Annotated in this window: 112 protein-coding genes, 3 tRNA genes, 1 other RNA gene and 1 other annotated feature (1 of these 117 only partly in view); of the genes, 59 read left to right on the forward strand and 57 right to left on the reverse strand. The window is 59.3% G+C overall.

The genetic code is table 11. The features are described from left to right. The first annotated feature begins 164 nt into the window (after positions 1–164). The 23 genes from thrS (at position 165) to WA302_RS07315 (ending at position 23,419) form a co-directional block, all read left to right on the forward strand. Positions 165–2,093, forward strand: coding sequence for a threonine--tRNA ligase (thrS, locus tag WA302_RS07205; protein ID WP_025159696.1), 1,929 nt, complete (start codon positions 165–167; stop codon positions 2,091–2,093). A gap of 3 nt (positions 2,094–2,096) precedes the next feature. Further along, positions 2,097–2,648 (forward strand): translation initiation factor IF-3, encoded by a 552-nt coding sequence (gene infC / locus WA302_RS07210; protein ID WP_048233542.1) that lies wholly within the window; start codon positions 2,097–2,099, stop codon positions 2,646–2,648. A gap of 98 nt (positions 2,649–2,746) precedes the next feature. Next, positions 2,747–2,944, forward strand: a complete 198-nt coding sequence (rpmI, locus tag WA302_RS07215) for a 50S ribosomal protein L35 (RefSeq protein ID WP_004931418.1) — start codon at positions 2,747–2,749, stop codon at positions 2,942–2,944. Between the two features lie 43 nt (positions 2,945–2,987). Next, positions 2,988–3,344 carry a 50S ribosomal protein L20 gene (rplT, locus tag WA302_RS07220; RefSeq protein WP_004931417.1) on the forward strand — a complete coding sequence of 119 codons (357 nt, stop codon included), beginning with the start codon at positions 2,988–2,990 and terminating at the stop codon, positions 3,342–3,344. 113 nt (positions 3,345–3,457) lie between these two features. Next, positions 3,458–3,580: a sequence feature (Phe leader region), on the forward strand. Continuing rightward, entirely contained in the window at positions 3,462–3,506 is a 45-nt protein-coding gene (pheM, locus tag WA302_RS07225; protein WP_121626058.1) for a pheST operon leader peptide PheM, read from the forward strand. (Overlaps the previous feature by 45 nt.) A 187-nt stretch (positions 3,581–3,767) precedes the next feature. After that, positions 3,768–4,751, forward strand: a complete 984-nt coding sequence (gene pheS, locus WA302_RS07230) for a phenylalanine--tRNA ligase subunit alpha (RefSeq protein WP_173888730.1) — start codon at positions 3,768–3,770, stop codon at positions 4,749–4,751. 14 nt (positions 4,752–4,765) lie between these two features. Continuing rightward, entirely contained in the window at positions 4,766–7,153 is a 2,388-nt protein-coding gene (gene pheT / locus WA302_RS07235; RefSeq protein ID WP_148123376.1) for a phenylalanine--tRNA ligase subunit beta, read from the forward strand. 4 nt (positions 7,154–7,157) lie between these two features. Beyond that, positions 7,158–7,454 carry an integration host factor subunit alpha gene (gene ihfA / locus WA302_RS07240; protein WP_004931414.1) on the forward strand — a complete coding sequence of 99 codons (297 nt, stop codon included), beginning with the start codon at positions 7,158–7,160 and terminating at the stop codon, positions 7,452–7,454. A gap of 551 nt (positions 7,455–8,005) precedes the next feature. Then, the gene (locus WA302_RS07245; protein ID WP_261456318.1) at positions 8,006–8,422 is read left to right on the forward strand and encodes a DUF2502 domain-containing protein; all 417 of its coding nucleotides are present in this window, start codon (positions 8,006–8,008) and stop codon (positions 8,420–8,422) included. A 179-nt stretch (positions 8,423–8,601) separates the two neighbouring features. Then, complete coding sequence (gene btuC, locus WA302_RS07250) at positions 8,602–9,609, forward strand: vitamin B12 ABC transporter permease BtuC (protein WP_025302620.1); 1,008 nt, start codon at positions 8,602–8,604, stop codon at positions 9,607–9,609. A 45-nt stretch (positions 9,610–9,654) separates the two neighbouring features. Continuing rightward, positions 9,655–10,206, forward strand: coding sequence for a glutathione peroxidase (locus tag WA302_RS07255; protein ID WP_025302621.1), 552 nt, complete (start codon positions 9,655–9,657; stop codon positions 10,204–10,206). Positions 10,207–10,211: 5 nt separating this feature from the next. Beyond that, positions 10,212–10,967, forward strand: coding sequence for a vitamin B12 ABC transporter ATP-binding protein BtuD (gene btuD / locus WA302_RS07260; protein ID WP_261456319.1), 756 nt, complete (start codon positions 10,212–10,214; stop codon positions 10,965–10,967). 397 nt (positions 10,968–11,364) lie between these two features. Continuing rightward, positions 11,365–12,519 (forward strand): UDP-4-amino-4-deoxy-L-arabinose aminotransferase, encoded by a 1,155-nt coding sequence (arnB, locus tag WA302_RS07265; RefSeq protein ID WP_025302623.1) that lies wholly within the window; start codon positions 11,365–11,367, stop codon positions 12,517–12,519. Next, entirely contained in the window at positions 12,506–13,486 is a 981-nt protein-coding gene (arnC, locus tag WA302_RS07270; protein WP_025302624.1) for an undecaprenyl-phosphate 4-deoxy-4-formamido-L-arabinose transferase, read from the forward strand. The genes arnB and arnC overlap by 14 nt, the downstream gene beginning before the upstream one ends. After that, on the forward strand, positions 13,486–15,468 hold the full coding sequence (arnA, locus tag WA302_RS07275) for a bifunctional UDP-4-amino-4-deoxy-L-arabinose formyltransferase/UDP-glucuronic acid oxidase ArnA (protein WP_049210229.1): 1,983 nt from the start codon (positions 13,486–13,488) through the stop codon (positions 15,466–15,468). The genes arnC and arnA overlap by 1 nt, the downstream gene beginning before the upstream one ends. Then, positions 15,465–16,370 carry a 4-deoxy-4-formamido-L-arabinose-phosphoundecaprenol deformylase gene (gene arnD, locus WA302_RS07280; protein ID WP_043143382.1) on the forward strand — a complete coding sequence of 302 codons (906 nt, stop codon included), beginning with the start codon at positions 15,465–15,467 and terminating at the stop codon, positions 16,368–16,370. Before arnA ends, arnD begins: the two co-directional genes overlap by 4 nt. Further along, on the forward strand, positions 16,367–18,031 hold the full coding sequence (gene arnT, locus WA302_RS07285; RefSeq protein WP_025302627.1) for a lipid IV(A) 4-amino-4-deoxy-L-arabinosyltransferase: 1,665 nt from the start codon (positions 16,367–16,369) through the stop codon (positions 18,029–18,031). Before arnD ends, arnT begins: the two co-directional genes overlap by 4 nt. After that, complete coding sequence (gene arnE / locus WA302_RS07290) at positions 18,028–18,372, forward strand: 4-amino-4-deoxy-L-arabinose-phosphoundecaprenol flippase subunit ArnE (protein WP_025302628.1); 345 nt, start codon at positions 18,028–18,030, stop codon at positions 18,370–18,372. Before arnT ends, arnE begins: the two co-directional genes overlap by 4 nt. Beyond that, positions 18,369–18,761 (forward strand): 4-amino-4-deoxy-L-arabinose-phosphoundecaprenol flippase subunit ArnF, encoded by a 393-nt coding sequence (gene arnF / locus WA302_RS07295; protein WP_049205166.1) that lies wholly within the window; start codon positions 18,369–18,371, stop codon positions 18,759–18,761. Before arnE ends, arnF begins: the two co-directional genes overlap by 4 nt. Before the next feature lie 176 nt (positions 18,762–18,937). Then, entirely contained in the window at positions 18,938–19,402 is a 465-nt protein-coding gene (locus WA302_RS07300; RefSeq protein WP_016927954.1) for an NlpC/P60 family protein, read from the forward strand. Between the two features lie 59 nt (positions 19,403–19,461). Continuing rightward, positions 19,462–20,475 (forward strand): lipoate--protein ligase A, encoded by a 1,014-nt coding sequence (locus tag WA302_RS07305; protein WP_025302630.1) that lies wholly within the window; start codon positions 19,462–19,464, stop codon positions 20,473–20,475. Between the two features lie 512 nt (positions 20,476–20,987). Further along, positions 20,988–21,719, forward strand: coding sequence for an EAL domain-containing protein (locus WA302_RS07310; RefSeq protein WP_043143424.1), 732 nt, complete (start codon positions 20,988–20,990; stop codon positions 21,717–21,719). Positions 21,720–21,976: 257 nt separating this feature from the next. Next, positions 21,977–23,419, forward strand: a complete 1,443-nt coding sequence (locus WA302_RS07315; protein WP_025302632.1) for a protein adenylyltransferase SelO — start codon at positions 21,977–21,979, stop codon at positions 23,417–23,419. A gap of 33 nt (positions 23,420–23,452) precedes the next feature. On the opposite strand, the gene WA302_RS07320 is transcribed toward WA302_RS07315, so the two are convergent. From WA302_RS07320 to ppsR, 9 genes are all read right to left on the reverse strand, one after another. Then, the gene (locus WA302_RS07320; RefSeq protein ID WP_049209408.1) at positions 23,453–24,238 is read right to left on the reverse strand and encodes a heme ABC transporter ATP-binding protein; all 786 of its coding nucleotides are present in this window, start codon (positions 24,236–24,238) and stop codon (positions 23,453–23,455) included. Continuing rightward, positions 24,231–25,235 carry a FecCD family ABC transporter permease gene (locus WA302_RS07325; RefSeq protein ID WP_025302634.1) on the reverse strand — a complete coding sequence of 335 codons (1,005 nt, stop codon included), beginning with the start codon at positions 25,233–25,235 and terminating at the stop codon, positions 24,231–24,233. The genes WA302_RS07320 and WA302_RS07325 overlap by 8 nt, the downstream gene beginning before the upstream one ends. Beyond that, positions 25,235–26,065, reverse strand: a complete 831-nt coding sequence (locus WA302_RS07330; RefSeq protein WP_319869506.1) for a heme/hemin ABC transporter substrate-binding protein — start codon at positions 26,063–26,065, stop codon at positions 25,235–25,237. Before WA302_RS07330 ends, WA302_RS07325 begins: the two co-directional genes overlap by 1 nt. Further along, on the reverse strand, positions 26,062–27,099 hold the full coding sequence (locus tag WA302_RS07335; protein WP_025302636.1) for a hemin-degrading factor: 1,038 nt from the start codon (positions 27,097–27,099) through the stop codon (positions 26,062–26,064). The genes WA302_RS07330 and WA302_RS07335 overlap by 4 nt, the downstream gene beginning before the upstream one ends. Before the next feature lie 66 nt (positions 27,100–27,165). Beyond that, on the reverse strand, positions 27,166–29,208 hold the full coding sequence (locus WA302_RS07340) for a TonB-dependent hemoglobin/transferrin/lactoferrin family receptor (RefSeq protein ID WP_261456321.1): 2,043 nt from the start codon (positions 29,206–29,208) through the stop codon (positions 27,166–27,168). Positions 29,209–29,302: 94 nt separating this feature from the next. Continuing rightward, positions 29,303–29,485, reverse strand: a complete 183-nt coding sequence (gene hemP, locus WA302_RS07345; protein WP_043141213.1) for a hemin uptake protein HemP — start codon at positions 29,483–29,485, stop codon at positions 29,303–29,305. A gap of 171 nt (positions 29,486–29,656) precedes the next feature. Further along, on the reverse strand, positions 29,657–30,142 hold the full coding sequence (locus tag WA302_RS07350) for a glutathione peroxidase (protein ID WP_025302639.1): 486 nt from the start codon (positions 30,140–30,142) through the stop codon (positions 29,657–29,659). A 106-nt stretch (positions 30,143–30,248) separates the two neighbouring features. Next, positions 30,249–31,295 carry a 3-deoxy-7-phosphoheptulonate synthase gene (locus WA302_RS07355; RefSeq protein ID WP_004931381.1) on the reverse strand — a complete coding sequence of 349 codons (1,047 nt, stop codon included), beginning with the start codon at positions 31,293–31,295 and terminating at the stop codon, positions 30,249–30,251. A gap of 197 nt (positions 31,296–31,492) precedes the next feature. Beyond that, positions 31,493–32,353, reverse strand: coding sequence for a posphoenolpyruvate synthetase regulatory kinase/phosphorylase PpsR (ppsR, locus tag WA302_RS07360; RefSeq protein ID WP_161781785.1), 861 nt, complete (start codon positions 32,351–32,353; stop codon positions 31,493–31,495). A gap of 469 nt (positions 32,354–32,822) precedes the next feature. On the opposite strand from ppsR, the gene ppsA reads away from it, so the two are divergent. Further along, positions 32,823–35,201, forward strand: a complete 2,379-nt coding sequence (gene ppsA / locus WA302_RS07365) for a phosphoenolpyruvate synthase (protein ID WP_261456322.1) — start codon at positions 32,823–32,825, stop codon at positions 35,199–35,201. Between the two features lie 109 nt (positions 35,202–35,310). On the opposite strand, the gene rprA is transcribed toward ppsA, so the two are convergent. Both rprA and ydiK read right to left on the reverse strand, forming a co-directional pair. After that, positions 35,311–35,420: antisense sRNA RprA (rprA, locus tag WA302_RS07370), an RNA gene on the reverse strand. 258 nt (positions 35,421–35,678) lie between these two features. After that, positions 35,679–36,779 (reverse strand): AI-2E family transporter YdiK, encoded by a 1,101-nt coding sequence (ydiK, locus tag WA302_RS07375; RefSeq protein ID WP_025302642.1) that lies wholly within the window; start codon positions 36,777–36,779, stop codon positions 35,679–35,681. 245 nt (positions 36,780–37,024) lie between these two features. Here ydiK and ydiJ point away from each other — a divergent pair, with 245 nt between their 5' ends. Next, a complete protein-coding gene (ydiJ, locus tag WA302_RS07380) occupies positions 37,025–40,081 on the forward strand; it encodes a D-2-hydroxyglutarate dehydrogenase YdiJ (protein ID WP_261456323.1) in 3,057 nt (1,018 codons plus the stop codon). Next, entirely contained in the window at positions 40,078–40,494 is a 417-nt protein-coding gene (menI, locus tag WA302_RS07385; protein WP_016927938.1) for a 1,4-dihydroxy-2-naphthoyl-CoA hydrolase, read from the forward strand. Before ydiJ ends, menI begins: the two co-directional genes overlap by 4 nt. 45 nt (positions 40,495–40,539) lie before the next feature. Here the strand turns inward: menI and WA302_RS07390 are convergent, their stop codons facing one another. Then, complete coding sequence (locus tag WA302_RS07390) at positions 40,540–40,944, reverse strand: hypothetical protein (RefSeq protein WP_004931369.1); 405 nt, start codon at positions 40,942–40,944, stop codon at positions 40,540–40,542. 526 nt (positions 40,945–41,470) lie between these two features. Between WA302_RS07390 and sufA the strand changes: the two genes are divergently transcribed. The 7 genes from sufA (at position 41,471) to WA302_RS07425 (ending at position 48,390) form a co-directional block, all read left to right on the forward strand. Then, positions 41,471–41,842 carry a Fe-S cluster assembly scaffold SufA gene (gene sufA / locus WA302_RS07395; RefSeq protein ID WP_004931368.1) on the forward strand — a complete coding sequence of 124 codons (372 nt, stop codon included), beginning with the start codon at positions 41,471–41,473 and terminating at the stop codon, positions 41,840–41,842. A 14-nt stretch (positions 41,843–41,856) separates the two neighbouring features. Beyond that, complete coding sequence (sufB, locus tag WA302_RS07400) at positions 41,857–43,353, forward strand: Fe-S cluster assembly protein SufB (RefSeq protein ID WP_261456324.1); 1,497 nt, start codon at positions 41,857–41,859, stop codon at positions 43,351–43,353. A 43-nt stretch (positions 43,354–43,396) separates the two neighbouring features. After that, positions 43,397–44,143 (forward strand): Fe-S cluster assembly ATPase SufC, encoded by a 747-nt coding sequence (gene sufC, locus WA302_RS07405; protein WP_016927936.1) that lies wholly within the window; start codon positions 43,397–43,399, stop codon positions 44,141–44,143. Next, positions 44,118–45,404 carry a Fe-S cluster assembly protein SufD gene (sufD, locus tag WA302_RS07410; RefSeq protein WP_197812697.1) on the forward strand — a complete coding sequence of 429 codons (1,287 nt, stop codon included), beginning with the start codon at positions 44,118–44,120 and terminating at the stop codon, positions 45,402–45,404. The genes sufC and sufD overlap by 26 nt, the downstream gene beginning before the upstream one ends. Next, a complete protein-coding gene (gene sufS, locus WA302_RS07415; RefSeq protein WP_197770177.1) occupies positions 45,401–46,627 on the forward strand; it encodes a cysteine desulfurase SufS in 1,227 nt (408 codons plus the stop codon). Before sufD ends, sufS begins: the two co-directional genes overlap by 4 nt. 36 nt (positions 46,628–46,663) lie before the next feature. Then, positions 46,664–47,080 carry a cysteine desulfuration protein SufE gene (gene sufE, locus WA302_RS07420; RefSeq protein ID WP_025302647.1) on the forward strand — a complete coding sequence of 139 codons (417 nt, stop codon included), beginning with the start codon at positions 46,664–46,666 and terminating at the stop codon, positions 47,078–47,080. Between the two features lie 296 nt (positions 47,081–47,376). Continuing rightward, entirely contained in the window at positions 47,377–48,390 is a 1,014-nt protein-coding gene (locus tag WA302_RS07425) for a L,D-transpeptidase family protein (protein ID WP_261456325.1), read from the forward strand. A 140-nt stretch (positions 48,391–48,530) separates the two neighbouring features. Here WA302_RS07425 and WA302_RS07430 read toward each other — a convergent pair whose 3' ends face one another. The 7 genes from WA302_RS07430 to WA302_RS07460 form a co-directional block, all read right to left on the reverse strand. Beyond that, positions 48,531–48,767 (reverse strand): major outer membrane lipoprotein, encoded by a 237-nt coding sequence (locus WA302_RS07430; protein ID WP_004931354.1) that lies wholly within the window; start codon positions 48,765–48,767, stop codon positions 48,531–48,533. 308 nt (positions 48,768–49,075) lie between these two features. Next, the gene (gene pykF / locus WA302_RS07435) at positions 49,076–50,488 is read right to left on the reverse strand and encodes a pyruvate kinase PykF (protein ID WP_025302649.1); all 1,413 of its coding nucleotides are present in this window, start codon (positions 50,486–50,488) and stop codon (positions 49,076–49,078) included. A gap of 393 nt (positions 50,489–50,881) precedes the next feature. Further along, entirely contained in the window at positions 50,882–51,187 is a 306-nt protein-coding gene (locus tag WA302_RS07440; RefSeq protein WP_025302650.1) for a cupin, read from the reverse strand. A gap of 121 nt (positions 51,188–51,308) precedes the next feature. Next, positions 51,309–51,385, reverse strand: a tRNA-Val gene (locus tag WA302_RS07445). 20 nt (positions 51,386–51,405) lie between these two features. After that, positions 51,406–51,482 (reverse strand) — tRNA-Val (locus tag WA302_RS07450). A 20-nt stretch (positions 51,483–51,502) separates the two neighbouring features. Beyond that, a tRNA-Val gene (locus WA302_RS07455) sits at positions 51,503–51,579 on the reverse strand. Positions 51,580–51,760: 181 nt separating this feature from the next. Continuing rightward, positions 51,761–53,137, reverse strand: a complete 1,377-nt coding sequence (locus tag WA302_RS07460; protein ID WP_043141143.1) for an MATE family efflux transporter — start codon at positions 53,135–53,137, stop codon at positions 51,761–51,763. Positions 53,138–53,376: 239 nt separating this feature from the next. Here WA302_RS07460 and WA302_RS07465 point away from each other — a divergent pair, with 239 nt between their 5' ends. Both WA302_RS07465 and WA302_RS07470 read left to right on the forward strand, forming a co-directional pair. After that, positions 53,377–54,027, forward strand: coding sequence for a riboflavin synthase subunit alpha (locus tag WA302_RS07465; protein ID WP_164099501.1), 651 nt, complete (start codon positions 53,377–53,379; stop codon positions 54,025–54,027). Between the two features lie 54 nt (positions 54,028–54,081). Further along, positions 54,082–54,375: an I78 family peptidase inhibitor gene (locus WA302_RS07470; protein WP_049207088.1), complete on the forward strand. Its 294-nt coding sequence runs from the start codon at positions 54,082–54,084 to the stop codon at positions 54,373–54,375. Between the two features lie 73 nt (positions 54,376–54,448). Here the strand turns inward: WA302_RS07470 and cfa are convergent, their stop codons facing one another. Beyond that, the gene (gene cfa / locus WA302_RS07475; RefSeq protein WP_025302653.1) at positions 54,449–55,600 is read right to left on the reverse strand and encodes a cyclopropane fatty acyl phospholipid synthase; all 1,152 of its coding nucleotides are present in this window, start codon (positions 55,598–55,600) and stop codon (positions 54,449–54,451) included. A gap of 343 nt (positions 55,601–55,943) precedes the next feature. Next, the gene (gene punC / locus WA302_RS07480; protein WP_049204292.1) at positions 55,944–57,155 is read right to left on the reverse strand and encodes a purine nucleoside transporter PunC; all 1,212 of its coding nucleotides are present in this window, start codon (positions 57,153–57,155) and stop codon (positions 55,944–55,946) included. 123 nt (positions 57,156–57,278) lie between these two features. Between punC and punR the strand changes: the two genes are divergently transcribed. Further along, positions 57,279–58,223 (forward strand): DNA-binding transcriptional activator PunR, encoded by a 945-nt coding sequence (punR, locus tag WA302_RS07485; protein WP_025302655.1) that lies wholly within the window; start codon positions 57,279–57,281, stop codon positions 58,221–58,223. Here punR and purR read toward each other — a convergent pair. Next, a complete protein-coding gene (purR, locus tag WA302_RS07490; protein WP_025302656.1) occupies positions 58,220–59,245 on the reverse strand; it encodes an HTH-type transcriptional repressor PurR in 1,026 nt (341 codons plus the stop codon). The two genes, punR and purR, sit on opposite strands and share 4 nt — an antisense overlap. 324 nt (positions 59,246–59,569) lie before the next feature. On the opposite strand from purR, the gene cydH reads away from it, so the two are divergent. Next, entirely contained in the window at positions 59,570–59,659 is a 90-nt protein-coding gene (cydH, locus tag WA302_RS07495; RefSeq protein WP_019455989.1) for a cytochrome bd-I oxidase subunit CydH, read from the forward strand. A gap of 61 nt (positions 59,660–59,720) precedes the next feature. On the opposite strand, the gene sodB is transcribed toward cydH, so the two are convergent. Then, positions 59,721–60,299, reverse strand: a complete 579-nt coding sequence (sodB, locus tag WA302_RS07500) for a superoxide dismutase [Fe] (RefSeq protein ID WP_004931333.1) — start codon at positions 60,297–60,299, stop codon at positions 59,721–59,723. A 198-nt stretch (positions 60,300–60,497) separates the two neighbouring features. After that, positions 60,498–61,316, reverse strand: coding sequence for a C40 family peptidase (locus WA302_RS07505; RefSeq protein WP_025302657.1), 819 nt, complete (start codon positions 61,314–61,316; stop codon positions 60,498–60,500). A gap of 416 nt (positions 61,317–61,732) precedes the next feature. On the opposite strand from WA302_RS07505, the gene WA302_RS07510 reads away from it, so the two are divergent. Next, positions 61,733–62,080 carry a Grx4 family monothiol glutaredoxin gene (locus WA302_RS07510; protein WP_004931329.1) on the forward strand — a complete coding sequence of 116 codons (348 nt, stop codon included), beginning with the start codon at positions 61,733–61,735 and terminating at the stop codon, positions 62,078–62,080. A gap of 68 nt (positions 62,081–62,148) precedes the next feature. Here WA302_RS07510 and rnt read toward each other — a convergent pair whose 3' ends face one another. The 6 genes from rnt to WA302_RS07540 form a co-directional block, all read right to left on the reverse strand. Beyond that, positions 62,149–62,832 (reverse strand): ribonuclease T, encoded by a 684-nt coding sequence (gene rnt, locus WA302_RS07515; protein WP_016927925.1) that lies wholly within the window; start codon positions 62,830–62,832, stop codon positions 62,149–62,151. A gap of 79 nt (positions 62,833–62,911) precedes the next feature. After that, positions 62,912–63,319 (reverse strand): lactoylglutathione lyase, encoded by a 408-nt coding sequence (gene gloA / locus WA302_RS07520; RefSeq protein WP_004931325.1) that lies wholly within the window; start codon positions 63,317–63,319, stop codon positions 62,912–62,914. Between the two features lie 335 nt (positions 63,320–63,654). Beyond that, a complete protein-coding gene (locus WA302_RS07525; protein WP_025302658.1) occupies positions 63,655–64,758 on the reverse strand; it encodes an alkene reductase in 1,104 nt (367 codons plus the stop codon). Between the two features lie 87 nt (positions 64,759–64,845). Continuing rightward, a complete protein-coding gene (locus WA302_RS07530; RefSeq protein ID WP_025302659.1) occupies positions 64,846–65,466 on the reverse strand; it encodes a TetR/AcrR family transcriptional regulator in 621 nt (206 codons plus the stop codon). Between the two features lie 102 nt (positions 65,467–65,568). Next, entirely contained in the window at positions 65,569–67,206 is a 1,638-nt protein-coding gene (gene eptA / locus WA302_RS07535) for a phosphoethanolamine transferase EptA (protein WP_025302660.1), read from the reverse strand. A 139-nt stretch (positions 67,207–67,345) separates the two neighbouring features. Then, positions 67,346–67,987: an NAD(P)-dependent oxidoreductase gene (locus WA302_RS07540; protein WP_025302661.1), complete on the reverse strand. Its 642-nt coding sequence runs from the start codon at positions 67,985–67,987 to the stop codon at positions 67,346–67,348. A gap of 139 nt (positions 67,988–68,126) precedes the next feature. On the opposite strand from WA302_RS07540, the gene WA302_RS07545 reads away from it, so the two are divergent. The 3 genes from WA302_RS07545 to WA302_RS07555 all read left to right on the forward strand — a co-directional run bounded on the left by WA302_RS07545 (position 68,127) and on the right by WA302_RS07555 (position 70,315). Next, a complete protein-coding gene (locus tag WA302_RS07545) occupies positions 68,127–69,056 on the forward strand; it encodes a LysR substrate-binding domain-containing protein (RefSeq protein WP_025302662.1) in 930 nt (309 codons plus the stop codon). A gap of 23 nt (positions 69,057–69,079) precedes the next feature. Then, positions 69,080–69,319, forward strand: coding sequence for a DUF1289 domain-containing protein (locus tag WA302_RS07550; protein ID WP_015377731.1), 240 nt, complete (start codon positions 69,080–69,082; stop codon positions 69,317–69,319). A 99-nt stretch (positions 69,320–69,418) separates the two neighbouring features. Further along, positions 69,419–70,315, forward strand: coding sequence for an aldo/keto reductase (locus tag WA302_RS07555; protein WP_261456326.1), 897 nt, complete (start codon positions 69,419–69,421; stop codon positions 70,313–70,315). A gap of 61 nt (positions 70,316–70,376) precedes the next feature. Here the strand turns inward: WA302_RS07555 and WA302_RS07560 are convergent, their stop codons facing one another. Next, positions 70,377–72,221, reverse strand: a complete 1,845-nt coding sequence (locus WA302_RS07560) for a polyurethane esterase (RefSeq protein ID WP_197823992.1) — start codon at positions 72,219–72,221, stop codon at positions 70,377–70,379. A 241-nt stretch (positions 72,222–72,462) separates the two neighbouring features. Between WA302_RS07560 and sodC the strand changes: the two genes are divergently transcribed. Continuing rightward, positions 72,463–72,984 carry a superoxide dismutase family protein gene (sodC, locus tag WA302_RS07565; protein ID WP_025302665.1) on the forward strand — a complete coding sequence of 174 codons (522 nt, stop codon included), beginning with the start codon at positions 72,463–72,465 and terminating at the stop codon, positions 72,982–72,984. Here sodC and WA302_RS07570 read toward each other — a convergent pair whose 3' ends face one another. The 3 genes from WA302_RS07570 to WA302_RS07580 are packed head-to-tail and all read right to left on the reverse strand — an operon-like array spanning position 72,985 to position 76,122. Next, on the reverse strand, positions 72,985–75,015 hold the full coding sequence (locus WA302_RS07570; protein ID WP_197764848.1) for an FUSC family protein: 2,031 nt from the start codon (positions 75,013–75,015) through the stop codon (positions 72,985–72,987). Positions 75,016–75,018: 3 nt separating this feature from the next. Further along, the gene (locus tag WA302_RS07575) at positions 75,019–75,882 is read right to left on the reverse strand and encodes an efflux RND transporter periplasmic adaptor subunit (RefSeq protein ID WP_004931305.1); all 864 of its coding nucleotides are present in this window, start codon (positions 75,880–75,882) and stop codon (positions 75,019–75,021) included. A gap of 3 nt (positions 75,883–75,885) precedes the next feature. Further along, the gene (locus WA302_RS07580; protein ID WP_004931303.1) at positions 75,886–76,122 is read right to left on the reverse strand and encodes a DUF1656 domain-containing protein; all 237 of its coding nucleotides are present in this window, start codon (positions 76,120–76,122) and stop codon (positions 75,886–75,888) included. Between the two features lie 180 nt (positions 76,123–76,302). Here WA302_RS07580 and slyA point away from each other — a divergent pair, with 180 nt between their 5' ends. Then, positions 76,303–76,734 carry a transcriptional regulator SlyA gene (gene slyA, locus WA302_RS07585; RefSeq protein WP_004931301.1) on the forward strand — a complete coding sequence of 144 codons (432 nt, stop codon included), beginning with the start codon at positions 76,303–76,305 and terminating at the stop codon, positions 76,732–76,734. Positions 76,735–76,826: 92 nt separating this feature from the next. On the opposite strand, the gene WA302_RS07590 is transcribed toward slyA, so the two are convergent. Next, positions 76,827–77,291, reverse strand: coding sequence for a glycine zipper 2TM domain-containing protein (locus WA302_RS07590; RefSeq protein WP_025159710.1), 465 nt, complete (start codon positions 77,289–77,291; stop codon positions 76,827–76,829). Between the two features lie 351 nt (positions 77,292–77,642). On the opposite strand from WA302_RS07590, the gene anmK reads away from it, so the two are divergent. The 5 genes from anmK (at position 77,643) to pdxY (ending at position 82,212) form a co-directional block, all read left to right on the forward strand. Beyond that, entirely contained in the window at positions 77,643–78,764 is a 1,122-nt protein-coding gene (gene anmK, locus WA302_RS07595) for an anhydro-N-acetylmuramic acid kinase (RefSeq protein WP_049204297.1), read from the forward strand. Positions 78,765–78,809: 45 nt separating this feature from the next. Continuing rightward, a complete protein-coding gene (locus WA302_RS07600) occupies positions 78,810–79,112 on the forward strand; it encodes an MliC family protein (protein ID WP_043141183.1) in 303 nt (100 codons plus the stop codon). A gap of 88 nt (positions 79,113–79,200) precedes the next feature. After that, on the forward strand, positions 79,201–79,854 hold the full coding sequence (pdxH, locus tag WA302_RS07605) for a pyridoxamine 5'-phosphate oxidase (RefSeq protein ID WP_025302668.1): 654 nt from the start codon (positions 79,201–79,203) through the stop codon (positions 79,852–79,854). 138 nt (positions 79,855–79,992) lie between these two features. Continuing rightward, positions 79,993–81,267, forward strand: a complete 1,275-nt coding sequence (gene tyrS, locus WA302_RS07610) for a tyrosine--tRNA ligase (protein ID WP_043141190.1) — start codon at positions 79,993–79,995, stop codon at positions 81,265–81,267. Between the two features lie 84 nt (positions 81,268–81,351). Beyond that, a complete protein-coding gene (gene pdxY / locus WA302_RS07615; protein WP_043141216.1) occupies positions 81,352–82,212 on the forward strand; it encodes a pyridoxal kinase PdxY in 861 nt (286 codons plus the stop codon). Positions 82,213–82,251: 39 nt separating this feature from the next. On the opposite strand, the gene gstA is transcribed toward pdxY, so the two are convergent. The 4 genes from gstA to WA302_RS07635 form a co-directional block, all read right to left on the reverse strand. After that, positions 82,252–82,857, reverse strand: a complete 606-nt coding sequence (gene gstA, locus WA302_RS07620; RefSeq protein WP_025302671.1) for a glutathione transferase GstA — start codon at positions 82,855–82,857, stop codon at positions 82,252–82,254. Positions 82,858–82,949: 92 nt separating this feature from the next. Continuing rightward, a complete protein-coding gene (dapA, locus tag WA302_RS07625) occupies positions 82,950–83,834 on the reverse strand; it encodes a 4-hydroxy-tetrahydrodipicolinate synthase (protein WP_049209383.1) in 885 nt (294 codons plus the stop codon). A 360-nt stretch (positions 83,835–84,194) separates the two neighbouring features. Further along, a complete protein-coding gene (locus WA302_RS07630; protein ID WP_004938373.1) occupies positions 84,195–84,458 on the reverse strand; it encodes a DUF3811 domain-containing protein in 264 nt (87 codons plus the stop codon). A 95-nt stretch (positions 84,459–84,553) separates the two neighbouring features. After that, positions 84,554–85,249 (reverse strand): HD domain-containing protein, encoded by a 696-nt coding sequence (locus WA302_RS07635; RefSeq protein ID WP_049204298.1) that lies wholly within the window; start codon positions 85,247–85,249, stop codon positions 84,554–84,556. Positions 85,250–85,451: 202 nt separating this feature from the next. On the opposite strand from WA302_RS07635, the gene WA302_RS07640 reads away from it, so the two are divergent. Beyond that, positions 85,452–85,844, forward strand: coding sequence for a nuclear transport factor 2 family protein (locus WA302_RS07640; RefSeq protein ID WP_004938379.1), 393 nt, complete (start codon positions 85,452–85,454; stop codon positions 85,842–85,844). On the opposite strand, the gene WA302_RS07645 is transcribed toward WA302_RS07640, so the two are convergent. Continuing rightward, positions 85,841–86,110: a hypothetical protein gene (locus tag WA302_RS07645; RefSeq protein ID WP_004938382.1), complete on the reverse strand. Its 270-nt coding sequence runs from the start codon at positions 86,108–86,110 to the stop codon at positions 85,841–85,843. The two genes, WA302_RS07640 and WA302_RS07645, sit on opposite strands and share 4 nt — an antisense overlap. A gap of 276 nt (positions 86,111–86,386) precedes the next feature. Here WA302_RS07645 and WA302_RS07650 point away from each other — a divergent pair, with 276 nt between their 5' ends. Next, entirely contained in the window at positions 86,387–86,767 is a 381-nt protein-coding gene (locus WA302_RS07650; RefSeq protein WP_025302674.1) for a nuclear transport factor 2 family protein, read from the forward strand. 7 nt (positions 86,768–86,774) lie between these two features. On the opposite strand, the gene WA302_RS07655 is transcribed toward WA302_RS07650, so the two are convergent. Continuing rightward, complete coding sequence (locus WA302_RS07655) at positions 86,775–87,155, reverse strand: RidA family protein (protein WP_025302675.1); 381 nt, start codon at positions 87,153–87,155, stop codon at positions 86,775–86,777. A 182-nt stretch (positions 87,156–87,337) separates the two neighbouring features. Between WA302_RS07655 and WA302_RS07660 the strand changes: the two genes are divergently transcribed. Further along, entirely contained in the window at positions 87,338–88,192 is an 855-nt protein-coding gene (locus WA302_RS07660) for an aminoglycoside phosphotransferase family protein (RefSeq protein ID WP_025302676.1), read from the forward strand. Here the strand turns inward: WA302_RS07660 and WA302_RS07665 are convergent. Further along, complete coding sequence (locus tag WA302_RS07665) at positions 88,157–88,660, reverse strand: cupin domain-containing protein (protein ID WP_033652588.1); 504 nt, start codon at positions 88,658–88,660, stop codon at positions 88,157–88,159. The genes WA302_RS07660 and WA302_RS07665 overlap by 36 nt on opposite strands. A gap of 100 nt (positions 88,661–88,760) precedes the next feature. After that, entirely contained in the window at positions 88,761–89,948 is a 1,188-nt protein-coding gene (locus tag WA302_RS07670; protein ID WP_025302678.1) for a benzoate/H(+) symporter BenE family transporter, read from the reverse strand. Positions 89,949–90,063: 115 nt separating this feature from the next. Here WA302_RS07670 and WA302_RS07675 point away from each other — a divergent pair, with 115 nt between their 5' ends. Next, a complete protein-coding gene (locus WA302_RS07675; protein WP_025302679.1) occupies positions 90,064–90,627 on the forward strand; it encodes a helix-turn-helix domain-containing protein in 564 nt (187 codons plus the stop codon). A gap of 194 nt (positions 90,628–90,821) precedes the next feature. After that, entirely contained in the window at positions 90,822–92,915 is a 2,094-nt protein-coding gene (locus WA302_RS07680; protein WP_025302680.1) for a prolyl oligopeptidase family serine peptidase, read from the forward strand. A 76-nt stretch (positions 92,916–92,991) separates the two neighbouring features. Here WA302_RS07680 and dtpA read toward each other — a convergent pair whose 3' ends face one another. The 5 genes from dtpA to rsxD form a co-directional block, all read right to left on the reverse strand. Further along, positions 92,992–94,506 carry a dipeptide/tripeptide permease DtpA gene (dtpA, locus tag WA302_RS07685; RefSeq protein ID WP_025302681.1) on the reverse strand — a complete coding sequence of 505 codons (1,515 nt, stop codon included), beginning with the start codon at positions 94,504–94,506 and terminating at the stop codon, positions 92,992–92,994. 604 nt (positions 94,507–95,110) lie between these two features. Next, complete coding sequence (gene nth / locus WA302_RS07690; protein WP_019455952.1) at positions 95,111–95,752, reverse strand: endonuclease III; 642 nt, start codon at positions 95,750–95,752, stop codon at positions 95,111–95,113. After that, complete coding sequence (locus WA302_RS07695; RefSeq protein ID WP_060447236.1) at positions 95,752–96,450, reverse strand: electron transport complex subunit E; 699 nt, start codon at positions 96,448–96,450, stop codon at positions 95,752–95,754. The genes nth and WA302_RS07695 overlap by 1 nt, the downstream gene beginning before the upstream one ends. Next, positions 96,447–97,076, reverse strand: coding sequence for an electron transport complex subunit RsxG (gene rsxG / locus WA302_RS07700; RefSeq protein WP_025302683.1), 630 nt, complete (start codon positions 97,074–97,076; stop codon positions 96,447–96,449). The genes WA302_RS07695 and rsxG overlap by 4 nt, the downstream gene beginning before the upstream one ends. Positions 97,077–97,085: 9 nt before the next feature. Further along, positions 97,086–98,171, reverse strand: a complete 1,086-nt coding sequence (gene rsxD, locus WA302_RS07705) for an electron transport complex subunit RsxD (RefSeq protein WP_025302684.1) — start codon at positions 98,169–98,171, stop codon at positions 97,086–97,088. A gap of 366 nt (positions 98,172–98,537) precedes the next feature. Here rsxD and WA302_RS07710 point away from each other — a divergent pair, with 366 nt between their 5' ends. Further along, entirely contained in the window at positions 98,538–99,431 is an 894-nt protein-coding gene (locus WA302_RS07710) for a helix-turn-helix domain-containing protein (protein WP_025302685.1), read from the forward strand. 33 nt (positions 99,432–99,464) lie between these two features. On the opposite strand, the gene rsxC is transcribed toward WA302_RS07710, so the two are convergent. From rsxC to WA302_RS07730, 4 genes are all read right to left on the reverse strand, one after another. Then, positions 99,465–101,759, reverse strand: coding sequence for an electron transport complex subunit RsxC (gene rsxC / locus WA302_RS07715; RefSeq protein ID WP_049295492.1), 2,295 nt, complete (start codon positions 101,757–101,759; stop codon positions 99,465–99,467). Further along, entirely contained in the window at positions 101,752–102,324 is a 573-nt protein-coding gene (gene rsxB, locus WA302_RS07720) for an electron transport complex subunit RsxB (protein ID WP_004938428.1), read from the reverse strand. The genes rsxC and rsxB overlap by 8 nt, the downstream gene beginning before the upstream one ends. Next, positions 102,324–102,905: an electron transport complex subunit RsxA gene (rsxA, locus tag WA302_RS07725; protein WP_004938443.1), complete on the reverse strand. Its 582-nt coding sequence runs from the start codon at positions 102,903–102,905 to the stop codon at positions 102,324–102,326. Before rsxA ends, rsxB begins: the two co-directional genes overlap by 1 nt. 135 nt (positions 102,906–103,040) lie before the next feature. Next, positions 103,041–103,481 (reverse strand): DUF2569 domain-containing protein, encoded by a 441-nt coding sequence (locus tag WA302_RS07730; protein ID WP_016927891.1) that lies wholly within the window; start codon positions 103,479–103,481, stop codon positions 103,041–103,043. 222 nt (positions 103,482–103,703) lie between these two features. On the opposite strand from WA302_RS07730, the gene WA302_RS07735 reads away from it, so the two are divergent. Together WA302_RS07735 and WA302_RS07740 are read left to right on the forward strand one after the other, a co-directional pair. Further along, positions 103,704–104,744 carry an oxidoreductase gene (locus tag WA302_RS07735; protein ID WP_025302687.1) on the forward strand — a complete coding sequence of 347 codons (1,041 nt, stop codon included), beginning with the start codon at positions 103,704–103,706 and terminating at the stop codon, positions 104,742–104,744. 72 nt (positions 104,745–104,816) lie between these two features. After that, positions 104,817–105,821: a bile acid:sodium symporter family protein gene (locus WA302_RS07740; RefSeq protein WP_089180848.1), complete on the forward strand. Its 1,005-nt coding sequence runs from the start codon at positions 104,817–104,819 to the stop codon at positions 105,819–105,821. 11 nt (positions 105,822–105,832) lie between these two features. On the opposite strand, the gene WA302_RS07745 is transcribed toward WA302_RS07740, so the two are convergent. The 3 genes from WA302_RS07745 to WA302_RS07755 form a co-directional block, all read right to left on the reverse strand. Then, positions 105,833–106,378, reverse strand: coding sequence for an AAA family ATPase (locus WA302_RS07745; RefSeq protein WP_049203499.1), 546 nt, complete (start codon positions 106,376–106,378; stop codon positions 105,833–105,835). 110 nt (positions 106,379–106,488) lie between these two features. Further along, positions 106,489–107,487, reverse strand: coding sequence for an adenosine deaminase (gene add, locus WA302_RS07750; protein ID WP_336063369.1), 999 nt, complete (start codon positions 107,485–107,487; stop codon positions 106,489–106,491). A 135-nt stretch (positions 107,488–107,622) separates the two neighbouring features. Next, positions 107,623–108,378, reverse strand: coding sequence for a DeoR/GlpR family DNA-binding transcription regulator (locus WA302_RS07755; RefSeq protein ID WP_025302690.1), 756 nt, complete (start codon positions 108,376–108,378; stop codon positions 107,623–107,625). A 97-nt stretch (positions 108,379–108,475) separates the two neighbouring features. Here WA302_RS07755 and WA302_RS07760 point away from each other — a divergent pair, with 97 nt between their 5' ends. Both WA302_RS07760 and WA302_RS07765 read left to right on the forward strand, forming a co-directional pair. Then, complete coding sequence (locus tag WA302_RS07760; protein ID WP_025302691.1) at positions 108,476–109,072, forward strand: NUDIX domain-containing protein; 597 nt, start codon at positions 108,476–108,478, stop codon at positions 109,070–109,072. Next, the gene (locus WA302_RS07765; RefSeq protein ID WP_336063370.1) at positions 109,069–109,437 is read left to right on the forward strand and encodes an NUDIX hydrolase; all 369 of its coding nucleotides are present in this window, start codon (positions 109,069–109,071) and stop codon (positions 109,435–109,437) included. The genes WA302_RS07760 and WA302_RS07765 overlap by 4 nt, the downstream gene beginning before the upstream one ends. Positions 109,438–109,469: 32 nt before the next feature. Here WA302_RS07765 and WA302_RS07770 read toward each other — a convergent pair whose 3' ends face one another. Both WA302_RS07770 and malX read right to left on the reverse strand, forming a co-directional pair. Further along, positions 109,470–110,651, reverse strand: a complete 1,182-nt coding sequence (locus tag WA302_RS07770) for a MalY/PatB family protein (protein ID WP_043143295.1) — start codon at positions 110,649–110,651, stop codon at positions 109,470–109,472. Further along, the gene (gene malX / locus WA302_RS07775; RefSeq protein WP_025302694.1) at positions 110,644–112,263 is read right to left on the reverse strand and encodes a maltose/glucose-specific PTS transporter subunit IIBC; all 1,620 of its coding nucleotides are present in this window, start codon (positions 112,261–112,263) and stop codon (positions 110,644–110,646) included. The genes WA302_RS07770 and malX overlap by 8 nt, the downstream gene beginning before the upstream one ends. A 223-nt stretch (positions 112,264–112,486) precedes the next feature. Here malX and WA302_RS07780 point away from each other — a divergent pair, with 223 nt between their 5' ends. Continuing rightward, positions 112,487–112,638, forward strand: partial view of a Mal regulon transcriptional regulator MalI gene (locus WA302_RS07780; protein WP_025302695.1) — the 5' end (the start) only. The gene runs 880 nt beyond the window's last position; the window shows 152 of its 1,032 coding nt (coding positions 1–152); its start codon is at positions 112,487–112,489; the stop codon falls past the right edge of the window.

Genomic DNA, 112,638 nt, shown 5'->3' on the forward strand with positions numbered 1-112,638 from the left:
CGAATGCGGCTGAGAAGGTATGCGTTCCATTCTGTATACCCAGTGAGGTTTCAATCTGGCAATTGTGGGCGAGATCTGAAACCTGGCTGACCAAACCCAAAATCCAATTTTCGTACTGCATGTGATCTGTCGTGTGGGTCACCACTGTAGATAAGGAATTATTAATGCCTGTTATTACCCTTCCTGACGGAAGTCAGCGTCATTTCGACCACCCCGTTTCCCCGATGGATGTCGCGCGCGATATCGGCCCTGGCCTGGCGAAAGCCTGTATCGCCGGCCGCGTCAACGGCGAGCTGGTTGACGCCGGCGATCTGATCGAATCGGATGCGCAGCTGGCCATCATCACCATCAAAGATGAAGACGGTCTGGAAATCATGCGCCACTCCTGCGCGCACCTGCTGGGTCATGCGATCAAGCAGCTGTGGCCGGATACCAAAATGGCGATCGGTCCGGTGATCGACAACGGTTTTTATTATGACGTGGACATCGACCGCACCCTGACGCAGGAAGACCTGGATCTGCTGGAAAAGCGGATGCACGAGTTGGCCGATAAGGATTACGACGTCATCAAGAAGAAGGTCAGCTGGCAAGAAGCCCGTGACACCTTCGCTGAGCGCGGCGAAATCTATAAAGTGGCGATCCTGGATGAGAACATCAGCCATGACGATCGTCCGGGCCTGTATCACCACGAAGAATACGTCGACATGTGCCGCGGTCCGCACGTGCCGAACATGCGTTTCTGCCACCATTTCAAACTGCAGAAAACCTCCGGCGCTTACTGGCGTGGCGACAGCAAAAACAAAATGCTGCAGCGTATCTACGGTACCGCCTGGGCAGACAAGAAGCAGCTGAACGCCTACCTGCAGCGTCTGGAAGAAGCGGCCAAGCGCGATCACCGCAAGATCGGCAAACAGCTCGACCTGTATCACATGCAGGAAGAAGCGCCGGGTATGGTGTTCTGGCACAACGACGGTTGGACTATCTTCCGCGAGCTGGAAGCCTTCGTGCGCATGAAGCTCAAAGAGTATCAGTACCAGGAAGTGAAAGGTCCGTTCATGATGGACCGCGTGCTGTGGGAAAAAACCGGCCACTGGGAAAACTACAAAGACGCCATGTTCACCACCGCGTCGGAAAACCGCGAATACTGCATCAAGCCGATGAACTGCCCGGGGCACGTGCAGATCTTCAACCAGGGCCTGAAGTCGTACCGTGATTTGCCGCTGCGCATGGGGGAATTCGGCAGCTGCCACCGCAACGAGCCTTCGGGTTCCCTGCACGGCCTGATGCGCGTGCGCGGCTTCACGCAGGATGACGCCCACATCTTCTGTACCGAAGAGCAGGTGCGCGCCGAAGTGAACGAATGTATCCGCATGGTGTATGACGTGTACGGCACTTTCGGCTTCGACAAGATCGCCGTCAAGCTGTCCACGCGTCCGGAAAAACGCATCGGCACCGACGACATGTGGACCCGTGCGGAAGAAGACCTGGCCGCCGCGCTGACCGAGAACGGCATTCCGTTTGAATATCAGCCGGGTGAGGGCGCCTTCTACGGACCGAAAATTGAATTTACCCTGCATGATTGTTTGGATCGCGCATGGCAATGTGGTACCGTGCAGCTCGATTTCTTCTTGCCGGGCCGTTTGGGCGCATCGTACGTTGGCGAAAACAACGATCGCGTCGTGCCGGTAATGATTCACCGCGCCATTTTGGGCTCCATGGAACGCTTCATCGGTATCCTTACCGAAGAATACGCCGGGTTCTACCCGACCTGGATCGCTCCGGTGCAGGTGGTGGTGATGAATATCACCGATAGCCAGTCTGATTACGTCCAGCAATTGACCAAAAAACTGCAGGATGCAGGTATTCGCGTGAAAGCGGACTTGAGAAATGAGAAGATTGGCTTTAAAATTCGCGAACATACTTTACGTCGAGTCCCTTACATGTTGGTGTGCGGTGACAAAGAGGTCGAAGCAGGCAAAGTTGCCGTTCGTACCCGCCGTGGCAAAGACTTGGGAAGCCTGGACGTAAACGAAGTCGTAGACAAGCTGCTGAAAGAGATTCGCAGCCGTAGTCTTCATCAACTGGAGGAATAAAGTATTAAAGGCGGAAAACGAGTTCAACCGGCGCGTCCTAATCGCATTAACAGAGAAATTCGCGCGCAAGAAGTTCGCCTAACCGGCGTCGATGGCGAGCAGATTGGTATTGTCAGTCTGAATGAAGCTCTTGAAAAAGCTGAGGAAGCGGGCGTTGATTTAGTAGAAATCAGCCCAAATGCCGAACCGCCAGTTTGCCGAATCATGGATTACGGCAAATTCCTCTACGAGAAGAGCAAGTCGACGAAAGAACAGAAGAAGAAGCAAAAAGTTATCCAGGTTAAGGAAATCAAATTCCGTCCTGGCACCGATGATGGCGACTATCAGGTCAAACTACGCAACCTGATTCGCTTTCTGGAAGATGGCGATAAAGCCAAAATCACCCTGCGTTTCCGTGGGCGTGAGATGGCGCACCAGCAGATCGGTATGGAAGTGCTTAACCGCGTCCGTAAAGACCTGTGTGAAGATATGGATCTGGCAGTGGTCGAATCCTTCCCTACGAAGATCGAAGGCCGCCAGATGATTATGGTGCTCGCTCCTAAGAAGAAACAGTAAGGCTTACAAGTAATGGAACCCGCGCGGCGCTTGCGCTGTGTGGGTTTTATTCGCCCAACTGATTCGTTGTTTAACAATGCGAAGTGGATTTAATTAAAATGCCAAAGATTAAAACTGTACGTGGTGCAGCCAAGCGCTTCAAAAAAACCGGCAGCGGTGGTTTTAAGCGTAAACATGCCAACCTGCGTCATATTCTGACCAAAAAAGCAACCAAGCGTAAACGTCACCTGCGTCCGAAAGGCATGGTGTCTAAAAACGATCTGGTCCTGGTTACCGCGTGCCTGCCGTACGCATAAGCCATTTTTTTTGAATTTAGAATAAGACTTTAGGAGAGAGCATATGGCTCGCGTAAAACGTGGTGTAATTGCACGCGCACGTCACAAGAAAATTATGAAGCAGGCGAAAGGTTACTACGGTGCCCGTTCGCGCGTATATCGTGTTGCCTTCCAGGCAGTAATCAAAGCAGGCCAGTATGCTTACCGTGACCGTCGTCAACGTAAGCGTCAGTTCCGTCAGCTGTGGATTGCACGTATCAACGCAGCTGCTCGTCAGAACGGTCTGTCTTACAGCAAGTTCATCAACGGCTTGAAAAAAGCGTCGATCGAAATTGACCGTAAGATCCTGGCTGACATCGCAGTCTTCGACAAAGTGGCCTTCGGCGCACTGGTTGAGAAAGCGAAAGCAGCTCTGGCGTAAGTCAGTAGAAGAGGGAGCTTGCTCCCTCTTTTAATCTTTGTTTTCAGCGACAAATATTGACTTTTATTGGCCGCCGCTATATCACTGGTGGACAATCATCGACAAGGTACCGCAATCATGCACGCAGCTATTTTTCGTTTCTTTTTTTACTTTAGCGCCTGACTTCAGGAGGCTTTGCGCGTAAGAAAAGAAACGAAAAGTAGCGCCTAAGCCTCCCTCGTGGAGGCTTTTTTGTTTTTGGCCATCGTCTCGCCTTGCAAAGCGTTGCGGTGAGAACGGCGGGTACTCAGCCGGCCCTGCGCCGCGCAGGAGAGCCGTCCGACCGGCAACGCATTGAAAAGTCTTTGGAGATTGCTCAAAGGCGTGTTCGAATAATAGATAACAATTACTTAGGGCCATCCCGGCCAGAGGAAGAGGAAAGCAATGCCACATCTCGCAGAGCTGGTTGCCAGTGCCAAGGCAGCCGTAGAAGATGCCCAGGATGTTGCCGCGTTAGATTTGGTACGCGTCGAATATTTTGGCAAGAAAGGTCATTTCACCTTGCAGATGCAGTCTCTGCGCGACGTACCGGCGGAAGAGCGCCCGGCGGCCGGCGCGGTGATCAACCAGGCCAAGCAAGAGGTGCAAGACGCCCTGAACGCACGTAAGAACGCGCTGGAAAGCGCCGCGCTGAACGCGCGCCTGGCGGCTGAAACCATCGACGTGTCTCTGCCGGGCCGTCGCATGGAAAACGGCGGCCTGCACCCGGTGACCCGCACCATCGACCGTATCGAAACCTTCTTCGGCGAGCTGGGCTTCTCCGTCGCTACCGGCCCGGAGATTGAAGACGATTACCATAACTTCGACGCGCTGAATATTCCAGGGCATCACCCGGCGCGCGCCGACCACGATACCTTCTGGTTCGACGCCACGCGCCTGCTGCGCACTCAGACCTCCGGCGTGCAGATCCGCACCATGAAGAACCAGCAGCCGCCGATCCGCATCATTGCGCCGGGCCGCGTTTATCGTAATGACTACGATCAGACCCACACCCCGATGTTCCACCAGATGGAAGGGCTGATCGTCGATAAAGACATCAGCTTCACCAACTTGAAGGGCACGCTGCACGATTTCCTGAATAACTTCTTTGAAGAAGACCTGCAGGTTCGTTTCCGTCCGTCCTACTTCCCGTTCACCGAACCGTCCGCTGAAGTGGACGTGATGGGTAAGAACGGCAAATGGCTGGAAGTGCTGGGCTGCGGCATGGTGCATCCGAATGTGCTGCGCAACGTGGGCATCGATCCGGAAGTTTACTCCGGCTTCGCCTTCGGTATGGGCATGGAGCGCCTGACGATGCTGCGTTACGGCGTCACCGACCTGCGCGCATTCTTCGAAAACGATCTGCGTTTCCTCAAACAGTTTAAGTAAGGCGGGAATATCACATGAAATTCAGTGAACTCTGGTTGCGCGAGTGGGTAAACCCGGCCATCAGCAGCGAAGCATTATCCGATCAAATCACCATGGCCGGTTTGGAAGTGGACGGCGTGGATCCGGTTGCCGGCGCGTTTAACGGCGTCGTGGTGGGTGAAGTGGTCGAGTGCGGTCAGCACCCGAACGCCGATAAACTGCGCGTCACTAAAGTTAACGTGGGCGGCGATCGCTTGCTCGACATCGTCTGCGGTGCGCCGAACTGCCGCACCGGCCTGAAAGTGGCGGTCGCCACCGTGGGCGCGGTGCTGCCGGGCGACTTCAAAATCAAGGCCGCCAAGCTGCGCGGCGAGCCTTCGGAAGGCATGCTGTGCTCATTCTCCGAGCTGGGCATTTCCGACGATCATGACGGCATCATTGAGCTGCCGCTGGATGCGCCGATCGGCACCGACATCCGCGACTATCTGAAACTGAACGACAGCACCATCGAGATCAGCGTCACGCCGAACCGCGCCGACTGCCTGGGCATCATCGGCGTTGCGCGTGACGTGGGCGTACTGAACCAGGTTGCGCTGACCGAGCCGGATATGAGCCCGGTGGCTGCCACTATCGACGCCACGCTGCCGATCCGCGTTGACGCGCCGCAGGCGTGCCCGCGTTATCTGGGCCGCGTGGTGAAAGGCATCGACGTCAAGGCGCCAAGCCCGCTGTGGATGCGTGAAAAACTGCGTCGTTGCGGTATCCGTTCTATCGATGCCGTCGTCGACGTCACCAACTATGTGCTGTTGGAACTTGGCCAGCCGATGCACGCCTTCGATCTGAGCCGCATCGACGGCGGCATCGTGGTGCGCATGGCGGAAGAAGGGGAAACCTTGACGCTGCTGGACGGTAACGAAGCCAAACTGAACGCCGACACCTTAGTGATCGCCGATCATCAAAAAGCGTTGGCGATGGGCGGCATCTTCGGCGGCGAGCATTCCGGCGTCAACGGGGAAACCCAGGACGTGCTGCTGGAGTGCGCTTTCTTCAGCCCGCTGTCGATCACCGGCCGTGCACGCCGTCACGGCCTGCACACCGATGCTTCTCATCGCTATGAGCGCGGCGTCGATCCGGCGCTGCAGTACAAAGCGATGGAGCGCGCCACGCGCCTGCTGCTCGACATCTGCGGCGGCCAGGCCGGTCCGATTATTGACGTGACCGATGAAAACGAATTGCCGAAACGCGCCACCATCACGCTGCGCCGCGAGAAGCTGGATCGCCTGATCGGCCACGTGGTGCCGAGCGAGCAGGTCAGCGACATTCTGCGCCGCCTGGGTTGCCAGGTGACCGAACAGGGCGACAACTGGCAGGCAGTGGCGCCGAGCTGGCGTTTCGATATGGAGATCGAAGAGGACCTGGTGGAAGAAGTGGCGCGCGTTTACGGCTACGACAATATCCCGGATGTGCCGGTGCGCGCCGATCTGGTGATGACTCAGCATCGCGAAGCCGATCTGACGCTCAAGCGCGTGAAGACCATGCTGGTCGATCACGGTTATCAGGAAGCGATCACCTATAGCTTCGTCGATCCGAAAGTGCAGGCGTTGCTGCATCCGAATGAAGAAGCGCTGATCCTGCCGAGCCCGATTTCGGTCGAAATGTCGGCCATGCGTCTGTCGCTGTGGACCGGCCTGCTGTCCGCGGTAGTGTACAACCAGAACCGCCAGCAGACGCGTCTGCGCCTGTTCGAAAGCGGCCTGCGCTTTGTGCCTGATAGTGCGGCAAATCTGGGTATCCGTCAGGACGTCATGCTGGCAGGCGTGATCGCCGGCCATACGCACGATGAACATTGGGATCTGGCGCGCAAGCCCGTCGACTTCTATGATTTAAAAGGGGATCTGGAGTCTGTCCTCGAGCTGACCGGTAAATTATCCGAAATTCAGTTCCGGGCGGAAGCCAATCCGGCCCTTCATCCAGGGCAAAGTGCGGCGATTTATTTGCACGGCGAACGCGTTGGTTTCATCGGTGTGGTTCACCCGGAACTTGAACGTAAACTGGATCTTAACGGCCGCACCGTGGTGTTTGAACTGGAGTGGAACAAGCTTGCGAGCCGCGCCGTGCCTCAGGCGCGGGAGATTTCGCGCTTCCCGGCAAACCGCCGTGATATCGCTGTTGTGGTGGCTGAAAACGTCCCCGCAGAAGATATTTTGGCCGAGTGTAAGAAAGTTGGCGCAAATCAGGTAGTTGGCGTAAACTTGTTTGACGTGTACCGTGGCAAGGGCGTGGCAGAAGGTGACAAGAGCCTGGCTATCAGTCTGGTATTGCAGGATACCGCTCGTACACTGGAAGAAGAGGAGATAGCCGCTACCGTTGCAAAATGCGTAGAGGCTCTAAAACAGCGATTCCAAGCATCCTTGAGGGATTGAACCTATGGCGCTTACTAAAGCTGAAATGTCAGAACACCTGTTTGAGAAGCTTGGGCTTAGCAAACGGGACGCCAAAGACCTGGTGGAACTGTTCTTTGAAGAGGTCCGTCGGGCCCTTGAGAATGGCGAACAGGTAAAACTGTCGGGTTTTGGCAACTTTGATCTGCGTGACAAGAACCAACGTCCGGGGCGTAACCCGAAGACCGGCGAAGACATTCCGATTACGGCGCGCCGCGTGGTGACCTTCCGTCCGGGGCAGAAGCTGAAAAGCCGGGTAGAAAACGCCAGCCCGAAAGGGTGAGTGACGTGACATCAAAAAAGGCCGCTTGCGCGGCCTTTTTCTTTTCTGGGACAAATTCAGTTTATTCCTAATTCTCAAGGCGACTATTAAATTTGTTCGTTAAGTCGGTATGGGGGATTAATTTAACCTCAGTTGCGGAATATTCTTATATCTTATTATTGTTGATGAGTGAATCTATTTTCTCTCCTCAGTAACGTCCGTAATAATGGCCAGGGCCATCGCCGCGGTGGCCGCCGCCCCAGTGAGGGCCCCAGCAGCAGGCGCTGAGGCTTGAGGCCAAGGCTACAACGGCTAACAACCTACCTATACGTTTAATCATTTTATTGTCCTCCGATGGGAATCCGGTTAATTATAATTGTCGCGTCGCTTAAGCGATGTCAGCAATTCGTTAAGCCTTGTCAGTGGCTATGATAATTAAAGGCGGCGGCAAACAGTGTAGGGATTGTGTAAGGCCGTCGAAAACGATCTGAAAATAGGCATCGATGAGATAGTCGTTAAATAAATGCGCTGATATAACCACTGCAGCAAGAAAAATAGAGTGAGAAGGTAAAATGAAAAAAATCCTGTTGCTGGTGTGTATCCCGCTGTTGCTGCCGCTGGCGGCGCAGGCCGATGTGTCCGTCGATATCAACGTGCCGGGCGTTTCTCTGCACCTGGGGGATCAGGACCGCCGCGGCTACTACTGGGATGGCTACGACTGGCGCCCACCGCAGTGGTGGCATGCGCACCAGGGCCGAGGTCTGGGGGAGCGCAATGCGCGCGGTCTGTACTGGGACGGCGGACGCTGGCAACCTTCGCCGCCGCGTGGCTATGAACATCGCCAGCCGGCACGCAGCGGCAATCCGTTCCACGGCGATCGCGATAATCGCGAGCACGACCGCCGTCATGACGATCGTGGTGACCATGACCGCCGTGATGACGCCCGCGGTCAGCCTTATCCACCGGGCAACGCCGGCCCGCATCGTTAATCCCTGAGTTTATCGGCGGCTGGTTTTGCCATCATCGTTGCGATGACGGGCAGGACCAGCCGCTGCTTTCCTGCGCCATCGCCTACGCAAGGCTTCCCCTTGCGGCGTTAACCCCCTAATATTCGACTCAGACGTCAATTATCCGGCCACGACAGCGGCCGGCAGGGAATCGCCGCGCCATGCCAACCAGCCGTACCTTCACCTTACTGTTGCAACATCAACGTTACTGCGATAAACGCCAGGTCAGTCTGTTGGCGCTGGGCGTGGCGGTGGCTTTACTGTTCAGCCTTTGCGCCGGCGACCAATGGATATGGCCGTCAGAATGGTTCAGCGAACGGGCGCAACTGTTCGTTTGGCAACTGCGCTTGCCGCGCGCGCTGGCGGTGATGCTGGTCGGCGCTGCCCTGGCGGTGGCGGGCGCGGTGATGCAGGCGCTGTTTGAAAACCCGCTGGCGGAGCCCGGTCTGCTGGGCGTCGCTAACGGCGCCGGTGTCGCGCTGGTGCTGACGGTGTTGTTGGGGCACGGTTTGTTGCCGGTGGCGCTGATGAGCGCCGCCGCGATAGTCGGTGCGCTGGCGATGACTTTCTTGCTGTTGGGCTTTGCTCGCCGGCGACGCTTGACCAATGCGCGGTTGTTGCTGGTCGGCGTGGCGCTGGGCATCGTGTGTAGCGCGCTGATGACCTGGGCCGTTTATTTCAGTACCAGTCTCGATCTGCGGCAGCTGATGTACTGGATGATGGGCGGCTTCGGCGGCGTAGACTGGCGCCAAAAGTGGCTGGTGCTGGCGCTGCTGCCGGTGTTGCTGTGGCTGTGTGGCCAGGGGCGGGTGCTCAATCTGATGGCGCTGGGCGAGGTGCAGGCGCGACAGCTCGGGCTGTCGCTGCATCTGTGGCGCAATCTGCTGGTGCTGGCGATCGGCTGGCTGGTCGGTGTCAGCGTAGCGCTGGCCGGGGTGATCGGCTTCGTCGGCCTGGTGATCCCGCATATTTTGCGGCTCACGGGCCTGACTGACCAGCGCTATCTGTTGCCGGCCTGCGCGCTGGCGGGGGCCGGCGTGTTGCTGGTGGCCGATGTGGTGGCCCGCGTTGCGCTGCTGGCGGCCGAGCTGCCGATCGGCGTGGTGACCGCCACGCTGGGGGCGCCGCTATTTATCTGGTTACTGACCCGGACAAAGGGCGTAAGGTAGTTTTCTTTATTCACCTGCCATTAAAAAACCAAAGGATGACAACCGATGAGTAAGCCAATCTACAATCTGCCGTTACAGACCATCGAAAATCAGGCCACCACGCTGGGGAGCTATCAGGACAAGGTGCTGCTGGTGGTCAACGTAGCCTCGGAGTGCGGCCTGACCAAGCAGTACGAAGGGCTGGAAGCGCTGTACGAAACCTATCGCGATCGGGGGCTGGAAGTTCTGGGGTTCCCGTCCAATGAATTTCTGGGTCAGGAGCCGGGCAGCAACGAAGAGATCCTGGCGTTTTGCCGCGGAACCTTCGGCGTGCAATTCCCGATGTTCGCCAAGATTGAGGTGAACGGCGAAGGCCGTCATCCGCTGTATCAGGCGTTGATTGCCGCCCAGCCGGAAGCTGTCGCCCCGGAAGGCAGCGAGTTCCTGGCGCGGATGACCAGCAAAGGGCGTGCGCCGAAGCACACCGGCGATATTCTGTGGAACTTCGAGAAATTCCTTATCGCACGCGACGGCACGGTGATCCAGCGCTTCTCGCCTGACACCACGCCAGAGGATCCGGCGCTGGTGGCGGCGGTGAAACAAGCGCTGGCGGGATAATACGGATGCTGCAACTCGTTGAGGTTGGGGTGGCGGGGCGCCTGGCGCCTTTTACGGCACAGATTGACGGCGGATTGCAGGTTCACCTGATCGGCCCAAATGGCGCAGGGAAGAGCACCTTGCTGGCCCGGGCGGCGGGCATGCTGCCGGGGCAGGGCGAAGTCTGCCTGGACGGACGCGCGCTGTCCGATTATTCGGGCGACGAGCTGGCGCACCGACGCGGTTATCTCAGCCAGCAACAGCCGCCGGTGTCGCTCATGCCGGTGTTTCAGTATTTGGCGTTGCACCGGCCTGCCGGCGCGGCGCAAACCGAGGTGGAGCAAGCCATCCTCTATCTGTGCCAGCGGTTGAAGCTGGTGGATAAACTGTCACGCATGCTGACGCAGCTTTCCGGCGGAGAATGGCAACGGGTGCGACTGGCGGCGGTATTGCTGCAGGTGTGGCCCAGCGTCAACCCGCACAGCCGGCTGTTGTTGCTGGATGAGCCGACCAACAGTCTGGACGTGGCGCAGAAAGTCGCGTTGGATCGCCTGCTGCGTGAGTTCTGCCAAAGCGGGCGCAGCGCGCTGGTGTGCGCGCACGATTTGAATCATACCTTACAGCAGGCCGATCGGGTTTGGTTGTTGCACGCTGGGCAGTTGGTCGCGCAGGGCATCACCCGTGAGGTGATGGTGCCCGCACTGTTGTCGCAGATCTATGAAGTGGATTTCCACCTGCAATGGGTGGGGAACCAGCGTTGGATCATGACCCGCACGGCTTAATTCGCCCCGGCGGCATAAATGTAAACGAAAACTAAACGTAGTGAATATAAATAGCCGGGTAATCATCGGCTATTATTGTGCTGCCTCTCATTTTCTCGTGGATTTTCTTGAAAAACGTCGATGACGTGCTACGCTTGATTCGGCAAAAATAAAATAAGTAAATAATTATTAATAAATATAAGAAATTGATTTTAATAATAAATTTAAATTAATGATGACGGCACCTTCCTATCAGTTCTCCCACTGATGACGAGTCTCGTCTTAAGGTTTAGTTAAGCTTGCGGCCTTACATTGTCAGTTAATCCACGGAAACGATTCTTCTCTGGCGTTTAATATTCGTTAAACGAAAGGGATTTACAGTGTCATCAAAAGCAGCTCGATACGTTTGGGGTTAACTATGGATCAATTTTTGCCTTTCTCTCGTCCGGCCATCGGCGATGAAGAAATCGCCGCGGTAGAGAAAGTGTTGCGCTCCGGTTGGATCACCACCGGGCCGCAAAACCAGCAACTGGAAAGCGACTTCTGTTCCACCTTCGGCTGTAAGCACGCCATCGCGGTCAGTTCCGCCACGGCGGGCATGCACATCACGTTAATGGCGCTTGGCGTCGGCCCTGGCGACGAAGTCATCACCCCTTCGCAAACCTGGGTCTCCACCCTCAACATGATCGAGCTGCTGGGCGCCACGCCGGTGATGATCGATGTTGACCGCGATACGTTGATGGTCAGCGCCGCCGACGTCGAGGCTGCCATCACCCCGAATACCAAAGCGATTGTTCCGGTGCATTACGCCGGTGCCCCCCTGCAGATGGATGCGCTGCGCGCCGTGGCCGAACGCCATGGTCTGCCGCTGATCGAAGACGCCGCCCACGCGGTCGGCACGCGCTACAACGGCGAATGGGTCGGCGCGCGCGGCACGGCGATTTTCTCTTTCCATGCGATCAAAAACGTGACCTGCGCCGAAGGCGGCCTGATCGCCACCGACGACGATGCGCTGGCGGATCGCCTGCGTTGCCTGAAGTTCCACGGTCTGGCCGTCGATGCCTTCGATCGCCAGCAGCTTGGCCGCAAACCGCAGGCCGAAGTGGTGGAACCGGGGTACAAATACAATCTGTCCGACATTCACGCGGCGATCGCCGTGGTGCAACTTTCGCGCTTCGCCGAGCTGAACGCGCGTCGCAAGGCGCTGGCGCAGCGCTACCTGAGCGCGCTGGAAGGCTCGCCGTTCCAACCGTTGGGCGTGCCGGATTATCCGCATGACCACGCCTGGCACCTGTTTATGGTGCGCGTCGATCCCGAGCGCTGCGGCCTCGATCGCGACCAGCTGATGGAGCGCCTGAAAGAGGTTGGCATCGGCACCGGGCTGCATTTCCGTGCCGCGCACACCCAGAAATTCTACCGTGAGCGCTATCCGCAGCTGTCGTTGCCGAATACCGAATGGAACTCGGCGCGGCTGTGCACCTTACCGCTATTCCCTGATATGACCGACGCCGACGTGGATCGCGTGGTCAATGCCTTGTCTTCTGTTGTGGAGTCTTTACGTGTCTCGCGTTGAACCGATTAAAAAAGTGTCGATAGTCATCCCGGTATACAACGAGCAGGAAAGCCTGCCGGCGTTGCTGGAACGCACTACTGCCGCCTGTAAGCAGTTATCTCAACCCTATGAAATCATCCTCGTCGACGATGGCAGCAGCGACAATTCCGCCGACATGCTGACTGCGGCGGCGGAAAAGCCGGACAGCAACGTGGTCGCTGTCTTGCTGAACCGCAACTATGGCCAGCACTCGGCCATTATGGCCGGTTTCAATCAGGTGACCGGCGATTTGGTGATTACGCTGGACGCCGATCTGCAGAACCCGCCGGAGGAGATCCCTCGTCTGGTCAGCGTGGCGGAAGAGGGCTATGACGTGGTGGGCACCGTGCGCGCCAACCGTCAAGACTCCTGGTTCCGCAAAAGCGCCTCGCGCGTGATCAATATGATGATTCAACGCGCCACCGGCAAGTCGATGGGGGACTATGGCTGCATGCTGCGTGCCTACCGTCGTCATATCGTTGAGGCGATGCTGCACTGCCATGAGCGCAGTACCTTTATCCCGATTCTGGCGAACACCTTTGCCCGTCGCACGACCGAGATCGACGTGCGTCACGCCGAGCGCGAGTTTGGCGACTCCAAGTACAGCCTGATGAAGCTGATCAACCTGATGTACGACCTGATCACCTGCCTGACCACTACGCCGCTGCGTTTGCTCAGCGTGGTCGGCAGCATCGTGGCGCTGTCCGGGTTTGTGCTGGCGCTGGTGCTGATTGCGCTGCGTCTGCTGCTCGGCCCTGAATGGGCCGCCGGCGGTGTGTTCACCCTCTTCGCCGTCCTGTTCACCTTTATCGGCGCCCAGTTTGTCGGCATGGGGCTGCTGGGTGAATACATCGGCCGCATCTATACCGACGTGCGTGCGCGTCCTCGCTATTTTGTTCAGAAAGTGGTCGGTGCACAGCAGGACCACAATACTCAGGAAGAAGAATGATGAAAGCTATTGTATTTGCTTACCACGATATTGGCTGCGCAGGTCTGAAAGCGCTGACTGAGGCGGGTTATGACGTGCAGGCCGTATTCACGCACACCGACGACCCTGGTGAGAACAATTTCTTCTCCTCCGTGGCCCGTTTGGGCGCCGAATTGGATCTGCCGGTCTATGCGCCGGAAGACGTAAATCACCCGCTATGGGTTGACCGCATCCGCGCACTGCAGCCGGACGTGATCTTCTCGTTCTACTACCGCCACATGCTGAGCGACGAGATCTTGTCGCTGGCGCCGCAGGGCGGTTTCAACCTGCACGGTTCGTTGCTGCCGCACTACCGTGGCCGCGCCCCGGTGAACTGGGCGCTGGTGAATGGCGAAACCGAAACCGGCGCCACGCTGCACAAGATGGTGAAACGCCCGGATGCCGGCGACATCGTCGGTCAGCAGAAAGTGACCATCGCAGACAACGACACCGCGCTGACGCTGCACAAAAAAGTGCTGGAAGCCGCGCAGGTCGTGTTGCAAGAGCAGCTGCCGAAGCTGAAGAACGGCACCGCCACCTTCACCAAGCAGGATGAGTCTCAGGCCAGCTACTTCGGCCGCCGCACCGCAGCGGACGGCGAGATCCTGTGGCACAAGTCCGCCAAAGAGATCAACAACCTGGTACGCGCCGTCACCGAACCGTACCCGGGCGCATTCAGCTACCTCGGCCAGCGCAAGCTGATCGTCTGGCGCTCCCGCGTGCTGGATACCCAACATGATAAACAACCGGGCACCGTGCTGAGCACCTCGCCGCTGGTCATCGCCTGTGGCGAAGGCGCGCTGGAGATCGTCGCCGGCCAGAACGACAGCGGTCTGTACGTGCAGGGCAGCCGCCTGGCGCAAGAAATGGGCATCGTCACCGACGTGCGCCTGGCCGCCAAGCCGAATGCCGTGATGAAACGCCGCACTCGCGTGCTGATCCTCGGGGTTAACGGCTTCATCGGTAACCACCTGACCGAACGCCTGCTGCGTGACGATCGCTACGACATCTACGGCCTGGATATCGGCTCTGACGCCATCAGCCGCTTCCTCGACAACCCGCGTTTCCACTTCGTGGAAGGCGACATCAGCATCCACTCCGAGTGGATCGAGTATCATATCAAGAAATGCGACGTGGTGCTGCCGCTGGTGGCGATCGCGACGCCGATCGAATACACCCGTAACCCGCTGCGCGTGTTCGAGCTTGACTTCGAAGAGAACCTGAAGATCGTTCGCGACTGCGTGAAATACAACAAGCGCATCATCTTCCCGTCCACCTCAGAAGTGTACGGCATGTGCGACGACAAAGAGTTCGATGAAGACCATTCGCGTCTGATCGTCGGGCCAATCAATAAACAACGCTGGATCTACTCGGTCTCCAAACAGCTGCTGGATCGGGTGATCTGGGCTTACGGCGCCAAAGAAGGCCTGAAGTTCACGCTGTTCCGTCCGTTCAACTGGATGGGGCCGCGTCTGGATAACCTGGACGCCGCGCGCATCGGGTCTTCCCGCGCCATCACCCAGCTGATCCTCAACCTGGTGGAAGGTTCGCCGATCAAACTGATGGACGGCGGCGCACAGAAACGTTGCTTCACCGACATCAACGACGGCATCGAAGCGCTGTTCCGCATCATTGAGAACCGTGATGGCCTGTGCGACGGCCAGATCGTCAACATCGGCAACCCGACCAACGAAGCGAGCATCCGCGAGCTGGCGGAAATGCTGCTGGAAAGCTTCAACAACCACCCGCTGCGCGACCGCTTCCCGCCGTTTGCCGGCTTCAAGGACGTGGAGAGCAGCAGCTACTACGGTAAAGGTTACCAGGACGTCGAGCACCGCACGCCGAGCATCAAGAACGCTCACCGCCTGCTGGGCTGGCAGCCAACCATCGAGATGAAGCAAACCGTCGCCGATACGCTGGACTACTTCTTGCGCACTACCGTTCAGGAAGGGAACGGTGCATGAAGAAAGTCGGTCTGCGGGTTGATGTAGATACCTTCAGCGGCACCCGTGAAGGGGTGCCGCAGTTGCTGGACCTGTTCGACAAGTACGACATTCAGGCCAGCTTCTTCTTCAGCGTGGGACCGGACAACATGGGGCGCCATCTTTGGCGCCTTTTGCGTCCGAAATTTCTGTGGAAAATGCTGCGTTCGAACGCCGCCTCGCTGTATGGGCTGGATATTCTGCTGGCTGGTACCGCCTGGCCGGGGCGCAACATTTCACGCGCGCTGGGGCCGCTGATGAAGCGCACCGCCGAAGCCGGCCATGAAGTCGGGCTGCACGCCTGGGATCACCAAGGGTGGCAGGCCAAGGTTGGCAAGTGGAGCGAAGCGCAGCTGACCGAACAGGTGCAGCGGGGCGTCGACGCACTGAGCGCCAGCACCGGCCAGCCGGTGAAATGCTCCGCCGTGGCGGGCTGGCGTGCCGATACGCGCGTGCTGGAGGTCAAGCAGCGCTTCGGCTTTCATTACAACAGCGATTGCCGCGGCACCCATCCGTTCCGTCCGGTGCTGAGCGACGGGCGCCACGGCACGGTGCAGATCCCGGTGACGTTGCCGACCTTCGACGAAGTGATCGGCAGCGAAGTCAGCATGGCCGACTTCAACGACTACATTCTGCGCGCCATCGAGAACGATCGCGGCGTGCCGGTGTACACCATTCACACCGAAGTGGAAGGCATGTCGCAAGCGGCGATGTTCGAACAGTTATTGCAACGCGCACGGCAGCAGGGCATCGAATTCTGTCCGCTTAGCGCGCTGTTACCACAAGATTTGGCGTCACTGCCGTTGGGCCGCATCAAGCGTGCTCCTTTCCCCGGCCGCGAAGGTTGGCTGGGCTGTCAAACCGATGTGAAGGACGTTACATGAAGGCGCTAAAAGGATCCTGGGCCATTCTGCTGGCCGTTTTTTTTGCTCTGGTTTACCTGATCCCGCTTAACGGCCGCCTGCTGTGGCAGCCGGATGAGACGCGTTATGCCGAGATCAGTCGTGAAATGCTGCAGCGCGGCGATTGGGTGGTGCCGCACCTGCTGGGGCTGCGTTATTTCGAAAAGCCGGTAGCGGGTTACTGGTTCAATAACATCAGCCAGTGGCTGTTTGGCGAAAACAACTTTGCGGTGCGTTTCGGCTCGGTGTTCAGCACCGGCATGACCGCGCTGCTGGTGTTCGCGCTGGCGATGCTGATGTGGCGCAATGCGCGCCGCGCCAGCCTGGCGGCGCTGATGTTCCTGTCGATGGTGCTGGTGTTCAGCATCGGCACCTACAGCGTGCTGGATCCGATGATCTCGCTGTGGCTGGCGGCGGCGATGGTCAGTTATTACCTGACGCTGAAGGCCTCCTCGGTCAAGGGAAAACTGGGCGCTTACGCACTGCTGGGCTTGGCCTGCGGCATGGGCTTTATGACCAAGGGCTTCCTGGCACTGGCGGTGCCGGTGATCGCGGTGATCCCGATCGTTATCCAGCAACGCCGCATCAAGGATCTGCTGTGCTATGGCCCGGTGGCGATCGTGACCGCGACGCTGCTCAGCCTGCCGTGGGCGCTGGCGATCGCGCAACGCGAACCCGACTTCTGGAATTATTTCTTCTGGGTCGAGCATATTCAGCGTTTCGCCGAAGATAATGCTCAACACAAGGCGCCGTTCTGGTATTACCTGCCGGTTCTGCTGGCGGCTGTGCTGCCTTGGCTGGCGCTGCTGCCCGGCGCGCTGCTCAAAGGTTGGCGCGAGCGCGTGCAGCGCCCGGAGCTGTTCTTCCTGCTGAGTTGGGCGATGATGCCGTTGATCTTCTTCAGCATCGCCAAAGGCAAGCTGCCGACCTACATTCTGCCGTGCATGGCGCCGCTGGCGCTGCTGATGACCGCCTATGCGGAAGACTATGCCGCCACGCTGCGCGCCAAGCTGTTCAAGGCCAATGCCTGGTTGAACGGCCTGTTCGGGCTGATTGGCATCGTGGCGCTGGTGGTGTTGAGCTCCGGTCTGCTGCCGAAAGCGCATCTGTTTACTCCCCAAGAGTGGCCGAAAGTGGTGCTCGGCCTGATCGCCTTCGGTGGCTGGCTGCTGTTCGCACTGGTTTCCGCACGCGATAACGGCCGCCAATGGCGCTGGGCGGCGGCTTGCCCGGTGTTGCTGTGCCTGGTGATCGGTTACGCCATCCCGCAACAGGTGACCGATTCCAAGCTGCCGCAAAACTTCGCCCGCGCCACGATGGCCGAGCTGGGCGACAGTCGTTACGTGCTAAGCGACAGCGTTGGGCTGGCGGCCGGCCTGGCCTGGGAGCTGAAGCGCAGCGACGTGCTGATGTACAGCCAGAAAGGCGAGGTGGCCTATGGTCTGGAGTATCCGGACGCCAAAGGCCACCTGATCAGCGATGCCGATTTCCCGCAGTGGCTGGCGCAGGCGCGTAAGCAGGGGAACGTATCGTTGGTGCTGCAACTGTCACGTGGCGAAGCGCTGCCGCAGGAGCTGCCTGCCGCAGACAAGGTGGATCGCATGAACCGCCTGGTGCTGATGTGGTATAAACAGCAACCATGATCGGTTTTCTGTTGGTGATAGTGGTCAGTCTGCTCACCTGTGGTGGGCAGCTGTGCCAGAAACAGGCGGCGCACTGTTGGGAACGGGCGGGCGAGGCGCGGCTGAAACAGACGCTGCGCTGGCTGGCGCTGGCGGTGCTGCTGCTGGGGCTGGGCATGGCGGTGTGGCTCAATGTGCTGCAACGTCTGCCGCTCAGCCTGGCTTACCCGATGCTCAGCCTGAACTTCGTGATGGTGACGCTGGCGGCGCGCTGGCTGTTTCATGAGCCGACGACCGCTCGCCACTGGTGCGGCGTGGCGTCGATTATGCTGGGGATCCTGCTGATGAGCGTGCATTCATGAAGGGCTATGCCTGGGGCGCCGCCAGCGTACTGCTGGTGACGCTGGCGCAGTTGCTGATGAAGTGGGGCATGGTGCAGATCCCGCTGATGTCGTTCGCCGATGTCTCGTTGGCGTTGATCGGCAATTACTGGCTACCGCTGCTGGCGGTGGGCGGCGGCATCTTCGGCTATGCGCTGTCGATGCTGTGTTGGTTTTTCGCGCTGCGCCATCTGCCGTTAAATCGTGCTTATCCTCTGTTGAGCGTTAGCTACGCGCTGGTCTACCTGGCGGCGGTGATCCTGCCGTGGTTTAACGAGTCCGCTACGCTGCTGAAAACGTTGGGCACGCTGTTTATTCTGTTCGGCGTCGGGCTGATTAACAGCAAATCCGAGACAAAATCGCCGGAATAGGGGCTAAACCGGCGATCCTGCTATTATCTCCCTCATGGCGCTTGCCTTTTTCCCCGTGCGGGAGATAAATTAACGCCCAATAGCGCTCTCCTTACGTGGTGCCGGCTTTGCCTCGCAGGTGGTGTGGTGGTGTACCGGATGGCATAATGCGGCAACGTGTTCAATGAAGGGATATTATGCGGATGCGTGTGTGGTTTTTATTAGCCAGTTTGATCCTCGCCGGTTGCAGCAGCCATGCGCCGCCGCCCAGCGGCCGCCTGGCGGATTCTATCGTGGTGGTGGCCCAACTCAATGAACAACTGCGCCAGTGGTACGGTACGCCATACCGTTACGGCGGCCTGGATCGCGGCGGCGTAGATTGCTCCGGCTTTGTTTACCGCACGTTCCGCGATCGCTTCGACATGCAACTGCCGCGTTCGACCGAAGAACAAACCTCGCTGGGTACCAAGGTTTCGCGTGATGAGTTGATGCCGGGCGACCTGGTGTTTTTCAAAACCGGCGGCGGTGAGAACGGCCTGCACGTCGGCATATACGATACCAACGACCAATTTATCCACGCCTCGACCAGTCGCGGGGTGATCCGCTCCTCGCTCGATAACGTCTATTGGAAGCGTGTGTACTGGCAGGCGCGACGCATTTAACCTTAACCCGTTGATTTGGTGTATCATGGCGGCATCTCGTGTTTTGAACGGTGCCTGCCATGAACAGCCTGCGTTTACTGATCTCCGACTCCTACGATCCCTGGTTCAACCTGGCAGTGGAAGAGTGCATCTTCCGCGAAATGACCACGCAAAAAATTCTCTTCCTGTGGCGCAATGCCGAAACGGTGGTGATTGGTCAGTCGCAGAACCCCTGGAAAGAGTGCAATACCCGGCGCATGGAGCAGGATGGCATTCGGCTGGCGCGGCGCAGCAGCGGCGGCGGGGCGGTATTTCACGACCTGGGCAATACCTGCTTCACCTTTATGGCCGGCAAGCCGGGCTACGACAAGAGCGTCTCGACCGACATCATTCTGCAAGCGCTGCGGGAGCTGGGCGTGGCGGCCAGCGCATCGGGGCGTAACGATCTGGTGATGGAAACCGCCGACGGGCCGCGCAAAATATCCGGCTCGGCCTATCGAGAAACGCAGGATCGCGGTTTCCATCACGGTACGCTGCTGCTGAATGCCGATCTGGAACGGTTGGCGGACTATCTCAATCCGGATCCCAAAAAGCTGCAGGCCAAGGGGATTACCTCGGTGCGTTCGCGCGTCGCGAATCTGGCGGAGTTTTTGCCGGATATCAGCCATGCGCAGGTATGCGACGCCATCGTACAGGCCTTCTTCGCCCACTATGGCGAGACGGTCGAGCCGGAGATTATTTCGCCGGACGTGTTCCCCGATCTGCCCGATTTTGCCGCGCAGTTCGCCAAACAGAGCAGTTGGGAATGGAATTTTGGCAAGGCGCCGGCGTTCAGCCACTTGCTTAACGAGCGTTTCGTCTGGGGCGGCGTAGACTTGTTCTTCGATGTGGAGAAGGGGGCGATTGTTCGCGCGCAGGTGTTCACCGATAGCCTGAATCCCGCTCCGCTGCAGCGGTTGGCGGACATGCTGGTGGGCTGCGCGTACCGCAGTGAGCCCGTCGCCGCCTGCTGTGACCGACTGATGGCGGAGTATCCTCAACAGGCGGCCGAATTAGCCGAGTTGCGGCAATGGCTGAGCGAAACGATCCGTTAGCCGGAGTGGGAATGGTGAAGGGGATGAGCGTGCTCATCCCTTTTTTTATCGCTGAAATCGGCGTTTAGCAGGGGCGTAGCGCAGATTTTCTGAAAATCAAGATGGGCACTTTTTTACATTTTCAATGCCGAGAATAACGGGCGGAATTGATGCGTTATTAAATTTAATCAGTCGTCGTTAACGGTAGGAAAAATCCGCGTTAAGGAGGAAAGATTATTTTACTTTATTTAAGATTTTTCTTAAATAAAACAAGGGAGATAAGTCAAATTTAGCCGCCAATCCATTCAACTTAAGCCAAATACCTTTCCACATAACGCGTTTGGCGGTCGCTATGGCATAAGTCAGGCTGCTTTTCTTTGCGCCTTTCACGATTGTCGTATAGCTTTAATCTATCAATTAAATGATATTTCATGGGCATTTACATTGATATTTCCGATTAATCCCAGAGGGATTGATCGATAAAATATATTGATATACGATGATACGCTAGCCATTCATCCTGTGGCATTAAAATGAACATCCAACTCGAAGCTGACTTTATTAGTAGCTATGTTTTGCAACCTGTTTACTCAATGGAGGGCGGGCTGTTGGCGGTTGAAATGTTGAGCCGTTTCAACAGTCTCGACGGTGATTTAGCCATGCCGGCCGAAATTGGGATTAATTTATTGACGTCTGAACAAAGGATTGAGTTATTTAATGAGCAATTGAAACTTGCGGAGCAGCATGCGGCTTGGTTTACCGGTAACAACGTGCAGTTGACCATCAATATCGAAGAAACCATCGTCGAACTTATTCTTTCTGATTCGGCGTTATGTCAACGGATCGGGCAATATCCTTTTATTGCATTTGAAATCAGTGAGAGTTTTCCGAATCTTTCGGCCGGGAAGAACAACCCGAGCGTGCGGCGATTAAGCGAAATGTTTTCGCTGTGGCTCGATGATTTCGGTTCCGGTAAAGCCACGTTGACCGCGCTGTACGATGGTTTGTTTGACTATGTAAAGATAGACAAGCGTTTTTACTGGCAGCTGTTTACCCATCAGGGATATGACGTGGTCATCGACTCGTTGTTAAAGAATATCAACCTGTTATGTAAAGGCGTAATCGTCGGAGGAATAGAGAAAAAAGAGTACTTTAATAAACTCAGATACGCCGGTGTTTTAGGCCTGCAAGGTTTTTTATGGCCCAGCGTTGGTGTGGATAATCTGCAAGCTTTGCTGGCGAGGCCCAGCGAGTTCAATAATTAAGAAGTGATATAAAAAACTACACACAATGAGGTAAATAATGCACGGGGTGAGGTTACTGTGATCCCGTCGCCGTTATTCGCCATCGCTTTATGCTGATAACTGCGTTTGTCAGCCGACGTTAAAGCGCGTTTCCTCAGCTGAGGGGCAACGCCAAACTCCCCGCATCCGCCCTGGTGACAGGCGGATGCGTTCTCCCTGCATTCCTTCGGTGTTAATCCGCCCGTTCAGGCTCTACACTACGCTGAAACGGAGGGCCTATGCCGCAGTTCGATAACGCTTACTACCAACAGTTACCCGGTTTCTACACCGCCCTGAACCCGACACCGCTCAAGGATGCACGCCTGCTGTACCACAGCGAGCCGCTGGCACGCGAGCTGGGGCTGGATGAAAGCTGGTTTACCCAGGATAAAACTCCCATTTGGGCGGGAGAATCGCTGCTGCCCGGCATGCAGCCGCTGGCACAGGTGTACAGCGGCCACCAGTTCGGCGTGTGGGCCGGGCAACTGGGTGATGGCCGCGGCATTTTGCTGGGCGAACAGGTCATGGCGGATGGCAGCCACCGCGATTGGCACCTGAAGGGGGCCGGGCTAACGCCATATTCACGCATGGGGGATGGCCGCGCGGTGCTGCGTTCGGTTATCCGCGAGTTTCTTGCCTCTGAGGCGCTGCACCATCTGGGGATCCCCACCACCCGAGCGTTGACTATCGTCACCAGCCAGCAACCGGTATATCGCGAGCAGCCAGAACGCGGCGCCATGCTGATGCGAGTGGCGGAAAGCCATGTGCGCTTCGGCCACTTCGAACACTTTTATTACCGTAAACAGCCGGAGCAAGTGCGGCAGCTGGCGGATTTCGTCATCGCCCGTCACTGGCCACAGTTGCAGGATCTGGCTGAGCGTTACCTGCTGTGGTTTACCGACGTGGTCGAACGCACGGCGCGTTTGATCGCCCATTGGCAAACCGTCGGTTTCGCCCACGGCGTGATGAACACCGACAATATGTCGATTCTCGGTATCACCATCGATTACGGCCCTTATGGCTTCCTGGACGACTACCAGCCCGGCTATATCTGCAACCACTCCGATCACCAGGGGCGTTACGCCTTCGACAATCAGCCGGCGGTGGCGCTGTGGAACCTGCATCGCCTGGCACAAACCCTGTCTGGGTTGATGACCACCGAGCAGCTGCAGCAGGCGCTGTCGGCATATGAGCCGGCGCTGATGCGCGCCTACGGTGAACAGATGCGCGCCAAACTCGGCTTCTTCACGCCGACGGCGCAGGATAATGACGTGCTCACCGGTCTGTTGAGCCTGATGGCGCAGGAAGGGCGGGACTATACCCGCACGTTCCGCTTGTTGAGCGAGACCGAACAGCAGCAGGCGCAGTCGCCGCTGCGCGACGAGTTTATCGACCGTGCGGCGTTCGACGCCTGGTATCAGCAGTATCGTCAGCGCTTGCAACAGGAACAGGTCAGCGATGCGGAACGGCAACGGGCGATGAAGGCGGTGAACCCGCGCCTGATCCTGCGCAACTATCTGGCGCAGCAGGCGATTGAGGATGCGGAGAAAGACGACGTGGGCCGTTTGCAGCGGTTGCATCAGGCTCTGCTGAGACCGTTCGACGATGCGCCGGAGTATGACGATCTTGCTGCGCTGCCGCCGGATTGGGGCAAACATCTGGAGATTTCCTGCTCCAGTTGAGATGAAAAAGGGCGCCTCATGGCGCCCTTGATGTTATTGACGTAGATAGACCTGCGGCAGAGACACTTCGGGATGATGCACCACGCCGAGATCGGCCTGATACCAGCGGGTGAGGATCTCCGTCTGCAGGACCTCTTGCGGCGTGCCGCTCGCCACCAGGCGGCCCTGATGCAACAGCAGGATCCTATCGGCGTACAGCGCCGCCAGATTGAGATCGTGCAGCACGCAGCAGACGCCCAGCGGCTGTTGACGTGTCAGCGAGCGCAGCAGGCGCAGGGTGTGCTGCTGGTGATACAGATCCAGCGCCGAGGTCGGCTCGTCGAGAAACAGCCAGGCGGGAGACGGTTGCGGTTGCCACAGCTGCGCCAACACCCGCGCCAACTGCACCCGCTGCTGTTCGCCACCGGACAACCGGCGGTAATCGCGCTGCGCCAGCGCCAGGCAGTCGGTTTGTTCCATCACCTGTTGGATCGCCTGATGCTCGTCGCGTTTGCCGTGCGGCGATCGCCCCATGCTGACCACTTCTTCCACGCTGAAGGGAAACGCCAGATCGCTGTATTGGCGCATCACGGCTCGGACTTTGGCCAACTGCTGCGGCGCCCAGTGTTCCAGCGGGCGGTCGAGCAGCCGGCATTCGCCGCAGTCCGGCGTCAGATAGCCGGTCAGCAAGCGCAGCAGCGTCGATTTGCCGGCGCCGTTAGGGCCGATAATCGCCACCATCTCACCGCTGGCGAGGCTGAGTGAAACGTCGTTGATCAAGCGGCGCGTACCGAGGCTGTAACGCAGCTCTTGGGCTGTCAGGCAGGCGGCGTTATCCACCGGTTCGCTCCCGCTGGCGCATCACCAGCCATAAGAAGTAAGGACCGCCGATCAGGCTGGTCATCAAGCCTACCGGCATTTCGGCCGGCGCCACCAGTGTGCGCGCCAGCGTATCGCTGACCAGCAGCAGGCAGGCGCCGCCCAGCGCGGAGCAGGGCAGTAGCCAGCGGTGATCGCCGCCAAGGCGCATGCGCACCAGATGTGGCACCACCAGACCGACGAAGCCGATCACGCCGCTCATCGCTACCGCCGCGCCGATCAGCAGGGCGCTCAGCAACAGCAGCTGCAGCTTGGCGCGTTGGACGTTCACCCCGAGGTAGTGGGCCTCTTCGTCCCCCAGCTGCAACAGATTCAGCCGGCGCGCCTGCAACAGCGTCAGCAGCGCCGTAGGCAGGATCAGCGAGGCGGAAACGGCCAGCGTCGGCCACTGCGACTGGCTGAGGCTGCCCATCATCCACAGCGAGAACTGGCGCAGCTGTTGATCGCTGCTGACGTAGGAGAGCACGCCGATGGCCGCCATGCACAGGGCGTTGATGGCGATGCCCGCCAGCAGTAGCCGCGACAGATTGCCGTGTCCGCTGCGGCTGATGCCGTAGATCAAAAGCGATACCAGCAGGCTGCCGAGGAACGCCGCCAGCATATGGCCGTATAGCGCGATCGTCACCGGCAACGCCAGCGGCATCACGATGAACAGGGCGACAAACAGGGCGCCGCCGCTGCTGATGCCCAGCAGGCTCGGATCCGCCAGCGGGTTGCGGAACAGCCCCTGCATCACCGCGCCGGACACTGCCAATGCGCAGCCGATCACTACTGCCAGCAGCACGCGCGGCAGACGAATGTTCAGCCAGATGTGCCAGGCGGCGTCGCTGAAGGGTTCGCGCCACAGGGTGCGAAACGACAGCGTCAGCGCGCCCAGGTTGGCGGCGACCAGCGCCAGCAGCGTCAGCAACACCAGCAGGCCGATGATGGCCAACTGAGGCGAGGTGCGACTGCGCATTACTTTTGCTCCGCCGCGTGGCGCAGTTTGGCCAGCGCCGCCGGCGTTTCCAGACCGAAGCCCAGCAGCGCCATGTCATCGACGATCAGTACGCGGCGCTGCTTGCCCGCCGGCGTCAACGCCAGGCCCGGCAGCGTCCACAGCTGCTGTTCGCCGCCGAGGGTGCGCACGCCGTCGGTGGTGACCAGCAACAGATCCGGCGCGCTGGCGATGACGCCTTCCTGCGACAGCGGACGGTAGCGGTCAAAGCCCTGCATGGCGTTTTTCAGTCCGGCGGCGGCGATCACCGCGTCGGCGGCGGTGTGTTGCCCGGCAGCCATCGGCGTAATGCCGCCGTGGCTCATCACGAACAGCACCTTGACCGGCAGCGGAGAGGTATCGACCGCCGCCAGCTGCTGTTGATAGCGCTCGCTCAGCTGTTTGCCTTGCTCAACGCGTTGCAACGCGGCGGCGATCGTAGCGATTTTCTGCGGCACCGCCTGCAGGGTGGTGTCACCCGGCACGCTGACCACGTTGACGCCGCTGTCCGCCAACTGTTTGAGCACCAGCGCCGGCTGCGCCAGCTCGGTCGTCAGCACCAGCGTCGGTTTCAGCGCCAAAATGCCTTCGGCGTTCAGTTGGCGCATGTAGCCGACGTCCGGCAGCTTTTTCACCGCCTCCGGATGCAGACTGGTGCTGTCACGGGCGATCACGTCGTCGCCGGCGCCGAGCGCGAAGGCGATTTCCGTCACGTCGCCGCCGATCGAGACGATGCGCTGCGCCGCCGCCGCGGTGAGCGGCAGCGCCAGCGTCATCATCAGCGTCAGGCGGCGGATCAAGGAAGATTTCATGCGGCGATGTCCTTGGCGGCGAGCGCGGCAACCTGCTCGCGCCACTGGGTTTGTTCCGGCTGCCCTTCGGTACGCTGGCCATACAGCTGCGCAATCTGCGTGCCATCGGCGGCGAACAGCTCCAGGCTGGTGACGATGCCGTCCTTGGTCGGTTTGCGGGTGATCCAGCTTTCGGCGATGGCGCCTTCAATCAGGTGCAGCGTGAAGCGGCGGTTGAACACGTTGATCCAGCCTTCCTGCGGCATCAAACGTTCGATCTGGCCGGTGAAGATCTGCACGCAGCCGCGGTTGCCGACGAAGATCATGATCTCGTTTTGCTGCTGCTGCGCCGCTTGCAGCAGCTGCGACAGCGCGCTGTTGTCTACCTGATAGGCCAGATCGTCGCCGACGGCGCGGAACGCCTGCTGACGCGTGAGCTTATTGCGGCTCAGCAGCTGGAAGAACTGGTGAACGTCGGTCATCGCGCGCCATTCACCGTCGATTTTGGCATGATCCTGCGTCGTTTCATCCGCGGTGCTCACCTCGGCGGGTTGCAGCGCCAGCGCCGGGTTTTCTTCGCTCAGGTGGCGCTCCACCAGCGCCATCCAGGCCGGCAGATCGGTCTCTTCGGTGGTGTAGACCTTGTGCAGCGCATCGCCCTGTTGGTCGAAGAACTGGATGCTGTGGCGCACGCCGCGTTTGTTGGTTTCGCTCATAGCGAAAACGCTGGTCCAGTGGTTGAGGAACAGGCGCAGATCCAGCTCGCGCGGGTTGAGGATCAGCCCGGCGTGGCCGTTGAGGTGCTGGTTGCGGTAGCGGCCCATCTGCTCATGCACCGCATAGCTGTTGCGGGTGATGGACTTGGTGACGCCGACCTGCTCAAGCTCGGTCAGCAGGGTGCGCGCGTCGGCCTGCAGGCGGCGCGTGTCGTGGCCGACGCGGGCGTGCGTCAGCTCCGCTTCGCTGACGCCAAGGATCGCCGCCAGATCGCGGGCGTATTTGCCGGGGTGGTCGATTTTGGCCTGTTGGTAGCGTTCGTATAGGGTATTGCTCATGCGGGATTCTCCTGCGCTGTAATGCGAACGGCGGACAACCGGGTTGTCCGCCAGATAGTCAAATGATTACCACTGGTAGCTGACCAGCAGTTTGGCGTTGCGGCCATCCTGCGGGACGCCCTGCGGCGAGTAATATTCTTTGTCGAAGGCGTTGCCCAGTACCACGGTGGTGGTCATGCCCTGCAGCCGATCGCGGCCCTTGTAGCTCAGATAGAAGTCGTTGACGCCATAGCCGCCTTGCTCCGGCGTCCCCGTTTGTACGCGGGTGGCGCGTTCGGCGAAGGTGGCGACCCAGCCGGCGGACAAACCGGTTTCGCCCAGCGGCACGTCCAGCGAACTGGTGACGGTATCCGGGCTGATGTCGGCCAGCCAATCGCCGCTTTTCGCGTTCAATTCGCCATTGCGAGACTTGTCCTTGCCGCGTGTGCGGTTGTAAGCCAGATCCCAGTTAAACCACTTGGTCTGGTAGTTCAGCGAGGTGTCCCAACCCCAAATCTTGGCGCGAGAGATATTCGCTGAGGCGGTCTGCGTGCGAGTGACATACATGAAGATGTAGTCTTTGGCGTCGGTATCGAAGTAACTGGCCTTGAATTGCAGGCTGTCATCCGCCAGCAGCAGATCGTCGAAGCGCAAGCCGAAACCGGCTTCGGTGGTGCTGGTGGTTTCCGGCCGCAGATTCGGATTAGGCACCCAATAGTTGCCGGGGAAGTGACGCGAATCGTTGTACATCTCGCCCATGGTCGGGGCGCGGAAGGCCTGGGAATAGGAGCCGAACAGCATCAGCCAGTCGGTCGGCGAGTAGCTCAGGGCCCCGCGGGACGACCATTTGTCGGCCTTGACGTCTTCGTGGCCCTGGCTGCTGCCTTTGTAATCGTCGTAGCGCGTGCCGGCCAGCACGGTGATCGGAATGTCGCGCAGAGTGATTTCATCCTGCAGCCAGCCGGAGGCGAAGTTGATCTTGGCCTGCGGGAAACTGGTAGTGGCGCCGCCCGGCTGCTGTTTCTGTTCATACACTTCGGAGCCGTAGGTCAGCAGGTGTGACGCAAAGCTATCGGCGAACAGACGCGTGCGGTTTTCCAGCTTGCCGCCGTTGGTGGTCTGCTTGCGGAATTCGTCGGTCGCACCGGCGTTGTGCGCATTGATTTTGACTTCCGAGGTGTACAGTTTCGCGGTGGCGTCCAGCCAATCCTGGCCGACCGGCTTGAGCTTATAGCTCAGAGCGGCATCACGCTGGATGGTGGAGCGGTTGGTCATCGGGTTGTCGCCCGAGCTGCCCGGCGTCTGCGGGTTTTTCGGCTCCTGGGCGCTGTTGTTGTAGTAGCGCAGATCGCCGCTCAATGACTGATTGTCGTCGATTTTCCAGGTGCCTTTTGCCAGCACGTTGCTGATGGTTTCGTCGTTAGGCGCATCGAAGCCGTTGCCCTGACGCAGATTACCGACGTCGCGGGTGCCGAACGACAGCAAACCGTCGAGGTTATCGGTCTTGCCGTAGGCGCTGGCGCCCATGCCCAGGCTGTGATCGCCGCTGCCGGCGGTGCCGTAGACGCGGAACCCGGTATCGTGGCCCGGCAGCAGCAGATCGGTGGCATCGACGGTCTCGTAGGCGATGACGCCGCCCAGCGCGCCGCTGCCATACAGCAACGCAGAGGGACCGCGCACGATTTCAATGCGCTTGACCAGCGCCGGATCGAGGAAGGTGCCGCCGATGTGGCCGGTATCGGTCCCCTGGCGGATGCCGTCAACCAGCGTCAGCACGCCGTTTTTGCCGTAGCCGCGCATCGTTACGTCCTGACCGTTGCTGCGCCCGGTGCCGTTCACGGTGATGCCCGGCACGCGGCGCAGCATATCGGCGGCCGAGGTGGCGGTCTGGCTTTCTGGCGAGTTGCCTTCGATGACCGTGACCATCATCGGCGCTTCAAAGCTGCTGCGTTGGTTGCCGGTGGCGACCACGGTCATGGTCTCGTCGGCGGCTTTGGCTTTTTTAGCCGGCACCGCGTTGGAAGAGGGTGTTGTGCTGGTGTTTTGTGCCAAGGCCACCGTAGGCAGAGCGCAGGCAATCGCCAGACTCAAAGCGGAAAAACGCAGCCGGGTGGAAAATGTCAGAGGCATGGTGCAACTCTCCGTATGTAATAAAACATATCAATAGATTTGCTGGCTGCCTGGATCAACCGATCGGGGTGGCTGGCGTTTGAGGGTTCTATGGTTATTTGGTCAGGATCAATTTCCCGGCTTTGGTTTGCCGCAGCTGATAGCGCTGGCCCTGATGGGTAATGAACGCGATGCCGTCGGTGCCGAGCAGCTGTGCGCTGTCGTAGCTGGGCGGCGCGTTTGCGCTGTGCTCGGTCGGGGCCGCGGCGGCGGGGGTAGGCGTGTTGGCAGTATCCATCATCATTGTGCTTATAAAACAGACCATTAAATGGTAATTAATATCAAACTGAGAATCATTATCATGTGAAGAAAAGGTTACATCAAGGAAAATTTTCTTACCGATGGAACCTTTTTGTCGAACGGACATCCGGCGGCGGGCCGAGCGCACTCGGCCCGTAAAAAAGGGGCGTTATTTCAGCAGGGTTTCGATGCGGTCAAACAAACGCTCGGGCTTAGTGATCGGCGCAAAGCGCGTGATACGCTGGCCGTCGGCGGTGAGCAGGAATTTGGTGAAATTCCACTTGATGCGGCGGCTGCCCAGAATGCCGGGTGCCAGGCGTTTCAGCTCATTGAACAGCGGGTGCGCGCCGGGACCGTTAACGTCTATCTTGCTGAACAGCGGGAAACTGACGCCGTAGTTGAGGCTGCAAAAGTTGGCGATCTCCAGCGGACTGCCCGGCTCCTGAGAACCAAACTGGTTGCAGGGGAAGCCGAGCACCACCAGGCCGCGTTCGCGATAGTATTGCCACAAATTTTCCAGCCCACGGTATTGCGGGGTGAAGCCGCACTTGCTGGCGGTGTTGACCACCAGGTAAGCGCGCGCCGGGAAATCGCCCAGCGTTTTTTGCTCGCCCTGCAGCGTGACGCAGGGGATGGATAACAGAGAGTGAATCATGCCGGGGCTCCCAGTGCGTTTCGGCGGGCGCTAAAGCGTTGCAATCAGTATAGATGAGCGGGGCAGAAGGAATAAAGCCGGGGGCGTGGCCCCGGCCTCTACTGGGTTAGAAACGGCTATCAACCGCATCCGCCAGCATCGCCAGCAACTGCTCGCTGTCGGACCAGCTCAGGCAAGGATCGGTGATCGACTGGCCATAGGTCAGCGGCTGGCCGGCGACGATTTTCTGCGTGCCTTCCACCAGGAAGCTTTCCGCCATCACGCCGGTGATGGCGGCGGAGCCGGCGCGGATCTGCTGGCAGACGTTGTCGGCCACTTCCAGCTGGCGACGGTGCATTTTCTGGCAGTTGCCGTGGCTGAAGTCGATCACCAGGTGTTCAGGCAGATCGAACTCGCGCAGGCTGTCACAGGCGGCGGCGATGTCGCTGGCGTGGTAGTTCGGCGTCTTTCCGCCGCGCATGATGATGTGGCCGTACGGGTTGCCGCTGGTCTGGTAGATGGTCATCTGGCCATGTTTGTCCGGCGACAGGAACATGTGCCCGGCGCGCGCCGCGCGAATGGCGTCGATGGCGATGCGGGTGTTGCCGTCGGTGCCGTTTTTGAAGCCGACCGGGCAGGAGAGCGCCGAGGCCATTTCACGGTGGATCTGGCTTTCGGTGGTGCGCGCACCGATGGCGCCCCAGCTGATCAGATCGGCGATGTATTGGCCGACGACCATGTCCAGGAATTCGGTGGCGGTCGGCAGGCCGAGCTGGTTCACTTCCAGCAGCAGGCGGCGCGCCATTTCGATGCCGCGGTTGACCTGGAAGGTGCCGTCCAGCGCCGGATCGGAGATCAGGCCTTTCCAGCCGACGACGGTACGCGGTTTTTCGAAGTAGGTACGCATCACGATTTCCAGACGATCCTGGTAGCGTTCGCGCAGGGCGTTCAACCGGCCAGCGTAATCGACGGCGGCGTCGAGATCGTGGATGGAGCAGGGGCCGATCACCACCAGCAGGCGGCGGTCTTCACCGGTGAGGATTTTTTCAATGCGTTTTCGTGACGCTGTCACGTTGTCGGCGACGGCCGCCGAGATCGGCAGCTTGTCTGCCAACGCTTGCGGCGTGACGAGGCTGTCGATGCGCGCGGTCCGCAGTTCATCTGTTTTGTGCATGTTGTTCCCTGGAAACTGTTCTTCTCTGCGGCAGGAGTGCCGGGAAGTGATGGCGATCACAATAACGCAAAAAGCGCTGAATTCAACCGTAGAGATTGTGTTCTGTTGATCAAAACCGCGAAAAAAAGCACAAAAAAATCAGCTGCTGTTGAAATAAACGGCAGGCGGCGGGGCACGGCGGCCCCGCGAGAAAATGATCAGAACATGCGGCGACTCATACCGAGGATGTCGAGGATTTTGGTGGAAATCTCTTCGACCGAATAATTGGTGGTATTGAGGTAGCGGATCTGATTTTTGCGGAACAGCGCCTCGACCTCGGCGATCTCCATGCGGCACTGGCGTAATGAAGCGTAACGGCTGTTTTCACGCCGCTCTTCACGGATCGCCGCCAGGCGTTCCGGATCGATGGTCAGGCCGAATAATTTATGCTGAAACGGTTTCAGCGAGGCCGGCAGGTGCAAATTATCCATATCGTCGGCGATAAACGGATAGTTGGCGGCGCGAATGCCGAACTGCATCGCCAGATAAAGGCTGGTGGGGGTTTTGCCGCAGCGCGACACGCCGAGCAGGATCACCTGCGCCTGATCGAGGTTGCGCAGCGAAATGCCGTCGTCATGCGCCAGGGTATAGTCGATGGCGGCAATGCGCGCGTCGTACTTGCCGAGGTTGCTGGCGGTCAGGCCGTGGGTGCGGTTCGGCACCGGCGTCGGTTCCACTTCCAGCTCGCCCTGCAGCGGGCCGACCAGCGCCTGCACGATATCCTGGCAGAAGCCCTGGCTCTGCACGATCACATCGCGCACTTCCGGCGAGATGATGGAGTAAAACACCAGTGGCCGCACGCCGGTTTGATTATAAATATCATCGATTTGCTGGCGAACTGCGCGCGCGCGCGCCTCGGTTTCGACGAACGGCAGGGTAAAGGTGGTCGCCGTGACCGGAAACTGCGAAAGCACCGCGTGCCCCAACACTTCGGCGGTGATCGCCGTACCATCCGAAATATAAAAAACGCTTCTTTCCACCCGAGGCTCCTTACCTGAAAACGGTGTTCCTGCTGTCATCACTGTCAATATCATGGGCCGCGGACGATCCGTCGGTAAAGGGGGGAGGGAAAAAATTGTGACGGCGGGACGGTAAAGCGCTTTGCGCCGGCGCGTGAAGAAAAGCGCGTTTTGCCGGCGGTAAAAATTGTGGCGCAACGAGGTTTTTCGACGTTTTTCGACCCGAAACGTAAATTTGCCGTTATTTTCACCAAAAACGGTAGCGTTTGCGCGGTCATTAAAACAGAAGTTTAAAAAGAACGTAATTTGTTGAGAACTAAGCTTTTCGTGCGATTGGGAACGGTTCCCTGCCAAATCAGCCGGTTAGGACATTCTCTTAAAAACCACTTTCTTCAGTGGGTTGATCGATTCACCTTTCCATTTTCCTCAGATCAGTGTGCTAGTCTGATTCGGCTCCGTGTTAGCGGCGCCGTAAAGCAAGCGAATTAAATCCGTCTTTACCCTACTGATAGCAATAAGGATTGTCTCGATGTCCAACAATGGCCCAGACTTGCGTAATGTGCTTTGGTACAACCAGCTTGGCATGCACGACGTTGACCGTGTCGGCGGCAAAAACGCCTCCCTCGGTGAAATGATCACCAATCTTTCCGATTTGGGCGTGGCCGTGCCGAACGGTTTTGCCACCACCGCACAGGCGTTTAACGATTTCCTCGAACAAAGCGGTGTTAACCAGCGCATCTATCAGCTACTGGATCAGACCGACGTTGACGACGTTGCCCAACTGGCCAAGGCCGGCGCCCAGATCCGCCAATGGGTGATCGACACGCCGTTCCACGCCGAGTTCGAGCGTGAAATTCATCAGGCTTACCAACAGCTCGCCGACGGCGAACCGGAAGCTTCCTTTGCGGTGCGCTCCTCCGCCACGGCGGAAGACATGCCGGACGCGTCCTTCGCCGGCCAGCAGGAAACCTTCCTCAACGTGCAGGGCATCGACGCCGTAATGGTGGCGATCAAGCACGTGTTCGCCTCGCTGTTCAACGACCGCGCTATCTCTTATCGCGTGCACCAGGGCTATGACCACCGCGGCGTGGCGCTGTCGGCGGGCGTACAGCGCATGGTGCGCTCGGATCTGGCCTCCTCGGGCGTGATGTTCACCATCGATACCGAGTCCGGCTTTGATCAGGTGGTGTTCATCACCTCCGCCTTCGGTCTGGGTGAAATGGTGGTGCAGGGCGCGGTGAACCCGGATGAGTTCTACGTGCACAAACCGACGCTGCAAAAAGGCAAGCCGGCGATCGTGCGCCGCAACCTGGGCTCGAAAAAGATCCGCATGGTGTACGCACCGTCGCAGGATCACGGCAAGCAGGTGCGCATCGAAGACGTGCCGGAAGCGCAGCGCAGCCGTTTCTCGCTGACGGATGACGAAGTGCAGGCGCTGGCGCAGCAGGCGATCCTGATCGAAAAACATTACGGCCGCCCGATGGATATCGAATGGGCGAAAGACGGCCATACCGGCAAGCTGCTGATCGTGCAGGCGCGTCCGGAAACCGTTCGCTCCAACGAACAAACCATGGAGCGCTACCAACTGAATGGCACTAGCCCGGTGCTGGTGGAAGGCCGCGCCATCGGTCATCGCATCGGCGCCGGTCCGGTGAAAGTGATCCACGACATCAGCGAAATGGATCGCATCCTGCCGGGCGACGTGCTGGTGACCGACATGACCGACCCGGACTGGGAGCCGATCATGAAGAAGGCCGCCGCGATCGTCACCAACCGCGGCGGGCGCACCTGTCACGCGGCGATCATCGCCCGTGAGTTGGGCATCCCGGCGGTGGTAGGCTGCGGCCACGCCACCGATGTGCTGAAAGACGGCCAGAAAGTCACCGTTTCCTGTGCGGAAGGCGACACCGGCTTCGTTTACAGCGACATGCTGGATTTCAGCGTGCAGAGCTCCGAAGTGACCGAGCTGCCGGATCTGCCGCTGAAGATCATGATGAACGTCGGCAACCCGGATCGCGCTTTCGACTTTGCGCGTTTGCCAAATGAAGGCGTGGGCCTGGCGCGGCTGGAATTTATCATCAACCGCATGATCGGTGTGCACCCGCGCGCGCTGCTGGAGTTCGATCAGCAGACGCCGGCGCTGCAAAACGAAATTCGCGCGTTAATGCAGGGTTACGACCACCCGGTCGAGTTCTACGTTGGCCGCCTGACAGAAGGGATCGCGACGCTGGGTGCCGCCTTCTGGCCGAAGCGTGTGATCGTGCGCCTGTCCGACTTCAAATCCAACGAGTACGCCAACCTGGTGGGCGGCGATAAGTATGAACCACACGAAGAGAACCCGATGCTGGGCTTCCGCGGCGCCGGCCGTTACGTGGCCGACAGCTTCCGCGATTGCTTCGCGCTGGAGTGCGAGGCGGTGAAACGCGTGCGTAACGAAATGGGGCTGACCAACGTCGAAATCATGGTGCCGTTCGTGCGCACCGTGGCCCAGGCGGAAGCGGTGGTGGCGGAGCTGGCGCGTCAGGGGCTGAAGCGCGGTGAAAACGGGCTGAAAGTGATCATGATGTGCGAGATCCCGTCCAATGCGCTGTTGGCGGATCAGTTCCTCGAGCACTTCGACGGCTTCTCTATCGGTTCCAACGACATGACCCAGCTGGCATTGGGGCTGGATCGCGATTCCGGCGTGGTGTCGGAGCTGTTCGATGAACGCAACGAGGCGGTGAAAGCGTTGCTGTCGATGGCGATTCAGGCGGCCAAGCGCCACAGCAAATACGTCGGCATCTGCGGCCAGGGCCCGTCCGACCACGAAGACTTCGCCGAATGGCTGATGGAGCAGGGCATCGACAGCCTGTCGCTCAATCCGGACACCGTGGTGCAGACCTGGATTAATTTGTCGAAAAAGAAATAATGCCTCGGCATCGCTAAGGCATTAACGCCGGGCCGCAGTTAACGCTGCGGCCTTTTTATTTCTGAATGTAAATAACGGCGCGTAAAATAATCAATTTGGCGAAAAAAGAATAAAAAAAAGCCCACCGTAGGAGATGGGCAAAGACTACACACAGCAATTCACATGTATGGCATTACATTGTTCAGAAAGGTTGCTTTAAAATCAGTGATTTGAAGCAATAGATGGCCATAATACTAGATTTTTGAACACGACTAGTCATTAAGAATCATCCTAATCGATAGCGCCATCACATTTTATTTGTGGGAGTTATCTCTTTTTGCCGCTTGCAACAAACAGGGATTTACATTGCACCTTTCATTCGCTGTACCGTAATCAATATAGGGCGGCATTATATTTGGCGGAGATATTACTCGAATGAGGTAGGAATAATGACCTGAGTGAAATGTTCCGCCCGACGATGCGGGCGGAAGGGGGGGATTAGCGTTTTTCCAGATCTTCGATGACTTGTTCCGGCGCGGTGGTCGGCTCCGGCGCTTCATCCATCCAGGCGGTCAGCAGGCGATAAGATACTGCCAATACCACCGGGCCGATGAACAGGCCAATCATACCGAAGGCCAGCAAACCGCCGATAACGCCGGACAGGATCAGCAGCAGCGGCAGGTCGGCGCCCATGCGGATCAGCACCGGGCGCAGCACGTTATCCAGCGTGGCTACCACGCAGCTCCAGACCAGCAGTACGGTGCCCCAGGTGGTGTCGCCGTGCCAGTACAGCCAGATGATGGCCGGCACCAGCACCAACAGCGGCCCCAATTGTGCCACGCAGCAGATAAAGATCAGCATCGTCAGCAGGGTGGCGGCTGGTATGCCGCTCACCGCCAGACCGATGCCGCCCAGCACCGACTGCACCAACGCCGTCACCACCACGCCCAGCGCGACGGCGCGGATCGCCTGGCCGCCCAGTAGCACCGCCGCATCGCCGCGTTTGGAACCGAGGCGTACCGCAAAGTGACGGATACCCAGCGCCACCTGCTCGCCGCGCGCATACAACAAGGCGCTGAACAGCAGCATCAGCGCGCAGTGCAGCAGCAGACGACCGATATGCGCCGCCTGCGCCACGAACCAGGTGGCGGTTTGACCGAAGTACGGCTGTACCTTCGCCAGCAGCGCAGCGCCGCCGGCGTTAACCAATGTGTGGTAGCTGGTATAGAGCCTGTCGCCGATCATCGGCACGGACTGCAGCCAGGCGAGATCGGGAATGTGCAGCTTGCCGGGTGAACTGGCCCAGGCGATCAGCGGCGCGCTGTTATCCACCACGCTGCTGATCAGCAGGGAAATCGGCAGAATGAACAGCAGGATCAGCAGCAGGGTCATGACCAACACCGCCAGCGAGCGACGGCCCCACAGCAGCTTTTGCAGTTTGAGCAGCAACGGCCAGGTGGCGATCACCACCATGCCCGCCCAGGCGAAGCCGAGAATAAACGGTTGGATCACCCAAAAACAGGCAACGATCATGATGGCGATAAACAGCACGCCGAAAATAATTCGCGGTAAGTCGTAACGCGATTGCGGGAGTGGCATCAGTGGCTTCTCATCCTGGTCAATTAAATCCCTGGCACCGGCGAATCGGGGTGCCTGTCGGTCGGTTTATCGCCGCCGGGCGGCCGCCTGTGGCGGCGCTCGCAGGGCGGTAATAATGTGAATGCCTTCACTAAACGAGTATGTTAGTTTTTAGTGTCACTAAAAAATAGGGTGGGTCTGAATTAAAGGCCCGATTCAGCGTACATCAGCGCATAAAAAATAGACGGACAGGGTCAAAAAAGCGAATGATCCCACAGATTTCTCAGGCGCCCGGCCTCGTTCAACGGGTGCTCGACTTTTTGGAAGCACTGAAGCAAAACGGATTCAACGGCGATACCGCCACCAGCTACGCCGACCGCCTGACGATGGCCACCGACAACAGTATCTATCAGCTGTTGCCCGATGCGGTGGTGTTCCCCCGTTCCACCGCTGACGTGGCGCTGATTGCGCGTCTGGCCGGGGAAGAGCGATTCAATACGCTGACCTTCAGCCCGCGCGGCGGCGGCACTGGCACCAACGGCCAGTCGCTCAATACCGGCATCGTGGTCGATATATCGCGCCATATGAACCGCATTCTGGAGATCAACGTCGAACAAGGCTGGGTGAAAGTCGAAGCCGGCGTGATAAAGGATCAGCTGAATCAATACCTGCGGCCGTTCGGCTACTTCTTCTCGCCGGAACTGTCCACCAGCAACCGCGCCACGCTGGGCGGCATGATCAACACCGACGCCTCCGGCCAAGGTTCGCTGGTATACGGCAAAACCTCCGATCACGTGTTGGGCCTGCGGGCGGTGCTGCTGGGCGGCGAGATGATCGATACCCGCGCCATGCCGACGGCGCTGGCGGAAACGATTGCTCTGGAAGAGACCGCGGAAGGGCGCATCTACCGCACGGTGCTCAATCGCTGCCGTGAGCAGCGCGCATTGATCCTGGAGAAATTTCCCAAGCTCAACCGCTTCCTCACCGGTTACGATCTGCGCCACGTGCTGAGCGACGATCTGCAAACCTTCGATCTGACGCGCATCCTGACCGGCGCCGAAGGCACGCTGGCGTTTATCACCGAGGCGCGGCTGGATATCACGCCGCTGCCGAAAGTGCGCCGCCTGGTCAACGTGAAGTACGACTCCTTCGACTCGGCGCTGCGCAATGCGCCCTTTATGGTCGAGGCCAAGGCGCTGTCGGTGGAAACCATCGATTCCAAGGTGCTGAATCTGGCGCGTGAAGACATTGTTTGGCACTCGGTGAACGAACTGATCGCCGACGTGCCGGATAAAGAAATGCTCGGGCTGAACATCGTCGAGTTCGCCGGCGACGATCGGGCGCTGATCGACGGCCAGATGGAGGCTCTGTGCCAACGGCTGGATGAACTGATCGCGCAGCGGCAGGGCGGCGTGATCGGGTACCAGATCTGCGGCGATCTGGCTGGCATCGAGCGCATTTACAACATGCGCAAGAAGGCGGTCGGGCTGCTGGGCAACGCCAAGGGGCGCGCCAAGCCGATTCCGTTTGCCGAGGATACCTGTGTGCCGCCGCAACACCTGGCGGACTATATCGTCGAATTCCGTCAACTGCTTGACGACCACAACCTGAGCTACGGCATGTTCGGCCACGTCGACGCCGGGGTGCTGCACGTGCGTCCGGCGCTCGACATGTGCGACCCGCAGCAGGAAGTGCTGATGAAGCAGATCTCCGATCGGGTGGTGGCGCTGACCGCCAAATACGGCGGTCTGTTGTGGGGGGAGCACGGCAAGGGCTTCCGTGCCGAGTACAGCCCTGAGTTCTTCGGGGAAACGCTGTATGAAGAGCTACGCCGCATCAAGGCGGCGTTTGATCCGGATAACCGTTTGAACCCGGGCAAGATCTGTGCGCCGCTGGCGGTGGATGCGCCGATGATGGAGGTAGACGCGGTCAAACGCGGCACCTTCGATCGTCAGATCCCGGTCGAGGTGCGCACTTCGTTCCGCGGCGCGCTGGAGTGTAACGGCAACGGCCTGTGCTTCAACTTCGACGTGCGCAGCCCGATGTGCCCGTCGATGAAGATCAGCGGCAATCGCATTCATTCACCAAAAGGGCGGGCGACGCTGGTGCGTGAGTGGCTGCGTCTGTTGGCCGAGCAGGGCGTCGATCCGCTGGCGCTGGAGAAACAGCTGCCGCAGCAGCGTCTCAGCTTGCGTGGCCTGATCGAAAAGACCCGCAACAGCTGGCATGCCGGCAAGGGGGAGTACGACTTCTCGCACGAAGTGAAAGAGGCAATGTCCGGCTGCCTGGCCTGCAAGGCCTGCTCCACCCAGTGCCCCATCAAGATTGACGTGCCGGGATTCCGTTCGCGCTTCCTGCAGCTCTACCACACCCGCTATCTGCGCCCGGTGAGCGACTACATGGTCGCCGGCGTAGAGAGCTATACCCCGTTGATGGCCCGCGCGCCGAAGGTGTTCAACTTCTTCTTCCGCCAGCCGTGGCTGCGGGAAATGAGCCGCAACGCCATCGGCATGGTCGATCTGCCGCTGCTGTCCAGCCCGACGCTGCGTCAACAGCTGTCCGGCCACCGTGCGACCACGCTGACGCTGGAGCAGCTGGAAGGGCTGAGCGCCGAGCAGCGCGCAGAACACGTGCTGATTGTTCAGGATCCGTTCACCAGCTATTACGACGCCAAAGTGGTGGCGGATTTCGTTCGGCTGGTGGAAAAGCTCGGCTATAAACCGGTGCTGCTGCCGTTCTCGCCGAACGGCAAGGCGCAGCATGTGAAGGGCTTCCTGACGCGGTTCGCCCGCACCGCGCGCAAAACCGCCGATTTCCTCAACCGCGTGGCGCAGCTCGGCATGCCGCTGGTGGGTGTCGATCCGGCGCTGGTGCTGTGCTATCGCGACGAATACCGCGAGATCCTCGGCGCCGAGCGCGGCGATTTCCAGGTGCAGCTGGTGCATGAATGGTTGCAGCAGCGGATCGCGGATCGCGCCGAACAGCCGGCGACCGGCGAGCCCTGGTATCTGTTCGGTCACTGCACCGAAACCACCGCGCTGCCGGCCAGCGGCCAACAGTGGGCGGCGATCTTCGCCCGTTTCGGCGCCAAACTGGAGAATGTCAGCGTCGGCTGCTGCGGCATGGCGGGGACTTACGGCCATGAAGCCAAGAACCTGCAAAACTCGCTCGGCATTTATGAGCTATCATGGCACCCGACGCTACAGCGTTTGCCGCGGCAGCGCTGCCTGGCGACCGGTTATTCCTGCCGCAGTCAGGTGAAACGCATCGAGGGCAATGGCGTGCGCCACCCATTACAGGCACTTCTGGAGATGATTGAGTGAAATTGTGGAAACGTGAAACATCGCTGGAGCAGCTGAACCGCGCCGGCGACGGCTGCATGGTCAGCCATGTGGGCATCGAGTTTACCCAATTGGGTGAGGATTTCCTCGAGGCCACCATGCCGGTCGATGGCCGTACCCGCCAGCCGTTCGGGCTGTTGCACGGCGGGGCGTCGGTGGTGCTGGCGGAATCGATGGGATCGATGGCCGGTTACCTGTGCAGTGAGGGCGAGCAGAAAGTGGTGGGGCTGGAGATCAACGCCAACCACCTGCGCGCGGTGTTCGATGGCCAGGTGCGCGGGGTATGTCGCGCACTGCACGTCGGCCGTCGCCATCAGGTGTGGCAAATCGAGATCTTCGACGCGCGCGATCGGCTGTGCTGCACCTCGCGTCTGACCACGGCGGTCATCGACTGATCCCCGCCGGTTTCCGCAGGCTGCCGGCCTGCGGAGCCTTTCGCTTTACAGCTGAAACGGTACGCGTTTGACGAAGTCCTTCTGAAACGCGTTCGCCTTCTCCCAGGTGCCTTCCATTGCATATTTTTGGCAGATCAGCGTCAGCGTGTGGCGGGCGAAGTGGTAGCTTTGCACCCGAAACAGCTGGCAGCGCTGCGGATTGTTGATCTCGACGATCAGCCGATTATGCAGTTTGCTGAGCGCGTGCAGGTAGCTGTCGTCATCGCCGTTCTCCAGGCACAGATTGGCCATGGTGAGGCTGACGCTGTTGTACCGCTTCAGGTGGTCGATATTGCATTCCGGGCGCCGCAGCGCCGCTTCGGCCATATAAAAGTCCACCGTAGCGTCGCGCACGCTGAATTTGTAGTCATCAATCTTGCCCAGCAACCATGCGTTGATCGAAAGAGTCATTGGCTTCGCGCTCAAATTCAAATTGAATGATAATCATTATCATATAAATCGCCGCGTTGCCGATCAATCCCCGGAGCGGCGTTTTTTCATCGTGGGGGTGTAAAAGGCCGCCGACGACCCAATTTAATCCTGAGCGACTAAACTTTAACCTGAGGGGCGCGCGCTGGTGCCGCGCCACGAAATGCCGATAAACGCACATTTACGACAGACAGAATGCAGAAATAGGTATTTTCTATGAATGTTTAGATCGGCAGTGTACCGCGGCACTGTAACGCTGACGGGCCACCGGGGAGTGCGGTACGGTGATGCAGGATAAAGAACAAATTCATAGGGATAGCATGCACACCTTGCCGCCAGATGCCGCAAGCCACCACGGATGTCCCGCTGGCTTGCCGCACGCCGCAGCGAAAAACCGCGCTCGCGGTGGATACCCCCGCAAAACAAACGGTTGAAGTGATAATCGTTATCACTAACATATAAGCAACCCAGATTGGCTGTGGCCAAACACGAGTGTGAGGTAGACCCTATGCAAACGGAAAATGTCGGCACCTTTTCTCTGGATGAAAATGTCTGGCAAGGCATTTCGCTCAGCGACAGCGCCGTACGACAAATAACGAAACTGATGCAGCAGGATCCGCAGGTGAAAGGGCTGCAGCTAGGGGTGAAACAATCCGGCTGCGCCGGCTTTGCCTATGTGCTGGATCTGACCCGCGAACCCGCCGATGACGATCTGCTGTTTGAGCGCGACGGCGCCAAACTCTATGTGCCGCTGAAGGCCATGCCGTTCATCGATGGCACCACGGTAGATTACGTCCGCGAAGGGCTGAATCAGATATTCAAATTCAACAACCCTAAAGCTCAGCATGCCTGCGGGTGCGGCGAGAGCTTTGGCGTTTGAGCGATGCAATCAACATGACACGAAGCAATGTAGAAATGCCTAATGAAGTGCAGGCTTGGGTCAGCGAAGGTCGCTACAAAGAAGGTTTCTTCACCCAGCTGGCAACCGATGAGTTGGCCAAAGGCATCAACGAAGAGGTGGTTTGCGCCATCTCGGCCAAGCGCAACGAACCCGAGTGGATGCTGGAATTCCGCCTCGAGGCCTACCGCGCCTGGCTGCAGATGGAAGAGCCGCACTGGCTGAAGGCCAATTACGAACGCCTTAACTACCAGGACTACAGTTACTATTCGGCGCCGTCCTGCGGCAGCTGCGACGATGCCTGCGGTTCGCAACCCGGCGCCGAGCAGCAACCGGGCGCGGCGACGGAAAAAGATTACCTGACCAGCGAAGTGGAGCTGGCGTTCAATCAGCTCGGCGTGCCGGTGCGCGAGGGCAGCGAAGTGGCGGTGGACGCCATCTTCGACTCAGTATCGGTCGCTACCACTTACCGTGAAAAACTGGCGGAGAGCGGGGTGATCTTCTGCTCGTTCGGCGAAGCGATTCAGGAATACCCGGATCTGGTGCGTCAGTACCTGGGGCGCGTAGTGCCGTCCAACGATAACTTCTTCGCTGCGCTGAACGCCGCGGTGGCCTCTGACGGCACCTTCGTCTATGTGCCGAAAGGCGTGCGCTGCCCGATGGAGCTGTCGACCTATTTCCGTATCAACGCCGCCAAAACCGGCCAGTTCGAGCGCACCATCCTGATCGCCGACGAAGGCAGCTATGTCAGCTATATCGAAGGCTGTTCTGCCCCGGTGCGCGATAGCTATCAGCTGCACGCGGCGGTGGTGGAAGTGATCCTGCATAAAGACGCCGAAGTGAAATACTCGACGGTGCAGAACTGGTTCTCCGGCGGTGAGAGCAAGGGCGGTATCCTCAACTTCGTCACCAAGCGCGCGCTGTGCGAAGGCGCCGGCTCGAAAATGTCCTGGACCCAGTCGGAAACCGGCTCGGCCATCACCTGGAAATACCCGAGCGTGATCCTGCAGGGCGACAATTCGATCGGCGAATTCTTCTCGGTGGCGCTGACCAGCGGCCATCAGCAGGCGGACACCGGCACCAAGATGATCCACATCGGCAAAAACACCAAGTCGACCATCATCGCCAAAGGCATTTCCGCCGGCCACAGCGAGAACACCTATCGCGGCCTGGTGAAAATCCTGCCGGGGGCGGAAAACGCCCGTAACTTTACCCAGTGCGACTCGATGCTGATCGGGCCGGACAGCGGTGCCCACACGTTCCCTTACGTTGAAGCGCGCAACAACAGCGCTCAGCTGGAGCACGAAGCCACCACCTCGAAGATCGGCGACGACCAGCTGTTCTACTGCCTGCAGCGCGGCATCAGCGAGGATGACGCCATTTCGATGATCGTCAACGGTTTCTGCAAGGACGTTTTCTCCGAGCTGCCGCTGGAGTTCGCCGTCGAGGCGCAGAAACTTCTGGCCATCAGCCTGGAACACAGCGTGGGTTAATCGCCGCATTTTTAGCGCCGTCGGCGCTATCTGAGGACACAGCATGTTAAGCATCAAGAATTTGAAAGTCAGCGTGGAAGGCAACGAGATCCTCAAGGGATTGGATCTGGAGATCAAACCGGGCGAAGTGCATGCCATCATGGGGCCGAACGGCTCGGGCAAGAGCACGCTGTCCGCCACGCTGGCCGGGCGTGAAGAGTACGAAGTGACCGAAGGGGAAGTCACCTTCAAGGGCAAGGATCTGCTGGAGCTTGATCCGGAAGACCGCGCCGGCGAGGGCGTGTTTCTGGCCTTCCAGTACCCGGTGGAGATCCCCGGCGTCAGCAACCACTTCTTCCTGCAGACCTCGGTCAACGCGGTGCGCAAATACCGCGAGCAGGAGCCGCTGGATCGCTTTGACTTCGCCGATTTCATCGAAGAGAAAATCGCGCTGCTGGACATGCCGGCCGACCTGCTGACCCGTTCGGTCAACGTCGGCTTTTCCGGCGGTGAGAAAAAGCGCAACGACATTCTGCAGATGGCGGCGCTGGAGCCGGATCTGTGCATTCTCGATGAAACCGACTCCGGTCTGGACATTGATGCGCTCAAGATCGTCGCCAACGGCGTCAATTCGCTGCGGGACGGCAAGCGCGCCTTTATCATCGTCACCCACTACCAGCGCATTCTGGACTACATCCAGCCGGATTACGTACACGTGCTGTCCCAGGGGCGCATCGTCAAATCCGGCGATTTCTCGCTGGTAAAACAGTTGGAGGAGCAGGGCTATGGCTGGCTTACCGACCAACAGTAATTCAAACGCGCTGCAGCAGCTGTATCGCCTGTTCGAAGGCCGCGGTGGCGAGCGTTCGCCGCATGCGCTGGCGCACTGGCAGCAGGCGCTGCGCCTCGGCTGGCCGACGCGCAAGCATGAAAACTGGAAATACACGCCGCTGGAGAGCCTGCTGGAGCAGCAGTTCCTCGAGCCGCAGCCCGCATTGGTGAGCGCAGAGCAGCTCGAGGCGCTGGCGCTCGGCATCGATGCCTGCCGGCTGGTGTTTATCGACGGCCGCTACAGCGCCGCGCTGAGCGATGACGATCTGGGTGATTACCAGTTCGAGTTGACCGCCTACGGCACGCCACAGGCGCTGCCGGAGGCGATCCAACCGGAAATTTTCCTGCACCTGACCGAAAGCCTGGCGCAGGAAACCAGCCTGATTCGCCTGCCGGCCGGCAAGGCCCCGGCTCGTCCGCTGTACCTGCTGCATATCAGCAGCGGACGCGGCGCCAGCGGGGAAGTGAACACCGTGCATCACCGCCATCATCTGGATATTGGGCGCGGGGCCGAGGCGGAAGTGATCGAACACTACGTCAGCCTGGGCGAGGCCGCGCACTTCACCGGCGCACGCCTGACCGCCAACGTGGCGGACAACGCCGGGCTGTTGCACTGCAAGCTGGCGTTTGAGAGCCAGCCAAGCTACCACTTTGCCCATAACGATTTGGTCATTGGCCGCGACGCGCGGGTGAAAAGCGACAGCTTCCTGCTGGGCGCCGGTCTGACGCGTCACAACACCAGCGCGCAGCTGAACGGCGAAGGCGCGAACCTGGTAATCAACAGCCTGGTGCTGCCGGTGGGCAAAGAGATCTGCGATACCCGCACCTATCTGGAGCACAACAAAGGTTATTGCGAGAGCCGTCAGCTGCATAAAACCGTGGTCAGCGATCGCGGCAAGGCGGTGTTCAACGGCATGATCAAAGTGGCCAAGCACGCGATCAAAACCGACGGCCAGATGACCAACCATAACCTGCTGTTGGGGAAGGTGGCGGAGGTGGATACCAAGCCGCAGCTGGAGATCTACGCCGACGACGTCAAATGCAGCCACGGCGCCACCGTGGGGCGCATCGATGAAGAGCAGCTGTTCTATCTGCAGTCGCGCGGCATCGACAAACACGCGGCGCAGCAGATGATCATCTTCGCCTTCGCCGCCGAGCTGACCGAAGGCATCGCCAATGACACCATCCGGGAACGGGTGCTGGCGCGCATCGCCCAGCGCCTGCCGGGGGAGGCTGCATGAGTTATCCGATTGAACGCGTGCGCAGCGATTTTCCACTGCTGACGCGTGAGGTGAACGGCCAACCGCTGGCCTACCTCGACAGCGCCGCCAGCGCGCAGAAACCGCAGGTGGTGATCGACCGCGAGTTGGCGTTCTACCGCCACGGTTATGCGGCGGTGCATCGCGGCATCCACACCCTGAGCGCCGAGGCGACTCAGCAGATGGAGGCGGTGCGGGAACAGGCGGCGCGCTTTATCAACGCCGCCTCGGCGGAAGAGATGGTGTTTGTCAAAGGCACCACCGAAGGCATCAACCTAGTGGCCAACAGCTTTGGCCGCCACCTGCTGCAGCCGGGCGATGCGATTCTCATCACCGAGATGGAGCACCACGCCAACATCGTGCCCTGGCAGATGCTGGCGCAGGAGCGCGGGCTGCAGCTGCGGGTTTGGCCGCTGCAGCCCGACGGCACGCTGGATTTGGCGCGGTTGCCGGAGCTGGTCGACGCGTCCTGCAAACTGCTGGCGCTGACCGAGGTCTCCAATGTGCTGGGCACCGTCAACCCGGTGCGCGACATCATCGCCCGCGCCAGAGGCCTGGCGCCGGATCTGACGGTGCTGGTGGACGGCGCGCAGGCGGTGATGCACCAGCGCGTCGATGTCCAGGCGCTAGACTGCGATTTTTACGTGTTTTCCGGCCACAAGCTGTACGGCCCTTCCGGTATCGGCATGCTGTATGGCCGCCAGGCGCTGCTGCAGCAGATGCCACCGTGGGAAGGGGGCGGCTCGATGATCCGCCAGGTCAGCCTGACGGCGGGCACCACCTTCGCCGATCCGCCGTGGCGCTTCGAGGCGGGTTCGCCGAACACCGCCGGCATCATGGGGCTGGGGGCGGCGTTCGATTACGTCGAAGCCCTGGGTCTGAATGCGATCCACGATTATGAACAGTCGCTGATGCACTACGCGCTCGAGGCGCTCACGCAGGTGCCGACGCTGAAAATCTATGGTCCGGCACATCGGGCCGGGGTGATCGCCTTTAATTTGGGAGAACACCACGCCTATGACGTCGGCAGCTTCCTCGATCAGTATGGCATCGCCATTCGCACCGGCCATCACTGCGCCATGCCACTGATGGCGTTTTATCAGGTGCCGAGCATGTGCCGCGCTTCGCTGGCGTTATATAATACCCGCGAAGAGGTGGACCGGCTGGTGGCCGGGCTGCAACGCATTCATCAGCTATTAGGTTAGGCCGGGGCGCGTCCCCGGCGGTACAAAAGGATCCCCATGGCGAATTTGCCGGACAAAGATAAATTGGTGCGTAATTTCTCCCGCTGTCTGAACTGGGAGGAGAAATACCTGTACGTGATTGAACTTGGCGCCAAGTTGCCGCCGCTGGACGAGGCCGAGCGGCAGGCCGGCAACCTGATTTCCGGCTGTCAGAGCCAGGTGTGGATCGTGATGCGTCTCGATGAGCAGGGGCAGGTCGAGTTTCACGGCGACAGCGATGCGGCGATCGTCAAAGGGCTGCTGGCGGTGGTGTTTATTCTTTATCGTCAATTAACGCCACAACAGATCGTCGATCTCGATGTGCGGCCGTTTTTCGGCGAACTGGCGCTCAGCCAACATCTGACGCCTTCACGCTCGCAGGGGCTGGAGGCGATGATCCGTGCCATTCGCAGTAAAGCGGCGCAGCTGGCCTGATCCTTAACGCCTTTCTCCTCAAGGCTCATTGATATATTCGCTTTGTCAATGAGTCTTTACAATCCGTTGTTTTCCCCAGGAACCATCCCCCAATTCAGTGATATTTCAGCAGCTTACCTATTGACGTTTCGTTGACAATCAACGACGGCGATTACGTTATAACGTGTTGATTTTTAGAGAACTTATTGCCTTTGATGCCAGCGTTGCTAGTATTAATCAGGTATTGTCTGATTTACCCACCGTCGGGCGCTCGTTAGCCTTGGGGGCGAACCGTCATAAAAAATATAGGGATGATAATGAAACGTGCGTTGAGTTTAATGGGCATGGTCTTCGCCACCGTACTGGCCGGCACGCAGGCCGCCAGTGCGACCGAGTACCCGCTGCCGCCGCCAGACAGCCGTCTGATCGGTGAAAACACCACTTATACCGTACCAAACGACGGCCGTCCGCTGGAGGCGATCGCCGCCGACTACAAGATTGGCCTGCTGGGCATGCTGGAAGCCAACCCTGGCACCGACCCGTTCCTGCCCAAGCCAGGCACGGTGCTGACCATTCCGACCCAAATGCTGCTGCCTGACACTAAGCGTGAAGGTATTATCGTCAATCTGGCCGAGCTGCGTCTTTACTACTACCCGAAAGGCGAGAACAAAGTGATCGTCTATCCGATCGGCATCGGCCAGACCGGGATGCACACGCCGCTGGAAGTGACCTCCATCAGCCAGAAGATCCCTAACCCGACCTGGACGCCCACCGCCAACATCCGCAAGCGCTATCAGTCCCAGGGCGTGACGCTGCCTGCAGTGGTGCCGGCCGGGCCTGAGAACCCGATGGGGCTGTTCGCCCTGCGTCTGGCGATGGGGCGCGGTGAATACCTGATCCACGGCACCAACGCCAACTTCGGTATCGGCATGCGTGTCAGCTCCGGCTGCATTCGCCTGCGTCCGACGGACATCGAAGCGCTGTTCAATCAGGTGCCGCGTGGTACACGGGTGCAGGTGATCAACGATCCGGTGAAGATTTCGGTTGAGCCGGACGGCAAACGCTATGTGGAAGTGCACCAGCCGCTGTCGCGGGTAGAAAGCGACGATCCGCAGACCATGCCGATCGCGTTGTCTAAAGCGGAGAAAGCCTTTGCTGCGGATGGTCAGACCGATCGCGCCGTGTTCGATAGCGCGGTTGTACGCCGTTCTGGCATGCCGGTGCTGGTCAACGTAGGGGAGAGTCCGTCTGAGGTGAGTTTAGCGCCTGCAGCGGCGCCTGCGGCGAATAAGAGCCCATTCAAGGCAGCGCCAATCAGTTCGGTGAACTAAGTTTGCAAGATTGAGCGGTCGAAGAGGGGTTCAGCGTGCTGAACCTCTTTTTTTGCCCGCTATGCAGGAAAAATCAGTCCAGGATACAGGCGAAAAAAAACGGCGCACAATGTGCGCCGTTTTCAATAACCAAAGCTATCTTACTTTTTGTAAGCGTGAGCTTGGTTGTCCAGACGCTGGTTAGCGCGTGCTGCGTCGTCTTTAGCAGCTTGAACGTCAGAACGCATTGCGTTCACGTCGTTGCTCAGCTGATCAACTTTAGCGTTCAGAGTCTGAACGTCAGAAGACAGTTGATCGATTTTAGCGTTGCTAGAGCAGCCAGCCAGCAGAGTGGAACCCAGGATTACCGCGCCCAGTACCAGTTTAGTACGATTCATTATAACACCCTCTAGATTGAGTTAATCTCCATGTAGCGTTACAAGTATTACACAAACTTTTTTCGAAAGAGAATAATTTTTTAGTGTTGAGGTGCTTTATTTTGATCGTTCGCTCAAACTTGCATCTGGTTTTACAAATTAGTTAAAAAAACGAGGGAAAACAGCCGGCTTCCATGGGACTACTCCGATTCTTTATTAGCTAAATAATGAGCGGTCCGCGGTTGCGTTTTGAGAAAAATAGGTTACTGCTGATAAAAAAAACGCCGCAAAGCGGCGTTTTGATCAAGGCAATTATGTCACGTTTTATATTACAGCACGTGTACCGAGGCAGTGTTGGTGGTGCCGCTCGGCACCAGCGCGCCGGAAACCATCACCACGACGTCGCCTTTTTGCGCCAGGCCGCTGGCCAGCGCGGCTTCTTTACCGATGCGGTAGAAGTCGTCGGTAGAAGCGATTTCCTTGACCATCTGCGGGATGACGCCTTTGCTCAGCACCAGCTGATGCGCGGTAGTCTCATTGGTGGTCAGCGCCAGGATCACCGCGTTCGGGAAGTATTTACGCACGGATTTCGCTGACTTGCCGCCGCTGGTGGCGACGACGATCAGCGGCGCGTCCAGTTTCTCGGCGGTTTCAACCGCGCCACGGCACACCGCTTCGGTGATGCGCAGCTTGCGGCGATCGTTCAGGGAGTCGATGCGGCTTGGCATCACGCGATCGGTGCGCTCGCAGATGGTCGCCATGATGTTGACCGCTTCCAGCGGATATTTGCCCTTGGCGCTCTCGCCGGACAGCATGACAGCATCGGTGCCGTCCAGGATGGCGTTGGCAACGTCGCCGGCTTCCGCACGGGTAGGGCGCGGGTTTTTGATCATGGAATCGAGCATCTGGGTGGCGGTGATCACCACTTTACGCGCACGGTTGCATTTTTCGATCATCATCTTCTGGGCGAAGATCACTTCTTCGACCGGGATCTCCACGCCCAGATCGCCGCGGGCAACCATGATGCCGTCGGACGCTTCGAGGATTTCGTCGAAGTTGTTCAGGCCTTCCTGGTTCTCGATCTTGGAGATGATCTGGATCTGCTCGCCGCCGTGCGCTTTCAGGTGCTCGCGGATCTCCAGCACGTCGGAACGTTTACGGATGAAGGACGCCGCCACGAAGTCGACGCCTTGCTCGCAGCCGAAGATCAGGTCGCGTTTGTCTTTTTCGGCCAGCGCAGGCAGCTGGATGGACACGCCCGGCAGGTTGACGCCTTTGTTCTCGCCCAGGTCGCCGTTGTTCAGCACCTTACAAACGACTTCGTTCTCGGTCACGTTGGTGACTTCCATGCCGATCAGGCCGTCGTCAACCAGCACGGTGTTACCGATCTTCAGGTCGGCGGCGAAGCCGGCGTAGGTGACCGCTACGCGATCGCTGTTGCCGATCACACTCTGGTCTGTGGTGAAGGTGAAGGTTTGGCCGGCGACCAGCGAGGCGTCTTTACCGCCTTCCAATTTCATGGTGCGAATTTCCGGGCCTTTGGTATCCAGCAGGATGCCGGCGTTGATACCGGTTTTCGCCATCACGGCGCGCATGTTCTTGATGCGGTTGCCGTGCTCTTCATAGTCGCCGTGAGAGAAGTTGAGACGCATCACGTTCATGCCCGCATTGAGCAGGTTGGTCAGCATTTCTTCCGATTCGGTTTTTGGACCGATGGTACAAACAATTTTGGTCTTTTTCATGGCGGAGTTTTCTACAAGTTGTGATGGATAAAAAAACGAATTTGACCGGCGCTATTTACGCCGATAGGGAATTTGAGCCGTGCCTGGTGGTGAAAAACATAGTTAAGGATAGGTGACGACAGTTGAAGTGGGGCGGAAAAATTCAGCCCGCGCGGGGGCGCGGAGATGCTGCGCAACGGGGTGAGATGAAATCGTGTTGTTATTGCGTTTTCGCAGATCAAGGGCTGAAACCATTCAACTGATAGACGTTGCGCATTATAAAGGCTAAGCGGCGGGAAACAAAATAAAAAACCGCAGCGGTGTGGCGGATATGTCAAAACGGGGGCAAATGTGGCGCAAATGCAACGCGTTGCGTACAGCTTGTTGCGCAAATAACCTTGCTGTAAATACGGCTTAGCGCGTTTGCGGGATTTCCAGCAGCACGCCGGCGCTCAGGCAGAAGCAGCCGCTGGCGACGTTGGCCGGCAGGATTAGGCTCTCGCCGGCCCGTACTGTCCGCGTATCGCCGCCGAGGGTGAACTCGAATTCACCCGATATCACCCGGGTTTGCAGCGCATGCGGGGGCTTTTGCAGTTGGCCAAAGGCGCCGGCCTCGAAACGCACTTCCGCCGCCGGCGAACCGTCGCTCATCACCCCTTCACGGCGGGCAAGGCCATTGTCGAGCGGTAAAAAGGCGGTTTTGGCGGTGAAGGTGGTCATGTGGCGTTCCTGATGGTGGATGGCGGTAGTTCGGCGCAATCGACATGAGAAATCGAGCGGTCGAGCAGAGACGAAACAACGGGAAGTATAACGCGATAGGGGGAGAGATAAATCAGCAATATGGTGCGTCCGAGTGGACTCGAACCACCGACCCCCACCATGTCAAGGTGGTGCTCTAACCAACTGAGCTACGGACGCACTGCACTGCTTCTGGAATTTGGTGCGTCCGAGTGGACTCGAACCACCGACCCCCACCATGTCAAGGTGGTGCTCTAACCAACTGAGCTACGGACGCACTGTACTGCTTCTGGAATTTGGTGCGTCCGAGTGGACTCGAACCACCGACCCCCACCATGTCAAGGTGGTGCTCTAACCAACTGAGCTACGGACGCATCTTTTCCTGTCTGTCATGGCTGACAGCGGGGACGAATATTAACGAGCTACCTGCGCGCTGGCAAGGGGAAAAGCGCAATTTTATTCGGTATTTCACGCGATTGCTGAGGTTGTGCGCAGTCCGGCGTTTTTTTCCGCAAACCGCAGCCCGGCCGGGGATGAAACCGGCCGGGAGCGAATTCAGCGCGTGGATCGCTGCAGGATGACGGCGGTCGGCTGTTTCTGCAGCCAGCGCATACGCAGCGCCATCATGATGGCGGCGAAGGTCAGGCCAATGATAAAGCCGATCCAGAAGCCGCTTGGCCCCATTGCCGGCACCACCACGTCGGTTAACGCCAGCAGATAGCCGCTCGGCAGGCCCAATACCCAATAAGCGATAAAGGTGATGAAGAAGATCGCTCGGGTGTCTTTATAACCACGTAGCACGCCGCTGCCGATCACCTGGATCGAGTCCGAAATTTGGTACAGCGCCGCCAACAGCATCAGCTGCGAGGCCATAGCCACCACCGCCGGGCTGTCGTTGTACAGCAGGGCGATCGGTTCGCGCAAGGTGGCGGTAAACAGCGCGGTGCAGACGGCCATGGTGATGCCGACGCCGATGGCGGAATAGGCGGCGACGCGCGCGCCTTCGACCGAGCCTTCCCCCAGACGATAACCGACGCGGATGGTGGCGCCGACGCCCAGCGACAGCGGCAGCACGAACATCAGCGCGCTGAAGTTAAGCGCGATCTGGTGGCCGGCGACCGCGACGATCCCGAGCGGCGAAACCAGCAACGCCACCACGGCGAACAGCGTGACTTCGAAGAACAGCGCCAGCGCCACCGGCATGCCGATGCCGATCAGGCGCTTCAGCGCTGCCCAGTCCGGGCCGCCGAGATCGCCGGCCTGGCGTTTGATGTCGCGCTGCGACGGCGCGCGCTTCACGTACCAGCGCATCATCAGGAACATGATCCAGTAGACGCTGCCGGTGGCGACGCCGCAGCCGACGCCGCCGAGTTCCGGCATGCCGAACTTGCCGTAGATGAAGATGTAGTTGATCGGGATATTCACCAGCAGGCCGAGGAAGCCGATCACCATGCCGGGCTTGGTTTTAGACAACCCCTCGCACTGGTTGCGCATCACCTGGAAGAACAGGTAGCCCGGCGCCCCCCACATGATGGCGTGCAGGTAGCCGACGGCTTTATCCGCCAGCTGCGGATCGATGTTGTGCATCATGTCGATGACGAACTTGCAGTTATACAGCACGACGATCAGCAGTACGGAGACGCCGGAGGCCAGCCAAAAACCCTGGCGCACCTGATGGCCGATACGATCGCGGCGGCCGGCACCGTTGAGCTGAGCGATAACCGGGGTCAACGCCAGCAGCAGACCGTGGCCGAACAGGATGGCCGGCAGCCAGATTGAGGTGCCGACCGCCACCGCCGCCATGTCGGTGGCGCTGTAAGCGCCGGCCATGATGGTATCCACCACGCCCATAGCGGTTTGCGATATTTGCGCGATAATGACCGGGATAGCGAGAGCCAATAAACTACGCGCTTCAATTAAGTACTTCTGCACGCATACACCTTTTCTATTTATATATGTGGGAGGGAGGGCTGCCGCGAGAGGACAACAATTAAAATAGCGGAATTTTGTCAAAAAGATTGTACCTGCTCGGCGTCGTTAAGCAAACGCCGCAGATAAATAGTTATTAAATGCGCAGCCATTCCTTTTTTACCGTCGCGGATTTGGTTTTCAGCGCCAACTGGGGCAAACTGCCGGTAGCGTTTTAACCTATTTAGCAAGAAGAGGCACATATGTTCACCGGTATCGTACAAGGCACCGCGCCGCTGGTCGCCATTGATGAGAAACCCAATTTCCGCACCCACGTGATCGAAATGCCTACCGAGCTGCTGCCGGGGCTGGAGCTGGGCGCGTCGGTGGCCCATAACGGCTGCTGCCTGACCGTCACCGCGGTGGAAGGCAACCGCGTCAGCTTCGATTTGATCAAAGAAACGTTGCGCCTGACCAACCTCGGCGATCTGGCGCTGGGCGACATCGTCAATATCGAGCGCGCGGCGAAGTTCAATGATGAAATTGGCGGCCATTTGATGTCCGGCCATATTATCTGCACGGCGGAGGTGGCCAAGATTTATACCTCGGAAAATAACCGCCAGGTATGGCTGCGCATGCCGGATGCGGAATTGATGAAATATGTGCTGCACAAAGGTTTCATCGGCATCGACGGCATTAGCCTGACCATCGGCGAAGTGGTGAATAACCGTTTCTGCGTGCACCTGATCCCGGAAACGCTGGATCGCACCACGCTGGGTAAAAAACGCCTCGGCGACAAGGTGAACATCGAGATCGATCCGCAAACGCAGGCGGTGGTGGACACCGTCGAGCGCGTGCTGGCCAACCGGGAAGCGACGCTGGCGGCGGCGGTGACGCCGGCGCACAAAGACTGACAGCGATTCGGGCGTTGCCGCCGGAATCGAATCATAAGCAGAGAGGAGAAACGCGTGAAGTTTTATGGGAAAACGTTGTTGTTAACCGCGTTGCTGGCGCTGAGCGCCTGCAGCAGTTCGCCTGAGCAGGGCGCGGGCGCGCAAATGGCCGATGCGGACGATACCTGTGGCGCATCACAGTATCAAAACTTCGTCGGCAAACCGATGAGCTCGCTGGAAGGCGTACGGATCGACGCCAAGGTGCGAGCCATTCCGTACAACTCTGCCGTCACCATGGATTTCAACCTGCGCCGCCTGAACTTCCTTGGCGACAGCGACGATAAAATCATCCGCGTTTACTGCGGCTAAGCCGTACGCTTCGAACGAGCAAAAAAGGCCCCGGCGATGTGACTACCGGGGCCTTTTTTGTCGGGCAAGTGGCTTAGCGGGCGACGCGGATGCCGCCTTCAACGCCTTTCGGGCTGAATACCACCTGCCACAGTTGCAGATCGCGCGCCCGGAACGCGCCGGCGCAGGCGTTCAGGTAATAGCTGAACATCCGCTCGAAGCGTTCGGAGTAGCGCGGGGCAAGCTGCGGCCACGCCTGTTTGAAGCGCTCGAACCAGGCCATCAGCGTGCGATCGTAGTCGGCGCCGATGTTGTGCCAGTCTTCCATCACGAAATGGCCTTCGCTGGCTTCGGCGATATGGCTCACTGAAGGCAGGCAGCCGTTCGGGAAGATATATTTGTTGATCCACGGATCGACGTTCATGTCGGTTTTGTTGGAACCGATGGTGTGCAGCAGGAACAGGCCGTGCGGCGCTAAATTGCGTTCTACCACATTGAAATAGGTGCGGTAGTTTTTCGGCCCGACGTGCTCGAACATGCCGACCGAGACAATGCGATCAAACTGCTGATGAAGATCGCGATAATCCTGCAGCAGGATCTGCACATCCAGCCCGGCGCAGCGAGCCTGGGCCAGCTTCTGTTGTTCGGCGGAAATGGTCACGCCGACCACCGACACGCCGTAATTCTTCGCCGCATAGGCAGAGAGGCCGCCCCAGCCGCAGCCGATGTCCAGTAAGCGCATGCCTGGCTGCAGCTGCAGTTTTTCGCAGATCATCCGCAGCTTCGCTTCCTGCGCTTCCTCCAGCGTGGTGGCGTCTTTCCAGTAGCCGCAGGAATACTGCATGTAAGGATCGAGCATCAGGGTAAACAGATCGTTGCCAAGATCGTAATGTTCTTTGCCGACGATCCAGGCGCGCTTTTTCGATTGCAGGTTGGTCAGGCGCGCGGCGGCGATCCGCAGGGTATCTTTCAGGTGGTGGGGAAGTTTCTTCTCCAGCCCGGCGCTGACCACGCGCTGGAAGAATATATCCAGCCGTTCGCACTCCCACCAACCGTCCATATAACTTTCGCCGAGGCCCAGTGACCCTTGTTGCAAAACGCGTTTAAAGAATTCGGGATTTTTAACCTGAATATCGAAAGGGCGCGATCCATTGATTTCGATACCGGCCAGACCGAGCATTTCGTGCGCGATGCGATACCACTGGTTATCCTGGATGCTCAGATCTTCTATACACGATGAACTCATAGCTTCTCCATCACCTTCTTCTGACTGATGACCCGTTAGGAAACAGCTTAGACAATTTCTGCGGGTGCATACGTATACCGACGGGAAATAAGCCCGCGGCGTCTGATATCCGACTATGAACAGAGGAAATTTAAAGAAACGACCCGACGCAAATGGCGCAGGATAAACGCCTCTTTAAAAAAGAGTGTGACGCAAGACGCGTACACAAGAGCTAATTGAGATATAGAGATTATAAGGTGTTACTTTATAAAGTTGTTTTTGAGTATAGGCGTGCCGAGGCGTTGACTCAACTGTAAATCGCACTCGGCGCGCATATTCTTTAAGTGATTATTAAGCTTGGCAATTATGACGCTGAGTTAGCATGTTTCCGCTGCGCCTTTTGCTGCGCATCGCCCGCTTTTCCCCGCTGGAGGAAATAGCCCAGCGCGGCGAGGATCACCGTAGACACCATCACCGTCACCGTCGCCAGCAGCGGCTGGGCAATAAACGCCGACACCAGCATGCTCGCCACAAAACACAGCCCCAACTGCAGCGTATTTTGCAGCGCGGCGGCTTTGCCGCTGCTTTCCGGGAACGGCATCAGCGCATTCGCCACCATGATCGGGTAGCCCGCGCCGTTGACCAGCGCCATCACGCAGAACGGGATCAGCAGCGTGGTGAGCGTCGGAGTGGTTACGGTCGCCACCAGATACAGCGCCACCATGCTGACACCATAAGCTACCAGCAGCCACGGCAGCAGGGTTTTGCCATTGATGCGTTTGAGCGCGGCGCGGCAGCCATAGCCCCCCAGCAGGAAAGCCAGCGTCTGCGGCACATAGCTCAGACCAATGTCGCTCGGGCCATAGCCCATATCACCAAGGATGAACGGCGAGCCGGTCAACCAGGCAAAGAAGCCGGCCGAGCAGGCGGCGTACATGGCGACGTTGCCGCTGAACACCGGGGATTTCAATAATTGCCAAAAACTGACGCTGCTTTTTGGCGCATCGGCGGCGGGTTGAGTTTTGGCGCGATCTTTGAGCAGCAACGTCGGCAGCAGCAGCAGGGCGGTGATAGCCAGCAACACGGCGAAGATCGCACGCCAGCTGGCGTGGTTAAGCAGCCAGGCGCCAAGCAGCGGCGCCAGCGCCGGCGACAGCGCGACCAGCGGCATGATGGTGGCGAATACGCGATTGGCCTGGCCTTCGCGATAGCGGTCGACCACCAGCGCTTGCCAGATGGCTGCGGCGGAACAGACGCCGACGGCCTGAATAAAGCGCAGTATCCAGAGCTGCACGGCATTTTCCACCCACAGCATGCCCAGGCAGCCGAACGCGAACAGCGTCAGGCCAATCAATAATACCGGTTTGCGGCCCAGCCGGTCGGAGAGCGGCCCCCACAGCAGCTGCGCGAAGGCGAAGCCGGCCAGAAATATGCTCAGGCTGGCGCTGACCGCGCCGGCGGATATTTGCAGTTCCTCCCGCATGGCGCCAAAGGCGGGCAGGTACATATCGGTCGCCAGATAACCCAGCATGCTCAGGCCGGCGAGATAGAACATAAAACCAAAGGAGTTTCGCATGGTATTTCTCGTTAATATTTTAGTGTCGCAGGTTTTTAGCGCCGGCCAGTGTATCCGGCTGGATCTCTGCTTGTGAAACGGTAATATTTGCAAAGTGCTGTTAAAAAAATTGAAGGCAAAGCAATGTGGTCTGAATATTCTCTTGAAGTGGTTGACGCGGTGGCGCGCACCGGCAGTTTCAGCGCGGCGGCGCAGGAGCTGCACCGGGTGCCGTCGGCGGTGAGCTACACCGTGCGGCAGTTGGAACAATGGCTGGCGGTGCCGCTGTTTGAGCGGCGTCACCGTGATGTGGAGCTGACGCCGGCCGGCGCGTTATTTATCAAGGATGCGCGAGCTGTTATCAAAAAAATGCTCGACACACGCCGCCATTGTCAGCAGGTGGCTAACGGGTGGCGCGGTCAGCTGAATATCGCCGTGGACATCATCGTCAAACCGCAGCGCAGCCGCCAACTGGTGCTGGATTTCTACCGCCATTTCCCCGACGTTGAACTGATGTTGCAACCCGAGGTGTTTAACGGCGTGTGGGATGCGTTGGTGGACGGCAGGGCGGATATGGCGATTGGCGCCACCCGCGCGGTGCCGGTCGGCGGCGGCTTCGCCTTTCGCGACATGGGGGATATGAACTGGCTGTGCGTGGTCAGCCCGCAGCACCCGCTGGCGCAATTGGCAGGGGCGTTGAATGACGATCGGCTTAGGCCGTACCCTGCGCTTTGTCTGGAGGACACTTCGCGCAATCTGCCCAAGCGTGTCACTTGGACGCTGGATAACCAGCGGCGGCTGGTGGTGCCGGACTGGACCTCGGCGTTCGACTGTCTGTGCGCCGGGCTGTGCGTCGGTATGATGCCGGCGCATCTGGCGCTGCCGCGGGTGCAGCGCGGTGAGTTGAAGGCGTTGCAGCTGCAGCAGCCGTTTCCCGCCAGCCCGTGCTGCCTGACCTGGCAGCAGGATAAACCGTCACCGGCGATGAGCTGGCTGCTGGCGTATCTGGGTGATGGAGAGACGTTGAATCAGGAGTGGCTGAGTGAGGTGGAGCCGGAAGCTGCGCAGGCTTCCGGCGCGGGGGATTAGCGGCGGTAGTCGATGAACGGGCCGTCGGCGACCGAGCGGCGTTCGATCAGCTTCGGATGCACTTCGATCACCTGCGACTCTTCGCGCTTGCTGATGATGCGATCTAGCAGCATGGTGAAGGCCATTTCGCCCAGGCGCTCTTTCGGCTGGTGAATGGTGGTCAGCGCCGGGGTGAAGTAGCGGGCGTTGCGCACATTGTCGTAGCCGATCACGGAAATATCCTGCGGCACGCGCAGGCCCAGCTCGTCGGCGGCGCAGATGGCCCCCATCGCCATGATATCGCCGCCGCAGAATACCGCGGTCGGCCGCTGTTTTTGCGACAGGATTTGGTGCATCGCCTTATAGCCGGACTCCGGCTCGAAGTCACCCTGGACGATCCACTCTTCGCGAATGTCGATATTCGCTTCCTGCAGCGCCTTCATAAAGCCCTGGTGACGGCCACCGCCGGTGTTGCGTGACAGTTGGCCGGGAATGGCGCCGATATCGCGGTGGCCGCGCTCGATCAGGTAACGGCCGGCCAGATAGCCGCCTTCGAACGCGTTATCGATGATGGTATCGGTGAAGTCGCCGCGCGCGGCGCCCCAGTCCATCACCACCATCGGGATGTTACGGTAGTCTTCCAGCATGCCCAGCAGCTGATCCGGATACTCGGAGCACATGACCAGCAGGCCGTCGACGCGCTTTTGCGCCAGCATCGCCAGGTAGGCGCGCTGCTTGTCGAGATTATTGTGCGAGTTGCACAGGATCAGGGTGTAGCCTTTGCTGTAGCAGCTGTTTTCCACCGCCTCGATCACTTCGGCAAAGTAGGGGGCTTCGCTCGAGGTGGCCAGCAGGCCGATCGACTTGGTGTGATTGACTTTCAGGCTGCGCGCCACGGCGCTCGGCGAGTAGTGCAGCTCTTTAATGGCGGCCCACACGGCCGCTTTGGTCTCTTCGGCGACGAAACGAGTCTTATTGATGACGTGCGAAACGGTGGTGGTGGAAACGCCCGCGCGTTTGGCCACATCTTTAATCGTTGCCATGTAAGAAATGACTCCTGAACTCACATGTTTACAGCATGTAAGTGTGATGTTAATCGTTTGCCTACGTAGATCCTTCTCCAGAGAAGCGAAAACTGAGTTTTTAGTGTGTTGAAGTCTTCAGCGCTTAATCAGGAGGGGCATGAATGCCGGTACGCAGTTGTGAACTGCGAATTTTGTCGCATATTGAACAAAAGTGGAAGAGGTAATCGAGATTATAAACCGGGAAATGATAACAAGATTTTATCGGCGAACTGTGGGAAAATGATTTGACGTACTAATTGTGCGCCTTTTATCCTTAGGAAAGCCCATTTTAAAGGAGTTGTCATGGATACCGAATTGAAGATGTCGCTGTTCACTACCGTCTGCGCGCTGGCGGTCATTATCGCTTTCAGCTTCGTTGCCGCGTTGAACTGATTTACCCCCGGTTATAAAAAAGGCGCAGCCAGGCTGCGCCTCATCACCTCAGAACCTGCGCTTACGCCAGGTTTTCCGCTGCGAAGGTCCAGTTGACCAACGCCCAGAAGTTTTCCAGGTATTTTGGACGCGCATTGCGGTAATCGATGTAATACGCATGTTCCCACACGTCAACGGTCAGCAGCGGTTTGTCTTCACCGGTCAGCGGGGTGGCCGCGTTGGAGGTGTTGACGATCGCCAGCGCGCCGTCCGGTTTTTTCACCAGCCAGGTCCAGCCGGCACCGAAGTTTTTCACTGCGGCATCGGTGAACTGCTCTTTGAACGCAGCGAAAGAGCCGAAGGATTTGACGATCGCTGCCGCCAGTTCGCCCTGCGGTTCACCGCCGCCCTGTGGTGACAGGCAGTGCCAGTAGAAGGTGTGGTTCCACACCTGCGCGGCGTTGTTGAAGACGCCGCCGTTAGAGGTCTTGATGATCTCTTCGAGCGATTTGCCCTCGAACTCGCTGCCTTTCACCAGGTTGTTCAGGTTAACCACGTAGGTGTTGTGGTGCTTGCCGTAGTGGTATTCCAGGGTCTCGGCGGAGATGTGCGGCTCGAGCGCGTTTTTCTCATACGGTAATGCAGGTAATTCAAACGACATTGCTTCCTCCTTTACAGCGCCATTCGCCTCTCGCCGGGCGAGAGTTATATGGGCCGTTTTTTATTGTGGTCATTCAATCTTAACAATTTTCATCATAAAAAACAGGAAGAAAAGCGAGAAATGCGCGTGGGGAGGTGCGATGGGCGATAGCTTGAGCAGGCGGTTGCGACCGGGGCCGCAACCGCACAGAGCAGGGAATTAACGGATAGTTTTCGGCGTTACTACGCGGCGTGCGCCGATGTAGTGGTTCTGCCAATAGTCGTTGTCGAGCTGGCTGATGCGGATCTCTTCACCGGTGCGCGGTGACTGGATGAATTTGCCGTTGCCGAGGTAGACGCCAACATGGTCCGCCACGCCGCGGTTGTTGATGCGGAAGAACACCAGATCGCCGCTTTCCAGTTCGCTTTTCTTGATCGGCGCCGCGTCGCGCAGGTGATACATCTCGTTGGCGGTGCGCGGCATTTTGATTTTCACCACGTCTTTATAGGCGTAATAGATAAGGCCGCTGCAGTCGAAGCCGGTGCGCGGCGAACTGCCGCCCCAGCGATAAGGCTTGCCCATCTGATCCATCAGCTTGGCCATCGCGGTCTGTTTGGCGTGTTGGTAGCGTTTTTTGTGCGCCGGGCTAAGTTTTAACGGCTTTTCGTCACGCGCCAGTTTGGCGGTGGCCATACCGGCTTCGCGGTGGCGACCATAGCCTTTTTTATAGCCCTTCTTCGGCGGGGTGACTTTAATCTTGGCAGTTTTCTGCGCTTTGGCCTTGGGTTTGGCGCTGGCGATCTTTTTCGCGCTTTTCTCGCTTTTCGCCTTGGCGGTCTTGGTTTTTTTCGCGGGGGCCGTCACTTTGGCTTTTTTAGCGGCTTTGTCCGCTTTCTTTTTTCTGCGGTCATCGGGCCGCGCTTCATTAGCATGGCTTTTACGCTGCTCGGCGGCAACACGCGCCTGTGGCGCAGCGTGCGCCAAATTGAAGAAGAGCTGCGTAAACAGCAGCGCAAAGAGCGTAAGAATTAAACGCATGTCGACGTCACCAACCTTGGCCCCGAAGCGGATATCGAAAGAGTTACAGTATTCCCGAATTTCGCCATATAAAACAGCGAAGAACTCATAAATAATAATCCATATTGTGAGAAAACGTTAATGACATTTTTTTTGTTTCAAAATCAGCCTGTTGGTGTATAAAAAAGCGCCAGTCGGCGGTGGCGGATATAATTAAGTCGCGCCGTCATCGCGGCGCAATATATTAGTGAAATGGTCGGATTAAAAATGTTATTCTCAACGTATGTTTTGACCGGAATGACGTGGCCGGTGAAACGCGATCGGCGGCGGGCGAATATCCTTGCAAAAGATGGCGTTTTCTTGCGACTGTTCCAGCCGCTACAATAGCCCGCGTGATGCATGTTGTAGCCATGAAATGTGGCTTGAGGAAGCAATAAATGACGACGACACTTGAAAAAATTCAGCACCAGATCGCTGAAAACCCGATTCTGCTGTACATGAAAGGTTCGCCAAAGCTGCCGAGCTGTGGCTTCTCCGCGCAGGCAGTGCAAGCGCTGTCCGCCTGCGGCGAGCGTTTCGCCTACGTGGATATTCTGCAAAACCCGGACATCCGCGCCGAATTGCCAAAATACGCCAACTGGCCGACGTTCCCGCAGCTGTGGGTAGACGGTGAGCTGGTCGGCGGTTGCGATATCATTATCGAAATGTATCAGCGCGGCGAACTGCAGCAGCTGATCAAAGAAACGGCAGAAAAGTATAAAGCGCAGGAAGACCAGCAGTCTTAATCGACAGGCTTGTGGTTATCGCGTAACGGGCGGCGCCAGTGCAAACTGGGCCGCCTTTTTTGTTGGGCTTATTCAGCGAGATCGCCGGCGGGCAGCGGCCAGCCGCCGAGACGTTTCCAGCGGTTAACCAGCTCGCAAAACAGCAGGGCGGTTTGCTCGGTGTCGTACAGCGCAGAGTGCGCCTGGCTGCTGTCGAACGGCATACCGGCGGCGATGCAGGCTTTCGCCAACACCGTTTGGCCCAGCACCAGGCCGCTCAGCGCAGCGGTGTCGAAGGTGGCGAACGGATGGAACGGATTGCGCTTCAGGCCGGCACGTTCGGCCGCGGCCATCAGGAAGCTGTGATCGAAGTTGGCGTTGTGCGCCACGATAATGGCCCGGTTGCACCCGCGGTCCTTGAGCCCTTTGCGCACCGCTTTGAAAATGGCGTGCAGCGCGTCGTATTCGCTGACCGCGCCGCGCAACGGGTTGTGCGGATCGATGCCGTTAAACGCCAGCGCTTCCGGCTGCAGGTTGGCGCCCTCGAAAGGCTCCACGTGGAAGTGCAGGGTCTCGTCCCGCTGCAGCCAGCCATCTTCATCCATTTTCAGCGTCACGGCGGCGATCTCCAGCAACGCATCGGTATTGGCGTTGAAGCCGGCGGTTTCAACATCTATTACTACGGGATAAAACCCACGAAAACGACCACTCAGGGCGTTAAGATCACTTTTTTCGGCCATCAGTTTCTTATCTTCATCGAATGCAGCGCGCATTATGGCAAATTTTGCGCCCGGTTGCAGGCGCTATCGCGCGGAGAATCAGCAGGGCGCCAGCGCGCCCTGAAGGGGGGGCTTAATGGCCGAGGCCCTGACCGGCGTGTTTGTTTTCGATCAGCTCAATTTTGTAGCCGTCCGGATCTTCGACGAAGGCGATCACCGTGGTGCCGCCTTTCACCGGGCCGGCTTCGCGGGTGACCTTGCCGCCTGCGCGACGGATGCTGTCGCAGGTGGCGGCAACGTCGTCTACGCCCAATGCCAGGTGGCCGAAGGCGGTGCCCATGTCGTAGCTGTCGGTGCCCCAGTTATAGGTCAGTTCGATAACCGCGCCTTCGCTCTCTTCCGTATAGCCGACGAAAGCCAGGGAGTATTTGTACTCCGGGTTTTCGCTGGTGCGCAGCAGACGCATGCCTAATACCTTGGTGTAAAAGTCGATGGCACGTTGCAGGTCACCGACGCGGATCATGGTATGGAGTAAGCGCATAATTCCTCTGAATTGACTGTGCCGTGGCAGACGGCGGGTGGATTGAAGCACAAGCGAGTATAGCCTTGTCCTACAAGGGAATTCAATGTGACGAATGAGTGACAATGTCACCTGTCGGGTTTGGAGCGGTGGTGTTTAAATATTGATCGAGCGTACCGATCGATACGAAGTAATTGATCTGCACAATCAATTATCAATTCCCCACATAACCGTGTAGAAATTGAACTGCAGCATAAACAACACCAGGGAACCCCGGCCCGCCTTGTGCGGGCCTTTTTGCGCGCGGCGCATAAAAAACGGCCATGCGATTGCGTGGCCGTTGGGGTCAGGACGGGTTACTTCGCCAGAAACGGATAGTCGGTATAGCCTTCGGCACCGCCGCCGTAGAAGGTTTCTGGCTTAGGTTCGTTCAGCGGGGCGTGCTGACGGAAACGCTCGACCAGATCCGGGTTGGCGATATAGCTGCGGCCGAAGGCCACCGCGTCGATGAAGCCTTTTTCGATTAACGCTTCGGCTTTTTCGGCGGTGTAGGCGCCAGCGCCGACGATCACCCCTTTAAAGTGGGCGCGCACCGAGTCGCGGAAGGCGTCGGAATACGGCTTGCCACCGGCCCAGTCCGGTTCGGAGATGTGCAGGTAAGCGATGTTGCGCTTATTCAGCTCTTCCACCAAATACAGCGCCGCTTCTTCCTGATCTTCACCGTTGTCCAGCCCATTGAACGGCCCCAGCGGCGAGATACGAATACCGATGTGCTCGGAACCCCATTCGGCAATGGTGGCATCGACCACTTCCAGCGTCAGGCGGGTGCGGTTCTCAATGCTGCCACCGTATTGATCGGTACGTTGGTTGGAAGCCGGTGACATGAACTGGTGCAGCAGATAGCCGTGGGCCGCATGCAGTTCGATGAAGTCGAAGCCGGCGTCACGCGCGTTGGCGGTCGCCTGGCGGAAATCGTTAACGATGCCCGGGATCTCGCTGGTTTCCAGCGCGCGCGGCGTAGAGGTCGGTACGCGTACCCAGGCGCCGGTTTCATCACGCACGGTGGTGCGGGTGTCGGCGTTGATTGCCGAAGGCGCGACCGGCGCTTGCCCGCCCGGCTGCAGGCTGGCGTGGGAGATGCGGCCTACATGCCACAGCTGTACGGCGATGTGGCCGTTTTTGTCGTGTACCGCCTGCGTGATGTGTTTCCACGCGGCGATCTGTTCCGGGGTATGCAGGCCTGGCGCACCGGCGTAGCCTTTCGCCTGGAAGGAGATCTGCGTCGCTTCGGTCACGATCAGGCCGGCGCTGGCGCGCTGCGCATAATATTCCGCCATCAGTGGCGTAGGAATATCGCCCGGTTCGATGCTGCGCAGACGCGTCAGCGGAGCCATAAACACGCGGTTGGGCAGGGTGACGGCGCCAACCTTCAGCGGAGAGAGCAATTTTTCAGTCTTCATAGTGCATCCTGTATTTAATAGACCGGTCGTCTAGTGATGGGCGATAAAAAAACACGAACTGCATTTTCACGAAAAAAGACGGTGGTGTTATGGCTGCGGCGGGCGCAGCAGCAACTCGATGCTTTCCAGCGCGCTGGTTAACGGCGCCAGCGAGTGACGGATCTTGGCGCGCAACGAGGCGCCGAGCCACAGTGAATACAGCGTTTCTGCGGTCGCCGCGGGGCTCATGGCCACCGACAGCGAGCCCTCTGCGATACCGCGCTCGATGGCCTCCTGCAAGTGGCCGATCACGCGAGCGGTGCCCGTTTCCAGCGCATGGCGCATTGGTTCCGACAGATCGCTCACCTCGGCGGAAAGCTTCACCGCCAGGCAGGCGTTATGGCATTCGCTGCGGCAGTGATAGCTGATAGCCTGGGCGTAATAGCCGAGCAGCTGGTGGCGGGCATCGCCGCGTCTGTCGGCAAACAGCGCCTGCATCTGTGCGTCATAATGCGTGAAATAGCGTTGCAGCATCGCTTCGCCGAAGGCTTCCTTCGAGCGAAAATAGTGGTAGAACGAGCCTTTCGGCACGCCCGCGGTAGCCAGCAGTTCGCTCAGACCCATGCCGGTAAAGCCCAGGCGCAGGCTGAGGGTTTCGCCGGTGGCGAGCAGATGTTCACGTGTATCCACGTTGCAATGCGTTGATTTGGTCATCATGGCGCCGAGCATAATAGACCGATTGGTCTAGGTCAATGGGAATAAAAAAACCGGCGCACAAAACGCCGGTTGTCTGCAAACTATTGTGCCCCAGCGGCACGCGGAAGTTAAGCGCTACGCCGCGTTGCGGCAACGCTGCAGGATATCCAACTGGGATTGATATTCGCGGGTCTGTACGTTCAGCATGCCCAACAGGGTGTGGAACAGGTTGTCCTGCGACACGTCGTCCTTTTCCGCCAGCGTGTTCAGGCACTGGCGATCAATGCCGAAATTGCGCTGATAGTCGGCAGACATCCACATCAGGAAAGGCACGTGCGTTTGCTGACTCGGCGCGAAGACATAAGGCGTGCCGTGCAGATACATGCCGTTTTCCCCCAGCGATTCGCCGTGATCGGATAAATAGACCAGTGCGGTATTGAACCGATCGTCATACTGCCGCAGCAGCTTGATGGTGGCATCGAGCATTGCGTCGGTATACAGGATTGAGTTGTCGTAGGTGTTCACCAGCTGTTCATGGCTGCAATCCTGGATCTGATTGCTGTTGCAGGTTGGCGAAAACGTCTGGAATTCTGGTGTGCTGCGGCGGTAGTAAGCCGGGCCGTGGCTGCCCATCTGGTGCAGCACGATCACGCCGTCGTCATTCAGACTATTGATATAGTCGTTCAGCTTGTACAGCAGCACGTTGTCCATGCAAACCTCACCGTCACAGTCCTGCGGCAGTTTCAGCTTGGTCATGTCCACGTGCGGCACCCGGTCACAGGCACCTTTGCAGCCGCCGTCATTATCGCGCCACAGCACATTGACGCCGGCATGCGCCAGCACGTCGAGCATACCTTCTTGATGCGTTGCCTGAGTCGCGTCGTACTCCTTGCGGGGCATGTTGGAGAACATGCAGGGGACGGAGATCGCCGTTTCGGTGCCGCAAGAACTGGCGTTCTTGAAGTAGACCACGTCGTCCTGCTTCAGGCGCGGGTTGGTTTCGCGCCCGTAACCTCCGAGGGAGAAGTTTTCGGCGCGGGCGGTTTCGCCCACCACCAGGATCACCAGCGTTTTCTTGGTCTGCTTGGCGATCAGCGGCCCTTTACGCGCGTCTTCACCGATCTTGACCAGCGGCAGATTGCGGGTGAAGTAACGTTGTTCGGTAAACTTGATGGTGCCGGCCACGAAGTTGGAAGGCGTCAACATCTTCACCACGCTTTTATTGTTGCGGATCAGCGAAGCGTAGTCTTTGTAGAACAGCGCGGCGACGATCAGGATCACCACCAACGACAGCATGACGTTAGCGGCGCGCAGCCCGACCATGTACCACCAGGGGCGAGTCTGGCGAATTTGGGTGAAGCAGACCGCTACCGCCGGCAGAATGCCGAGCAGCGCCAGCCACAATCCCATGCGCGGCGTCAGCAGCGCGGTCGCCTCCTGCGGGTTGGTTTCGAAGGCGTTTTGCATCATGTTGCCGTCGATCACCACACCATAGCTGAACATGAAATAGTTGGCTGCGGCGCTGCCGAGCAAGAAAAAGATGATCAACGGCTTACGCAGGTAGGGCACGGTCAACACGCTGAAGATAATATTCAGCGCACAAAAGATCACCACCGGCATGCTCGCCGCGAAAATCACGCTGTGGACGCTATCGAAGGTGATATACGACCAGGCGCGATGCAGGAATAACGCGTTTTGAAATAGAGTGAAGAACAGGGCGGTGGCGAGGGTAAAACCGAGGCTGTTGCACTGTAAGCGTTGACGTAACCACATTGCCAATGTCGGGATCCTGAAAGTAGATAATGTCGTGAAATCTACCGGATGAAACTTAAGAAAACCTTAGAAATTCAGAATACTGGCGACGGAGAATACGTGAAAACCGCCAGGCCTTATGGCCTGGCGGTGGGGCCGTTTAGTAGGCGGCGGTGAATTGCGCGCGAATAAACTGAGGTTTTTCAATCTCATCAACGATAGCGACCGCCAGATCTTCCACCGAAATGCTGGCCGGCGCGTCGCCGTTCATCAGCAGTTGCGTGGTGCCGAGGCGGAACTGGCCGGTGCGTTTGCCCGGCTCCAGCAGGGCGGCCGGCGAGAGATAGGTCCAGTCGAGTGCTGATTCGTTGCGCAGTTTATTGCGCAGATCGCGCACCGCCTGCGCGCCGGGGCGGATATTTTCCGGGAACTGCGGCGTATCCACCAGTTCAACGCCCGGCGCCACTTCCAGGCTGCCTGCGCCGCCCACCACCAACAGGCGCTTGACGCCTGCCTGCCCGACAGCGGTAAGGATCTGCTGGGCCCCGCGCGTAGTCTTCTCATACAGGTTGTCTTCGCCCCAGCCGGGATTGTAGGCGCTGATCACCGCATCCTGACCGTGCAACTGCCCCGCCAGCCAGGCGGTGTCGGCGACGTCGCCCAGTGCGATGGTCAGATTGGCGTGCTCCGGCAAATCTTTTTTCTGGCGGGCGATTGCCGTTACCTGAATACCGCGAGCCAGCGCTTCATCTACCACGCGGCGGCCAACAAAACCGGTTGCTCCAATAATGGCTACTTTCATCTGTATGCTCCTTCGGGGATAGGTTCAGTATCGTAAGGCAGGCCGATGTGCCTGCTGCGTGGTGTCTACTCTAGTCCTTAACAATAGCCGTGATTAGTGCCATATTCATGCTTTCTTGATTAAGTAAAACTTCATAATCGTGGATAAACTCAATCGAATGGCGGTATTCGCCACCGTGGTGGCGGAGGGATCGCTGGCCGGCGCGGCGCGGCGTCTGGGCATGACGCCGTCGGCGGTCAGTCAGCATATGCGCTCGCTGGAGAAGGCGCTCGGGGTGCCATTGCTGCATCGTTCCACCCGCCGTCTGGCGCTGACCGAGGCGGGAGCCGCGTTCTATCCCGGCTGCGAGGCGATGCTGCAACAGGCGAAGCAGGCGGAGCAGCGGCTGGCGGAGCTGCGGGATACGCTGGTGGGCGAGCTGCGCATCGCCACCCCGGTCGGCATCGGCGGCCGTTCGTTGGCGGAGGCATTGTCGCCGCTGCTGCAGGCGCACCCCAAGCTGACGCTGCGGGTGCTGGCGGACGATCGCATCGTCGACATGATAGAACAGCGGGTCGACATCGCGCTGCGGGCCAACCGTCAACTGGCGGACGCCAATATGATCGCGCATCCGCTGACGGCGTGGCCGATGGTGCTGTGCGCCGCGCCGCGTTATCTCAGCCAGCATGGGGTGCCGGAAAAACCGCAGGATTTGGTGCAGCACCGCTGGATCTCCAGCGGCTACAGCGGGGCCCATCTGGACTTGCTGCATCAGTCCGGCCAGCAGGTTAAGCTGCGGCTGGCGGAAGGGCAGATCGTCAGTGAGAGCATGAACGTAATGCGCGCCTTTACCCGTGCCGGGCTGGGCATTTCCGTTCAGCCGCTGTATGAAATTGGCGATGAGCTGCAGCGCGGCGAGCTGTTGCTGTTGTTGCCGGAGTGGCGGCCGGCGCCGCTGCGGCTGAACGCGCTGACGCTCGAACGCACTATGCCGGAGAAAAGCCGCCAGGCGCTGCGCTATTTGCGCGACTATTTTCGCCGCAATGGCGAAAAGGGACTTGCCAGCGGCGGCGATGGCGTCTTCAATTAGCAAGAGAACGCAGGAGGAGCCCCGTGGCGCAGCAGCTTGAGTTTTTCGACATTCCCAGCCCGTGTCGCGGCATTTGCCAGGCTGACGATCGCGGATTCTGCCGTGGCTGCCTACGCAGCCGCGAGGAGCGTTTCGGCTGGATGAACATGAGCGACGCGCAAAAGCGCGAGGTGCTGCGCCTGTGCCGTCAACGCTTCCTGCGGCTGCAGCGTGCCAATAAAGCGCCCGACGAGCCGCTGCCGGAGCAGCCGTCGCTGTTTTAACCTTTCCTGATCTGCCGCACGTTCGTGTGGCTTACCGCTTCCCTGTGCCTCACCGGCTTGTGTATGCTGACTGACAACTAATGTCATGAGGTTTTCGCAATGGTAGAACGTATTCGTCTCGCGCCGCAGGGGCCTGAATTTTCCCGCATGATTTGCGGTTACTGGCGGTTGATGGAGTGGGGCATGTCGCCGCAGCAGCTGCTGACGTTCATCGAACAGCATGTCGAACTGGGCGTCACCACCGCCGATCACGCCGATATCTACGGTGGCTATGCCTGCGAACAGGCGTTCGGCGCAGCGCTGCACCTGAAGCCAGCGCTGCGCCAGTCGCTGGAATTGGTGACCAAGTGCGGCATCGCCACCACCGCCAAGCCCGGCAACCCGATCGGCCACTACATCACCGACCGCGATCATATCGTACAGAGCGCGGAACAGTCGCTGCGCCATCTGCATACCGACTACCTGGACCTGTTGCTGATCCACCGCCCGGATCCGTTGATGGACGCTGACGACGTGGCCGAAGCCTTTGTCGCGCTGCACAAAAGCGGCAAGGTGCGCCATTTTGGCGTCTCCAACTTTACGCCTGCGCAGTTCCAACTGCTGCAGTCGCGCCTGCCGTTCTCGCTGGTCACCAATCAGGTGGAGATCTCGCCGATTCACCAACCGGCGATCCTGGACGGCACGCTCGACCAGTGCCAGCAGCTGCGCATCAAGCCGATGGCCTGGTCCTGCCTGGGCGGCGGCCGCTTGTTCAACGATGCTGAGTTCCAGCCGCTGCGCGACGAGCTGCAGCGAGTGGCGCAAGAGATCGGCGCCGAGACCATCGAGCAGGTGGTGTACGCCTGGGTGATGCGCCTGCCGTCTTCGCCGCTGCCGATTATCGGCTCCGGCAAGATTGAGCGGGTGCGCTCGGCGCTGAAGGCGCAGAAACTGGTGTTGAACCGCCAGCAGTGGTTCCGCATTCGCAAGGCGGCGCTGGGGTATGACGTGCCCTAAGGCGGAGCAGAAAGAGGAAAGCCGGGCGGCGAAAGCGCCCGGCTTTTTTTTATGCTGATCCTTAGGCCAACACCACCTGATCGGTATTGAAGTGATCGAGCGAGACGCCGATCAGCGTGACCTGGCTGTGCCCGAAGGCCAGCACCAGATCGTCGTTTTGCTGCGTGGCGTAGTCGCGAATATTCCCGCTGGCGCCTTCGGTACCGATAAACACCAGTTTATCGGTGGCGTTGAAGCCATACAGCTGGTCGCGGCCAAAATCCCCGCTGAACAGGAAGGTATTGCCGTTGCCGACGCCCTTCAGGATGTCATCGCCGCTGCCGCCGACGAAGGTCAGGTTGCCGCCGGCGTGGCCGATCAGCGTGTCGTTGCCAGCGTTGCCGAACAGCCAGGCGTCGTGGCCGCGAGCCTGCAGGAGATCATCGCCGTCGCCGCCGGTGGTAGTGGCGGCATAGGCTTTGAGGCCCGCATCCGATTTCAATCCGGTTGCTGTCACCTGGTGATCCACCTCTTTGCTGAAAATCAGCCAGGAGGTTTCTTTGCTGCGCAGGGTGCTGATGTCGTCCGCCAGCGTAATGCCGCCCTTGGCATCGCGCAGGTAAAGCGTGTTGCCGTCGTAGGCGACCTCGGTGTTTTTCAACGCCTGCTGGGTATCGAAGATATTGTGGCCTTTGCCGCCGGCGATCAGGTTATAGCCGCCGGCGTCGCGAAAGATATCGTCACCGTCGCGGCCCTCGAGATAGTCGTTGCCTTTGCCGCCCCTGATCAAATCATTGCCGTCGCTGCCGATGATAAACGTCGGTCCGCTGTGCGTTTCCGCGTTGCGGTTCAGGTCTTCCACCCAGGTATTGCCGCGCGTCACGTTCGACAGGTTGGAGACGATGATGGTCGAGTCCTTGTCGGTCAGTGAATAAAACTCGGAGTTCAGCACCCGCATCAGGCCGTCCTGATAAAAGAACGGCAGGTGCGACAGCCAGGTCGGAATGTTGAGAATGGAAAACGGCAGCAGGTTCCAGGCGTCCGACGCGTAGTGGTCGTTGAAGTTGACGATATTGTTGGTGGCGGAGGCGTGCGGCGCATCATGTACGCCCAGTGACGGCAGGGTCAGTGAGGTGCCGTCGAGCGCGCGGAACACCGGGTCGTTCTCGTAGCCGATGTTGATCACCTTACCGCCGGCTTCGTACTGGGTCGGCGAGGCGAAGGCGACATAGTTGGACTGCGCGTAGAAGCCGCCCCAGTTGGCGTCGCTCTGCGCCGCCATGCTATTGACCGCCAGCCCGCCGAGGCTGTGGCCGCTGACCACCACGTCCTCACCGCTCAGCCCGTGGGCCTTAGCGAATTTCGCCACGTCGCCCAGCAAATTGCCGAAGGCCTTCAGCGTATAGCCTTCGGCATAGCCTTTCGGCCCGAACCCGGCCAGCAGATCGTTAATCACATCGCCGATGGTATCGCCGATCAACGACTCGCGCGGGCCGCTGGTGCCGCGAAATGAGATGCCAATGGCGGTGAGATTGCCTTCGCTATCATATTTGCCCAGTACTTCGGCCTGCGCGGTGGTGTAACCGGCTGTCTCGCCGTAGTAGGTGCCGCGCGCATCGGTTTTGCCGGCGTAACCGAGCTGCGCGGCGCTGATCACCGACCAGCCGGCATTGTTTACCGCCTCCTGCGCGGCCTGTTCGGAGTCGGGATTCCAAGGGAGGCCAGGCAGGCCACCCTGCGACTGGGTACTGCCGATCAGCGCAGTGACCAGCGTCAGCGGCAGACCGAGGCCGAAACCGGTCTGGTGATAGCCTTCATCGAAGCCGTTATCGATATTATGGTAAGCGTAGGTAGAGATGGCCAAGGCGTCGGAAAACAGCGCCTTCGACGCATTTTCGTCCAGATCCTTATAGCTAAAGATGCCCATATCAGTTCCTTATGAAGTATGCCGCCTGGCCGGGGAGTGAACTCTCATGCGTCGGCGGTGGAAACAGGGAAACAACGTTAGCCGAACGACAGCTGGTCAGAGGACCAACATCGGTAGAATTATTATTAGTGCTAAATATTAGGCCTGCGAATCAAATTAGCGAGATTGTGCGTTGGTTAACAGTGCCGGCGCAGGCTCTCCTATACTGATAGCTCGATGTAGTCATTAAGGAGACTGATTGATGAAACGTTATTGGTATGCGGCGCTCGGCTTGATGGCGTGTGGCGCGGCTCAGGCGGCGACAGCTGACGTTGAGATGCATCTGGTGACCGGGCAGGGTATCGGTCAGGATATCGGCAAGGTAGTCATCAGCGAAACGCCGTATGGCTTACTGTTCACGCCGAGCCTGAAAGCGTTGCCGGCCGGAGTACACGGTTTCCACGTGCATGAAAAAGGCAGCTGCGAGCCGGGCATGAAGGAAGGTAAAGCGGTGGCGGCGCTGGCGGCCGGCGGACATTTCGACCCGCAAAAGACCGGGAAACACCTCGGGCCGTACGCCGACGGGCACCTGGGGGATTTGCCGGCCATCTATGTGACCGCCGACGGCATGGCAAACTACCCGGTGCTGGCCCCGCGGCTGAAAAAAATCAGCGAAATAGAGGGCAAGGCGCTGATGGTGCACGCCGGCGGCGATAACCATTCGGATCATCCACAGCCGCTCGGCGGCGGCGGCGAACGCTTCGCCTGCGGCGTGGTCAAGTGATCATCCGCCGCTAACGGCCGGTGCGGCGGCGGGCTGCCCCATCGCCTGTTGCAATTGTTGCAGTGAGCAGTAGAGCCGCCAGATCAGGCCGGCCAGATCGCGCGCCGCCTGTTCCGGGTGGTGCGCCAACGCGTTGCTCATGCGCAGCAGCTCCTGCAGCGTGGCGTCCAGCGAACTGTGCTGCACGCCTTTCTCCGTCATAATACCGCGCAGGCAGTGGATACAGACGTTGCGCACCGCCGACAGCGGATCGGAACGGGTCTGCCAGTCGCGCAGCTGCCAGACGATATGGCTGCAGTTGAGCAGCACCACGCCCCAGCGCAGCAGCCAGGTGCGAGCCTCCTGATCCTGACTCTGATTGAGTTGGCTGATGCGATGGTAGATCAGTGATTCGAACTGGCTTTCGCTCTGCTGCGGCTTTTTGCTCAACTGATCGATAAAATCGCGCCGCAGCGCGCGGATAATACGGCGGCTCTTTCGCTTGTCCGAACTGGGGCGTAGGATCTGAAACGCCAACCCGGCCAGCAATACACCGACGATTTTACCGATGTTGTCATTGATAAAGGACTGGTAGTCATAGCTCGGCGGGTTGCTGACGGTCAGAAACGAGCCCATGAAGACGATCAGCTGCCCCCAGAGCGCGGCATAAGGCGGATTCTGCAGCTTGAGCATTTGCATGGTCACCAGAATAGGGAACAGGAAGGCGCAGAACACCCAGAAGTCGTCAATCTGGATCATCAAACCGAATTTCACCACGAAGCAGGCGACCGAGAGCAGCAGCACCGCCTTGAGCAAGGTGCTGACGCTGTTGATCGGCGAAGGCGTGGAGGAGTAGAGCACGCAGCTGATGGCGGTGAGCGTTAGCGCCGCGCTGCCGGCGTCCCACTGCGTGTTGATCCAGTAGGCGCAGCCGATCACGATGCATAAAAAGGTGCGCAGGCCGTTATAGGCGGCTTCGTAGCTGTCGGTGTGGCGCGCCAGTGAGGTGACGTGCGGCGGCTGGAGATCGCTGACCGCCGTGGCGCTTTCCAACCGCAGCAGCCAGCGGTTGCAGCGCAGGTAAAGCCAACAGAAATCGCGCAACCGCAGCCAGAAGGCGCGATGGCGGTAGTCCGTCGCATCTTGCGGGGCGATCTGCTGGAGCAGACGCGCCAAGCGATATTTATCGGTGGCGGGATCGCGCAGCTCGTCCAGCAGCTGTGTCAGCACCGGCATCAGATTAGCAGGGCGATCCGGCCAGTTCAGCAGCATGCGGCGCAGGCTGGAAATGACGCTGGTAATGCGCAGCTGCTGGTGCAGCAGATAGTTGAGCAGGTTATTTTGCCGCCGCAGCCGGTAGTGGCTCCAGAATGCCTGAATGCGCAGCAGGTTCATGGTCAGGATCTGGCCGATGACCCCCTCGTGCGAGGTGCGCATCTGCGCGGTGACCTCCGGCTGCCACAGCATGGCGGCGTGCTCCAGCAGGCGTAGCTGCATGCGCCGCAGCGAGGTCAGCAAGGCTTCGCCGTCGGAGGTGCTGGGCAGGATCATCATCATCAACCCGCCGCACAGAATACCGGTGATCACTTCGCAAACCCGCGCCTGAGCGATATCGAATATCTGCTGGATATCGGTGACGTTGACCGTACCGAAGGCGATGATGGCGGCGGTATAGCCCGCCAGCGCGAAGGCGTAAGAGACGTTGTTTTGGTAATGATTCGAGACGTAGGTGCACAGCCCGATCCAGGCGGCGATGAACAGCGTAAACAGCCAGGGATCGTTCAGGCAGTGGCCGGCGATCGCTACCGAGGCGGCGGCGCCCACCAGGCTGCCGAAGATGCGGCCGATGCTTTTGCTGATCACGCCGCCGATGGTGGGGAAACTCACCACCGCGGCGGAGGTGAGCGCCCAATAGGGTTCGTCGAGCTCGAGCACGAACGCCACCCACAACGCCAGACACATCGCCAGCGAGTTGCGCAGCGCATAGCGCCATTGGCCGCCGGTCGCCTTACCCCAGGGGGTACGGCTCCACTCCAGAAAAGGCAGGTTCACACTTTAGTTCCGCTGATGAATCGAAATGGTGCAGGTGGTACCGGCGACCAGCGTCAAATCGGCGGGCACGTTGAGCAATTTTATCCGCACCGGCACACGCTGGGCCAAACGTACCCAAGGAACATTGGGCTTAACGTCCATTAATAGATCGTTGCTGCTGTCGACGCTCTGATCGTAAATGGCGCGTCCGATGCTCTCTACTTCCCCCTGCAGCGGCGTGTTGCCGTTATATAAAACGATGTCCGCTTTATTGCCTTCTTTTATATGCTTCAGCTTGGTTTCTTCGAAATATCCGAGCACATAAAACGAATGCACATCCACCAACGCCACCAGGGGCGTGCCGGCGTTGGCGTAGTTTCCGACGCGTGCCTGCAGGTTGGTGATATAACCGTCGGTTGGCGCATAAATTTTGGTTTTGCTCAAATTCCATTTGGCCTGTTCCAGGTTGGCCAGGGCCGCTTTATAGGCGGCCTTCATTGCCTGAGCGGCTAAATTGGACTCGTCCAAGTCTTCAGCGGAAATAACGTTACGCGGTAAACCGCGGCGGCGGGCAGCCTCATGGTCCGCTTTGGCCAGATCGGATTGCGCTTTTGCCACCGCGGCCTCGGCATTGTCCAGCGCAATCTGGTAGGGCACCGGGTCGAGGGTAAAAATCAGACTTCCCGCAGGTACGAACTGATTGTCATTCGCGCTTATTTTCTCTAATCTTCCAGAGACTTCAGGGGTGATATTGACGAGTTCTGCGCGCACTTTTCCGTCACGGGTCCATGGGGATTGCATATAATAATTCCAGAGCCACCAACCGGCGCAGACGGCAATGGCGCAGACGATCACCGTAGAGAAGTATTTTAATGTTTTATGCTGCATGGGTTACCAACTCGCTAAAATCCATAAGGAACCGCTGACGGTCAGAACAAAAATGGACAGGTCCATCAACATGGGATGCCAGATTTCACCGGAATACATCCAGTCTCTCAGCAGCTGATGAATCAGCAGCCATAAGACCAGTCCTAGTAAAAAAGCTTTAAATATAGGTGGAAAATAAAGCGATGCCCCCAGGACCAAATCGGGTAAGGGGGATGAGGTGTGTAACCATGATGTATTCACATTAACAATCCCTAAGGGTGAATATGTTGAATATTTGCATAACGATTAAACAATAGCGGCTAAAAATAGTGGTTATTTCCACAATATACATTATATACATTTGTGTTTTTAATGTGAGTTACCCAAAATAGTCTAAGCTCTGGGAGGTAATGTTAGCATGCTAATTATAAGGAGGGGTAAGTGGAGTCAACATTAGGTTCAGATTTAGCACGATTGGTTCGTGTTTGGCGAGCGCTCATCGATCACCGGCTCAAGCCGTTGGAGCTGACCCAAACGCATTGGGTCACGTTGCACAATATCAATCGCTTGCCGCCGGAGCAGTCGCAAATCCAGCTGGCCAAGGCGATCGGTATCGAGCAACCGTCACTGGTTCGCACGCTGGACCAACTGGAGGAGAAAGGGCTGATCACGCGTCACACCTGTGCCAACGATCGCCGCGCGAAGCGCATCAAGTTGACCGAAGCGGCCGATCCGATCATCAGAGAAGTCGATAGTGTGATCACGTCTACGCGCAGTGAGATTTTAAGCGGCATTACCGCCGACGAAGTGCATCTGTTGGTAGGGCTGATTGGCAAGTTAGAACAAAATATCACCGAACTGCAGAACAAATAATAATATTCTTATTTTCTACGATTACAGTTTCACAGCATCAGAAATAAAACCGGAGGCGATTGCCTCCGGTTTGCCGTGTGCCGCCGGCTGACTTACAGCGGAGAGACGGTGATGGTGTCGCCCATGCGCGCCATGCGCACGCGCTGGCCCGGGCTGAACTTGGTGTCGCCCGCTTTCTGCACCACGACGATGTTCTCTTTCTGGTCGGTTTTGATTTCCAGCTCGTAGCCTGAGGTACGGCCGGCCACTTCACCGATGCTGTTGCCTGCTGCGCCGCCGGCGATAGCGCCCGCCGCGGTAGCCAGCGTACGACCGGTACCGCCGCCAACGGTGTTACCCAACAGCCCGCCAATCACTGCGCCGCCGATCATCCCCAAGGCGTTGGAACCTTCCCCGCCCTGAATTTTCACCGGACGCACGGAAACCAGCGTCCCGTAGGTGACGTTCTGCACCTGTTTGGCCTGCGAGGACGAGTAGACATCGCCGGACATGGATTCATTGGCACACCCAGCCAACGTAACGGCGGCGACGGCAACGACGAGAAGACGCTTGATCATATAAAACTCCTGATGGTAGTAGTCCATAACCTGGCAATGCTCACCAGGCAAGATTCAGTGAAAATGATAGACAAAGTATGGCTGAAAGTTGATACAGCGCCATGCCTCATCGCTGCACGCAGCTTAACTTTTCTCTGTTCAACCAATAATAAACCGCGGTTTACCTTTATGACAGCCTCACCGACATTCCGTTGCCGGTTAACGCACGGTTTAACACATGAAATGTGCCACCGCGGCGCACCTGGCTCACGGCCTGTAAAAAAAGCATCATAATTCATGGCGTTAATCCGGCAATTCTGGTTTATTTGTCAGGATGAAATTTGCTTACCGCGCGGGTTAGAGGATGTTGCTATGAAGTCAGGCCGCTATATAGGCGTCATGTCCGGCACCAGTCTGGACGGAATCGATGTGGTATTGGCCGCGATCGACGATCGCATGGTGGCGCAGCAGGCCAGCTATAGCCATCCGATGCCGATCGCGCTGAAAAAAGAGATCCTGGGGATGTGCCAGGGGCAGCAGACCACGCTGGCCGCCGTCGGCCGATTGGACGCACGGCTGGGCACGCTGTTTGGCGAGGCGGTGCTTGGCCTGCTGAAGCAAACCGGCATCGACGCCGAGCAGATCACCGCCATCGGTTGCCACGGCCAGACGGTGTGGCACGAACCGGAAGGCGACGCGCGTTTCTCGATGCAGCTCGGCGACAACAATCGCATCGCTGCGCTGACCAATATCACCACCGTCGGCGATTTCCGCCGGCGCGATATGGCCTACGGCGGGCAGGGCGCGCCGCTGGTGCCTGCGTTTCATCAGGCGCTGCTGGGGCATCCCGTCGAGCGGCGTATGGTGCTGAACGTCGGCGGCATTGCCAACCTTTCTCTGCTGTTGCCCGGTGCGCCGGTGCGCGGTTTCGATACCGGGCCGGGCAATATGCTGATGGATGCCTGGGTCTGGCGTCACCGTGCGCAACCTTACGATCAGGACGGCGGCTGGGCGATGCAGGGGCGAGTCTGCTTGCCGCTGTTGCAGCAAATGCTGGCGGATCCTTACTTTGCGCTACCGGCGCCGAAAAGCACCGGCCGCGAGTATTTCAATATCGCCTGGCTGGAGCGGCAGCTGGCCGGATTGCCGGCGATCGCGCCGGTCGACGTGCAGGCCACGCTGACAGAGCTGACCGCCGTCAGCATCAGCGAACAGGTACAACTGGCCGGCGGGTGCGAGCGCCTGCTGGTCTGCGGTGGCGGAGCGCGCAACACGCTGCTGATGGCGCGCCTGTCGGCGCTGTTGCCGGGCACGGAGGTCGGGCTGACCGACGATTGCGGCGTCAGCGGAGACGACATGGAGGCGCTGGCCTTTGCCTGGCTGGCGTTTCGCACGCTGTCCGGCCAGGCCGGCAACCTGCCTTCGGTCACCGGCGCCAGCCGTGAAACGGTGCTGGGTGGGATTTATCCGGTTTTGCCGTTGAGGGGCCGTTAGCTCTGTTAGGATAACCTGTGAAGGATTTCTCTAAGGAGCAACAGCATGAAAAAAGTCATTTTCGTCGCCGGCGCGCTGGCGTTGTCCGGCTGCAGCTACATCCTGCCGCAGAGCAGCCAGACGATGCACTACCAGTGCGGCACTACGCCGCTGACGGTGGGGCTCGACGGCAAGGCGAGCGAAGTCAGCCTGCTGATGGACGGCGAGCAACTGCATCTTAAGCAGGTGCTGGCGCTGACCGGTGCCAAATACAGCGACGGTAAATACACTTTTTGGTCGAAAGATCGTAACGCCTATCTTGAGCGCAACGGCAAGGTAGTCATGAGCGACTGCGTGTTGACGGAGTGACGGTCACGGCGGCGTCGGAGCGATTGAGTTCCTGACGCCGCAGGCGCAGAATGTAACGACGGATTTTTTCAGTTGGTCGATAAACCAGATGATTGAAAAGAATGAGTTTGATGTTGCGGACCTGCGCCGTGAATATACCCGAGGCGGCCTGCGCCGCAACGATCTGACCGCCAACCCGCTCGAACTGTTCGAGCGCTGGTTGAAACAGGCCTGCGACGCGCGCCTGGCCGATCCTACCGCCATGTGCGTCGCCACCGTCGACGAACACGGCCAGCCGTATCAGCGCATCGTGCTGCTCAAGCATTTCGATGAGCAGGGGCTGGTGTTCTACACCAACCTCGGCAGCCGCAAGGCACAGCAGCTGGCGCAAAACCCGCATATCAGCCTGCTGTTCCCCTGGCACATGCTCGACCGTCAGGTGATTTTCCTGGGGCAGGTGGAGCGCCTGTCGACCCTCGACGTGCTGAAGTACTTCAACAGCCGGCCGAAGGACAGCCAGATCGGCGCCTGGGTGTCGCAGCAGTCGTCGCGCATTTCCGCGCGCGGCGTGCTGGAAAGCAAATTCCTCGAGTTGAAGCAAAAGTTCCAGCAGGGCGAAGTGCCGTTGCCGAGTTTCTGGGGCGGATTCCGCGTGAAATTTGACTCCGTCGAGTTCTGGCAAGGCGGCGCCCATCGCCTGCATGACCGTTTCCTGTATCAGCGGGACGGGAATGACTGGAAAATTGACCGACTGGCACCTTGAAGACGTAAAATCCCCTCTAAGCGCTGGTGCTGACGCCGCCGGCGCTTTATTCTATGCGCTACCCTGAATTTTTATTTCGCCACTGGGCGAAAGGCCGTGTACCGGCAAAGGTGCATTCGTTTATACATGGAGTCATTGATGGCAAGCAGCAACTTGATTAAACAACTGCAAGAGCGGGGCCTCGTTGCCCAGGTTACGGATGAGGAAGCGTTAGCGGAGCGACTGGCGCAAGGGCCAATTGCACTGTATTGCGGTTTCGATCCGACCGCTGACAGCTTGCATTTGGGCCATCTGGTTCCTCTGTTGTGCCTGAAGCGCTTCCAACTGGCCGGCCACAAGCCGGTAGCGTTGGTGGGCGGCGCCACTGGCCTCATCGGCGATCCGAGCTTCAAAGCGGCGGAGCGCAAGCTGAACACCACCGATACGGTGAACGAGTGGGTCGAGAAGATCCGCAAACAGGTTTCCCCGTTCCTCGATTTCGACTGCGGCAGCAACAGCGCCATCGCGGCCAACAACTACGACTGGTTCGGCGGCATGAACGTGCTGACCTTCCTGCGTGACATCGGCAAGCACTTCTCCGTCAACCAGATGATCAACAAGGAAGCGGTCAAGCAGCGCCTGAATCGCGACGACTCCGGCATCTCCTTCACCGAGTTCTCCTATAACCTGCTGCAGGGCTACGATTTCTCCGAGCTGTACAACCGCCACCAGGTGGAGCTGCAGATTGGTGGTTCCGACCAGTGGGGCAACATCACCTCGGGTATCGATCTGACGCGTCGTCAGCACCAGAAGCAGGTGTTCGGCCTGACCGTGCCGTTGATCACCAAAGCAGACGGCACCAAGTTCGGTAAAACCGAAGGCGGCGCGGTCTGGCTGGCGCCGGAAAAAACCAGCCCGTACAAGTTCTACCAGTTCTGGATCAACACCGCCGACGCCGACGTTTACCGCTTCCTGAAATTCTTCACCTTCATGAGCCTGGAAGACATCAACGCGCTGGAAGAAGAAGACAAAAACAGCGGCAAGGCGCCGCGCGCCCAGTACGTGCTGGCGGAAGAAGTGACCGGCATGGTGCACGGTGCGGAAGGCCTGGCGGCCGCCAAGCGCATCACCCAGAGCCTGTTCTCCGGTGCGCTGCACGACATGACCGAAGCGGACTTCGCCCAGCTGGCGCAGGACGGTATGCCGACCATCAAACTGGATGGCGACGCCGATCTGCAGCAGGCGTTGGTGAATGCCGAACTGGTGCCGTCACGCGGCCAGGCGCGCACCATGATCGGCTCCAACGCGGTGACCATCAACGGTGAGAAACAGTCCGATGCCGAATACCGCTTCAGCGATTCAGATCGTCTGTTCGGCCGCTACACGCTGCTGCGCCGCGGCAAGAAACACTACTGCCTGGTGGATTGGCAGTAAGCGAATAATAACGGTAAGGGGCCCTGGCGGCCCCTTTATTTTTGCGCAGCCGCCCGGCTGCCGTATTCCGAACGAGTTCTGTCGATGAAAAACATTCTTTCTATCCAGTCGCACGTGGTGTTTGGTCACGCCGGCAACAGTGCGGCTGAGTTTCCGATGCGCCGCATGGGCGTCAACGTCTGGCCGCTGAACACGGTGCAGTTCTCCAACCATACGCAATACGGCCAGTGGACCGGCTGCGTCATGCCGGCCAGCCACCTGACTGAGATCGCGCAGGGTATCGCCAATATCGATCAACTGAAGCGCTGTGATGCGGTGCTGAGCGGTTATATCGGTTCGCCGGAGCAGGGTGACCATATTCTGGAGATCGTGCGTCAGGTTAAGCAGGCGAACCCGAACGCCTGGTATTTTTGCGATCCGGTGATGGGGCATCCGGAAAAAGGCTGCATCGTGGCGCCGGGCGTGGCCGAGTTTCACTGCCGCCAGGCGTTGCCGTGCAGCGACATGGTGGCGCCGAACCTGCTGGAGCTGGAAATGCTGAGCCAGATGGCCGTCGCCAACGTGGCCGATGCGGTGCAGGCCGCCCGCGTGCTGATCGCCAAAGGGCCGCGGCTGGTGCTGGTTAAGCACCTGGCCCGCGCCGGCTATCACGCCGACTGCTTCGAAATGCTGCTGGTGACGGCGGACGAGGCCTGGCACATCAGCCGGCCGCTGGTGGACTTCGGCGCGCGTCAGCCGGTCGGCGTCGGCGATTTGACCAGCGGTCTGCTGCTGGTGGATCTACTGAAGGGCGAGGCGCTGGATAAAGCGCTGGAGCACGTGACCGCCGCCGTGTATGAGGTGATGCTGACGACTCAGGAGATGGGGGAATACGAGCTGCAGGTAGTGGCGGCGCAGGATCGGATCGTGCAGCCGCGCAGCGAATTCAAAGCGGTAAAACTGTAAGTGCAACGGGCCCCGGCGATAGCCACCGGGGCCGAGTGTTTACTTCAATCCTTCGGCGTTCAGCGCCGCATCTACCGCCGGGCGCGCCGCAACGCGATCGAACCAGGCCGCCAGATGGGCGTGCTTGCGCACGTCAAACTGCAGGGCGAATGCCCAGCGCAGCACGGTGAACAGGTAGGCGTCAGCCACGCTGAAACGGCTCCCCAACAGGAAGTGCTGCTTCGCCAGCACCGAATCCAGATAGCTGAACTGCTGCTCCAGCCTGGCGCGCGCGATGGTTTTGTATTCCTCGGGCGTCTTCGGGTTGAACAGCGGGCTGAACCCTTTGTGCAGTTCGGTGGCGATGTAGTTCAGCCATTCGATCGCGTGGTAGCGCGACAGGGTGCCCGCCGCCGGGATCAGGTTGCGGTCCGGCACGCGGTCCGCCAGGTATTGTACGATCGCCACGCCTTCGGTCAGCAGGCTGCCATCGTCCAGCAGCAGCGCCGGGACCTGTCCCTTGGGATTGATGGCGAGGTAATCGGCGCCGCTCTCGGTTTTCTTCTGCGCCAGATCGACCTTCTCCGCCGTAAAATCCAGCCCTGCCTCGCGCAGCACGATATGCGGGGACAGCGAACAGGCGCCGGCTTTATAGAACAGTTTCATCGGAAGCTCCTTGTTGATGACGAATGACGGGCATGCTTAACCTCTCATCGTAGTCCCATAGCGCCAAAATTACAGCGGCTTAGCTTACAAATTTAACCGATGAGCGCCTCGGCTGTCTGCAGCTGCGCCAGCGTTGCGGCGATCTGCTGTTGCAGCGCCTGCGGCGCCACCTGCATGGGCGAACGTAACTCATTGGCGATCAGCCCCTGTTGGGCCAGTACCGTCTTGACCGGCGCCGGATTCGGGAAGCTGAACATCTGGTGGATCATCGGCAGCAGCTCATAGAAGTTGCTGCGCGCAGCGGCCAGATCGCCGGTGGCGACTTGCTGTACCAGCTGGACGAAACGTTCCGGGTGAACATGCGCGGCGGCGGAAATGGCACCGGTGCCGCCGAGGCACAGCGTGGTGAGGATCAGATTGTCTTCCCCGGTCATCACATCGATTTCGCCGTCGGCGATCAGCGCCATGGTAGCGTCAGGGTTGCCGCCGCAGTCCTTGATGGCGGTGATGCGCGGGTGACGTGCGAGCCGGCGCAGCGTGGCCAGCTCCATGGCGATGCCGGTGCGCTGCGGAATGTTGTACAGGATCACCGGCACGGTGGAGGCGTCGGCCAACTGGGTGAAATAGTCGATCAGGCCGCATTGCGAAGGGCGGATGTAGTAAGGCGCCGGGATCAGCACGCCGGCGATGTCGCGCAGCTGAATGGCCTGCTGCATCTGCAGCGTGGCGGCCATGTTATTGCCGGAAAGGCCCATCACCACCTGATGGGCGGGCGCCACCTCCAGCACGGCGTCGAGTACCGCCAGCTGTTCTTCCTTGCTCAGCGCGGCGGCTTCACCGGTAGAGCCGCAGACCACCAGGCCGTCGATGCCGGCGTCGAGCAGGTGTCGCGCCAGGCGTTTCACTGCCGCCAGATCGACGGCATCTTGATTGAAAGGGGTAACCATCGCCACCCAAATACCCGAAAATGAGGCCATAAAATATTCCTTCTGTGTGACCGACAGAGAAGCCAGATGAGAAAATTGAAGGCGGGGCGTTGCAGGCCATCCAGTCAGCTCATCTGACGGGACAGCGCGCCCCGGTCAAATGAGCGTCTGTTTCTTCGATTTAACCGCCGCCAAACCGCCAACGGACAACGCAGGTGTCATCAGAATATCAGCGTTGCGTGGGTAGGCCATGGCAGTCTCGTGAAAAGGGGAAGTGGGGTGATAATGAATATTCTTCATCAGGCTGTCAATTTACAACAGATTGATAACATTGTTATTCATGATTCATCAGCAGGGATGAGTTTGGCTAATAAATAAAACCCCCGCCGCGGCGGGGAGGGTTTGACTGGCTCAGCGCGGCGGGCGGGAGCCGATAGTGGCAGACCAACTGAAGGTGTCGCCGCTTGGCCGGTAGCGGTTGGCTTTGCGTTCTGCACGCTCTGCCTTAGCGAGCTTTGCTCTGGCGGCCATGATGCGCGCCACCACTTCATCCTTGACCTTGTGCTGTTCGGCGTTGGTCAGCGGCCGGCCGTGGCTTTTACGCGCTTTGTCCAGCTCGGTTTTGACTTCCCGTTGCTCGCTTTCCGTCATCTCTTTCAACGTCAACTTTTTCATCTGTGCCGCCCGTTCGGTGAAGTTGGCTTTCAGTTTAACGGTGTTATGTGACCGAAAATGTTATGGGCATAACGAAAATGCCCCGTAGGCCGGCATTACACCTCTTCCAGCAGATCATCGACAAAACGCCGCATGCGTTCGGTACGAAGCTCGGCCATGTGCCGCCCGGCGGCGGTCTGGAAGCCGTCTTGCAGTTTGAACAGCTTGGTTTCGAAGTGATCCAGGCTGAAACGTTTGTCGTCGTATTGGCGATGTTCGGCCCGCGGGTCGGCGGCGTCGTACAGCGCACTGCGCATGCGGCCGCCGATATAGAAGCAGCGCGCCACGCCAATCAGGCCAATGGCGTCGAGACGATCGGCGTCCTGCAGGATCTTTGCCTCCAGCGTTTGCGGGGGGATGCCAGCGGAAAAACTGTGCGCTTCAATGGCGTGGGCTACCGCCGCGATGTCCGCCGGCGCCCATTCCAGCCGGGTCAGCGTCAGCGTGGCTTGCTCCGCCGCCATGCGCGAGGCCAGATGGCGCTGCGGCGAGTTTTTTTCCACCGCCACGGCGTCATGCAGCAGCACCGCCGCGCAGAGAATGCGCCGGTCGCCGCCTTCCAGCTTGCTGATGTGGCGGCAGTTCTTCCAGACTCGATGCAGGTGCGCCACGTCATGCGAACCGTCGTCCGACTCGAGGGTGAGCGGCAACAGCGTTTGCGCCAGCGTTTGGTAGGGGGAAAACGGTTGTAACAACTCTTGCGTCAGCGAGGGTAAAGACACGTTCAGCTCCTGTTGGGGAAAATCGGTCAATCAGCATAGCCGTGTCGGATGCCGGGAAAATGACAGAAAAATGGCTATTGTTTACTAAAGTGCAACCCACTATTGTCATAACTGCGGTTTTTGCAGCGAAACAAGCAACCTAGAATAGCCGCATTCCGCCGTCTCCGCTTGGTGAGAGCCTGTGTCCGCGGGGATGGCCGGAATATCCTCATCAGCCATTTGGAGAAGAGACATGCCAACCCCTCTTGAAATAGTGCGCGCAACCTATGAAGGCAGCTCCGAAGAAAACGGCCGCAATCTGCTGGCGGCGCTGGCCCCCGATGCAGAGTGGACCGAAGCCGCGGGTTTCCCTTACGCCGGTACCTATATCGGCCCGGAGAACATCATCAAGAACGTGCATCAGCGCCTGGGCAGCGAATGGCAAGGTTACCGCGCCGACGTCGATCACTTTTACGATGCCGGCGACAACGTGATCGCTCAGGGTTTTTATCACGGCACTTACCGGGCCACCGGCAAATCCTTCAGCGCCTCTTTTGCGCATATTTATACGCTTCGCGCCGGAAAAATCGTGAAGTTCGTGCAGATCGTCGACAGCGCTAAAGTGCTGGAAGCAATGCAGCCTTAATCGCCGCTGCGCTTGCCGAATTTGCGGTCGAACTCGCGCCGGTAACCCCGGGCCTTGTTGCGATCGCGGATCCACAAATAGCCGCACACCAGCGCAACCGCTCCCGAGAAGGTGACGTTGCGCATATCCCGGTCATACCAAAACACCAACAGCGCATCTAGCGCAGCAATCAGCGCGATCCATTTGTACATATGGGATTGGCGCCGCGTGGCGGCGTTGAGTCGTTTTAACTGTCTGGCTTCGTCCAACACCGGTTTTTGCTGCATAGCATTTCGTTATCATCAGGCTGTTCACGCTAAATTAGCAGAATTTCCCTAACCGCCGCAAAGATTAACGCGTGGCGTTATGCGGTTTTCATCGCCCCTGGCGCGGCGCAGAAAATTTATGCGCGGGCGCTTGAATTACCCATCGGGCGTGATAGGTTATTTATTCGCTATTTTTGGTTTTTTATTCAAAACTCGCCGTGTCATCAAGCTGCAGCACTGGGCGGTTAACGTGATGGGTTCGACGTATGCGGCGGTTAACTTCGGCAGGAGGATGTGATGAACGATAAAACGGCACGCCCGCAGGATGTGGTTCAACAACAGCTTGACGCCTATAACGCCCGCGACATCGAGGCCTTTATGGCCTGCTGGGCGGACGACGCGCAGTATTACGAGCATCCCGACACGCTGCTGGCCAGCGGCAAGGCGGCGATCCGTGAACGGCATCTTGTGCGTTTCCAGGAGCCGAGTCTGTATGGCGAACGGATAAAACGCATGGCGGTGGGGAATATGGTGGTCGATCAGGAAGTGGTGACGCGCAACTTCCCGCAGGGGCGCGGCAAAATGGATGTCATCGCCATTTACGAAGTGGAACAGGGGCAGATCGCCAAAGCCTGGTTCAAGATCGGCCCCTGCATGCCGGATGAAGGCGCGCTCTAGCCGCGCATTATTGCAACGCCATCACCGCCTCTATCTCTACGCACACCTGCGGTGAGAACAACGCGCTGACCGCCATCAGTGAACAGGCCGGCAGCGCGCCGTCGAAATAGTCAAACAGCACCGGGCGCACGCCCGCCAGATCGGCGATGTCGGTCAGGAACACGCTGATTTTAATCAAGGCCTTGAGATTCACGCCTTCGCTGGCGGCGATGGTCGCCAATTGCTCGAGGATCTCCTGCGTCTGTTCCGGCGCGTTCAAGCCTTGCGCGTCGGTGGCGAAGGCCGTCAAGCCCGACACATACAGGCGATCGCCGTGGCGCACCGCATGCACATAGGGGCCGCCCGGCGTAGGCAACTGCGGATAATTCGTGCGTTTTAATGATGTCATGATCAAACCCCGCGCAAGACCGGTTAATAAAATCGACAAACTTGGTTAGGATACTGAGGAAACGGCGGCCAGACGCCGCACACCGATGATATATGAGCGTATCATCCCTCTTTATTTTATACGTCGTCTCTCACCCGAATGTGACAGTGCGGCGCAGATCGGCCACAAGGACGCATGAGACGATGAACCCGCTTTTTACTCCCTACCTGCAACGCTGGCAACTGGAACAGGACGGTAAAGCCTTCGAAACCCACAGCAGCCTGCTGATGCCGGTGCGTTACCGGGGCGAGGCCGCCATGCTGAAGATCGCCCGCGAGCAGGAGGAGCGCTTCGGCGGCCAGCTGATGTGCTGGTGGCGCGGGGAAGGCGCCGCGCAGGTGTTGGCGTGGCACGAAGACGGCATTCTGCTGGAGCGCGCACAGGGCGAAAGCTCGTTGGCGCAGCTGGTGCGTGATGGCGACGATGAGCAGGCCACGGCGATCCTGTGCCGGGCGATCGCCGCCTTGCATGCGCCGCGCGCGGCACCGCTGCCCGAATTGATCCCGTTGCAAGAGTGGTTCAGCTCGCTGTGGCCGGCGGCGCAGGCGCACGGCGGCATGCTGCGTCTCAGCGCCACGACGGCGGCGGAATTGCTGAGTAGCCCGCGAGATGAAAGCGTGCTGCACGGTGATATCCACCATGACAACGTGCTGGACTTCGGCGAACGCGGCTGGCTGGCGATCGATCCCAAGCGTTTGTACGGCGAACGGGGCTTCGATTACGCCAATATCTTCTGTAATCCCAACTACGGCATCGCCACCGATCCGGCCATTTTCCAGCGGCGCGTGGAACAGGTCTGTCGCTTGGCCGGGCTGGAACGCCGGCGCTTGCTGCAATGGATCCTGGCCTGGGCGGGGCTCTCCGCCGCCTGGTTTATGGAAGACGGGCAGGCGGCGGATATCGACTTCCGCGTGGCCGAGCTGGCGGCGCGCGCGTTGGATCTCCCGTTGCCGGCCGGCGATTCAGGGTTCATCCTGCCAGTAATCGAGCGAGGCTGAAGGGCGTTGCAGATAACGCACCTGTTCGCCGTCATTGCCGCGCGCCATCGCCTGGTATTTGCCTGAGTCCGGATACATCACCACTTCCGGCTGTTCGCGCGTGCTGACGGACAGGTACTTCAGCGGCGCATCGGAGGTGTTGATGATCTGGTGCGGGTATTCCGGGCCAGGCGGAATGAAAATGACATCCCCGCTGACGATCGGCAGCATTTCTCCGGCCACGCGCAGCGTACCGCTGCCTTCCAAAATGATGAACATTTCCTCCTGAGCATAGTGAAAATGGTAGGGGCAGGAGCGCATGCCCGGCGCCACACAATCGAAGGAGGCGCCCAGCTTGTCGGCGGCGGTGCCGGTGCCGAGACGAGCGCCGACGCTGTCATACAGCGGCGGCCGCCGGTCATGCTTCATCTCTACCTGTTCGACATTGCGTATCAGGCGCTGGGCCAACAGCGCGGCTTTCTCGGTCATAAGCTTCCTTGGTGACGGCGTCACTTATTAGGTGAATTGACATTCAGACGACAGAGAAAGTGAAGGCGCCACGGCGCCGCTTGTCAATGTAGACCGCCCGTTACGCCTCGGAGGCTCGCCGCGGCAGCGACAGCAGCAGATGGGCGATAGCGCCGCCGACAATGCCCCAGAAGGCCGAACCGATGCCGAGCAGCGTGACGCCGGAGGCGGTGATGAGGAAGGCGATCAGCGCCGCGTCGCGCTGTTTTTCATCATGCAGCGCGCGTTGCAGGCTGCCGCCGATGGTGCCGAGCAACGCCAGCCCGGCAATGGTGTGGATCAAGGCGACCGGCAACGCGCTGAACAGCAGGCCGATGGCACCGCCGAACAGACCGGCCAGCAGATAGAAGCCGCCGGCGGCCACCGCGCCCATATAGCGCCGCTGCGGATCGGGATGCACGTCCGGCCCCATGCAGATGGCGGCGGTAATGGCGGCGATGCACACCGAGAAGCCGCCGAACGGCGCCAGCAGCAGTGCGGTCAGCGCCGTCCAGGCGATCAGCGGTGAGGTGGGGACGCGGTAGCCCGCCGCCTGCAACGTGGCGATGCCGGGGGCGTTTTGCGAAGCCATGGTGACCACGAAGAAGGGCACGCCGATGCCGAGCAGCGTCGGCCAATTGAAATGCGGCGCGATAAATTCCGGCATGGCGAACGCCGGCGCTTGCTGCGTCAGCTGGATATTGCCCTGCAGCGCGGCGATCGCCAGCCCAACCGCCAGCGTCAGCACGATGGCGTAGCGCGGTTGATAACGGCGGCTGAGCAGATAGGCCAGCCCCATGCCGGCGCTGAGGGGGAAATTGAGCTGCAGCGAAGCGAAGGCGTCCAGCCCGAAACGCAGCAAGATCCCCGCCAGCATCGCCGCAGAAATCGCCTGCGGGATGTAGTCCATCAGGCGGGCGAACAGCCCGGTGACGCCGCACAGCAGGATCAGACCGGAAGCGAAGATAAACACGCCGATCGCCTCGTTGATCGGCGTGCCGGGCAGGCTGGTGACCAGCAGCGCCGCGCCGGGCGTCGACCAGGCGGTGAGGATCGGGGTGCGGTAGTAAAGCGAGAGCCCGAGCGAGGTGACACCCATCGCGATCCCCAGTGCGCTCAGCCAGCCGCCGATCTGCGCCGGCGTGGCGCCTGCGGCGGCGGCGGCCTGGAAAATGATCGCGGCAGAGCTGGTGTAACCCACCAGAACGGCGACAAAGCCGGCCATGATGGCGGGCAGGGTCAGATGGCGCAGGGAGAGGGCTGGGCGCATGAGGAGCTCCAATCGGTAATTGTGCGTTATAACGCACGACAAGAAATCAGCATAGCACCGTGCGCTATAGCGCACAAGCGGGTATAATCGGACACGATACGCAGAGGAGAACAGGATGCAGGAACTTGCCGGCCATTTGGCGCACACCCTTCGCACGCTGCGCACACAGCGCGGCTGGAGCCTGACGCAGGCGGCGGAATACACCGGCGTCAGCAAAGCGATGCTCGGGCAGATTGAACGCGGTGAATCCAGCCCGACGGTGGCGACGCTGTGGAAGATCGCCACCGGCTTCAACGTGGCGTTCTCCGCCTTTCTTGAGGCGTCGCCCGCTCAGCAACAGGCGACGCTGCACCGCTACGGTGAACTGCCGGTGTACGATCAGGACAATGCTGATATGCGCGTGGTGCCGCTGTTTCCCTACGACCGCCAGCTGGGTTTCGATATGTTCGTCATCGATCTCGCACCGGGCGCGCTCAGCGAATCGTCGCCCCATGAGCCGGGCGTGATCGAGCATGTGATCGTGATCAGCGGCCGACTAGAATTGGCGATCGACGGCGAATGGCACAGCCTGGCGGCCGGCGAAGCGATGCGCTTTCAGGCCGATCGGCCGCACGCCTACCGCAACGCCAGTTCACAAACGGTGCGCATCCACGATCTGATCCACTATCCTCAATCCTGACTCAACGCGGTGCCCGCGGGCTTTGACTCCGCGCCGCCAAACGCCTACCTTGTTGAAAATGACTCTTATTTCACAGGCTGTCGCCCATGACGGGGCGGCGTTGTAGCCGACTCAAAAGGAGCTTGATTTTGCCGGTCACCAATCGACGTCAGTTCATTAAACTCAGTGCGCAAACCGCAGGAGCCGTATTCGCGATGACTTCATTACCTAACAGTATCCGCCTGGCGATGGCGGCGGAGGGCGGCGCGGCCGCCGGCGATGACTTCCTGTGGCTGGAGGAGCTGCAGGGTAAAAAAGCGCTGCAATGGGTGCAGCAGGAAAATCAGCGCACCGTGGCGCGTTTCGGCCAGGGTGAAGACTTTCAGCGCATTGAGCGCGAAGTCCTGGATATCCTTAATAAAGACACCCAAATCCCGTGGGTGAGCAAACGCGGCGAGTACTATTACAACTTCTGGCAGGATCGGGCCAACCCGCGCGGCCTGCTGCGGCGCACCACGCTGGACGAGTACCGCAAGGCCAAACCGGCCTGGGAGACGGTGCTGGATATCGATGCGTTGGGCAAAGCGGAGGGCAAGGATTGGGTCTATCAGGGCTCGCAACCGCTGGCGCCGGAATACCGTTATTGCCTGATGCAGCTGTCGCCGGACGGCGGTGACGCCACCGAGATCCGCGAATTCGATCTGGTGGCCAAACGCTTCGTCAAAGACGGTTTTAATGTACCGGTGGCGAAAAGTCGGGTCTCCTGGGTCGATCGGGATACGCTGTTCATCGCCACCGATTTCGGCCCCGGCTCGATGACCCAGTCCGGCTACGCGCGCATCGCCAAGCGCTGGCGGCGCGGCACGCCGCTGAGCGCCGCCGAAACGCTGTACGAAGCGCAGCCCGAGGACATGGCGGTCTTCGCCTATCACGACCGCACGCCGGGTTTTGAGCGCGATTTCGTCGGCCGCAGCCTGGACTTCTACCGCCGCGACTATTTCTTGCTGATGCAGGACGGCCGGCAGAAAAAAATCGATATCCCGGCCGACGCCGAGCTGGATACGCATCGGGAATGGCTGCTGATCAAACCGAGCAGCGACTGGGAGGTGGGCGGCAAGCGCTATCCGTCCGGCGCGCTGCTGGCGGCCAACTTCGATGACTATCTGGCGGGTAAGCGCGAGCTGCAACTGCTGTTTACCCCAACGGCGGAGCAGGCGCTGAGCGGCTACAGCGGTACCCGCGATCATCTGATCCTCAGTATCATGGATAACGTGGTCAACCGTCTGGAAGTGCTGACGCCGCAGGGCGGCAGCTGGCAACGTCGTTCGCTGGGCAACCCCGGCGCCATCAGCACCCTTTCCGCCGGCGGCATCGACGAAGAGAGCAACGCCTATTTCCTGACGGTCAGCGGGTTCCTGCAACCGACCTCACTGTATATGGGCAACCTCGATGGCGGTGAGGCGACGCTGCTGAAACAGGCGCCGCAGGATTTTGACGCGTCAGGCTACCAAGTGAGCCAGCATTTTGCGCGTTCCAAGGACGGCACCCGCGTGCCGTATTTCCAGATTGCCGCCAAAGATCTCAAACCGGACGGCAGCACGCCGACGCTGCTGTATGGCTACGGCGGGTTTGAAGTGCCGCTGCTGCCGGGCTATCTCGGCGGCAAGGCGCCGGCCTGGCTGGAACGCGGTGGGGTATACGTGGTGGCCAACATCCGCGGCGGCGGCGAATACGGCCCGGCCTGGCATCAGGCGGCGCTCAAGCAGAACCGCCATCGCGCCTACGAGGATTTCGCCGCCGTGGCCGAAGATCTCATCGCACGCAAGGTGACCTCGGCACCGCATCTGGGCGCGCGCGGCGGCAGCAACGGCGGCCTGTTAGTGGGCAATATGCTGACGTTGTATCCGCAGCTGTTCGGCTGCATCGTTTGCGAAGTGCCGCTGCTGGACATGCAGCGCTATACGCAGCTTTCTGCCGGCGCGTCGTGGATCGCCGAATACGGTGACCCGAGCAAGCCAGAGGAGTGGGCCTACATCAAGACCTTCTCGCCGTACCACAACATTCAGACGCAGACGGCCTATCCGCCGGTGTTGTTCTATACCGCGACCAGCGACGATCGGGTCAACCCGGCCCACGCGCGCAAAATGGCGGCGCGCATGCAGGCGATGGGGTATCAGCAGGCTTATTTCTATGAAAATACCGAAGGCGGGCACAGCGCCGCCGCCGACAAGCAACAGGCGGCATTCCACAGCGCACTGGTAAGCGAATTCATGTGGGCCAACCTGAGCGATAAACCCAAATCAGCGTAAACCCGTTTATTGCGGGCATAAAAAAACACCGGGGCGTTAACCTCGGTGTTTTTATTTACGCCCAATCTGCCGACGATCAGTGAGCCGCGGTGGCTTCCTGCGCTTTCTGATTGGCGTCTTCGGTGGTATCCAGCGTCATGCGGTACAGTTTCGGCGCGGTCAGCATCATCAGGATAGCAATGACGGCGGTGACGATGCCGATTTGCATAAACACATGGCTGTAGATGGCCAGCGAAGCGTGCGCGTCGTTGATGTCGCTTGGGACGGCGGTCAGACCGGCAACCTTACCGGCGATCAGCGCGGCGGCGGCGGTGGTCAGGAACCAGGAACCCATGATGAAGCCCATCAGACGTTGCGGCACCAGCTGTGCCACCATCGCCAGACCCAGGCCGGAAATCATCAGCTCACCGATGCTCTGCAGCGCGTAGCTCAGGATCAGCCAGTTGACCGACACAATGCCCTGTTCGTTGGCGAAGCTGGCGCCCCATGGCAGCACCAGGAAGGCGCAGGAGCACAGGATCATACCGAAAGCGAACTTGTGCGGCATCGGCAGGCGATCGCCCATTTTGTTATACAGCGCGGCCAGAATCGGGCTGGCGAGCATGATCCAGAATGGGTTCAGCGCCTGATACTGCTCAGGCTCGAAGGCGATGCCGAAGATGCTGTGTTCCACGTTGTGGATGGCGAAGAAGTTCAGTGAGGTTGGCATTTGGCTGTACAGCACGAAGAACACCACCGCTTCCAGCATCAACAGGAAGGCGACGATCATCTTGCGGCGTGCGGCGCCGTGCAGGGCGAAGGTTTCCTTGGCGAACACCAGCACGATGCCGGCGGAAACGAGGGCCAGCGCCCAGCGCGCGATCACCTGGTTGTGCAGCAGCCAGCTGGACACGGCGATCAACGCCACGATGCCGACCAGCACCATCAGCAGTTTCGGCAGATGCAGCGGCTTGAAGTCAGGCTTGGAGCCGTTTTCCTTCACCCACTTGTGGCACATCATAAAGTTGACCAGGGTGATCAGCATGCCGACCACGCTCAGGGAGAACGCCACGCTCCAGCCGTATTTCGCTGCCAGCCACGGGGTGGCCAGCATGGAGAAGAAGGAACCGATGTTCACCGACATGTAGTACATGGTGAAGGCGCCGTCGAGACGCGGATCGTCTTTCTCATAGCAGGTGGACAGCAGGGAGGACGGGTTAGCCTTGAACAGGCCACTGCCCACGGCGATGGTCGCCATACCCATGTAGACCCAGAAGATGTCGTGGCCGGAGTAGGCCACCATGGCGTAACCGGCGGCCAGCACCAGTGCGCCGAGCACGATCACGCGTTTGGCACCCAGCACCTTGTCGCCCAGCCAGCCGCCGATGGCGACGAAGCCGTATACCAGGGCGCTGAAGGAAGAGAACAGGGTGATGGAGTCGGCTTCGCTCATGCCGAGCATCTTGACCAGATAAACCGCCATGATGCCCTGCAGGCCGTAATAGCCGAAACGCTCCCACAGTTCGATCGAGAAGATCAGATAGAACGCTTTCGGTTGTTTGAACGCGTTAAGGCTAACGCTCTCCGGGTGTTGGTTGTTTGCTGTTGACACTGGTACCTCTGTTTTTTCGCAGCCCGTCTTTGGAGGACGGGAAAGTACAAAAGTTGATGCGGAACGGCATCCTTTTGCGTTGTTATAGGATGGGGACGGCGGTTAATGTTCACTATCTTTGTCAACGTGGCAAGCAGTTTGTCATATTCGGTTACATTTAACGCTCGCAGGATTATGCTGCGATGTTGCAAATGTTATGCAGTATTAACTTTCGGGTTTTAATGATTTGCCGATTTTTTGTTTTGATTAAAAGCTATACGGATTTTAAACAGGGATATATTCTGCTGAATTGCTATTTTTTAGCGCATCAGTGTATGTGTGGTTATTAATCCATTGGAATGTTGTGCATATGACGCATTTTGTAAAATTATAGAAATTTAAGAAAACGGGGCTGGCATTTGTGAACGCCTTGTGATCCTGAAAGCGTGACGTTCACCGCAATTTTCGACTAATTTTTCGCTTGAAAATAACACGGCACTGAGTTTTTCACTGAAAACCGCGATAACACCGGGGTTACTGCTGCGCGATATCACATTTCCGATAAAAAAGAGGCGCTGGCGGGGAGAGATGAAGCGACGGGTGCGGTTTGCCGCACCCAACAGGCTCAGGATTCCGGATAAACCTTTTCTTTATACTCGCACAGGTCTTCGATAATGCAGGAACCGCAGCGCGGTTTACGCGCGATGCAGGTGTAGCGCCCGTGCAGGATCAGCCAGTGGTGGCAATCGACCTTGAATTCGGCGGGCACCACCTTCAACAGCTTCTCTTCCACCTGATCGACGTTCTTGCCCGGCGCGAAGTGGGTGCGATTGCACACCCGGAAGATATGGGTGTCGACGGCGATGGTCGCCCAGCCGAAGGCAGTATTGAGCACCACGTTGGCGGTCTTGCGGCCGACGCCCGGTAGTGCTTCCAGCGCGGCGCGATCCTCCGGTACTTCGCCGCCGTGCAGCTCCAGCAGCATGCGGCAGGTCTTGATCACGTTTTCGGCCTTGCTGTTGAACAGACCGATGGTCTTGATGTACTCCTTGACGCCATCAACCCCCAGCGCCAGCATGGCGGCGGGGGTGTTGGCGACCGGGTAAAGCTTGGCGGTCGCCTTGTTGACGCTTACGTCGGTGGCCTGCGCAGACAGCAGCACCGCAATCAGCAGTTCAAATGGCGTGGTGTACACCAGCTCGGTGGTCGGGTGCGGGTTGTTGTCGCGCAGCCGGGTCAGAATTTCCAGTCGCTTCTGCTTGTTCATCAGGCTTTCTCAGCACGTCCTTGTTCCAACAGCGGTTCCACTGCCACGGCGCGGGCTTTGCGCGCCTTCATTCTTTCGTCGATCAGATATTTGACCGCCAGCAGCAGCCCCAGGCCGATAAAGGCGCCTGGCGGCAGCATCGCCAGCAGGAACGGGCTGTCGAAGTGCACCACTTCGATGCGCAGCGATTTGGCCCAGCCGCCCAGCAGTTGATCGGCGCCGTCGAACAGCGTGCCGTTGCCCAGCAGTTCGCGCATCGAGCCCAGCGTCACCATCACGCCAGTAGCGCCGAGGCCGATGGCCATGCCGTCCAGCGCCGAGAGGCCGACCGGCTTCTTGGCGGCCACCGCTTCGGCGCGGCCCACCACGATGCAGTTGGTCACGATCAATGGAATAAAGATGCCCAGCGACTGATACAGCCCGAAGGCATAGGCGTTGATCAGCATCTGCACGATGCTCACCACCGCGGCGATGATCATCACGTAGATAGGAATACGCACCTCGCTCGGTACCCAGCGGCGCACCGCGGAGATGGAGGCGTTGGTCAACGTCAGCACCAGCGTGGTGGCCAGCCCCAGGCCCAGCGCGTTGGTGACGGTGGACGTCACCGCCAGCAACGGACACATGCCCAGCAGCTGCACCAGGGCGGAGTTATTTTTCCACAACCCCTGGACGATCAATTCTTTGGCTTCACTCATTCGCTGGCTCCACACGCAGGTAAGCTTTCAAGTTTAGGCGGCAGCGTTTCCATATACAACGCCGTGCGCCGCACCGCATTGACCACCGCACGCGGGGTGATGGTCGCGCCGGTGAACTGGTCGAACATACCGCCGTCTTTCTTCACCGCCCAGCGCTTATCGTCAGGGCCTTCGATTTTCTTGCCGCTGAAGAAAGAAATCCAGTCGGAAATGCGTAGTTCAATTTTGTCACCCAGCCCCGGGGTTTCGTGGTGCTCAATCACCCGGGTGCCGAGCACCGTGCCGTTGAAATCGGCGCCGACCAGCAGCTTGATGGCGCCGGAGTAACCGTCCGGCGCGGTGGTTTCCAGCGCAGCGGCGGTTGGCTGCCCGTTTTTGCGCGCCAGGTATAAACGGTGCGGCGCGCCGTCGCCGAGCGCCGGGTCGCTGACCAGGAAGCACTCGTTCTGCATGATGTTGTCGTAGTTTTCTGGCGGTACCACCTGATCGAGCAGTGCTTTTTGCTGCAGCGCCGCCTGATGGGCGATGGTGGTTTTCGTCAGGGCGTAGACCACGGCGGTCAGGCCAGTGGTGACCGCCGCAAACACCGCCAGCGTGGTGCCGTGCTTTCTCATGGAATTCAGCATGGCGGCTCCTTAGCGATGGCCGTACACGCGCGGCTGCGTGTAGTGGTCAATTAACGGGACGGTGATGTTGGCGAGCAGCACGGCGAAGGCCACGCCGTCAGGGTAGCCGCCATAGACGCGGATCAGCCACACCAGCACGCCGATCAGCGCGCCGTAGATCAAACGGCCCTTCGGCGTAGTGGAGGCGCTGACCGGGTCGGTGGCGATGAAGAACGCGCCCAGCATGCTGGCGCCGGAGAACAGGTGGATCAGCGGCGAAGCCTGATGCGCCGGATCGAGCCACCAGGCCAGACCGGAACAGAAAGCGATGGCGGCCAACATGCTGAACGGGATCTGCCAATGGATCAGGCGGCGCGCCAGCATAAACAGACCACCGGCCAAGAAGCCGAGGTTGACCCACTGCCAGCCGATGCCAGCCAGGGCGCCGCCGAACAGCGGCTGCTGCAACACCTGTTCCACGCTGTGGCCGCTGCGCAGGCCGGTTTTGAAGCCATCGAGCGGCGTGGCCTGGCTGATGCCGTCCACGCCCATCTGCAGTTCATGCAGCGTCGCGCCTTGCGAAGTATGGCCGCTGAAAATGGCCAGCAGTGTGTCGTGGAACGGTAGCGCGGTGGCGCGCAGCTCATCCGGCGGCAGCCAACTGGTCATCTGCACCGGGAAGGAGATCAGCAGCACCACGTAACCGACCATCGCCGGGTTGAACGGGTTCTGCCCAAGGCCGCCGTACAGCTGCTTGGCGATGACGATGGCGAAGAACGTACCGATGACGATCATCCACCAGGGTGCCAGCGGCGGCAGGCTGATGCCGAGCAGCAGCGCGGTCAGCAGGGCGGAGTTATCCGCCAGCCGGCTGCGCACCGGCAGCTTGCGCAGTTTTAGGATCGCGCCTTCCGCCGCCAGCGCGACGATCGCCGCCAGCGCCACCTGGATCAACACGCCGTAGCCGAAAAACCAAATCTGCGCCGCGATGCCGGGAATGCACGCCAACATCACCCACAGCATAATGCGGCTGGTGCTTTGCTGGTTGTGGGTGAACGGCGAGCTGGCGATGTGTAAGCCTTTGGCGGCTGTGGGTGATACCGGCCTGAACTTCATAGAGTAACGATACCTTCTGCGCCGCGCCTGCGGCAGTTTCGATGCGCCGAATTGCGGGCGCGGCAAAAAATAATAGCCGAGCATTCTACCTGATTCGATGCGAGGGTAATACGCCTTAATGGTAGGGGTATTCGGCTTTCCGCACATCTGGCGATCGGGACGGCGCGATTTGATTTTTTTTTGGCCGGTAAATGGGCTAACGTGAGGAATTGTCAGTGGAACTTGTGCCGCCATCGACCGCGGAAAATGGGTTAAGCGTCTGAATGAGATATCATTTTTCTCCAGATTTCCGCACAAAATAACAACTTTCACATAATCCGTGTAGGTTACTATCGCGAACATTATTGAGTCAGTGAATCCATAATAATGACAAATGAAGACATTTTTTTTATTGAAGAGCTAATTGAGTGGGTGGAGATACATCTGGAGAAACGGCCAAACCTGGATGAAGTCGCGCGTATTTCGGGCTATTCCAAGTGGCATCTGCAGCGTAAATTCAAGCGTATTACCGGCATTCAACTCGCTACCTATATCCGTTCGCGCATCCTGACGCGCGCCGCGGTGGCGCTGCGCATTACTCGCCGCTCCATCATCGACATTTCCGATGAGCTGGGCTTCGATTCACAGCAGACCTTCACCCGCATGTTCAAGCAGCGCTTCGGCACCACGCCCAATCGCTACCGCTCGATGGCGCACTGGGACGTGAAAAACCTGATGCCGCGCTTTAACTTCGAAGCCAGCTACGGTGCCGGTTATTATCCGGAAGTGAAGCGGTTGACGCTGCCCGACATGCAGTTGGTCGGTTTCACGCGTCGGTTGGATTTCGCCTCCGAACAGGAGCTGGAATATTCTTCCTGCATGGCGATGAAGGACGAGATTTTCAACGACTTCTTCAAGGGGTTGCACGTTGACTGTCGGCGAATTTACAGCATTTATTCTCCTCATGCCGGGGAGGGCGACGAGCTCTCGTCCACGTTGGTGATGGCGGTCGATCCTGAACACAAAAAGGATATTCTTTCCAACCATCAGATCGACACCTTCCATCTGCCGAGCCGCGAGTTTATCTCCATCAACCATAAGGGCACGGCGAAAGAGTGTCTGCAGTTTTTCGGCTACCTGATGTCGCATGTGATGCCGGGGCTGAAGGATGAGGTGCGCGGCAGTATGGAAATGGAGATCATTCAAACCAAAGAGTGGAATCCGGAATCCAAACTGCGCCAGATTGAAGTGGATTACACCTACCTGATTTCTATCGATTAAACGGCACCCGGGGGCGGCCAGGCGCCGCTGTCATCATTTGTCTTCCGTTTCCGCCGTCAGCGATTCCCTGGCGGCTTTTTTGGCTTTGGCGCGGGCGATAGCCGCTGCCACCGCCGCCTTGCGCGGGTCTTCCTCGGCGGCAGCCGGAGCCGGTTCCGCCGCTGCAGGAGCATCCGCCTGCTGCGCGGCTTTCTTGGCTTTTACACGTGCCAGTGCCGCGGCAACCGCGGCTTTGCGCGGGTCTTCCTCGACGGCAGCCGGAGCCGGTTCCGCCGCTGCAGGAGCATCCGCCTGTTGCGCGGCTTTCTTGGCTTTTACACGTGCCAGTGCCGCAGCAACCGCCGCCTTGCGCGGGTCTTCCTCGGCGGCAGCCGGAGCCGGTTCCGCCGCTGCAGGGGCATCGGCCTGCTGCGCGGCTTTTTTGGCTTTGGCGCGGGCGATAGCCGCTGCCACCGCGGCCTTGCGCGGATCTTCCTCGGCGGTTGCCGGAGCCGGTTCCGCCGCTGCAGGGGCGTCAGATTGTTGCTCCGCTTTTTTGGCCTTCACGCGCGCCAAGGCGGCAGCAACGGCCGCTTTCCGCGGATCGTCCTCTGTTGCGGCCGGCGCTTCTTTACGCGCTTTCACGCGGGCCAGCGCCGCGGCCACGGCGGCTTTACGCGCGTCGTCGCCGGTGGCCGCCGGCGGTGCTTTCGTTTCCACCTCGGCAGCCAGCTGGGCACGTCGTTCGCGCGCCTGCGCTTTACGTGCTTCGCGGGCAGCGATCATCTCGCTGTTGTCCGGCTGCTGGCCGTCGACCGGCGTAACCGCCGCTTCGGCATTCTTGCTGCGTACGCGCGCCAGCGCGGCCTGCACCGCGCCCTGATCGTCGTCGGTCAGTTTCACGGCGGCCTTTTTATGTCGCTCTTCGCGCGCCAGTTTCTCGCGCTCCAGACGGGCCTGTTTGGCTTCGAAACGGGCCTTGGCCTCGGCGGTGCGCGCCGCCTCCAGATCGATAGCCTTGATTTCGGCCTTTTCCTGCCGGTAGTACTGCACCAGCGGAATGTTGCTGGGGCAGACGAACGCGCAGGCGCCGCATTCGATGCAATCGAACAGGTTGTGGTTACGTGCCTTGTCGTGCTCCTGCCCGCGGCTGAACCAGTACAGCTGTTGCGGCAGCAGCCCGGCGGGGCAAGCGTCCACGCACAGGCCGCAGCGGATGCAGGATTGCTCGGGTTCCTGCGGCGTCATTTCATCGACCGTCGGCGCCAGAATGCAGTTGCTAATCTTGACGATTGGCACGTTCAGCGCGGGCAGGGTGAAGCCCATCAGCGGGCCACCCATGACCACCATCTGCTGCGCCTGCGGGCGGAAACCGGTGAAGTCAAGCAGGTGCTGCACCGGCGTGCCGATGCGCGCCCACAGGTTGCCGGGGCGCTCGATCGCCTCGCCGGTCAGGGTCACTACGCGCTCAATCAGCGGTTCGCCGTTGACGATCGCTCGCTTGATGGCGAAGGCGGTGCCGACGTTTTGCATCAATACGCCGATAGCGGAGGAGTGTTTGCCGTGCGGCACTTCCTTGCCGGTCAAAATTTTGGTCAGCTGCTTGGCGCCACCGGACGGGTATTTGGTCGGGATGACGCGCAGCGCTATGCTGGACTGGCCGCGTAACGCCTGTTTCAGCGCCGCGATTGCCTCCGGTTTGTTGTCTTCGATGCCGATCAGCGTGAGCTTGGGTTGCAGAATGTGTTGCAGGATCTGCGTGCCTTCAATGATCTGATCGGCATGTTCCTGCATCAGGCGGTCGTCGGCGGTGATGTAAGGCTCGCACTCGGCGGCGTTGAGGATCAGCGTTTCCACGCCGCTCATGCCGCCTTGCAGCTTGCTGGCGGTCGGGAAACCGGCGCCGCCCAAACCGGCAATGCCGGCCTGATGAATACGTTGAATCAGTTCCGCGACAGGGGATTGACGATAGTCCGCCACCGGATCGCGCTCGCACCAGCGGTCTTCCCCGTCTGCCTCGATTATCACGCACAGCTCCGTCAGCCCGGACGGATGGGCGGTGATGTGCGGCGTAATGGCGCTGACGGTGCCCGAGGTCGGGGCATGCACCGGCACGGTGCGGCCGCGGCCGACGGTCAGCGGTTGGCCTTTCAACACCCGATCGCCGGCGTTGACGCACAGTTCGCCTTCCGGCCCCAGGTGCTGCTGCAGCGGAATGATAAAGGTCTTGGGCAGGGGAGCGACACGCAGCGGCGTACCGCTGGACTGCGTTTTCATTTCCGGTGGATGGATCCCGCCGTCGAAATCCCAGATCCGGTCTTTTTTAAAGGCGGCGAACAGATTAAGCATGTTGCTCCACGTGGATCACTTGCACCGGGATCGTCTTCATGTCCCACTTCCAGTTGGCGGTGGTGGTAGCGACCGGTCTCATTTCAATACAGTCGGTAGGGCAAGGGGCGACGCACAGATCGCAGCCGGTACAGAGGTCGGTAATGACGGTATGCATGGCGCGGGTGGCGCCGACGATGGCGTCCACCGGGCAGGCCTGAATGCACTTGGTGCAACCGATGCAGTTGGCCTCGTCGATATAGGCCACCTTACGCTCCGGCTCGGCGGCGGCTTCGCTACCCAGCGGCTGCGGCTCTACGTTGAGCAGCTCCGCCAGTTTCAGCATCACCTGTTCGCCGCCTGGCGCGCATTTGTTGATCATCTCGCCGTTGGCCACTGCCTCGGCATAGGGGCGACAGCCGGGGTAGCCGCACTGGCCGCACTGGCTCTGCGGCAGGATTGCGTCGACCTGCTCGGCGACCGGATCCTCTTCCACCTCAAAACGGCGCGCGGCGTAACCCAGCACCAGTCCGAACAGCAGCCCGAGCGCGCTTAAAGCCGCGATAGCTATCCACAACGCAGTCATTAGAATTTCACCAGCCCGGTAAAGCCCATAAAGGCCAGCGACATCAGCCCGGCGGTGATCAGCGCGATCGAGGAGCCGCGGAACGGCGCCGGGACGTCGGCGACCGCCAGACGTTCGCGAATGGCGGCGAACAGCACCATCACCAGCGAGAAACCGGCGGCGGCGCTGAAGCCGTAAACGGCGGACTGCAGGAAGTTATAGCCGAGGTTGACGTTAAGCAACGCTACGCCCAGCACCGCACAGTTGGTGGTGATCAGCGGCAGGAAGATGCCCAGCAGGCGGTAGAGTGCCGGGCTGGTCTTGCGCACCACCATCTCGGTGAACTGAACGACGACGGCGATCACCAGAATGAAGGAGAGCGTGCGCAGATACACCAGATCCAGCGGAACCAGAATAAAGGTGTTGATCACCCAGGCGCTGACGGAGGCCAGCGTCATAACGAAGGTGGTGGCCATTCCCATGCCGATGGCGCTTTCCAGCTTCTTGGAAACGCCGAGGAACGGGCACAGGCCAAGAAACTTCACCAGAACGAAGTTGTTCACCAGTACGGTGCCGACAAACAGGAGCAGGTATTCGGTCATTGCGATGCCTAAAAAAATAAAAGCCGCCTATTATCGGGAATCGGCGGCCGGACGACAACATATGAATCGCAGGGGTATTGCCTTTTTTGGTGAAAATTTACACAAATCACCCAATAAAACGTGCTGCAACTCCCTTTAACGTTCGGTAAAGGTCCCTTTGACCCGCTGCGAACGCTTGATGTAAGGCACCAGCAGCGCCGCCATCAGCAGCGGCCAGCCGAGGCTGCGCACCGCCACTTCATCCGGCACCGGCGCGAAGGCGAAGGCTTTCACCGCCAGAATTACCGTGATTAGCAGCCATAACAAGAACAGTTTGGGGAAGCGCTGCGAGCGCTGGCAAAACAGAAACACCAGCCACAGGGTGAAGCCCCACATCAAAAGCGTGGTCAGCACCGAAAAGTACCATTGCAGGGTAAATGCCTGGGCGTTGGTCAACAGATAGTCGCGCGACTCGGGCATGAAGATCGCCATGGCGTACAGGAGCAGCATCAGGCTGGCGCTGAGCAGGGTGACGATCAGATAGGCCAGCGGGGCCAGCAACCAACCGCCGATACGAGTGTATTCAGCTTGAGACATAAAGGCTTCCTGATTGAAACGGGGATCACAGGCGGCATAGCTTAGCGGGTAATATAGGCTTCGTCATCTCTATCAACCGGATAGCTCGGCATCGCGACGCCGGGCCGCACGTTTGGCTACGCCGGCCTCGCTTCGAATTAACATCTCATTTACTTCTTGTTCCATCCGGCCGCATGGTGTCAAATCGAAAGGGTCTGTCGTGAGCCAGCAAGAGGAAATCCCATGGCTGAGAAAATTCGTGTCGGGCTGGTCGGTTACGGCTACGCCGGCAAAACCTTTCATGCGCCGCTGATTGCCGGTACGCCGGGGCTGGAGCTGGCCGCCGTCTCCAGCAGCGATGCCGGCAAAGTGCACGCCGACTGGCCGTCGATGACGGTGGTGGGTGGTGCGCAGGCGCTGTTCGCCGATCCGGCCCTCGATCTGATCGTCATTCCTACCCCCAACGATACCCATTTCCCGCTGGCGCAGCAGGCGTTGGCCGCCGGCAAGCACGTGGTGGTGGATAAACCGTTTACCGTGACATTGTCACAAGCGCAGGCACTGCAACAGCAGGCGCAGCAGAGTGGTTTATTGCTGTCGGTGTTCCACAACCGCCGCTGGGACAGCGATTTCCTCACCCTTAAAGCGCTGTTAAACGACGGTTCGCTGGGCGAGGTGGTGTATTTCGAGTCACATTTCGATCGCTATCGGCCGCAGGTGCGCCAGCGCTGGCGTGAACAGGGCGGCGTCGGCAGCGGTATCTGGTTCGATTTGGGACCGCATCTGCTCGATCAGGCGCTGCAACTCTTCGGCAAACCCGAACGGCTGTTTGTCGATCTGGGTGAGCTGCGGCCGGGGGCGCAGGCGGTGGACTATTTCCACGCGCTGCTGAGCTATGGCGATCGCCGTGTGGTGCTGCACGCCAGCATGCTGGCTGCGGCAGAGAGCCCGCGCTACGTGGTGCACGGCACCCGTGGCAGCTATGTCAAATATGGCCTGGATCCGCAGGAAGACCGACTGAAGGCCGGTGAGCGCCTGCCACAGGCCGATTGGGGCTATGACATGCGCGACGGTGTAGTGACGCTGTCACGTGACGATCTGCTGGCTGAGAAACCGCTGCTCAATATTCCCGGCAACTACCCGGCTTATTACGCGGCGGTGCGCGACGCGATTGCCGGCATAGGCGAAAATCCGGTGCCGGCCGCCGACGCCATCGCGGTAATGGCATTGATCGAACTGGGGTTGGAATCGGCCCGGCTGCAGCAGGCGCTGCCGGTGGTCTGATCCCGTTCATTCCTCTGTGCCCGGCGCAACGTCGGGCCTTTTTACGACTTTACGTGCAAGGAAATCCGTTTCATGTCCTGGTTGCAGCGTTTGCGCATTGATAAATTTTTGCTGGTTCTGATTTTTGTGGTGATCGTCGCCTCGCTGTTCCCCTGCGAAGGCATCTGGAAAACCTTCTTTGAACACCTGACCACCGCCGCCATCGCGCTGCTGTTCTTTATGCACGGCGCCAAGCTGTCGCGCGAGGCGATCATCGCCGGCATGAGTCACTGGAAGCTGCACCTGCTGGTGTTCCTCAGCACCTTTGCGCTGTTCCCGCTGCTCGGGCTGGCGATGAACCTGCTGGTGCCGGGCATCATGACGCCGACGGTCTATCTCGGCTTCCTCTACCTGTGCGCGCTGCCGGCCACGGTACAATCGGCCATCGCCTTTACGTCGGCGGCGGGCGGCAACGTGGCGGCGGCGATCTGCAGCGCCTCGGCGTCGAGCATTCTCGGCGTATTCCTGTCGCCGCTGCTGGTGGGAGCATTGATGCATACCCAGGGCGGCAATACCGACGTATTGCACGCCATCGGTTCGATCATTCTGCAATTGATGGTGCCATTTGTGGTCGGTCACCTGGCGCGGCCATTGATCGGCAAGTGGGTCGATCGCCATCGTAAGTTGATCAACTTGACCGACCGTTCATCGATCCTGCTGGTGGTGTATACCGCATTCAGCGCGGCGGTGGTGGAAGGGATTTGGCACCGTATCGACGGTTGGTCGCTGCTGACCATCCTGGTGATGTCGCTGGTGCTGCTGACGGTGGTGCTGGTGATCAACACCTATGCGGCGCGCTGGCTGGGCTTCAACACCGCCGATGAGATCACCATCGTCTTCTGCGGCTCGAAAAAGAGCCTGGCGAACGGCATCCCGATGGCCAACGTGCTGTTCCCGGCCGCGGCGGTGGGCGCCATGGTGCTGCCGCTGATGATTTTCCACCAGGTTCAACTGATGGTGTGCGCGGTGCTGGCGCAGCGCTATGCGCGTAAAACCGCTAAACAGCGGGCCGAGGCGGAGGCGCTGGTGGCCAAATAGGCCGCAGGCCGCTAACGGTGGCCCAGCGCGTCGAGCAGAAAGTCGGCGCGCTCATCGGGTGAAACGCGCGGCAGCTCCTGCAGCCGATAGCCATAACGGCGATAGATGGCCACCATCGCCCGATAGGTCTGCTCGGCTTCGGCGAAAGACTGTTTCCTCTCGCTGTCCTGCGCATAAATCGCTCGCCACGGTGGGGTGATGAACACCGTATCGGCATAGCGAAAGGCGTCGATCGCCGCCGTTAAGGGGGCGGGGATCGATAATCCGCACAGCGTCAGGTAACCGGCGATATCCGGCAGGCCGCGATCGAAGAACCAACATGTTGCACCCGTCGCTTCGCGCCATGAATGCAGTTCCCAATCGAGCATCCGCTCGGCGAAAGCCTGACGATCGCCCCACGGTAGCGCATTACCCCCAATATTCACCTGATGCTGAATAATCGCCCGGCCCGCCTCCAAGGAGTGCGGGTAACCACGGCGATGAAGAACGTCGATGAGCGTGCTTTTGCCCGAACCCGGGCCGCCGGTCAGCACGATGCGGCGTAGTTTGTCAGACATACGGAATTCCTCTCTTGCCACAGAGTGATGGGGTGAAAACAGCGATAAAGACGAGCAGGCGGAAGAAAACGGGGGATGAGAAGAAGGCGCCGTTTGGCGCCTTGGGAGATTTAGCCCTGCACTTTGGCGCGCAGTGCCTGTTTTTCCTGTTCGCTGAGGAAAGCCAGCTTCAGGCCATTTTCCTGAGCGGTGCGGATTTCTTCCGGCGTCAGCCCGGCCTGCGGCGCGGCGACGCGGTATTCATGCTCGATCTCGATGCCCTGAACCGCCGGATCGTCGGTGTTGATCGACGCCAGCACGCCGTGGCGCAGGAAAGTGGCCAGCGGATGCTGCGCCAGCGACGGCACGGTGCTGGTCTGGATGTTGGAGGTCAGGCAGGACTCGATGCCGATGCCGTGTTCCGCCAGGAAGTCCATCAGCGCTGGATCTTCGACCGCTTTCACCCCGTGGCCGATACGTTCGGCGCCCAGCTCGCGGATCGCCTGCCAGATGCTTTCCGGGCCGGCGGCTTCGCCCGCGTGCACGGTGATGCGCAGGCCGGCGTCGCGCGCGCGGTTGAAGTGGCTGAGGAACAGGCTACCGGGGAAGCCCAGCTCATCGCCCGCCAAGTCCAGCGCGGTAATGCCGTCGCGGTGCGCCAGCAATCCTTCCAGCTCTTGCAGACAGGCAGCCTCGCCGAAGGTGCGGCTCATGATGCCGATCAGGCGAATGTCGATGTCGCAATCGCGGCAGCCCGAGCGGATCCCGTCGATCACCGCTTCCACCACGCCGGCGACCGGCAGCTGATGCTTCATCGCCATGTAGTAAGGGGAAAAACGCAGCTCGGCGTAGTGCAGGCCGGCGTTGGCGGCGTCCTCGACGTTTTCGTAAGCCACCCGGCGGCAGGCGTCCAGATCGCCCAGCACCGCCACGCCCCAGTCCAGTTTCTGCAGGAAGCTGACCAGGTCCGGTTCGGCATGGGTGATCTGCACGTGCGGGCGCAGGCTCTCCAAATCGTTGGCCGGCAGGGCGAGATTGAACTGGCGACCGAGGTCGAGAATGGTCTGCGCGCGGATGTTGCCGTCGAGATGGCGGTGAATGTCGGTAAGCGGTAGGCGGGGATCGATCATGCTGGGCACTCGCTAATTATCGTAGGTAAAGTGCAGAACAGTATAAAAACAAATGGATGAAACTTGCCATTGCGTTGCATAAAAAAGTGACGTGAATCACAAATAATGCGAGATATATCGCATTATCGTCGTGAATCAGGCTTTCAACACGCTGACGCCCGCCTGCTGCAACGGCGCGATCAGCGCGTCATCGGTAGCCCGCTCAACGATGATGGTGTGCGCCAGCGTAATATCGCCGATCGCATACTGCGAGGCGGCGTTAAGCTTGGCGGCGGAAGCCAGCACCACGGTTTCCGCCGCGCGGGCCGCCAGCGCGCGTTTGATGTAAGCCTCCTCCAGATCGCCGGTGCTCAGCCCCGCAGTGGGGTGTACGCCGGTCACGCCCATAAAATAGAGATCGGCGCGAATATGCGACATCGCTTCCACCGCGGCGGCGCCGACGCTGACGATCGAATGCTTGTACAGCCGGCCACCGATCAGAATCACCTCGACCGTGGGGTGATCGACCAGGCCCACGGCGACGCTGGGGCTGTGGGTGACGATGGTGGCGTTGAGGTTGGCCGGCAGTTGCCTGACCAGCTCTGCAGAGGTGGTGCCTCCGTCGATAATCACTACCTGGCCGGGGGCGATCAGCGCCGCTGCCGCTTTGGCGATCGCGCGTTTGGCGCCGGATTCCAACTGATTGCGTTCGGCAAAGCTGGCAATGGCGGAAGAAACCGGCAGGGCGCCGCCATGCACCCGCTGTAGCAACCCTTCGGCGTCCAATTCGCGCAGATCGCGCCGGACCGTATCTTCCGACAGCCCGAACATTTCGCTGAGCTGCTTGGCTAACACCTGGCCGTCCTGAGCCAGTTTTTCCAGGATGATTTTCTTGCGCTGGCTGGTCAACATGGCCATTTTCCTCTCAAATTTGGTTTGCACGAAATATCTTGATCATACACGAAACTGCACGATAGTATCAATTTCCTTCCTCTGGCGGAGTAAACCGATGATAGCCACTAAAGACAGGGTTCGCATTGTCGAAACCCGGGTGTTGTCCGATGACTGGTACCTGCTGAAAAAAACCACCTTTGATTTTCTGCGGCGCGACGGCGTCTGGCAGCGGCAAAGTCGCGAGACCTACGATCGCGGTGATGGCGCGGTCATTTTGCTGTTCAACCGGCAGGCGCAAACGGTGATCCTGACGCGCCAGTTCCGCTTTCCGGCCTTCGTCAACGGCCATGACGGCATGTTGATTGAGGCTGCCGCCGGGTTGCTGGACAACGCGTCGCCGGAGGCACGCATCCGCGCCGAAGCGGAAGAGGAAACCGGCTATTTCGTGCAGAGCGTGGAGAAAGTATTCGAAGCCTATATGAGCCCAGGCTCGGTCACCGAGAAGCTGCACTTTTTCGTCGGCGAATATCAGGCGGGCGACCGCATCAACGAGGGCGGCGGGTTGGCGGCGGAGGGGGAAGATCTGGAGGTGCTCGAGCTGCCGCTGGCGCAAGCCCTGCAGGCGATTCGCCAGGGCACGATCGTTGACGCCAAGACCATCATGCTGCTGCAGTTTGTCGCCTTGAACCGGACGTTGGAGGAAGAACGATGAAAGCACAACAAATCTTGATTGCCGGCCCTTATCGCAGCGGCACCGATGGCGATCCGCAGCGTATCGCCGCCAATCTGGCGCGCCTGGAACAGGCCGCGCTGGCGGTTTACCAGCGGGGGCACGTGCCGGTGATCGGCGAGTGGCTGGCGCTGCCTTTGGCGGCGGCGGCAGGTTCCACTCAGCTTGGCGATGCGGTGAGCGAGGCGTTTCTTTACCCGGTGGCGCATCGGCTGATTGCACAGTGTCAGGCGGTGTATCGCATCGAAGGGGCGTCTGCGGGGGCCGATAACGACGTGCGGCTGGCCAACGAGTGGGGATTGACGGTTTATCATCATCTGGAGGAGATCCCGTCTGTTCAGGCGTAACGCCGGGGCGGGCAGAGGCTCGCCCCCTCGCGTTATTGCTCGTCCAGCACCAACCTCAATCCGGCGATCAGCTTGTCCATGCCGGCCTCCAGCTTGCTGCGCGGGCAGCCGACGTTGAGACGCAGGAACCCGCGGCCTTCCTCGCCGTAGGTAAAGCCCGGCATGATCGCCACCTTTTCACGCTCGATCAGCACCTGCTGCAGCGCCCGATCGTCCACGGCCAGCGGCCGCAGATCGATCCAGGCCAGGTAGGTGGCCTGCGGCGGGCGCCAGCCCAGCGCGGGAAACGCCTGCTCCAGCCGCTCGGCGACGTAGGTCAGATTATCCTGCAGGTAGTCGCGCAGGGCGTCCAGCCAGGGTTCGCCGTGGCGGTAGGCGGCCACGTGCGCCGCCACCGCCAGCACCGCCGGCGAGGAGAGGCCATCGCGGGCTTTGAGCTGCTGGAAATAGGCTTCGCGGCTGGCGTCGTCGCTGATAAAGCCGTAGGCGCCGGTTAGCGCCGGAATGTTGAAACTCTTGGAGCCGGAGGTCAGCAAGGCCCAGGCGCCGGTCGCCACCTGGCTCCACGGCGTATGGCGGTGTTCACCCCAGACCATGTCCATGTGGATTTCATCGCTGATCACGCGCACGTCATGGCGCTCGCACAGTTCGGCCATCTGCTGCAGCTCGTCGCGGCGCCACACTTTGCCGGTGGGGTTATGCGGGCTGCACAGCAGCAGGATCTTGGTTTGCGGCCGCGCCAGCAGCGCTTCGAGATGCGCCATGTCGCAGCGCCAGTCGTCGCCGGCCTTGTGCAGCGGGCAGGCCAGCAGCTGGCGCTGATTGGCGAGGATCACCTTATAGAAGGCATCGTAGGCCGGGGTATGGGTCACCACATAGTCGCCCGGAATGGACCATTGGCGGATCAGCTGCGCCGCCATGTAGATAACGGAAGGGCCGTACACCGCCGTTGCGGTGTCGATAGCGGTGTTGAAGCGTTGCTGATACCAGTGGCGCAGCGCGCCGAGAAAATCCTCATGCTGCCAGCGGCTGTAGCCCAGCACGCCGTGCTGCAGGCGTTGCTGCAACGCCTCGAGAATGCACGGCGCGGTGGCGAAATCCATATCGGAGATGGTGAACGGCAGCAGGTCGTCGCTGCCGAAACGATCGGCGATATAGTCCCACTGGGTGCACCAGGTGCCGTGGCGGTCGATCGGGGTGGAGAAATCAAACATGGGTGGCTCCCTGCAGCGCCGCGGCAGGTTGCGCCGTGGCTATCAGTGAGTCTAATTCATCCTTCACCGATTGCACCTGCGGACCGATCACCACCTGCAGATTATGGTCGTTGAGATGCACCACGCCGATGGCGCGGTGGGCCTTCAGCGCCGCGTCGTCCACCTGACTCATGTCGTTGACCGACAGGCGCAGGCGGGTGATGCAGTTGTCCAGCGTGATAATGTTGCCCGGGCCGCCGAGCGCCGCCAGAATCGCCGGCACGTTGTAGCCGGATTTGCCCACCGCGCCGCTCGGCGCGCTTTGGCTGACGGCGCTGTCGCTCTCACGGCCCGGCGTTTTGATGTTAAAACGCTGGATGGCGAAGCGGAAAATGGCGTAATAGCCGACGAACCAGACGGCGGCCACCACCGGCACCAGATACCACTTGGTGGCGGTGCCGTGCAGAATGCCGAACACCACGAAGTCGATGATGTTGCCGTCGGTGTTGCCGATGGTCACGCCCAGCAGCGCCATCACGGTAAAGCCCAACCCGGTGAGCAGCGCGTGGATCAGATACAGGAACGGCGCGACGAACAGGAACAGGAACTCGATCGGCTCGGTGGTGCCACCAACCACGCAGGCCACCACGCCGGAAATCAACAGCCCTTTGATTTTATGACGGTTCTCCGGCTTGGCGCAGTGGTACATCGCCAGCGCCGCGCCCGGCAGGCCGCCGAGAAACGCCGGCATTTTACCCTGCGACAGGAAGCGGGTGGCGCTCTCGGCGAAGCCGGTGGTGGTTGGGCAGGAGAGCTGCGCCTGGAAGATGGTCAGGGCACCGCTGACGCTGTGGCCGCACACCTCCATGGTACCGCCCGCCTCGGTAAAGCGGATTAGCGCCACCAGAATGTGCTGCAGGCCGAACGGCAGCAGCAAGCGTTCGCCGGTGCCGAACAGCATCGGGCCAAAGGCGCCGGCGCTGTTGATCACCCAGCCCAGCCCGGTGATGCCGGCGGCGAACCACGGCCAGATCAGCGGGATCACCAGGCCGCACAGGCCCAGCACCACGGTGGTGACGATCGGCACGAAGCGCGTGCCGCCGAAGAACGCCAGTGCGTCCGGCAGGCGGATGGTGTGGAAGCGTTCATGCAGGCGATAGACGATGATGCCGACGATCACCGCGCCGAGGATGCCGGTATCGATCGACTGAATGCCGAGGATGTTCTGGATATTGTTGGCTTTCAGCACCAGCGGATCGCTGGTGGGCAGCACGCCGGCGGCGGTCAGGTAGAAGTTGGTGCCCAGATTCAGCACGGCGAAGCCGACGAAGCCGGAGAAGGCGGCGACGCCCTTGTTCTCACGCGCCATGCCCAGCGGAATGGCGATGGCGAACATCACCGGCAGGAAGCTGAAGGCGAAGGAGCCTACCTTGCTCATCCAGGTAAAGATCAGCTGGAAGATCGGGTGGCCGATAAACGGCATCAGGGTGATCACGTCGCGGCTGCTCAGCGAGCTGCCGATCCCCAGCATGATGCCGCAGAAAGAGAGCAAGGCGACGGGCAACATGAAGGTTTTGCCCAGGCTCTGGAAGAACTCCCAGAGGGTGATTTTGGGTTTGTTGGCTGCTGACATAACCGACTTCTCCTGGCGAAAAGACGAGCAAAAAGGGGACTTCTGATTAGGTAAAAAGAAGATAAAACGTTTTACCTAGCAAAAATGCGCCGCCAATCACAAATCTGCCGCCCGGTTTTTGGCGACAATGCGGCAGGCAGTAAAACGTTTTACTGAGCTAACGGATTCGGTATACCCTTGATCATTACGGCGCGGGTTGCCCAGGAACGGGTTCGCAGAGACTATGAGCATCAAAAAAATCACCATCACCGATGTGGCGCAGCAGGCGGGCGTGTCGGTCACCACGGTTTCCCTGGTGTTGAGCGGCAAGGGGCGCATTTCGCCGACCACCGTCGAGAAGGTCAATCAGGCGATAGAGCAGCTGGGTTATGTGCG

The sequence above is a fragment of the Serratia sp. 201 genome (assembly GCF_037027545.1).
Taxonomy (GTDB): domain Bacteria; phylum Pseudomonadota; class Gammaproteobacteria; order Enterobacterales; family Enterobacteriaceae; genus Serratia; species Serratia bockelmannii.

Excerpts from the sequence above, each read along its gene's own strand:
- WA302_RS07760 (WP_025302691.1), top strand. The coding sequence starts at position 108,476 with ATGATAGCCACTAAAGACAGGGTTCGCATTGTCGAAACCCGGGTGTTG.
- WA302_RS07670 (WP_025302678.1), bottom strand. The coding sequence starts at position 89,948 with ATGCGCCCAGCCCTCTCCCTGCGCCATCTGACCCTGCCCGCCATCATG.
- gloA (WP_004931325.1), bottom strand. The coding sequence starts at position 63,319 with ATGCGCTTACTCCATACCATGATCCGCGTCGGTGACCTGCAACGTGCC.
- ppsA (WP_261456322.1), top strand. The coding sequence starts at position 32,823 with ATGTCCAACAATGGCCCAGACTTGCGTAATGTGCTTTGGTACAACCAG.
- WA302_RS07710 (WP_025302685.1), top strand. The coding sequence starts at position 98,538 with ATGACAAATGAAGACATTTTTTTTATTGAAGAGCTAATTGAGTGGGTG.
- WA302_RS07600 (WP_043141183.1), top strand. The coding sequence starts at position 78,810 with ATGAAAAAAGTCATTTTCGTCGCCGGCGCGCTGGCGTTGTCCGGCTGC.
- dapA (WP_049209383.1), bottom strand. The coding sequence starts at position 83,834 with ATGGCCTCATTTTCGGGTATTTGGGTGGCGATGGTTACCCCTTTCAAT.
- tyrS (WP_043141190.1), top strand. The coding sequence starts at position 79,993 with ATGGCAAGCAGCAACTTGATTAAACAACTGCAAGAGCGGGGCCTCGTT.
- WA302_RS07255 (WP_025302621.1), top strand. The coding sequence starts at position 9,655 with ATGAGTAAGCCAATCTACAATCTGCCGTTACAGACCATCGAAAATCAG.
- arnB (WP_025302623.1), top strand. The coding sequence starts at position 11,365 with ATGGATCAATTTTTGCCTTTCTCTCGTCCGGCCATCGGCGATGAAGAA.
- sufA (WP_004931368.1), top strand. The coding sequence starts at position 41,471 with ATGCAAACGGAAAATGTCGGCACCTTTTCTCTGGATGAAAATGTCTGG.
- WA302_RS07425 (WP_261456325.1), top strand. The coding sequence starts at position 47,377 with ATGAAACGTGCGTTGAGTTTAATGGGCATGGTCTTCGCCACCGTACTG.
- punC (WP_049204292.1), bottom strand. The coding sequence starts at position 57,155 with ATGCGAAACTCCTTTGGTTTTATGTTCTATCTCGCCGGCCTGAGCATG.
- pykF (WP_025302649.1), bottom strand. The coding sequence starts at position 50,488 with ATGAAAAAGACCAAAATTGTTTGTACCATCGGTCCAAAAACCGAATCG.
- WA302_RS07305 (WP_025302630.1), top strand. The coding sequence starts at position 19,462 with ATGAACAGCCTGCGTTTACTGATCTCCGACTCCTACGATCCCTGGTTC.
- arnD (WP_043143382.1), top strand. The coding sequence starts at position 15,465 with ATGAAGAAAGTCGGTCTGCGGGTTGATGTAGATACCTTCAGCGGCACC.
- punR (WP_025302655.1), top strand. The coding sequence starts at position 57,279 with ATGTGGTCTGAATATTCTCTTGAAGTGGTTGACGCGGTGGCGCGCACC.
- WA302_RS07330 (WP_319869506.1), bottom strand. The coding sequence starts at position 26,065 with ATGAAATCTTCCTTGATCCGCCGCCTGACGCTGATGATGACGCTGGCG.
- pheT (WP_148123376.1), top strand. The coding sequence starts at position 4,766 with ATGAAATTCAGTGAACTCTGGTTGCGCGAGTGGGTAAACCCGGCCATC.
- rpmI (WP_004931418.1), top strand. The coding sequence starts at position 2,747 with ATGCCAAAGATTAAAACTGTACGTGGTGCAGCCAAGCGCTTCAAAAAA.
- sufD (WP_197812697.1), top strand. The coding sequence starts at position 44,118 with ATGGCTGGCTTACCGACCAACAGTAATTCAAACGCGCTGCAGCAGCTG.
- ppsR (WP_161781785.1), bottom strand. The coding sequence starts at position 32,353 with ATGACAGCAGGAACACCGTTTTCAGGTAAGGAGCCTCGGGTGGAAAGA.
- anmK (WP_049204297.1), top strand. The coding sequence starts at position 77,643 with ATGAAGTCAGGCCGCTATATAGGCGTCATGTCCGGCACCAGTCTGGAC.
- WA302_RS07440 (WP_025302650.1), bottom strand. The coding sequence starts at position 51,187 with ATGACCACCTTCACCGCCAAAACCGCCTTTTTACCGCTCGACAATGGC.
- WA302_RS07505 (WP_025302657.1), bottom strand. The coding sequence starts at position 61,316 with ATGCGTTTAATTCTTACGCTCTTTGCGCTGCTGTTTACGCAGCTCTTC.
- WA302_RS07645 (WP_004938382.1), bottom strand. The coding sequence starts at position 86,110 with ATGCAGCAAAAACCGGTGTTGGACGAAGCCAGACAGTTAAAACGACTC.
- sodB (WP_004931333.1), bottom strand. The coding sequence starts at position 60,299 with ATGTCGTTTGAATTACCTGCATTACCGTATGAGAAAAACGCGCTCGAG.
- hemP (WP_043141213.1), bottom strand. The coding sequence starts at position 29,485 with ATGGATACTGCCAACACGCCTACCCCCGCCGCCGCGGCCCCGACCGAG.
- ydiK (WP_025302642.1), bottom strand. The coding sequence starts at position 36,779 with ATGCCACTCCCGCAATCGCGTTACGACTTACCGCGAATTATTTTCGGC.
- WA302_RS07245 (WP_261456318.1), top strand. The coding sequence starts at position 8,006 with ATGAAAAAAATCCTGTTGCTGGTGTGTATCCCGCTGTTGCTGCCGCTG.
- eptA (WP_025302660.1), bottom strand. The coding sequence starts at position 67,206 with ATGTGGTTACGTCAACGCTTACAGTGCAACAGCCTCGGTTTTACCCTC.
- gstA (WP_025302671.1), bottom strand. The coding sequence starts at position 82,857 with ATGAAACTGTTCTATAAAGCCGGCGCCTGTTCGCTGTCCCCGCATATC.
- WA302_RS07680 (WP_025302680.1), top strand. The coding sequence starts at position 90,822 with ATGACTTCATTACCTAACAGTATCCGCCTGGCGATGGCGGCGGAGGGC.
- WA302_RS07340 (WP_261456321.1), bottom strand. The coding sequence starts at position 29,208 with ATGCCTCTGACATTTTCCACCCGGCTGCGTTTTTCCGCTTTGAGTCTG.
- WA302_RS07695 (WP_060447236.1), bottom strand. The coding sequence starts at position 96,450 with ATGAGTGAAGCCAAAGAATTGATCGTCCAGGGGTTGTGGAAAAATAAC.
- WA302_RS07660 (WP_025302676.1), top strand. The coding sequence starts at position 87,338 with ATGAACCCGCTTTTTACTCCCTACCTGCAACGCTGGCAACTGGAACAG.
- sufE (WP_025302647.1), top strand. The coding sequence starts at position 46,664 with ATGGCGAATTTGCCGGACAAAGATAAATTGGTGCGTAATTTCTCCCGC.
- btuD (WP_261456319.1), top strand. The coding sequence starts at position 10,212 with ATGCTGCAACTCGTTGAGGTTGGGGTGGCGGGGCGCCTGGCGCCTTTT.
- WA302_RS07525 (WP_025302658.1), bottom strand. The coding sequence starts at position 64,758 with ATGAAGACTGAAAAATTGCTCTCTCCGCTGAAGGTTGGCGCCGTCACC.
- WA302_RS07390 (WP_004931369.1), bottom strand. The coding sequence starts at position 40,944 with ATGACTCTTTCGATCAACGCATGGTTGCTGGGCAAGATTGATGACTAC.
- WA302_RS07560 (WP_197823992.1), bottom strand. The coding sequence starts at position 72,221 with ATGGGCATCTTTAGCTATAAGGATCTGGACGAAAATGCGTCGAAGGCG.
- WA302_RS07735 (WP_025302687.1), top strand. The coding sequence starts at position 103,704 with ATGGCTGAGAAAATTCGTGTCGGGCTGGTCGGTTACGGCTACGCCGGC.
- rplT (WP_004931417.1), top strand. The coding sequence starts at position 2,988 with ATGGCTCGCGTAAAACGTGGTGTAATTGCACGCGCACGTCACAAGAAA.
- WA302_RS07765 (WP_336063370.1), top strand. The coding sequence starts at position 109,069 with ATGAAAGCACAACAAATCTTGATTGCCGGCCCTTATCGCAGCGGCACC.
- ihfA (WP_004931414.1), top strand. The coding sequence starts at position 7,158 with ATGGCGCTTACTAAAGCTGAAATGTCAGAACACCTGTTTGAGAAGCTT.
- WA302_RS07430 (WP_004931354.1), bottom strand. The coding sequence starts at position 48,767 with ATGAATCGTACTAAACTGGTACTGGGCGCGGTAATCCTGGGTTCCACT.
- rsxA (WP_004938443.1), bottom strand. The coding sequence starts at position 102,905 with ATGACCGAATACCTGCTCCTGTTTGTCGGCACCGTACTGGTGAACAAC.
- WA302_RS07300 (WP_016927954.1), top strand. The coding sequence starts at position 18,938 with ATGCGGATGCGTGTGTGGTTTTTATTAGCCAGTTTGATCCTCGCCGGT.
- WA302_RS07350 (WP_025302639.1), bottom strand. The coding sequence starts at position 30,142 with ATGATTCACTCTCTGTTATCCATCCCCTGCGTCACGCTGCAGGGCGAG.
- WA302_RS07590 (WP_025159710.1), bottom strand. The coding sequence starts at position 77,291 with ATGATCAAGCGTCTTCTCGTCGTTGCCGTCGCCGCCGTTACGTTGGCT.
- WA302_RS07740 (WP_089180848.1), top strand. The coding sequence starts at position 104,817 with ATGTCCTGGTTGCAGCGTTTGCGCATTGATAAATTTTTGCTGGTTCTG.
- WA302_RS07770 (WP_043143295.1), bottom strand. The coding sequence starts at position 110,651 with ATGTTTGATTTCTCCACCCCGATCGACCGCCACGGCACCTGGTGCACC.
- arnE (WP_025302628.1), top strand. The coding sequence starts at position 18,028 with ATGATCGGTTTTCTGTTGGTGATAGTGGTCAGTCTGCTCACCTGTGGT.
- sufB (WP_261456324.1), top strand. The coding sequence starts at position 41,857 with ATGACACGAAGCAATGTAGAAATGCCTAATGAAGTGCAGGCTTGGGTC.
- arnT (WP_025302627.1), top strand. The coding sequence starts at position 16,367 with ATGAAGGCGCTAAAAGGATCCTGGGCCATTCTGCTGGCCGTTTTTTTT.
- WA302_RS07640 (WP_004938379.1), top strand. The coding sequence starts at position 85,452 with ATGCCAACCCCTCTTGAAATAGTGCGCGCAACCTATGAAGGCAGCTCC.
- WA302_RS07310 (WP_043143424.1), top strand. The coding sequence starts at position 20,988 with ATGAACATCCAACTCGAAGCTGACTTTATTAGTAGCTATGTTTTGCAA.
- purR (WP_025302656.1), bottom strand. The coding sequence starts at position 59,245 with ATGGCAACGATTAAAGATGTGGCCAAACGCGCGGGCGTTTCCACCACC.
- rsxG (WP_025302683.1), bottom strand. The coding sequence starts at position 97,076 with ATGCTGAATTCCATGAGAAAGCACGGCACCACGCTGGCGGTGTTTGCG.
- nth (WP_019455952.1), bottom strand. The coding sequence starts at position 95,752 with ATGAACAAGCAGAAGCGACTGGAAATTCTGACCCGGCTGCGCGACAAC.
- arnA (WP_049210229.1), top strand. The coding sequence starts at position 13,486 with ATGAAAGCTATTGTATTTGCTTACCACGATATTGGCTGCGCAGGTCTG.
- WA302_RS07355 (WP_004931381.1), bottom strand. The coding sequence starts at position 31,295 with ATGCACAAAACAGATGAACTGCGGACCGCGCGCATCGACAGCCTCGTC.
- sodC (WP_025302665.1), top strand. The coding sequence starts at position 72,463 with ATGAAACGTTATTGGTATGCGGCGCTCGGCTTGATGGCGTGTGGCGCG.
- sufC (WP_016927936.1), top strand. The coding sequence starts at position 43,397 with ATGTTAAGCATCAAGAATTTGAAAGTCAGCGTGGAAGGCAACGAGATC.
- WA302_RS07650 (WP_025302674.1), top strand. The coding sequence starts at position 86,387 with ATGAACGATAAAACGGCACGCCCGCAGGATGTGGTTCAACAACAGCTT.
- WA302_RS07745 (WP_049203499.1), bottom strand. The coding sequence starts at position 106,378 with ATGTCTGACAAACTACGCCGCATCGTGCTGACCGGCGGCCCGGGTTCG.
- WA302_RS07325 (WP_025302634.1), bottom strand. The coding sequence starts at position 25,235 with ATGCGCAGTCGCACCTCGCCTCAGTTGGCCATCATCGGCCTGCTGGTG.
- WA302_RS07530 (WP_025302659.1), bottom strand. The coding sequence starts at position 65,466 with ATGCTCGGCGCCATGATGACCAAATCAACGCATTGCAACGTGGATACA.
- WA302_RS07675 (WP_025302679.1), top strand. The coding sequence starts at position 90,064 with ATGCAGGAACTTGCCGGCCATTTGGCGCACACCCTTCGCACGCTGCGC.
- pheS (WP_173888730.1), top strand. The coding sequence starts at position 3,768 with ATGCCACATCTCGCAGAGCTGGTTGCCAGTGCCAAGGCAGCCGTAGAA.
- WA302_RS07755 (WP_025302690.1), bottom strand. The coding sequence starts at position 108,378 with ATGTTGACCAGCCAGCGCAAGAAAATCATCCTGGAAAAACTGGCTCAG.
- thrS (WP_025159696.1), top strand. The coding sequence starts at position 165 with ATGCCTGTTATTACCCTTCCTGACGGAAGTCAGCGTCATTTCGACCAC.
- sufS (WP_197770177.1), top strand. The coding sequence starts at position 45,401 with ATGAGTTATCCGATTGAACGCGTGCGCAGCGATTTTCCACTGCTGACG.
- cydH (WP_019455989.1), top strand. The coding sequence starts at position 59,570 with ATGGATACCGAATTGAAGATGTCGCTGTTCACTACCGTCTGCGCGCTG.
- cfa (WP_025302653.1), bottom strand. The coding sequence starts at position 55,600 with ATGAGTTCATCGTGTATAGAAGATCTGAGCATCCAGGATAACCAGTGG.
- WA302_RS07575 (WP_004931305.1), bottom strand. The coding sequence starts at position 75,882 with ATGCAGCATAAAACATTAAAATACTTCTCTACGGTGATCGTCTGCGCC.
- WA302_RS07465 (WP_164099501.1), top strand. The coding sequence starts at position 53,377 with ATGTTCACCGGTATCGTACAAGGCACCGCGCCGCTGGTCGCCATTGAT.
- WA302_RS07555 (WP_261456326.1), top strand. The coding sequence starts at position 69,419 with ATGGTAGAACGTATTCGTCTCGCGCCGCAGGGGCCTGAATTTTCCCGC.
- ydiJ (WP_261456323.1), top strand. The coding sequence starts at position 37,025 with ATGATCCCACAGATTTCTCAGGCGCCCGGCCTCGTTCAACGGGTGCTC.
- WA302_RS07665 (WP_033652588.1), bottom strand. The coding sequence starts at position 88,660 with ATGACCGAGAAAGCCGCGCTGTTGGCCCAGCGCCTGATACGCAATGTC.
- malX (WP_025302694.1), bottom strand. The coding sequence starts at position 112,263 with ATGTCAGCAGCCAACAAACCCAAAATCACCCTCTGGGAGTTCTTCCAG.
- WA302_RS07540 (WP_025302661.1), bottom strand. The coding sequence starts at position 67,987 with ATGAAAGTAGCCATTATTGGAGCAACCGGTTTTGTTGGCCGCCGCGTG.
- rsxC (WP_049295492.1), bottom strand. The coding sequence starts at position 101,759 with ATGCTTAATCTGTTCGCCGCCTTTAAAAAAGACCGGATCTGGGATTTC.
- pdxH (WP_025302668.1), top strand. The coding sequence starts at position 79,201 with ATGATTGAAAAGAATGAGTTTGATGTTGCGGACCTGCGCCGTGAATAT.
- btuC (WP_025302620.1), top strand. The coding sequence starts at position 8,602 with ATGCCAACCAGCCGTACCTTCACCTTACTGTTGCAACATCAACGTTAC.
- rsxD (WP_025302684.1), bottom strand. The coding sequence starts at position 98,171 with ATGAAGTTCAGGCCGGTATCACCCACAGCCGCCAAAGGCTTACACATC.
- WA302_RS07315 (WP_025302632.1), top strand. The coding sequence starts at position 21,977 with ATGCCGCAGTTCGATAACGCTTACTACCAACAGTTACCCGGTTTCTAC.
- add (WP_336063369.1), bottom strand. The coding sequence starts at position 107,487 with ATGATCGATCCCCGCCTACCGCTTACCGACATTCACCGCCATCTCGAC.
- rsxB (WP_004938428.1), bottom strand. The coding sequence starts at position 102,324 with ATGACTGCGTTGTGGATAGCTATCGCGGCTTTAAGCGCGCTCGGGCTG.
- WA302_RS07510 (WP_004931329.1), top strand. The coding sequence starts at position 61,733 with ATGACGACGACACTTGAAAAAATTCAGCACCAGATCGCTGAAAACCCG.
- WA302_RS07630 (WP_004938373.1), bottom strand. The coding sequence starts at position 84,458 with ATGAAAAAGTTGACGTTGAAAGAGATGACGGAAAGCGAGCAACGGGAA.
- pdxY (WP_043141216.1), top strand. The coding sequence starts at position 81,352 with ATGAAAAACATTCTTTCTATCCAGTCGCACGTGGTGTTTGGTCACGCC.
- WA302_RS07730 (WP_016927891.1), bottom strand. The coding sequence starts at position 103,481 with ATGTCTCAAGCTGAATACACTCGTATCGGCGGTTGGTTGCTGGCCCCG.
- WA302_RS07335 (WP_025302636.1), bottom strand. The coding sequence starts at position 27,099 with ATGAGCAATACCCTATACGAACGCTACCAACAGGCCAAAATCGACCAC.
- rnt (WP_016927925.1), bottom strand. The coding sequence starts at position 62,832 with ATGCGCGCTGCATTCGATGAAGATAAGAAACTGATGGCCGAAAAAAGT.
- arnF (WP_049205166.1), top strand. The coding sequence starts at position 18,369 with ATGAAGGGCTATGCCTGGGGCGCCGCCAGCGTACTGCTGGTGACGCTG.
- WA302_RS07655 (WP_025302675.1), bottom strand. The coding sequence starts at position 87,155 with ATGACATCATTAAAACGCACGAATTATCCGCAGTTGCCTACGCCGGGC.